General features: G+C 65.1%; 68 protein-coding genes (1 of these 68 cut by a window edge). 48 read left to right on the top strand and 20 right to left on the bottom strand.

Features of this window, described 5'->3' with window-relative positions; translation table 11 throughout:
• A partial coding sequence (locus ABFE16_15730; GenBank protein MEN6346752.1) for a sugar phosphate nucleotidyltransferase occupies positions 1 to 87 on the bottom strand: 87 nt, incomplete at its 3' end.
• A 182-nt stretch (positions 88 to 269) separates the two neighbouring features.
• Here ABFE16_15730 and ABFE16_15725 point away from each other — a divergent pair.
• The 10 genes from ABFE16_15725 to ABFE16_15680 all read left to right on the top strand — a co-directional run bounded on the left by ABFE16_15725 (position 270) and on the right by ABFE16_15680 (position 14,636).
• Positions 270 to 1,847, top strand: coding sequence for a cellulase family glycosylhydrolase (locus ABFE16_15725; protein ID MEN6346751.1), 1,578 nt, complete (start codon positions 270 to 272; stop codon positions 1,845 to 1,847).
• Positions 1,848 to 1,892: 45 nt separating this feature from the next.
• Positions 1,893 to 3,008: a glycosyltransferase gene (locus ABFE16_15720; GenBank protein ID MEN6346750.1), complete on the top strand. Its 1,116-nt coding sequence runs from the start codon at positions 1,893 to 1,895 to the stop codon at positions 3,006 to 3,008.
• Positions 3,009 to 3,045: 37 nt separating this feature from the next.
• Positions 3,046 to 5,403, top strand: a complete 2,358-nt coding sequence (locus tag ABFE16_15715; GenBank protein ID MEN6346749.1) for a DUF4838 domain-containing protein — start codon at positions 3,046 to 3,048, stop codon at positions 5,401 to 5,403.
• 57 nt (positions 5,404 to 5,460) lie between these two features.
• On the top strand, positions 5,461 to 6,825 hold the full coding sequence (locus ABFE16_15710; protein MEN6346748.1) for a sulfatase-like hydrolase/transferase: 1,365 nt from the start codon (positions 5,461 to 5,463) through the stop codon (positions 6,823 to 6,825).
• 76 nt (positions 6,826 to 6,901) lie between these two features.
• Positions 6,902 to 7,747 carry a sugar phosphate isomerase/epimerase gene (locus ABFE16_15705; protein MEN6346747.1) on the top strand — a complete coding sequence of 282 codons (846 nt, stop codon included), beginning with the start codon at positions 6,902 to 6,904 and terminating at the stop codon, positions 7,745 to 7,747.
• Positions 7,748 to 7,827: 80 nt separating this feature from the next.
• Positions 7,828 to 11,277: a carbohydrate binding domain-containing protein gene (locus tag ABFE16_15700; protein MEN6346746.1), complete on the top strand. Its 3,450-nt coding sequence runs from the start codon at positions 7,828 to 7,830 to the stop codon at positions 11,275 to 11,277.
• Positions 11,278 to 11,549: 272 nt separating this feature from the next.
• The gene (locus ABFE16_15695) at positions 11,550 to 12,206 is read left to right on the top strand and encodes a corrinoid protein (protein MEN6346745.1); all 657 of its coding nucleotides are present in this window, start codon (positions 11,550 to 11,552) and stop codon (positions 12,204 to 12,206) included.
• On the top strand, positions 12,203 to 13,240 hold the full coding sequence (locus tag ABFE16_15690) for a uroporphyrinogen decarboxylase family protein (GenBank protein MEN6346744.1): 1,038 nt from the start codon (positions 12,203 to 12,205) through the stop codon (positions 13,238 to 13,240). Before ABFE16_15695 ends, ABFE16_15690 begins: the two co-directional genes overlap by 4 nt.
• Entirely contained in the window at positions 13,237 to 14,283 is a 1,047-nt protein-coding gene (locus ABFE16_15685) for a uroporphyrinogen decarboxylase family protein (GenBank protein ID MEN6346743.1), read from the top strand. The genes ABFE16_15690 and ABFE16_15685 overlap by 4 nt, the downstream gene beginning before the upstream one ends.
• Before the next feature lie 116 nt (positions 14,284 to 14,399).
• Positions 14,400 to 14,636, top strand: a complete 237-nt coding sequence (locus ABFE16_15680; protein ID MEN6346742.1) for a hypothetical protein — start codon at positions 14,400 to 14,402, stop codon at positions 14,634 to 14,636.
• On the opposite strand, the gene ABFE16_15675 is transcribed toward ABFE16_15680, so the two are convergent.
• The 5 genes from ABFE16_15675 to ABFE16_15655 form a co-directional block, all read right to left on the bottom strand.
• Entirely contained in the window at positions 14,624 to 15,199 is a 576-nt protein-coding gene (locus ABFE16_15675; protein MEN6346741.1) for a hypothetical protein, read from the bottom strand. The genes ABFE16_15680 and ABFE16_15675 overlap by 13 nt on opposite strands.
• 71 nt (positions 15,200 to 15,270) lie before the next feature.
• The gene (locus tag ABFE16_15670) at positions 15,271 to 16,965 is read right to left on the bottom strand and encodes an ATP-binding protein (GenBank protein ID MEN6346740.1); all 1,695 of its coding nucleotides are present in this window, start codon (positions 16,963 to 16,965) and stop codon (positions 15,271 to 15,273) included.
• A gap of 173 nt (positions 16,966 to 17,138) precedes the next feature.
• The gene (locus tag ABFE16_15665; protein ID MEN6346739.1) at positions 17,139 to 17,981 is read right to left on the bottom strand and encodes a PspA/IM30 family protein; all 843 of its coding nucleotides are present in this window, start codon (positions 17,979 to 17,981) and stop codon (positions 17,139 to 17,141) included.
• A 151-nt stretch (positions 17,982 to 18,132) separates the two neighbouring features.
• The gene (gene rdgB, locus ABFE16_15660; GenBank protein ID MEN6346738.1) at positions 18,133 to 18,744 is read right to left on the bottom strand and encodes an RdgB/HAM1 family non-canonical purine NTP pyrophosphatase; all 612 of its coding nucleotides are present in this window, start codon (positions 18,742 to 18,744) and stop codon (positions 18,133 to 18,135) included.
• A 49-nt stretch (positions 18,745 to 18,793) separates the two neighbouring features.
• Complete coding sequence (locus ABFE16_15655) at positions 18,794 to 19,795, bottom strand: Gfo/Idh/MocA family oxidoreductase (protein ID MEN6346737.1); 1,002 nt, start codon at positions 19,793 to 19,795, stop codon at positions 18,794 to 18,796.
• 215 nt (positions 19,796 to 20,010) lie between these two features.
• On the opposite strand from ABFE16_15655, the gene ABFE16_15650 reads away from it, so the two are divergent.
• Complete coding sequence (locus tag ABFE16_15650) at positions 20,011 to 20,271, top strand: ribosomal protein L7/L12 (GenBank protein ID MEN6346736.1); 261 nt, start codon at positions 20,011 to 20,013, stop codon at positions 20,269 to 20,271.
• A gap of 10 nt (positions 20,272 to 20,281) precedes the next feature.
• Here the strand turns inward: ABFE16_15650 and ABFE16_15645 are convergent, their stop codons facing one another.
• On the bottom strand, positions 20,282 to 22,240 hold the full coding sequence (locus tag ABFE16_15645) for a DUF6785 family protein (protein MEN6346735.1): 1,959 nt from the start codon (positions 22,238 to 22,240) through the stop codon (positions 20,282 to 20,284).
• A 135-nt stretch (positions 22,241 to 22,375) separates the two neighbouring features.
• Between ABFE16_15645 and ABFE16_15640 the strand changes: the two genes are divergently transcribed.
• From ABFE16_15640 to ABFE16_15625, 4 genes are all read left to right on the top strand, one after another.
• The gene (locus ABFE16_15640; GenBank protein ID MEN6346734.1) at positions 22,376 to 24,730 is read left to right on the top strand and encodes an FAD-dependent oxidoreductase; all 2,355 of its coding nucleotides are present in this window, start codon (positions 22,376 to 22,378) and stop codon (positions 24,728 to 24,730) included.
• 115 nt (positions 24,731 to 24,845) lie between these two features.
• Positions 24,846 to 25,631 (top strand): ABC transporter ATP-binding protein, encoded by a 786-nt coding sequence (locus ABFE16_15635; protein MEN6346733.1) that lies wholly within the window; start codon positions 24,846 to 24,848, stop codon positions 25,629 to 25,631.
• Positions 25,632 to 27,275: a putative ABC exporter domain-containing protein gene (locus ABFE16_15630; GenBank protein ID MEN6346732.1), complete on the top strand. Its 1,644-nt coding sequence runs from the start codon at positions 25,632 to 25,634 to the stop codon at positions 27,273 to 27,275.
• A gap of 63 nt (positions 27,276 to 27,338) precedes the next feature.
• On the top strand, positions 27,339 to 27,701 hold the full coding sequence (locus tag ABFE16_15625; GenBank protein ID MEN6346731.1) for a hypothetical protein: 363 nt from the start codon (positions 27,339 to 27,341) through the stop codon (positions 27,699 to 27,701).
• Positions 27,702 to 27,795: 94 nt separating this feature from the next.
• On the opposite strand, the gene ABFE16_15620 is transcribed toward ABFE16_15625, so the two are convergent.
• The gene (locus tag ABFE16_15620; GenBank protein ID MEN6346730.1) at positions 27,796 to 29,067 is read right to left on the bottom strand and encodes a DegT/DnrJ/EryC1/StrS family aminotransferase; all 1,272 of its coding nucleotides are present in this window, start codon (positions 29,065 to 29,067) and stop codon (positions 27,796 to 27,798) included.
• 362 nt (positions 29,068 to 29,429) lie between these two features.
• Here ABFE16_15620 and ABFE16_15615 point away from each other — a divergent pair, with 362 nt between their 5' ends.
• On the top strand, positions 29,430 to 33,962 hold the full coding sequence (locus ABFE16_15615; protein ID MEN6346729.1) for an SLBB domain-containing protein: 4,533 nt from the start codon (positions 29,430 to 29,432) through the stop codon (positions 33,960 to 33,962).
• Positions 33,963 to 34,162: 200 nt separating this feature from the next.
• Entirely contained in the window at positions 34,163 to 35,527 is a 1,365-nt protein-coding gene (locus ABFE16_15610) for an ammonium transporter (GenBank protein MEN6346728.1), read from the top strand.
• A 110-nt stretch (positions 35,528 to 35,637) separates the two neighbouring features.
• On the opposite strand, the gene ABFE16_15605 is transcribed toward ABFE16_15610, so the two are convergent.
• Positions 35,638 to 37,641, bottom strand: coding sequence for an alkaline phosphatase family protein (locus ABFE16_15605; GenBank protein ID MEN6346727.1), 2,004 nt, complete (start codon positions 37,639 to 37,641; stop codon positions 35,638 to 35,640).
• Between the two features lie 194 nt (positions 37,642 to 37,835).
• Between ABFE16_15605 and ABFE16_15600 the strand changes: the two genes are divergently transcribed.
• The 5 genes from ABFE16_15600 to folE all read left to right on the top strand — a co-directional run bounded on the left by ABFE16_15600 (position 37,836) and on the right by folE (position 41,604).
• Positions 37,836 to 39,284, top strand: a complete 1,449-nt coding sequence (locus ABFE16_15600; protein ID MEN6346726.1) for a sulfatase — start codon at positions 37,836 to 37,838, stop codon at positions 39,282 to 39,284.
• A gap of 67 nt (positions 39,285 to 39,351) precedes the next feature.
• The gene (locus ABFE16_15595; protein MEN6346725.1) at positions 39,352 to 40,089 is read left to right on the top strand and encodes an SDR family oxidoreductase; all 738 of its coding nucleotides are present in this window, start codon (positions 39,352 to 39,354) and stop codon (positions 40,087 to 40,089) included.
• Between the two features lie 37 nt (positions 40,090 to 40,126).
• The gene (locus tag ABFE16_15590) at positions 40,127 to 40,480 is read left to right on the top strand and encodes a dihydroneopterin aldolase (GenBank protein MEN6346724.1); all 354 of its coding nucleotides are present in this window, start codon (positions 40,127 to 40,129) and stop codon (positions 40,478 to 40,480) included.
• 22 nt (positions 40,481 to 40,502) lie between these two features.
• Complete coding sequence (folK, locus tag ABFE16_15585; GenBank protein ID MEN6346723.1) at positions 40,503 to 41,069, top strand: 2-amino-4-hydroxy-6-hydroxymethyldihydropteridine diphosphokinase; 567 nt, start codon at positions 40,503 to 40,505, stop codon at positions 41,067 to 41,069.
• Entirely contained in the window at positions 41,035 to 41,604 is a 570-nt protein-coding gene (gene folE, locus ABFE16_15580; GenBank protein MEN6346722.1) for a GTP cyclohydrolase I FolE, read from the top strand. The genes folK and folE overlap by 35 nt, the downstream gene beginning before the upstream one ends.
• A gap of 38 nt (positions 41,605 to 41,642) precedes the next feature.
• On the opposite strand, the gene ABFE16_15575 is transcribed toward folE, so the two are convergent.
• The 3 genes from ABFE16_15575 to ABFE16_15565 are packed head-to-tail and all read right to left on the bottom strand — an operon-like array spanning position 41,643 to position 45,321.
• Positions 41,643 to 42,875, bottom strand: a complete 1,233-nt coding sequence (locus tag ABFE16_15575; protein MEN6346721.1) for a hypothetical protein — start codon at positions 42,873 to 42,875, stop codon at positions 41,643 to 41,645.
• A gap of 14 nt (positions 42,876 to 42,889) precedes the next feature.
• Complete coding sequence (locus tag ABFE16_15570; protein ID MEN6346720.1) at positions 42,890 to 43,729, bottom strand: thymidylate synthase; 840 nt, start codon at positions 43,727 to 43,729, stop codon at positions 42,890 to 42,892.
• 56 nt (positions 43,730 to 43,785) lie between these two features.
• The gene (locus tag ABFE16_15565) at positions 43,786 to 45,321 is read right to left on the bottom strand and encodes a hypothetical protein (GenBank protein MEN6346719.1); all 1,536 of its coding nucleotides are present in this window, start codon (positions 45,319 to 45,321) and stop codon (positions 43,786 to 43,788) included.
• 218 nt (positions 45,322 to 45,539) lie between these two features.
• On the opposite strand from ABFE16_15565, the gene ABFE16_15560 reads away from it, so the two are divergent.
• The 5 genes from ABFE16_15560 to ABFE16_15540 all read left to right on the top strand — a co-directional run bounded on the left by ABFE16_15560 (position 45,540) and on the right by ABFE16_15540 (position 52,508).
• On the top strand, positions 45,540 to 46,679 hold the full coding sequence (locus ABFE16_15560) for an aldose epimerase family protein (protein ID MEN6346718.1): 1,140 nt from the start codon (positions 45,540 to 45,542) through the stop codon (positions 46,677 to 46,679).
• Positions 46,680 to 46,804: 125 nt separating this feature from the next.
• Positions 46,805 to 49,294, top strand: coding sequence for a beta-L-arabinofuranosidase domain-containing protein (locus ABFE16_15555; GenBank protein MEN6346717.1), 2,490 nt, complete (start codon positions 46,805 to 46,807; stop codon positions 49,292 to 49,294).
• Between the two features lie 27 nt (positions 49,295 to 49,321).
• Entirely contained in the window at positions 49,322 to 50,425 is a 1,104-nt protein-coding gene (locus tag ABFE16_15550) for a zinc-binding dehydrogenase (protein MEN6346716.1), read from the top strand.
• Between the two features lie 98 nt (positions 50,426 to 50,523).
• On the top strand, positions 50,524 to 51,576 hold the full coding sequence (locus ABFE16_15545) for a Gfo/Idh/MocA family oxidoreductase (protein MEN6346715.1): 1,053 nt from the start codon (positions 50,524 to 50,526) through the stop codon (positions 51,574 to 51,576).
• Positions 51,577 to 51,725: 149 nt separating this feature from the next.
• Entirely contained in the window at positions 51,726 to 52,508 is a 783-nt protein-coding gene (locus tag ABFE16_15540; protein ID MEN6346714.1) for a hypothetical protein, read from the top strand.
• An 84-nt stretch (positions 52,509 to 52,592) separates the two neighbouring features.
• On the opposite strand, the gene ABFE16_15535 is transcribed toward ABFE16_15540, so the two are convergent.
• Positions 52,593 to 53,294: a ubiquinone/menaquinone biosynthesis methyltransferase gene (locus ABFE16_15535; protein MEN6346713.1), complete on the bottom strand. Its 702-nt coding sequence runs from the start codon at positions 53,292 to 53,294 to the stop codon at positions 52,593 to 52,595.
• Positions 53,295 to 53,531: 237 nt separating this feature from the next.
• Between ABFE16_15535 and ABFE16_15530 the strand changes: the two genes are divergently transcribed.
• Together ABFE16_15530 and ABFE16_15525 are read left to right on the top strand one after the other, a co-directional pair.
• Positions 53,532 to 54,299, top strand: a complete 768-nt coding sequence (locus ABFE16_15530; protein MEN6346712.1) for a protein-L-isoaspartate(D-aspartate) O-methyltransferase — start codon at positions 53,532 to 53,534, stop codon at positions 54,297 to 54,299.
• A gap of 48 nt (positions 54,300 to 54,347) precedes the next feature.
• Positions 54,348 to 55,046 (top strand): hypothetical protein, encoded by a 699-nt coding sequence (locus ABFE16_15525; protein ID MEN6346711.1) that lies wholly within the window; start codon positions 54,348 to 54,350, stop codon positions 55,044 to 55,046.
• A 3-nt stretch (positions 55,047 to 55,049) separates the two neighbouring features.
• On the opposite strand, the gene ABFE16_15520 is transcribed toward ABFE16_15525, so the two are convergent.
• The gene (locus ABFE16_15520) at positions 55,050 to 55,862 is read right to left on the bottom strand and encodes a hypothetical protein (protein MEN6346710.1); all 813 of its coding nucleotides are present in this window, start codon (positions 55,860 to 55,862) and stop codon (positions 55,050 to 55,052) included.
• 186 nt (positions 55,863 to 56,048) lie between these two features.
• Here ABFE16_15520 and ABFE16_15515 point away from each other — a divergent pair, with 186 nt between their 5' ends.
• The 8 genes from ABFE16_15515 (at position 56,049) to ABFE16_15480 (ending at position 65,235) form a co-directional block, all read left to right on the top strand.
• Positions 56,049 to 56,885, top strand: a complete 837-nt coding sequence (locus ABFE16_15515; protein ID MEN6346709.1) for a transketolase — start codon at positions 56,049 to 56,051, stop codon at positions 56,883 to 56,885.
• On the top strand, positions 56,882 to 57,868 hold the full coding sequence (locus ABFE16_15510) for a transketolase family protein (GenBank protein ID MEN6346708.1): 987 nt from the start codon (positions 56,882 to 56,884) through the stop codon (positions 57,866 to 57,868). Before ABFE16_15515 ends, ABFE16_15510 begins: the two co-directional genes overlap by 4 nt.
• Positions 57,869 to 58,210: 342 nt before the next feature.
• Entirely contained in the window at positions 58,211 to 59,332 is a 1,122-nt protein-coding gene (locus tag ABFE16_15505; GenBank protein ID MEN6346707.1) for an ABC transporter ATP-binding protein, read from the top strand.
• Between the two features lie 151 nt (positions 59,333 to 59,483).
• Positions 59,484 to 60,332: a PHP domain-containing protein gene (locus ABFE16_15500; GenBank protein MEN6346706.1), complete on the top strand. Its 849-nt coding sequence runs from the start codon at positions 59,484 to 59,486 to the stop codon at positions 60,330 to 60,332.
• A 37-nt stretch (positions 60,333 to 60,369) separates the two neighbouring features.
• Positions 60,370 to 61,053, top strand: coding sequence for an SGNH/GDSL hydrolase family protein (locus ABFE16_15495; GenBank protein ID MEN6346705.1), 684 nt, complete (start codon positions 60,370 to 60,372; stop codon positions 61,051 to 61,053).
• A 490-nt stretch (positions 61,054 to 61,543) separates the two neighbouring features.
• Positions 61,544 to 62,803, top strand: coding sequence for a 2,3-bisphosphoglycerate-independent phosphoglycerate mutase (locus ABFE16_15490; GenBank protein MEN6346704.1), 1,260 nt, complete (start codon positions 61,544 to 61,546; stop codon positions 62,801 to 62,803).
• A 59-nt stretch (positions 62,804 to 62,862) separates the two neighbouring features.
• Positions 62,863 to 63,456, top strand: coding sequence for a hypothetical protein (locus ABFE16_15485; protein MEN6346703.1), 594 nt, complete (start codon positions 62,863 to 62,865; stop codon positions 63,454 to 63,456).
• An 84-nt stretch (positions 63,457 to 63,540) separates the two neighbouring features.
• Positions 63,541 to 65,235 (top strand): DUF4127 family protein, encoded by a 1,695-nt coding sequence (locus ABFE16_15480; protein MEN6346702.1) that lies wholly within the window; start codon positions 63,541 to 63,543, stop codon positions 65,233 to 65,235.
• An 89-nt stretch (positions 65,236 to 65,324) separates the two neighbouring features.
• On the opposite strand, the gene ABFE16_15475 is transcribed toward ABFE16_15480, so the two are convergent.
• The 5 genes from ABFE16_15475 to ABFE16_15455 all read right to left on the bottom strand — a co-directional run bounded on the left by ABFE16_15475 (position 65,325) and on the right by ABFE16_15455 (position 72,398).
• The gene (locus ABFE16_15475) at positions 65,325 to 67,316 is read right to left on the bottom strand and encodes a hypothetical protein (GenBank protein ID MEN6346701.1); all 1,992 of its coding nucleotides are present in this window, start codon (positions 67,314 to 67,316) and stop codon (positions 65,325 to 65,327) included.
• A gap of 189 nt (positions 67,317 to 67,505) precedes the next feature.
• Positions 67,506 to 68,738, bottom strand: coding sequence for a [FeFe] hydrogenase H-cluster maturation GTPase HydF (gene hydF / locus ABFE16_15470; protein MEN6346700.1), 1,233 nt, complete (start codon positions 68,736 to 68,738; stop codon positions 67,506 to 67,508).
• 79 nt (positions 68,739 to 68,817) lie between these two features.
• Positions 68,818 to 70,239 carry an aspartate ammonia-lyase gene (locus ABFE16_15465; protein ID MEN6346699.1) on the bottom strand — a complete coding sequence of 474 codons (1,422 nt, stop codon included), beginning with the start codon at positions 70,237 to 70,239 and terminating at the stop codon, positions 68,818 to 68,820.
• A 48-nt stretch (positions 70,240 to 70,287) separates the two neighbouring features.
• Positions 70,288 to 71,370 (bottom strand): [FeFe] hydrogenase H-cluster radical SAM maturase HydE, encoded by a 1,083-nt coding sequence (gene hydE / locus ABFE16_15460; GenBank protein MEN6346698.1) that lies wholly within the window; start codon positions 71,368 to 71,370, stop codon positions 70,288 to 70,290.
• A 263-nt stretch (positions 71,371 to 71,633) separates the two neighbouring features.
• A complete protein-coding gene (locus ABFE16_15455) occupies positions 71,634 to 72,398 on the bottom strand; it encodes an amino acid racemase (GenBank protein MEN6346697.1) in 765 nt (254 codons plus the stop codon).
• 153 nt (positions 72,399 to 72,551) lie between these two features.
• Here ABFE16_15455 and ABFE16_15450 point away from each other — a divergent pair, with 153 nt between their 5' ends.
• The 11 genes from ABFE16_15450 (at position 72,552) to ABFE16_15400 (ending at position 83,814) form a co-directional block, all read left to right on the top strand.
• Positions 72,552 to 73,928 carry a DUF2142 domain-containing protein gene (locus ABFE16_15450; protein MEN6346696.1) on the top strand — a complete coding sequence of 459 codons (1,377 nt, stop codon included), beginning with the start codon at positions 72,552 to 72,554 and terminating at the stop codon, positions 73,926 to 73,928.
• A 31-nt stretch (positions 73,929 to 73,959) separates the two neighbouring features.
• Positions 73,960 to 74,751, top strand: a complete 792-nt coding sequence (locus ABFE16_15445; protein MEN6346695.1) for a sugar phosphate nucleotidyltransferase — start codon at positions 73,960 to 73,962, stop codon at positions 74,749 to 74,751.
• Positions 74,752 to 74,775: 24 nt separating this feature from the next.
• Positions 74,776 to 75,477 carry a glycosyltransferase family 2 protein gene (locus tag ABFE16_15440; protein MEN6346694.1) on the top strand — a complete coding sequence of 234 codons (702 nt, stop codon included), beginning with the start codon at positions 74,776 to 74,778 and terminating at the stop codon, positions 75,475 to 75,477.
• Between the two features lie 61 nt (positions 75,478 to 75,538).
• Positions 75,539 to 76,471, top strand: a complete 933-nt coding sequence (locus ABFE16_15435; protein ID MEN6346693.1) for an LptA/OstA family protein — start codon at positions 75,539 to 75,541, stop codon at positions 76,469 to 76,471.
• A 49-nt stretch (positions 76,472 to 76,520) separates the two neighbouring features.
• Positions 76,521 to 77,087 carry a hypothetical protein gene (locus ABFE16_15430; protein MEN6346692.1) on the top strand — a complete coding sequence of 189 codons (567 nt, stop codon included), beginning with the start codon at positions 76,521 to 76,523 and terminating at the stop codon, positions 77,085 to 77,087.
• Between the two features lie 34 nt (positions 77,088 to 77,121).
• Positions 77,122 to 77,844 carry an LPS export ABC transporter ATP-binding protein gene (gene lptB / locus ABFE16_15425; protein ID MEN6346691.1) on the top strand — a complete coding sequence of 241 codons (723 nt, stop codon included), beginning with the start codon at positions 77,122 to 77,124 and terminating at the stop codon, positions 77,842 to 77,844.
• Positions 77,845 to 77,883: 39 nt separating this feature from the next.
• Positions 77,884 to 78,984 (top strand): LptF/LptG family permease, encoded by a 1,101-nt coding sequence (locus ABFE16_15420; protein ID MEN6346690.1) that lies wholly within the window; start codon positions 77,884 to 77,886, stop codon positions 78,982 to 78,984.
• A 44-nt stretch (positions 78,985 to 79,028) separates the two neighbouring features.
• Positions 79,029 to 80,552, top strand: a complete 1,524-nt coding sequence (locus tag ABFE16_15415; protein ID MEN6346689.1) for a DUF3084 domain-containing protein — start codon at positions 79,029 to 79,031, stop codon at positions 80,550 to 80,552.
• Positions 80,549 to 80,977, top strand: a complete 429-nt coding sequence (locus ABFE16_15410; GenBank protein ID MEN6346688.1) for a hypothetical protein — start codon at positions 80,549 to 80,551, stop codon at positions 80,975 to 80,977. The genes ABFE16_15415 and ABFE16_15410 overlap by 4 nt, the downstream gene beginning before the upstream one ends.
• 115 nt (positions 80,978 to 81,092) lie before the next feature.
• Positions 81,093 to 82,994, top strand: a complete 1,902-nt coding sequence (locus ABFE16_15405) for a S9 family peptidase (protein MEN6346687.1) — start codon at positions 81,093 to 81,095, stop codon at positions 82,992 to 82,994.
• Positions 82,995 to 83,160: 166 nt separating this feature from the next.
• Complete coding sequence (locus ABFE16_15400; protein ID MEN6346686.1) at positions 83,161 to 83,814, top strand: DUF1559 domain-containing protein; 654 nt, start codon at positions 83,161 to 83,163, stop codon at positions 83,812 to 83,814.
• 121 nt (positions 83,815 to 83,935) lie between these two features.
• Here the strand turns inward: ABFE16_15400 and ABFE16_15395 are convergent, their stop codons facing one another.
• A protein-coding gene (locus ABFE16_15395) for a phosphodiester glycosidase family protein (protein ID MEN6346685.1) crosses the window boundary here: on the bottom strand, positions 83,936 to 85,302 show its 3' portion. 760 nt of this gene lie beyond the right edge of the window; the window shows 1,367 of its 2,127 coding nt (coding positions 761-2,127); its start codon lies off the right edge, out of view; it ends in the stop codon at positions 83,936 to 83,938.

Below are 85,302 nucleotides of genomic sequence, written 5' to 3'. Positions count from 1 at the left end.
CACTGCAGGCTTGGCACGGTCTCGGGTGAGAGGGTACAGCCGTTGTCCAGCCCCGCCGCCAAGGATGACGCAGATCGTCGCATCCATGGATTGCGCTCCGACTGGTGCGCCCGTGAGTGGCGACCTTCCTGCAGATCGCCCCTAGAACCCGGGCTGCGAGTGATGACTCTGGGGGGTTCCCCGCCCCGGTCGCCCATACCTTCGCCACTCTCCGGCAGGTCTGAAGCCCTCCCGGCGGGAATACCAGCCCCAGTATTCAGGAGGCGACCATGAACCTGTCGGCACTGGTTGTGCTGTCGATTGCCCTGAGCTCGGTACCGGGTTTGGCCCAGCAGGTGCGTCCGCCCCTGCTGCAGGCCGGCTTTGAAGGTCCTGCCGCTCTCGAGGGGTGGCAGTTCGCAGGAACCGGCACCAGCCGCCTCGTTGAACGCGATGATCAGGGCCACGCGATCTACCTTGAGCGTCCTGCGGAGAGCCCGGGCGGAGCAGGAGTCAGGCAGTTCTCGCTCCCCGTCGACCAGATCGCCGGGAAGATGGTCACGCTCCAGGCCGACGTGCGTGCGGAGGAGCTCTCGGTGCCTCCACAGTCCTGGAACGGCGTCAAGTTCATGCTTCAGTACCGAACGCCTTCGGGCAACAGGTACCCACAGATGCGCGGGCTGGGCGAGACCCGCGGGTGGCGCAGCGTGTTCTTCACCGTCCGGGTTCCGGCCGACGCCCTTGAGGCCCGGCTGGTCCTCGGCCTTGAGGCTGTCAGCGGGAAGATGTGGTTCGACAACGTGCGCATCGATGTAGGCCGACCGGCCGCCGCGCACAAGTACCTGTGGGACGGCCAGCATCCCATCTTCACGGGTCGCTCGCTACCCCGTCTGCGCGGGACGATGGTCGGTGGGAACCTGAACGAGGACAGCCTCAGTGTGCTGGGCAAGGACTGGAACGCCAATGTACTGCGCTGGCAGGTGAACTGGGCGCAGACACGCCCCGCGAAGGCCGACCCTACGGATGCGCAGGCCTGGGACGCCTGGCTCGACGACGCTCTTGACCATCTCGAAGCCGTCCTGCCACTCTGCGAGAAGTACGGTGTCATGGTCGTCGTTGACCTGCACTCCCAACCCACGGTGAAGGACGAGCTTGGGAAGCCGAAGGGGATCTTCGAGAGTGTGCGTGCGCAAGACAGGTTCGTGGAGAGCTGGGAGAGGATCGCCCGACGCATGAAGGGCCGCGACCTCATCTGGGCCTACGACCTGTGCAATGAGCCCAACGAGACCAGCCAGATCGCCGGTGTTCCCAGTTGGCATGATCTCGCAAACCGCACGGCAAAGGCGATCCGAGTGATAGACCCGGTGACGCCACTGATCGTCGAGCCCGGTATCGGTGCCGGGCCTGACGGCTTCGACGACTTCTGGCCCATCGACGACTCCCGGACGATCTACAGCGTGCACATGTACATGCCCCACACCTTCACCCACCAGGGCGTGAAGGGGCAGGCGATGGGCTTCTCGTACCCTGGGCTCATAAACGGGGAGCAGTGGGACAAGGACCGCCTGCGACGTGTCTTGCAGCCCGTGGTCGACTTTCAGAAGGACTTCGGCGTGCACATCTTCGTCGGCGAGTTCAGCGCCATTCGCTGGGCCCCGGGTGATAGCGCGCTCAACTACCTGCGCGACTGCATCGACCTCTTCGAGGAGCACGGCTGGGACTGGACCTACCACGCCTTCCGCGAGTGGTCCGGCTGGAGCGTCGAGTACGGCTCGGACATGAACGACAACAAGCCGAGCCTCACGCAGACCCCGCGGGAGAAGCTCCTGCGGTCCTGGTTCTCCCAGAATCTGAAGCCCGAGCACTGACACTCAGACTCGCCGCACGATCACGATTGGACCGCGCTTGTCCGTATGGGTACCCGCATCTGCTACTTCGGCACTTACGATCAGGACTACTGCCGCAACCAGATCCTCCAACGGGGGCTGACACTGGCCGGTGCGGAGGTCATGGAGTGCCACTCGCAGGTCTGGCGCACCAGCGACAAGTCCCAGCTCTCCGGTGCGCGTGAGAAGCTCGCAACCGCCCTGCGCTGGGTGGGGTCGAGACGCGACCTCCGCCGCCGGTACCGCCGGATGCTCGAGCACGACGCCGTGCTCGTGGGCTACCTGGGGCATCTCGACACCCGGCTGGCCAGGAGCGTGGCGCGCCCGAAACCAGTGGTGCTCGACGCCTTCCTGTCCCTGTATGAGACCGTCATTGAGGACCGCCGGATGATGTCCCCGAGCGGACCCGGAGCCCGGCTGCTGAAGGGTGTCGAGAGACGTGCCTACGAGAGTGCCGACCTGATCCTTCTCGACACCCAGGCCCACATCGACTACGTCGCCGAGGAGTTCCGGATACCCTCAGAGCGCTTCCTGCGCATCTTTGTCGGCGCCGATGACCGGCTCTTCTGCCCGCCTGCGCCGGAGGAGCCGGACTCCGCAGACGAAACGGGCACCATGACCGTGCTCTTCTACGGCAAGTTCATCCCACTGCACGGCGTGGAGGTGATTCTGCACGCCGCGCAACTCCTCATGCCGGAGAAGCAGCTACGCTTCCAACTGGTCGGCACCGGCCAGACCTACCCGGAAGCCCGGAAGCTCGCCGAGGAACTGAGGCTGGACAACGTGGACTGGGTCGACTGGCTCCCCTATGAGGACTTGCCGCGAGCCCTCCGTCGGGCCCAGGTCTGTCTCGGCGTCTTCGCTCCCACCGGCAAGGCCCAGCGGGTCATCCCCAACAAGGTCTTCCAGGCGCTCGCCTGCGGGGCCCGGGTAGTGACTGCCGACAGCCCCGCGATGCGTGAGTTGCCACCGATGGGCGAAGGCCTGACGCTGGTGCCGCCCGGTGATCCTGAAGCGCTGGCGCAGGCCGTCCGCGAGCTGTGCCGCAAGCCGCACCGAGTCGAGGTCTCTCCCGGCGCGGCGGTGTTTCATCCCCGCGCTCTGGGCGAGGAGTTGCTCCAGGGCCTCTCTCGCCTTGGTTAGGATAGCAGGCCGCAATCCCTCCCTCGGAGGCAGACCCATGAAGACCTTCGGCACCGGGCTTCTCGTGGCACTGGCAGCCGTCCTCGCCCTTCCTTCCTACGCGATCACCCTGGGGCGTGAGGCCGGTTCGTCCGTCGCAGTCGTGCTGGCCGACGATGCCTCACAACCTGAGCAGACGGCAGCCCGCGAGCTCGCCGAGTACCTGGGCAAGGTCACCGGAGCCGACTTCACCGTGTCTGCCGAGAAGACTGCCGTCGCCGGTCCCGCGATCTACGTCGGCCCAACCCGTTTCGCCGCAGCCCGTGGTCTGAAGGCCTCCGTGATGGACTCCGAAGCCTGGGCTGTCCGTTCAGGCCCTGACTTCCTCCTCCTCGCAGGGGGCAGGCCTCGCGGAACCCTCTACGCCGTGTACCACTTCCTCGAGGACGTGGTCGGCGTGCACTGGTGGAACCCGTGGGAGGAGACGGTCCCGAGTCGCGCCACCCTCCCTGTCGAGGGCGTGTCTCTGAACGGCAAGCCTGCTTTCGCCTACCGTGACATCTACGCGCTCTATGGCGATGACGGCGGCCGCTTCGCCGCACGCAACCGCCTCAACCGGCAGGGCGACGCCGCGCTCTCCGGCGAGTATGGCGGCGCTCTCGACTACGGCCCTCCCTACCACGTCCATACCTTCTACTCCTACGTTCCGCCGGCCCAGTACCTCAAGACTCACCCCGAGTGGTTCTCGCTCATCAAGGGCGAGCGTGCCGCCGACCGGGCACAGCTCTGCCTGACGAACCCCGAGTTGCGCGCCTTCGTCATCGAACGCCTCAAGAACTACATCGAGTCCAGCCGCAAGCAGGCAGCGCAGGACGGGCGTCCAGCGCCGACGGTGTTCGACATCTCCCAGAACGACTGGGGCGGTCCCTGCCAGTGTGAGAAGTGTCAGGCCATCGCTCGCGCTGAGGAGTCGGAAGCCGGCCCGCTGATCGACTTCCTCAACGCCATCTCCGACGCCGTCCGGCCGCAGTACCCGGAGATATTCCTGGATACCCTTGCCTACCAGTACACGCAGAAGGCGCCCAAGAGCCTTCGCCCACGCGACAACCTCCTGATTCGCCTGTGCGACACCACCAGCAACTTCACCAAGCCCATCACCGACCCGGCCAACGCCACCTTCCGAGAGCATCTGCTGAGCTGGGCCGCCATCGCCAAGCACCTGCGCATCTGGGACTACGCGGTGACTTACGCTCAGCCCTACGGTCTGCCCATGCCGACGGTGCAGACCTATCCCATCGACTACCGCTTCTATGCCGAGCACCGCGTCGAGGGCGTCTTCACGGAGCACGAGTACCCGATCCTCGCCGACCTGCGCGACTTCAAGGTCTGGATGATGATGAAGATGCTCGAGGACCCCTACCAGGACTACGAGCGCTGCGTACAGACCTTCATGGATGGTTTCTACGGTCCGGCGGGCCGCTACGTTCTCCAGTACCTGCATGTCCTCGAATCGGCCGCGATCGCGAAGCCCGCCTACTGCAGCATGGGCACCGCGCCGACCCAACTCGGCTATCTGGACTTGTCCTTCGTCCGCCAGGCCCAGGCGATCTTCGAGCAAGCAGAGCGGGCCACGAAGGCCGATCCCCTCCTTCTGCGCCGAGTCCGTCATGCTCGCATGCCGCTGGATCGCGCGACGGTGGTCCTCAACGGTCGCCTGATGAGTGAGTGGCTGGCGACCGGCGGCACGCCGGAGACCATGCCGCTGAACCGCGACGACTCCGCCACTCGCTACCGCCTGACCTGGCTCGACCAGGCTCAGATGCGTCTTCCTGCCTCCGCCCAGGAACGCGAGCGGCAACAGGCCGAGGCCGAGGTGAGCAGGTACACCGCCTTCGGGTTCGTTCCGCTGCCGGAGAAGTTCCGCTCCATGCCCAGGTCCTCGGTACACGACTTCACCGCCATCACCACCCGCAACTGGAAGGACATCGTGCGCGTGGTGAAGGACCCGCAGGCCGAGAGCGGGATGACGAATCGTCTGGAGTTCCCGACGAAGGTCGACACCGACTCGCATCCGGTCGAGAAGTACCGCCTGCCCATGCAGTGGGGCCTCTACGATCAGCTCAACAAGAAGACCTTCGGCGGGAAGCCTATCAAGCCCGAGGACGTTCCCGGCCCCGGCTATCACTGGTACAAGATGGGCACCTACTCACTGGCGCCCTCCTACTACATGTACTTCTTCTGGAGCTGGATCATCCAGCTCGACGTCGATGCCGCCCAGGATGCCCTGAACCCGGAGGCCAAGTTCGATATCTGGGCCAGCCTCAAGTTCGAGGGACCGGCCTTCCCTCACGGTTCCGCTACAGACAAGAACGCGATCTGTGTGGAGCGTGTCGTCCTCCTCAAGACCGGTCAGTAGAACCGTGAGTGCGGGGGCCTGTTTCGCACGTTCTCTCCAGACAAGGGTGAACCGAGCATGCCGACTACCAGGAAACCCAACTTTGTTATCTTCTACACCGACGACCACGGCTACGGAGATCTGTCCTGCATGGGAGCTACGGACTTCCGTACGCCTCATCTTGATGCCTTGGCAGCCTCCGGCGCCCGCTTCACCAACTGGTACTCGAACTCGCCGGTCTGCTCGCCCTCACGGGCCTCGCTACTCACGGGCCGTTACCCGTGCCATGCCGGAGTCCGCGCGATCCTCGCCGGTCATCGTCAGGCCACCGGCCTCATGCCCTCCACACCGACGCTTGCCGCAGCTCTCAAGCCTCTCGGCTACCGCACTGCCCTGTTCGGCAAGTGGCACCTGGGCGTCGCAGAGGCCTGCCGGCCCCAGCACAACGGTTTCGACGAGTGGCTGGGCTTCCTGGCGGGGTGCATCGACTACTACTCCCACATCTTCTACTGGGGCATGGGCGGCGGCACCGATCCTGTCCATGACCTGTGGGAGAACGGCCGGGAGATCTGGGACAACGGGCAGTACTTCACGGAGATGATCACCGAGCGTGCGGTGGACTTCGTTGAGCGCGCCGCCGCCGACGATCGTCCCTTCTTCCTCTACGTGCCCTTCAACGCTCCGCACTATCCCATGCATGCGCCACAGAAGTACCTTGACCGTTTGCCTGACCTGCCCTGGGACCGTCGGATCATGGCGGCCATGCTCAGTGCGGTCGATGACGGCGTCGGCGCGGTCATGGAGGCGGTGCAGCGCAAGGGCCTGCTGGAGAACACCTGCGTGTTCTTCTCCAGCGACAACGGCCCTTCCCGAGAGACGCGCAACTGGCTCGACGGCACCAAAGACCCGTACTACGGAGGCACCACCGGCAGCCTCAAGGGCCACAAGTTCAGTCTCTACGAAGGCGGCATCCGCGTGCCTGCGATCATGAGCTGGCCGGGGCGGATCCCTGCGAGCCAGGTCCTTGGCGAGGTCGGGGCGATGATGGACGTGTTCCCCACCTTCCTCAAGGCCGCGGGTGGTGACCTCTCGCAGTACCAGCTTGACGGTCTCGACCTCCTGCCGATGGTCGCCGACAAGTCGCCCAGTCCTCACGGCCCGGTCTTCTGGGAGATGGGCAAGCAGACTGCCCTGCGCCAGGGCAACTGGAAGCTCGTCGTCAACGGCCAACTCGTCGAGGGTGCACCTCCAGAGGACGAGGTCTTCCTCGCCGATCTCAAGGCTGACCCGGGAGAGCGCACTAACCTGCGCAACGCTTTCCCGGATGTCACCCAGGAGATGAAGGCTGCCGCCGAAGCCTGGCGTGCGGGCATCGAGAAACACTGGGAGGAGAACTTCGCCGAGGCGTACAAGAACACCACAAGTCTGCCACCCAAAAAGTAGGTAGACCTCAGTGGCCGATCCTGTGAGGGTCTCGGCCTTGCCGGGGCCAGAACGCCTTCGCCGCAAGGAGCCGGTAATGAAGATCGCCTACGGAACCTATGCCATGCCGACCGTTCCGCTCGAGGACGCCTTCCCTGCCCTGGCGAAGATGGGGTACGAGGGCGTCGAGCTGTTCATCGGTCCCAAGCACGACCGCGCGATGCCCCAGGACATGGACGCAGCACGGCGCAAGCACCTGCGCAGCCTCCTTCAGGACAGCAACCTGGCGATGCCGGCCATGATGATCGTCGGCGGGCTCTACCAGCCTGACCCGACGGCACGTCAGGCCAACCTCGACCTGATGGCCCGGTGTGCTCAGCTCGGTCGCGACCTGGGGATGCGCGAGCCGCCGGTGCTCGCAATGGGCTTCGGTGGACGCACCGCCGACTGGGACACGATCAAGGGCGATCTGGTGGAGACCCTCGCAGCCTACGCCGAGCTTGGCGAACGCGAGGACTTCGTCGTCGCCGGCGAGGCCCACTGCAATGCGGCCGTGGACCGGTCGGAGCGGATCACTTGGCTCCTGGATACCGTCAGCCATCCCCGGGTGCGTCTCCACTTCGACATCGTCCACCTCTTCCTGGCCGGTGAGGAGATCGAGGACGCTGTGCGCGTGCTCCTGCCCTACACCGCGCACACTCACATCACTGATGCTCGGCGCCATGCGGACGGCACCTTCGAGCTTCTCTTGCTGGGCGACGGCGAGCTTGACTCCGTCGCCTACCTGCGCGCCATGAAGGACAACGGATGGAACGACTTCATCACCCTGGAAGTTAGTACCCGTGTCTGGTCGCAGGAAGGCTACGACCCCTACGAGGCCGCTCGCTACTGCTACCGGAACCTCTCTGGTGCCTTCGAGGCAGCCGGAGTGCCCAGGGGCTGATACAGTCCCTGCCCCGCCTTGCACCGATGGCCTTACGCACTTTGTCCACCAGCAACAACAGCCTAGATGGAGGCCAAGTCATGTCTCGCGTGTTCCTGCTAGTGGCACTATGCGCCGTCCCCTGCTACGTCTTTGCTCAGGCTCCGATGCAGTTCGAGGCGGAGGACGTCTCCTCGCCCACAGACGCCTGGGGCAAGAACATCGACCCCGTCGACAAGTGGAACCTCTGGAGCAAGGACAACGACGCCGCCAAGAAGTGGTCCGGCGGAGTCGTCCTTCAGTCGCCACGCGTCCTCAAGGACCGGGAGAAGCCGGAAGACGGCGCTCCCGTCCTGCACACCGTCATCAAGGACATCCCCAAGGGCAAATGGGTCGTCAGCATCAAGGGCGGCCGCGGTCTTGCCTTGTCGCTCGACGGCAAGGAGTGGCGCAACCTCCTTACCGCGGGCTCGCGCCTTGGGACCTTCGACATCCAGGACGGCAAGTTCGAGTTCTGGGTCGATGACCGCTACGCCGATCCCAAGAGCCCCGGCTGGTGCTACTACGACACGATCACGCTGGCTCCCGAGCTGCGGCCTGCCGCCGGCATCCTCAACGGTAACTTCGAGACCGGAACCGACCTCGCCTCGAGCAACTGGACCTTCTGGTCTCGTGATGGCCAGGGCCAGGCGACAGTCTCAACCGAGGCCCACAGCGGGAAGCAGTGCCTGAAGGTCGAGCGCAACGGCGAGCGCGACTTCGCCGTCACCAACGCCGGTCGCCAGTTCGTCACTCCCGGCCAGGTCTGGGATGCTACCGCCTGGGTCAAGTTGCAAGACTCCGGCTCCGTCGAGCTCGACGTCGTGGCCCTCAGCTCCTCCGGTCAGGTCATCAGTTGGGCCATCGGTTCTGACTCGATCGAGGGCACCAAGGACTGGAAGAAGCTCACCGCGCAGGCCATCGTTCCCGACGGTTGCGAGCAGGTCTACGTCCGCGTGACCGGCGGCGAGAAGGCTACCGCCTGGGTGGATGACGTCGAGCTCAAGCCTGGCGTGCTACCCGAGCGCGTGGTCAAGCCCCTCGTCCAGGGCTACGCGACCCAGCGCATCGAGGAGAAGATGGACCGTGGCCTCGTGGCCATCCCCGCAGAAAAGGGCGTCTATCTGAGCTGGCGTCTGCTCAAGGCCGATGCCCCGAAGGTGGCCTTCAACGTCTACCGCAGCGCCGGCGAGGGCGCACCGGTCAAGATGAACGCAGCTCCCATCGCCGCCACCACCGACTTCGTCGACCAGACAGCGGGCGACGGCAAGGGCATGACCTGGCGTGTCGTGCCGGTCGTGAACGGAACCGAGATTGCTGACGCAGCCGCCCTGGCAACCGTCGAACCCTTCGCAGGCCAGGCCTATCGCTCGATCAAGCTGCAGGGCGACTACACCTTCCAGAAGGCCGGGATCGCCGACCTCAACGGCGACGGCAAGTACGACTTCGTCCTCAAGCAGCCCAACACGAACATCGATCCCGCTTCCTCGTACTGGACCCCGAGCCCGGACACCTACAAGCTCGAGGCCTACCTCAACGACGGTACCTTCCTGTGGCGCAAGGACCTCGGCTGGTCCATCGAGCGCGGCATCTGGTACTCGCCCTATGTCGTCTACGACTTCGACGGTGACGGCAAGGCCGAGGTCGCCGTCAAGACCGGCGAGGGTGACCCGCGCGATCCCGACGGCCGCGTAACTACCGGCCCGGAGTACCTGTCCATCCTCGACGGCATGACGGGCAAGGAACTGACTCGCGTCGACTGGCCTGCGCGCGAGCCCTTCGGCAACTACAACTACGCCTCCCGCAACCAGATGGGCGTTGCCTACCTCGACGGCAAGACCCCTTGCCTGCTGGTGGCCCGGGGCACCTACACCCTCATGCGGCTGATTGCTTACCAGTGGCATGACGGCAAGCTCACCGAGGTCTGGAACTGGTCGGGCCAGGAGGAGCGTCCCGCCTATCGCGGACAGGGCGCCCACTTCATGCACTCAGCCGACATCGACGGCGACGGTCGCGACGAAGTGATCCTGGGCTCCTGTGTCGTCGACGACAACGGTAACGGCCTGTGGTCCACCGGCCTGGGACATCCCGACAAGTGCTACGTCACCGACCTCGACCCCTCGCGTCCGGGTCTGGAGATCGCCTATTTCATCGAGCCGGGGCATGTGCAGAACGGCATCTGTGTGGCCGACGCCAAGACCGGCAAGCTCCTCTGGGGCTTCAACGAGCGCACCTACCATATCGGCACCGGCATGACCGCCGACGTCGACCCCACCAATCCCGGTTATGAGTGCTGGGGCTCGGAAGACGGCAGGGGCGACCCCAACAAGGTGAGCTACAACGGTCGCCCGCCGCGCTGGATCTTCTCTTCCCAGGGCAAGGTCCTCGGCAGCTATGAGAAGGTCCCCGGAACCACCACTGTCTGGTGGGACGCTGACCCGCTGCGTGAGATCACCGGTGGCGGCACCGTCACCAAGTACCAGGGGCCGACGCTCACCCGCGGCATGCAGGGCTCACAGATCGCCTGGGCCGACGTCAGCGGAGACTGGCGCGAGGAAATCATCACCTCCGTGCCCGGCGAGCTCCGCATCTACAGCACCACGATCCCTGCCTCTGATCGCCGCGTCTGCCTCATGCAGGACCCGATCTACCGGATCGACGTCGCCCATCTCGCGATGGCCTACCCCCAGTCACCGGTGACCACCGACTTCATCGGCAACACCGCCGCAGCCCTGGGCCTGTTCCTCGACACCACCTCGGTGAAGACGGGCGACACGGTCAAGGGTAGGGTCGTACTCGCTGCTCCGGCCGACCGCGCGATCTCCGGCACCGTCACACTGACTGCCCCGGCCGGCGCAACCGTCACTCCGCAGAAGATCGAGATGAAGGCCGCTGCGGGTGCAACAGCCGAGGCCGAGATCACCGTGACCGTCACCAAGCCGATCGCGCCCTTCGCCGGTCCGTCCTCCCTTGATGTGACGGGCGTCTTCGAGGGCGAGGGCGTTTCTCTGCGTGGTGTCACTGCCGTGCGAATCGCCGACCAGCCCCTCAAGCAGGGAACCCTCGCAGAGGCCGAGGCCTTCACCGGCCAGGGTGGCGGCGAGGTCCAGCTCCGCGAGGACAAGTTCGGTGCCAGCGGCAAGTCGATCTCGCACTGGGACAACCCGGGGCACTGGCTAAGCTGGAACGTGAACGCACCCGCCGAGGGCAAGTACGTGGTCGCGCTTCGCTACTGCTGCACCACATCGACGCAGCGCGAACTCTCCATCGACGGTGGCCCGGCGGTCAAGCAGCTCTTCTCCGACACCGGCGGTCTCTCCAGCGCCACGGTCGGAGACTGGGCCCACGGCAGCTTCCTTGGTGCAGACGGCAAGCCGCTTGCCTTCGGGCTCAGCGCAGGCTCTCACACGATCAAACTGACCAATCTCGACGGCAACCCGATGAACCTGGACTACCTGGTCCTCTTGCCCGAATCGGTCTGTGCCTCGATGCTCAAGGCAGCGACGGGGTAGCCCTTGTAGCTGCTGACACTGAAGCGACCTAACTCTGAAGCCAACCAGTCAGAACGCAGGAGGTGACAGGCATGGGCCGGCCATGGCATGACTCGAGGCTTTCGCCGCGCCATTGAGCACAGGGGGCGATGTGGTCCTTCGAAGCCACGATGCCCCCGCTGCCCCGGGTGGGCAGCACTAGCGCAAACAACCCACGCCACGGCCGGTCCAGCCCTCCTCCGAGCAGTCTGTGAGGGGCAGTCCGGCCTGTGGCCCAGTACAGGAGGTGCCGCATGCCGGACAGTCCTTCCGTCATCTTGCAGGGCCTTGCAGACGCCGTCGTTCAGATGGATGAGGAGGCCGCCGTCAGGCTTGCCCACGAGGCGCTTGAGGCGGGCCTTGACCCACACCAAGCGATCCACGAGGGCCTTGCCCGTGGCATGGACGTCGTATCCGTCAAGTACGACGAGGAAGAGTACTTCGTCCCCGAGATCCTGCTGTGCTCCGACGCAATGTATGCAGCCCTGGACGTCCTCCAGCCGCACCTCAAGGAGGACGCCTCCGGTCCTCGCGCAAAGGTCGTCATCGGCGTCATTGAGGGCGACACCCACGACATCGGCAAGAACATCGTCCGCGTCATGATGGAGGCCGCAGGCTTCGAGGTCCATGACCTCGGTCGCGACGTGCCCGTGGAGCGCTTCGTCGAGGAAGCCGGCAAGGTCGGCGCCGACGTGGTCGCCATCTCCACGCTCATGTCTACCACTCGCCACGGGATGAAGCGCGTGGTCGATGCCCTTGTGGCGGCCGGGATACGCGACCGCGTCAAGGTGCTCCTCGGTGGCCCGCCGGTCTCCTGGGCCTTCTGCACAGAGATCGGTGCCGATGCCTACGGATCAAGCCCCCGCGAGGGCATTGAGACCGTCCGTCGTTGGGTGGGTGAGGCCAAGTGACCCCGAAGGAGCGCATCGGAGCGCTGCTTGGCGGACAGCCCATCGACCGTGTCCCCATCGTCCCTCTCCTCCTCAACCATGCAGCCCGCGTCGCCAAGATGACCGTGCGCGAGCATGGGCGCGACGGCCTCAAGATGGGACAGGCTCACGTGGCCGCCTACCGCCTCTACCACCAGGACATGATCACGATCTTCACCGACACCGGCGTCCTGGCCGAGGCGATGGGCACTCGTCTGTACTACCCCGAGGACGACGCCGCTCGGATCGACCAGCCCCTGGTCGCTTCCCCGGAGGACGTCACGAAGACCATCAACGCAGACCCCTGGGGCGACAACGGGATGCGCGTCTACCTGGAGGCGATTCGTTACTGCGTGGAGCAGGTCGGCGACGAGGTCTTCGTCGGCTGCTGCTTCGCTGCGCCCTTCACCACAGCCGCCGGCCTACGTGGCACGGACATCCTTGCCCGTGACCTGCGGCGCAATCCCGACCTGGTCTTCGAGCTCCTCGACCGTTCCCTGGTCGTTGCGCAGCGGTTCGTGGAGGCCTGTGCGGGAGTCGGCGGCGTGCCTGTGATCGTGGACCCGGTGGCGACCGGCAGCGTGCTCAGCGAGGAGCTCTTCCGCACCTACGCTCTCCCCTACCTGGCGCGAACCGTAGACGCCATCCACGCGCAGGGCCTCCCGGCGGTCGTCCACGTGTGTGGCAAGACCCATCGGTTGCTGGAGGCCCTGGCCGACACCGGCGGCGATGTGCTGAGCCTTGATGTGGTCGACCTTGCTGAGGCTCGCGCACGCGTCGGGGATCGTGTGGGGCTCATGGGCAATGTCCGTCCCGCGCAGACGCTTCTGGAGGGTACGCCGGAGCAGATCGAGGCCGAGGTGATCGACTGCCTCCGCAAGGCCGGTGACAATCCCCACGGGTTCATTCTGGCCAGCGGCTGCGAGGTCCCGCTCAACACACCCTTCGAGAACGTGACGGCCATGATGGACGCCGGCGAGAAGTGGGGCAAGCTCCCGCTGGCGCTGCCGCAGTGACCTCACGAGACCTGACGCTTCGGTGCCTGCGCGGTGAACCCGCCCCACACCCGCCGGTGCTGTGCCCGGGTGGGATGATGTCCTTCGCCGTCACCGAGGTGATGGAGCAGACGGGATGCTGGTGGCCCGAGGCCCACACGGACGCGAAGGCGATGGCGACGCTGGCCGTGGCGATGGCACGCGCCACGGGCTTTGACAATGTCGGCGTGCCTTTCTGCATGACCGTCGAGGCCGAGGCCCTTGGTGCCACCGTGAATCTGGGCGACAGCCAGGTTCAGCCCCGCATCCTGCACGAGCCGCTCCTTCAGGGCGACCGGGCCACCCAACCGGCCCTTGCGGTCGAGGCTGCGCTTCGGCGAGCGCAGCTTCCTCCTGACAGGGATCGGCGACCTGTCGTGCTAGAGGCTCTTCGCCTGGCCCGTGCGGAGGCTCCCGAGTTGGCGCTGGTTGGCAGCCTCGTGGGTCCCGTCAGCCTGGCCGGGCAGCTTCTTGAGGCGTCCCTGCTCCTGCGGGCCCTGCGACGGCAGCCCGATTCGGTGCACAGGCTCCTGGACTACGTGACCAGCTTCCTGGAGGGCTTCGCGGTCGAGCAGATCAGGGCCGGTGCGGATCTCCTGACGATCGCCGACCCGACGGCGACGGGTGAGATCCTCGGCCCCGACCGCTACCGGGAGTTCGCCGAGCCCTACCTTGCGCGTCTCATCGACACCCTCCACGCAGCCGGCGCGCCGGTGATCCTGCACCTCTGCGGCAACCCGCACACCATCCTGCCGGCCCTTGCCGAGACGAAGGCCGAGGCTGTTAGCCTTGACGAGTTGGCCGACCTTCGCGAGGCCCGCGCGGTGCTGAACCACCAGCGTCTCATGGGCAACCTGAGTGCCCGACTCCTGGAGGCCGGCCCGCCGGAGGTCATCATGTTTGCCTCCCGCAAGGCGCTGGGCTGGGGTGCAGACATCCTCGCACCTGCCTGCGGTGTGCTTGCCGGGACTCCCACGAGGCACCTCCAGGCCATGGCCGCAGCGTCGCTCCTCGGGGCTCAATGACGCGGGCCGAAGGACTCAACGAGCCCCCGAACCTGTTGGCGCAGTTGCGCGCGGCGAGGTATACTCGGGGCTTAGTCACAGTCAGCGTGGGAGCATACACCAACGGGAGCAGAGCAATGAGCACCGAGACAACCGAGAAGCAACTTGTGAGCGAGTGTGCCAGGTACCTGCGCAGCCAGTATGGGGAGACCCTGGTGCGCTACGACATCGAGGTCAACGACGTGGAGGATGGCGAGGGCAAGCTGACCATGGAGTGCACTGTCCGCGCCGGTGGCGACGACTCTCGCTGGCGCAAGACCTTCACTTTCGAGGGCGGCCGTGTCGTGGACATGGCCTGGCACTACCTGGGCTGAGGCCTGAGGTCTTGACTGTAGCGAGGCATCCACACCACCTCGTGGGTGCCTCGTACCAGTTCTGCATGACCGTCGGCGAAGGTGCAGTTGAACCCCTCATGCCGCTCGACGACCCGCTCCGCTCCCCCGCTGTCATTCCACCCACCTTTGCCGTCGAAGAGCATCGCCACCTGGTCCGGCACTCGTAGCTTCTCCTCTGACGCGCCGCCAAGCGCCGAGTTGTACGCATACCCGCAGGGGCTGTCAGGCAGGCTCGGGCACTGGTACATCCGCAGGCTCAGCACATAGGGCAAGGTCAGGTCGGACCACACACGCCCATCGGGAAAGGGCCCGCTGTAGTCCACACAGTACACGAGACAGCCGAGGCCAAGCTGGCGCAGGTTGCTCAGGCAGGTTCGTTGCTGATGAGCCGCGACCGCGTGAGTGATGGCCCTTCCCGTGCCCGCCCACAACCCCAGGGCCACCACCACGCACACACCGACACCCACGAGCACTGCACGCAGGCCGATCCTCCGCGCACCGGGACCGCCCGGCCTGTCCTCACCTGGCGAGTCTGTCTGCATCCCAAAAGGCCCTGCCTGCACCTCACTCACGCAGGCCGATCGCCGGCCCGGAAGTCGCTCTGTGGATAGACTCAGGACACCGTCAGTTCAAGCCGTCCGAGTTCGCGGCGCAGGCTGCCATCCTCGACGCCCTTCACATACTCGGCGGGAAGCAGCGCTCGGGAAGTGCACGACAAGACGGCCTGCAGTTCCATGAGCCGTATCTCGTCGCCCCGACTGACCGTGGGGGTGATGTAGTCGCCGACCGCATACATCACATCGTCGCCGGTGACCCTCTCCCGGCCATCGAAGACCGCTCGCCGCTGGGCGATTCGCACGATCTCCTTCAGGTCGGCCCCCGAGTACCCCTGGGTCTTCTCTGCCGCCTCACCGAAGTCGCTGATGTCATGCGCGACCTGCAGACTTCGCAGGCTCACCTGGAGGATTGCCTCACGTGCCGTGCGGTCCGGGAGCAGGAAGGGCAGCTTGAGGTCAAACCTGCCTGCGCGCATTGTCGAGGGGTCGATCAGGTCCGGCCTGTTCGTCGCAGCCCCAAACAGGATCTTGCCCTGGTGCCGCTCATCGCTGAGGAAGTTGTTGAACATCCCGAAGACCCGCCGCGACACACCACTGTCACTGTCGCTGGTAACACGGCGGCCGTAGGACTGGTCGAACTCGTCGATGAACACGAACACCGGCGAGAGCGCCTCGAGATGGTAGAACAGCTTCTCCAGGTTCGCCTCGGTCGATCCCACGTACTTGCTGAAGACGTTCCTCAACTGCACAAAGGGAATCCCGCAGTCGTGGGCAAAGCACTCCATGCAGAAGGTCTTCCCACAACCTGGAGGGCCGGTGAGCAGTATCCCCTTGGGCACGACCGCCGTCTTGCCCGAGCGCAGCGCCTCCGCCGTCCGGATCAGGATCTGTTTCTGAAGGTCCACCCCGGCCAGCGCATCGAGACCGAACTGCGGCGACGTGAACTCCACCAGCTCACCGATCTCCCGCTCGATCGCCGCCCGTTTCCACTTCCCCGTCAGGCCGAAGCCGACCGGCTGCTTCTGTCGGCCGGCACTGCGCAGGAGAGCCCCGATCTGCACCCGCGACAGGCCGTTGGTGATGCTCGCGAGCACCTGCGGCGACATCTCAAGCTCCGGCTTGGCCTCGGCTAGCTGCTCGAGCTCATCGCCCACAAAGGCCTCGCGCTCGGCAGCGTCCGGCATCGGGATCTCGACCACTTCGGTCCGCGAGCCCCGGCTGTACAGCTCCTCGTTCACGTCGGCCAGCGACTCGCACAGCAGGAAGACGAAGCTGTTGCGACGCAGCAGACGCGGATCGTCCGACCAGCGTCGCAGCATCGAGACGACACGGCGCTCCTCGAAGGTCATGAACCGCGGCTCATCCCGAGGTGCAACCTTGTCCACATAGTCGATCACCAGTGCCACGTTGTCGCGTCCGAAGAGAAACTCCTGGAGCAGTGGAATCGCGACGCCGGGCTTGATGAGGTCTTCCTCCGAGGGCCGACCGGTCTGAGCGCGGTAGACGCCCAGGAAGGCCTTGAAGACGTTCTCGTCCTCCGGCCGGGCGAAGCGGAGTCCCTCACTGATGTCGTAGAACACCGTGAGCTTGTCTGCGCAGAAGGCGTGGTGCAGGAAGGTGGGCAGGGGAAGATAGGCGCCACCATAGGGAAAGCGGTCGCGTACGCCGTGGATCAGGAACACCGAAGCGCCCGCCGAGGTGAAGCTATCCCTGATCTGCTGCACCCACGGGGCTGTGTCGGAGGTACTCATGGATTGCGGTCCACCGGGCCTTCGCCCGCTCCCTTCGCGAAGATAGACGCTCTCGGCACCCTTCCTCTCAAAGCTGCAACGCCCGGACCCGATGCGGCAGACAAGGACCGCAGACCAGGTCCGGGCGCGAAGTGCTCTCCACCCTCAGCCGGGCCATCCGCCCGGGGTCGTGGCTACTGCTGCTGCTGGGAGTCCGTGTTCTGCTGAGCCCAGTTCACATCCTGCTGGGCTTCCTCCCGCTTCTGGCCCGGAGGCGGTGCTGCCGGTGGCGCTGCAGGCGGCGTCGCAGGAGCCACTGGAATCGCCTCCATCGTCTTGGCCGGCTGCTCCGCCGCAGGGGTCTCCGGAGTCAGGCCGAGCTGACGCTGGTACTCCTGGTAGGCCAGTTCGGCGGAATCGGTCGACGCTTCCACCTGGATCTGGGCGATCTGGTTGTCGACGCTCGAGGACGAGACCTGCAGCCGGGCCTCCGCCCGTGCCAACTTCTCGTCGACCTTCTCTGTCATCCGCTGGAGCTCGTCGGCCTCATCCCCAACCTCGAAGCTCCCCATGATCTCGGCCATTTCCTTCTCGGCCTCGGCACGCTTGTACCGCGAGATCTGGCGCATGGCCTCCTGCATCTGCTGACGCACCTTCTGCTCGAAGGCCGTGCGCATCTGCAGCATCTGGGCCGAGTTCTCCTTCGCCTTCTGAAGGGCCGCCTGCGTCTCTGCCATCTCGGCCTGGGAGGACTGGAGCTGCACGATCAACGCCTTCGCAGCCTCCTTACGCCCCGGCCCGGCCTTCACAGCGGCCTCCACCTGCGGCTGCAAGGTGACGACGGTCTGGGTCTGCCGCTCCAGTTGCATCTCGAGCATCTTCTCGTGCTTGATAACCTCGGCCACCTGCCGGTTCAGCTCCGGGATCTTGTTGCGCAGGTCGTCGCGAAGCTGGCGCAGGACCAGTTCGGGATTCTCGGCCCCACCAATGAGCCAGCCGAACATAGCGCGAAACAGCCGCTTGATGCGGTTCCACATGCGAGTTGGTCTCCTTCGTTGTATCCACAATCAGACGGCGCGCCCACCCGGGGGCAGCCGCTCGATACAAGGGAATTCTCTTCGCGACCTCTTGAATCCTGCTTAGCAGATGCCCCGATGGCCCCTTCCGCCGGGATTCGGTCTCACTTGCCTACTCGCAGAAGGCGCCGAAAGCCTCCCGGAAGCGAACCAGGGCCCGACCGCGGTGACTCACAGCACTCTTCTCCTGCCGTGACATCTGCGCGAAGGTCTTTCCGGCCGGCGGGTAGTAGAACACGGGGTCAAACCCAAAGCCTTCCGTCCCCGCAGGCTCTTGCGCGATAGTGCCCTGCACCGCACCTTCCCACTCGCCGACCAGACCCTCCGGCGAGGCCAGCGCGACGACGCAAGTGAAGTGGGCCTGCCGACTCTCCTCCGCCACCTGTGCCATGTGCCCGAGAATCCAGGCGATTCGTTCAGCATCCGTGGCCGCAAGGCGACTGGAGTGCACCCCTGGCTCGCCACCGAGCGCATCAACCACAAGACCGCTGTCATCCGCCACAGCCCACTCGCCGGTCTCGCGGGCAATCACGGTCGCCTTCTCAGCAGCGTTCTCGGCGAAGGTCTCGTAGGGCTCCTCCACCTCCGGCGCCTCCGGGAAGTCGGCCAAGGACAGCACCTCTACTCCCAGGTCGGCGAGGAGCTCCGCCAGTTCCTTCCGCTTGCCCTCGTTGCGCGTTGCCACAACCAGCCGGCGCACCCCAGGCTTTCCCTGTTCCGTCATTGTGCGTCCTCTCCTGCGGGGCGTTAAGACACCCACCTGGCCCGGTCGGTTACAGCGTCACCGGAGCGCCCGTGTCCAGAGATCGGTGGATCGCCGCAGCCACGGCGACAGCGGCTCGCGCATCCTCGCAGCTCACCAGCGGCTCTTTGTCGTTGATCACGCAGTCGGCGAAGTGCTCCAACTGCGTTCGCAGGGCTCCGTACTGCTGGTCGAGCATCAGCATACCGTAGGCGATGTCCGGCCGCCGTGTCCGCTGCTGCGAGGAGATATCACAGGACTCGTCTCCGACCCTGACCGCAACACGCCCTGCGGTCCCGACAACTTCCATCCGCGCATCGAGGGTGTTCGCCACTCCCTCCGGCACGACCCAGCAGGTCTCGAGGCAACCCACGGCGTCGTTGGCGAACTTCATCACCGTGAAGATCGTGTCCTCCGAGCCGACGTCCGCGAGGACCTTGCTGCACGACTCGGCATACACGCGCACGATCTCCGAGCCCACGAACCAGCGCAGGATGTCGATGTCGTGGACTCCCAGAAAGTAGGCTACCGAGGTCCGCGGGGCGATGCGTCGTCCGGAGGCCACGATGTTGTTGCGCCGACCGAAGGCCTGGATGATGTCGCCGACCTCACCGTCCGCAATCGCCTGCTTCGCAGTGGCATAGCGCGGGTCAAAGCGCACGACATGCCCGACCATCAGTTTCGTTCCGGATTCGCCGAAGGCCCCCAGTATCTTGTCGCAGTCCTCGATGCTCGTCGCCAGCGGTTTCTCCACCAGCACGTGCTTGCCCGCCTGAGCCGCCTTCACACAGGGCTCCACATGCGACTGGTCGTCGGTGCACACGCTCACAATCTGCACGTCAGGCCTGGCAAGCACAGCTTCCAGGCTCTCAGCCGCCTCAGCTCCCAGACGCGCAGCGACCTCTCGCGACCTCTCCGGCACAAGGTCATAGACCGCGACCAGCTTCGTCTGCGGTAGTTCAGACCAGATGCGCGCGTGCCGCTCGCCCATCATTCCCAGGCCAATCACGGCAACTCCGAGCTTCTCGCCCATGTCGATCATCTCCCCACAGCTTCGATTCGCCTGCCTGCGCACAGCTCCTGTCTCAGGCAAGTACCACCTCAGGCGTGCAGGCCTGTGCCTGTTCCCTCCCGACGGCCTGTCCCCCTGCCTCCTCTCAAGACACCACGATGGATGCAGGTTCAGCCGCCACCGACGGCGAAGAGAGCAGCCCTTCTCTCGGGGGACGAAAGGAGTCCGGATCAGCCATGCCCGAACAGCAGTGGGCCGTCATCATCACCAGTGTTCCGCCGGCCGGAGGGTTCCTGTCGAAGCTCTTCGGAGGCGGTCCGCAGGCGCCCGTACTGGCCGCCATCGAAAGTGTTACCGCCCTTCCCCTCAAGCAGGCCAGGGCACTCCTCAGCCGCACGCCGGTCCAGCTTGCCCGCTTCGCCACCCAGCAGGAAGCGAAGGTCGCCGCGCAGACTCTCGAGGACGCCGGGGCAACCTGCGAGGTCAGGGCGCTCTGACAGCTCGCGCCTACCAGTTTACCGGGTAGACGTGCATGCTGGGGATGAAGCAGGCGATCAGGGTGTAGAGGCCACCGTTGAGGAAGTCGCCGACCACCAGGCCCAGGAAGAACGGCAGAACCTGCCGGTACAGTTGCGGGCCGCCATAGCGCAGGATGGTCGTCTTCGCCACCCAGGCCAGCAGGAAGGGGAACCACTGGTTCCGCATGCTCCCAGTGTTGGCGATGGCATAGCCCACGGGGTGGAAGGGCCAGGCCATCAGGTTGCTCCGCATGGCGAACAGGAACACCGTGAAGAGCAGCCCACAGCCCACAAACACCAGCCCCAACAAGTCAGGCGGCTGCGGTGCCACGAGATAGCCCTGCAGACGGTCGAAGGGCGCCTTCCCCATCAGCGTCCGCCAGGTGTCCGCCTTCGACAGAGCGCCGATGTTGTGCCACACAAGCAGCGCACCCCAGAAGGCCACGGGAATCCCTATCGCGAGGCCGAGCGCCAGCGCCCAGGTCAGCTTGCCCCGGGGGATGTGGCGGGCCTCGGCGATCTTGAGGGCGTCGAGTTGATGCGGCATCGTCACGCACCGCAGGTCAAAGCTGGCGATGCTCGACAGATACGCCATGATGGTCAGATCCTGGGGCATGATGTTGCGTGACCCAAGAGTGGTGACCACCAGTGTCTGCGGATCGACCCGAGGCCCGAACAGCCAGGCATTGCCCGTCTCTGCCCGAATCCGCGTCGCCGCAACCAGATACGCGAGTGATAGCCCCAGCAGCGCGAGCGGAATGCCCCAGCTCATCCCGGCTGCCCGGCAGAACCCCAGCATCGCCGCAAAGGTGGCCAGGAAACCCCACACGGGCCACCGCGGGGTGTCCTCTTCCTCCTCCTGTCCCCACTGGAAAGCCGCCGAGATGGCCTTCCGCAGTTCCTTGCGACCGATCCACAGGGCCAGTACCGTCAGCGCCAGGAAGGCGCCGGCTCCCTGCTGATCTTCAAAGGGGAAGCGGGAAGCGCTGGTCGTACCCCAGTCCGAAATCCCGAACACCGCCCCCATGACCCGCACCAGCTTCGTCATCAGAAAGAAGAACCAGCACGAGAAGGTGACCTCGCTCGACAGCAAGAAAGCGATCCCGACCACGAAGGGATAGAAGGACACCGACAGCCCACCCATGGCGTTCCAGGGCTGGTCCTTGAAGCTGCTCGACAGGTCGATGTTGCGCACTTCCAGCTTCGGAATCGACGGGAAGTTCAGGTTGAGGGTGTTCAGCGTCCCGATCAGGAAGGGAATCGCAATCCCGATCCAGGCCAGCTTGTTGCGCCAGAAGGCCCCATCCTCCGCCGTCATGCTCAGCGGCACGTACACCGTCGGGAAGGTCAGTCGCTCGCTATCGACCCACTGGCGACGCACAATCGCCGCCATGCTCAGGCTGCACAGCGCCCAGGCCAGGATGAACCCGCACCACACGACCGAGGGGCCCAGCCAGATACTGACGGGCACCGCCTCACCGCCATCGAAGAAGCGGTTCAGCAGCCTCTCGTCCGTGGGGCCGATCCATCCCGGAATGTACCGGTAGAAGAGGGCCTCCCAGTTGTTCTCCGCCGAAGCGAAGTGATAGGGAGCGGCGATGGCGGGTACGATGAAGTGGATTGCGCCGGAGGAGGCCAGCACGCTGGCCACTGCGGTCATGCAGTAGACGACGACCAACTCGGACTCGCTCAGGCGCAGGCGAGGAGCAAGCCGCCCAAGCAGTCGACTCAGACCCAGCAGGGCTACCAGGGAGGTGAAGGCACCAACGGGGATGCTGGTGTTGGCCATTGCCGTGTGCCCGCGTGAGCCGCCCAGCACAAGCTCGGCCCAGTGGATGAAGAACACTACGGCAACAATGGACACCACGCCGAGGCACACTGCTCTCGGAGTGACGGAGGCTGGCGCGGAATCGGCCGTCGGCGGGTCCTTGCGGAGCGTCTCAGACACGGTGCCTCACCCCGGGCAAAGGCTACACGAAAGCACCGGAGGCGTCAAGCCACAGCCCCCGGGAGGCTTGCGCATATCGGGCGGCGAAGGTTATCCTCTCACTCGGGCAGATGTTACCAGTCCAGGGAGCACTCTATGCGAACTATGACGGCGTACCTTCTGGGTTTCCTTCTCATGACTGCGGCCGGCGCCGCGGAGGAGGTCTCCCTGATCTCCGGTCTCGACAACCGACCGCAGGTCGACGAATTCATCGGCAACCTCCGCTCAGCCATGGCCGAGCCCGTCACCGAACCTCGCACCGAGGGCAGCGGGGCCATGCGTGTGCGCCTGTTCGGCCATCCTTCACTGGAGACGCCGCCGCAGTTCTCCGCCACCAGCGTCCGCGGTGGTCTGCGCTACTGCGACTGGCGGCCCTACCAGCAGCTACTTCTCGACGTGTACAATCTGGACGAGGCGCCACTGCAACTCGTCCTCTTCGCCCGCTCCTCGGCGAAGGAGTACACGCTTCCGCTCAGCCTTCCACCGGGTGCCTGGACGACGGTTCGGGTGCCGGTGGCTGACGTCCAGGCTGCCGGAGTGGATACCGCCGCCATGACGGCGCTCGGTCTCAGACTCGACAGTGGCCGTCGCACTCAGGCCTCCCGGATCGTGCTGGACAACGTCCGCCTGACCGGCGCTGACGTCGCCGCAATCCGGGCCACCAGAGCCCGCGAGGATGCCGCCTATCGGGTCCGTCCGCGTCCTCAGCCGCTCCGAACCCCGGCCGTCGAGAGCGTTGCCGAGCTTCTGACCGACAAGGGCAAGGTCCGCCGGGTCGTGGATGCGCCCGTTGTCGCGAACCCCGAAGTCCTGGTCGTCGGTGGCGGACTGGCCGGAGTGGCCGCCGTCGTCACCGCTGCCAGGATGGGCGCAGACGCCCTGCTCATCGAGCGCGCCGGTTCCCTCGGCGGCATGGCGACGACCGGCCTGGTGCCCCCTGCCTTCCGCAAGGAGCTCAACGAGGGCATCGTGGCCGAGTTCCTCAAGCGCCTCGAACAGGTCGGCGGCACGGCCGAGATGTGGAACCCGGAGATCATGAAGGTCGTGCTCCTCGACATGGTCCGCGAGTCCGGCGCGAAACTCATGCTCTACACGACCGCCGTCGACGCCATCGTGCGCGACAACGTGATCCGCGGCGTGATGGTCGAGGGCAAGTCCGGTCCTCAGGCAATCCTCTCGCGCATCGTGATCGACTGCACCGGTGATGGTGACGTCGCAGCCTGGGCCGGAGCACCCTTCGAGATCGGCCGTGGCAGAGACGAAGAGACGCAGACCCAGACGCTCGTGTTTCTCCTCGGCAACGTTGACACCACGAAGCTGCTTCCGGCGCGCCCCAAGCTGCCGGACCTCGTTGCGAAGGCTCGTGCCGAGGGCGGTCTGACGACCCGCTTCGCAGGCGGCGCCGCGATCCAGCCCGTCATCCTCGGCGAGCACGGCGTCGCCAACATCAACTCCATCAACATCCCGCAGGTCAGCGGCCTCAAGGTCGATGACCTCACCTACTCACATATTGAGGCCCAGCGGGAGGCCCTCCAGCTCGTCGACTTCTACCGCAAGTACGTGCCCGGTTGCGAGGGCTGCTACCTGCTGCAGAGCGCCGAGTTCATAGGAGTCCGCGAGAGCCGCCGCATCGTCGGCGAGTACGTCCTCACGGGCGAAGATGTCCTGCAGGGCGCGACCTTCCGCGACGCCATCAGCCGCGGCTTCTACCCCATCGACATCCATGCCGCCGATGGTACCGGCGACGCGGCCGGAATCCACCTGAGTCGTTCCTACGAGATACCCTACCGCTGCCTGGTGCCCAAGAAGATCGCCAACCTCCTGGTGGCCGGTCGCTGCATCAGTGCCGACCACGTGGCTCATGGCTCAGTCCGCGTGATGGGAACCACTATGCCCATCGGCGAAGCTGCGGGTTGTGCGGCCGCACTCTGCATCGCCAAGAACCGCAGCCCGCGCTCCCTGCAGGGCGACCAGATTCGACGCCGACTGGAGGACTTCAGCTCGTGGCCTAGCCCGGGAACGCAAGTCCCCGACAACCTCGCCCTGTCCTCCAAGGGCACCGTGGCCTCCGCCGATTCCATCTTCAGCGGGAACGCGCCGGACAACGCCATCGACGGCCTGGTGACCACCAGTCAGAGCAGCCGGTGGCTCTCGGACTACTCAGACCCGCCCCACTGGCTCCAACTCGACTTCTCCGCCCCGCAGACGGTGAAGCAGGTCAAACTCTACTTCTTCGACCCGGAGGGCGACACCATCTACCTCGCCCGCGGGCTCGAGGTCCAGGTGCAGCAAGAGGGTAAGTGGCGTACGGTGGCAGCCGTCACCGACAACGCCCAGCTACGCCCGACCCTCAACTTCGCCCCGGTCACTACCGGGGCTCTGCGCGTTGTGTTCACCACCGGCTGCGCCGGCGACAACATGATCCGTCTGCGCGAAGTGGAGGTCCACTGAGCATGACCTGCAGGCCATCGTGCCGGACCAGCGCCTTGTCTTCCCGGCAACGCACTCTCTCATCCCTTTGCGGGGCAGCCTCCCTGGGTGCCCCCGGGATGCTCAGGGGCGCTCGATGAGCTACTTCGCGGACACCGTGCAGCCTGCTGCACCACTCCCGCCGCCTCTGCTGGCCGTCAACGGCCTGGACAAGTATTACCGTGACTTTGCGGCCGTCCAGAACGTCTCCTTTGCCGTAGGGCCTGGCGAGATCGTCGGCCTCATCGGCCCCAACGGTGCGGGCAAGACCACGGTCCTGCGCTGCATCGCCGGTGTTCTGAGACCGACCGCCGGTGACATCTACTGCGCCGGTTACAACCTGGCCACTCAGACCCGGGAGGCAAAGCTCGCCCTCTCGCTGGTGCCCGAGACGCCGAACCTGTACGAGCTGCTCACCGTCCGCGAGCACCTCCGCTTCATCCACATGGCCTACGGCGAGACCGGCGACTTCGACAGCCGTGCCGACGGCCTGCTCCAGCGACTGGACTTGTGGGACAAGAAGGACGCCCTGATCACCACCCTCTCCAAGGGCATGAAGCAGAAGGTGGCCGTCGCCTGCGCCTTCATGCACTCCAGCCGCCTGTTCATGTTCGATGAGCCGCTCATCGGCATCGACCCGGCCGGCCAGCGGATGATCCGGGACATGATGGTCAGCTCCGCCGCCGCGGGAGCCGCCGTTCTGGTCAGCTCACACATCCTCGACACCGTCGAGCACCTGTGTCACCGCGTCCTGATCCTCGATCACGGAACGGTCATAGCCGCCGGCAACCTCGAGGAGTTGCGCGCCGGTACGCGCATGGGAGACGACGTCTCCCTGGAGGACATCTTCCTGGCTCTCACAGACAGGCCGGAGACGCCCTGAATGGCAGCCCTGATCTACCTGCGTCTACATTTGCTCAAGAACGGGCTCCTGTCGCTGGTGAGCAGCCCGAAGCGTCTCATCGTCACCCTGTTCTTCCTCCTCTGGGTCGGCGCGAGCTTCGCCTCGGTGGCAATGACGCGCTTCATGGGTCCGCACGGTGCAGTACCTGTCCCAGCGCTGCCGGTCGACCAGGTGCGGCTCGGTCTGATCGTACTACTGATCGTCTTCACCCTCGGATCGATCGAGCGTGGCTTTGAGGGCGCCGTCTTCAGCTTCCCCGCTGCCGACTACGACTTCCTGTTCCCCACTCCCATCCCCCGGCGGCTGGTAGTGGCTTTCCGCGTCGGCCTCGACGCCCTGGTGATGCTGGCAGATGTAGGCATCGTCGTGGTCTTCCTCACACCGCTGGCTATGGGCTTGGTCATGCGGGAGGCCTCAGTGGGCCGGATGGTCCTCGTCTGGATAGCCGCCGGCCTCTATATGCTCTTTGCTGTGAATCTGGCCCGAATCATCGAGCTCTTGCTGACGAATGTGCAGGCGATCCTCGGCATATCCAAGGGTGCGGTCCGTGTCGTCGTCTGGGTGGTCGGAGTGGCCTTCCTGTGGGGTGGCGGATACGTGGTCTTCGGCGAGGAGTCGGGACCGGCGGCGGTCATGGCGGTGCTTTCGCATCCTCCCTACAGCTACCTGCTCACGCCCTTGCTGGCCGTGGCAGCCTTCGTGACGGGTGAGGGGCATCCGCTGTTCTCCAGTCCTGCGGCGAGCATGAGCCTGTTGCTTCTCCTGGCCGCGGCGTGTACAGTGGGGGTCTGCGTCCTGGACCGCGATGTCGCCGAGGCAACCCTTGAGCACTCGGCACGTGTGGCCCGGATGCGCGCTGCCGCACGCTCCCAGGACATCGAGCGCATGACCGGGGAATCACTGCGCGAGGGGTCCTTCAGCCGCCGGAGCCTGATCCTGCGGTGGCGAGAGCCGTCTCTGGCACTTCCCTACAAGCTGATCGCCGAGACAGCCCACGCCAACCGCTGGCAGTGGGGAGCCTGGCTCGTGGTGATGGTGGGGCTTGCCTTCCTGGCGCGCCTGATGTCGGGCGACGAGCTCCTTCTTCGGAGCTTGCCCGGACCGGCCGCCGCCTACGTCCTGCTCTTGTCCTCAAGCTTCCAGGGACTGCGGTTCAGAAGCGAGCTGACTCACATTACGCTCCTGCGGACCTTCCCGATCACCGCCTCTCGGCAGCTTCTGGGTCTGACTGCGCCGCGTGCGTTGCTTCACTCGGCGCTTCTGCTGGGCGGGATGCTCTGCTTCTGGCTCGGACACCCCTTGCGGGGAGTCCACCTGTCTGTCGCCGTCGCCTGCTGTCTGCCTCTGGGGTCGATCACCAGCGGCCTCGTAGGCGCCGTGGTGTCCTGCATCTTCCCGAACTCCACCGATCCCGGCCAGCGCTTCCTGGGCGGCCTGCTCCACACTTTCGGAGTCGGCCTGGCCCTGATGCCCTGCCTGATACTGGTAGCCATGGGGATGGCCTTCGCCCTACCGGGACTGCTCCTGGGCCTCCTTGGCAACGCGGGACTACTCCCCGTGGCCTTCGTCATCATGCTCCTGGGGAACTGGGCGCTCGGCCGTTTCCAGCCCGGCGAGGACTGACAGGCCCACAGACGGCCCATCATCGCAAGGCCGCCGCCAGACAAGAATGGTTGTCGTCGACCAATGATTGCACGCCTGCTCCGCTTCCTCTTGCCTGTCTTGCTATGCCCGCTGCTGGGCGCCATGGCGATCCGCGGTTACGCCTTCAAACTGGGCGGCGAGACCGCGGACCTGATTGGCTGGGTGCTCGGTGCGCTGCTGGGCATCGCCTACGCTGTGCTCCTCCTCAGCATGGCCATATCATCGCCTCGCAGCGGACGGCAGCGCGTTGCCGACCTGCTCCTGATTGCGCTCTGCTCGCTGGCCCTCGCAGACCTTCTCGGCCAGTTGCAGGGCGTCGCAGCCGGTTGGCTCTTCCACTCCGTGGCCCTGACCTACCTGCTCAGCCTCTGGGTCGCCGGGCGAACCTGGCTCCGTACTCGCTAGTTCCGCCTCTTCCAGACAACCGAAAGAGCCGTAGCGCCCGAAGGTGCTACGGCTCTCGCATGTTCGCGTCAGGTAGTCGGGATGCGTGAGCCCGCTACTTGCTGTAGGCCTTACCCACCTTACGAATGGCCTCGGCGATGCGCTCCATGTGCGACGCCTCGTAGGTCGGGTGCAGGCTGGTGAAGAAGGTCCGCTCCTCCAGCCAGGCAGCGTTCGGGCAATGCTCTTTGGTGTAGTTGACCGCCTCAGGCCGCGTATGCAGGTCGCGGAAGGGGTACTGCAGGTGGCTGGGACCCACGTGGTCCTGATACGCCTTCTCCTTGTAACACTGGGGCCACAGGACCGGACCGGCCGGAACGCCCTCGGCGTCCACTGCCTTGAAGAACTGGCGCGCGTCTACCGTCAGCCGGTCGGTGTCCAAGACGATCGGGTACAGCCAGTAGGCATTCTGACGTTCGGCCGTGTTCAGCGGCAGCCGCCAGATGTAGGGCTCGTCCTCCAGCGCCTCGTCCAGGATGGCCGCGTTGCGACGCCGGTTCGCCAGGTTCCACGAGTCGAGAATCTTCAGGCACTCCAGGCCGATCGCCGACTGCATTTCCGTCATCCGGTAGTTGTAGCCCCACATCTTGTGGATATACGGAAGCTTGGCCTCCATCTCCAGCAGCCTCAGCCGCTCGGATACGTCATAGCCGTGGTCCCGGAAGGAGCGGCAGGTCCAGGCAACGTCCTCGTTGTCCGTCACCGTGCAGCCACCCTCGCCGCCGGTGGTGAAGTGCTTGGACTGACAGAAGCTGAAGGCGTTGCAGTGGCCCAGGGAGCCCGCCTTCTTGCCCTTGTACACGCCACCGTGAGCCTGCGCACAGTCCTCGATCACGTACAGGTTGTGCTTCTTGGCGATCTCCAGGATCGGGCCCATATCACACATCACACCATACAGGTGGACGGCAATGATGGCCTTGGTGCGGGAGCTGATCTTCTCCTCGATGCTTTCCGGGGAGATGGTGTGCGTCTCGCGGTCCACATCAGCGAACACAGGGACAGCGCCCGCCTGGAGCACGCAGAAGCTCGAGGCGATGAAGGTATACGAAGGCGTGATCACTTCGTCGCCGGGGCCGATGCCAAGCCCCGCCAGAGCTACGTGCAGGGCACTTGTCCCGTTAGTGGTCGAGATTCCGAACTTCGTGCCGACCCAGTCGGCAAACTTCTGCTCGAACTCCATCCCGGCCTTGCCGGTCCAGTAGTTGACCTTCCCAGTGCGCAGGGGCTCCATGGCCGCCTGGATCATCTCTTCCGTGAAGTAGGGCCACGGTGGGAAGGGCTGACTGTTGACGGGGGTCCCGCCGTCGATTGCGAGTTTCTCAGACATGGTCCACAGCCTCCCGAAGGTGCATCTGCTGGTGCTTGAGGCGCATATTCCCCGTCTCCGCGCGCTTTCCTCCTCCAGGGCCGCGAGCCGGAAGCCCTCTGTCAGCGCAGGCTTGTCCCCGGGAGGAGGCCAAGGCAGGGGCAAGGTGCCCCTTGCCGGCGCTTCCTTGACTTGTCCCCCCAAAGCCCATACAATTCCGACGTTGTGGCCTCCGCAGGGCACACCTGTTCTTGGTGCCTGCCGCAAGGTCTGCTGGTTGCTCCAGGATGGCCGCGGAGCAGCGAGGCTCCATACCTGTGGCGCGTGTGGTGGTGACGCATCCACTCTGCCGATGCCGTTGCACACACCGGGAGGACGCAGGCATGTCGCGTAAGCTGATCCCCCTGTTCCGCTTGGCCGCCGCAATCGCTGTCCTGTCTGGCATAGCGACCCTGGCGCCGGCGGCGGGTCTCAAGACCGATTCCCAGGGGGGTTACGGGGCTCTCCCCTCCGAGCGCTCGATCGACCCCGCAACTACGGGGGCGCATCCCGGGCCGCTGTCTTCTCCTCGTCTCACCGTCGATGCGGGGTACCGCCTCAGCCCCGGCGACGTCATCCAGCTCGTCGTCTTCGGCGAGCCCACGCAGTCCGGCACCTTTGCGATCGGCCCGGCGGGCTCCATAGCCATGCCCATCGTCGGCCAGATCACCCTGCGCGGCCTCACCATCCACGAAGCCGAGCAACTGGTCACCACCAAGTTGCGCCAGATCCTGCGCAACCCGCAGGTCACGATCACCTTCAACGAACTCTCCTCCGTGCGCAAGGTATACCTCTCCGGTGAGATGATGCGCACCGGCGCCGTAACCTTGCCCTTCGGAGCCACCCTCGTCGACGCCCTTTCCGCAGTCCCACCCGGACCTTACGCCGACCTGCGCCGCATCCGTCTCACCCATCCCGGCGGCCAGCCGGTCGAGGTTGATTGCAGCGGTCTTCGCGGCGAGGGTCCGCTTCCCATCGAGCACAGGCTCGAGTATGGCGATACCATCTTCGCCCCGCGAGTGCGCGAGGAGATCTCCATCTTCGGCGAGGTCCGCAACCCCGGAACTGTCCTGCTGCCCGTGGGGCAGGACGTGACGGTCCTCGACGCGCTGCGGGTCGCCCAGGGCTTCACACCGGTTGCCGACCGCACGCGTGCCCTGCTCCTGCGCGAGGGTTCCGAGCCCGTTCAGATTGACCTGGGCAAGCTCCTCCAGGGCGGCGACACTACCGAGAACCGCAAGCTGCAGGGCGGCGACGTCCTCGTCGTTCCGCAGACCGGCGGCATCGCTGTGGTGGGCCAGGTGCGGACGCCCTGGGTCCTCCCGGCGGGTGGCGCCGTGCCCGTCCTCCAGGCTCTTGCGCAGGCCGGAGGTCCACTCCCCACCGGTGACCTCTCCCAGGCCCAGATCATCCGCAACGGCAAGGGCATCACGGTCGACCTGCAGACCTTCATGGACAAGGGGACGGCTCCGGCTGAGTTCAACCTCCAGCCCGGCGATGTCCTGCTCATCCCCCGTGGCGAGGGCCAGAACGTGCTCCTCGTTGGCGTACTGGGCCGAACCGGCATCTTCCCACTGCGAGGCGTCGACCAGCGTGACTTGCTACGGGTCATCACCCTCGCCGGACCGGTCGCCCAGTCCGACCTGACCCGCGTCACCGTCTACCGCGGCAACCAGGCTCTCGTGCGCAACCTCAAGGCCATGATGGACACCGGCGACCTGAGCCAGAACCTCGACCTCGAACCCGGCGACATGGTCATGGTGCCACCGCTGGAGGTCGACTCGGTCCTCCTTACTGGCATGCTCGCCCGCCAGGGCGTGTTTCAGGTCCTGCGCAAGGACCCGCACGACTTGCTGCGGGTCATCACCGTCGCCGGTGCCGGGGCCATGTCCGACCTGTCTCGGGTCACCATCTACCGCGGCGGCCAGACCATCGTGCGCGACATGAAGGCCGCGCTTGAGAAGGGCGACCTCCAGCAGAGCATCGAGGTCGAGGACGGCGACGTCATCTACGTCCCGCCCATCGAGGAGAGCGTGGTCCTCACCGGCGCCGTACAGCGGAGCGGCATCGTCCGCCTGATCGGCGACGAGCAGCGCGACCTGTCCAAGCTCATCCTCCTCTCCGGGCCGCTGGGAGTCGCCGACCTGTCCAGGGTCACCGTCACCCGCGGCGCAGAGAAGATCGTGGTGAACGTCCGCGACTACCTGGACAAGGGGGATGCTCGCCAGACACTGCGGCTCCAAGACGGCGACATGGTCCGCGTCCCGATGGTCGAGGACAGCATCCTCATCACCGGTGCCCTGAACCGCGGTGGCGTCGTCCGCCTCTATGAGGGCCTCGACCGCGACCTCATCTCTCTCGTACTCGCCGCCGGACCGACTGCCATGGCCGACATGGAGCACGTGACAATCTTCCGCGGTGAGCAGAAGACGGTTCGCAACCTGCGCGCGATGGTTGAGGGCGGCGATCGCTCCCAGACCATGGAACTCCAGCCGGGTGACATCATCACCGTGCCGCCGCGCCAGATCCACACCGTCCTTCTCACCGGGGCCCTCGGCCGACCCGGTCTGATCAACCTGATCGATGACAAGCAGCGCGACCTGGCCCGACTGGTCTCTGCTGCCGGTCCTCTTCCCAATGCCGACCTGAGCAAGGTGGCCGTCCGACGCGGTGGCCTCACCACTACCCGCGACATCAAGGCCTACATCGACACCGCCTTGCCGCAGCACACCCTGCAGGTCGAAGACGGCGATGTGGTGGTTGTGCCGCGCGGCGAAAGCACGGTCCTTGTCATGGGCGCCGTGGTCCGCGCCGGGACACTGCAGCTCTACGAGGACAAGCAACGCGACCTGATGCGGGTCGTCGTCCTCGCCGGACCGACGCCGAACGCCGACCTGTCCAAGGTCACCATCTACCGTGGCGATCAGACGATCGTCCGCGACCTGCGCAAGCTCTACGACACCGGCGACCTGTCCCAGACGATGCTGCTGCAGGACGGCGACATCGTCAAGATCCCGGCCTTCGAGGATAGGATCCTCATTGCCGGTGCTGCTGGGCGCCTCGGCGCTGCAGCCCTGGGCGAGAAGGAAGCCCGCGACCTCGTGCGGATCGTGCAGATGGCCTCGCCGCTGCCCTACGCCAACCTGCGCAAGGTCAGCGTCCTGCGCGGCAACCAGACGATCACCCGCGACGTCTTCGCCTACCTGCAGAAGGGTGACAAGACCCAGACCCTGGAGCTCGAAGACGGCGACGTCGTGCTCATCCCCTATGACCGCGAGACGGCCATGATCACCGGCGCAGTCGCGCGAGCCGGGAGCATCGGCGTGCCCGATCCCGAGCGTGCCGATCTCGCCGAGGTCATCAGCGCGGCGTCTCCGCTGCCCACGGCCGACCTGCGCCGGGTTATTGTCTATCGCGGCGATCAGCAGCTTACCTACGACCTCTCCGCCCTGCGTTCGGGTGGTGATCTGCCGCGGAATGTGCCGCTGCTGCCTGGCGACCGCGTCTTCGTCCCCGGCCTGGATACCACAACGGTCCTCGTCACCGGATCGGTCCAGCGCACCGGCACGGCGGAGCTGGTGACCGCAGAGCAGCGCAACCTCGCGAGCTTCGTCGTCAGCGCGAGTCCGCTGCCCACGGCCGACTTGAGTCGGATCATCCTCTACCGTGGCGCCACCGCTACCACCTACAACCTGCGCGCCTACCTCGAGAAGGGCGATGGCTCGCAGACAACCGAACTCCAGGATGGCGACCGCGTGCTGGTGCCTGAGCAGCCGGCCACCGGCGGCATCATCATCAGCGGGCAGGTCAACCGGCAGGGCACCTTGCCTCTGGCCCTCGGCCAGTCTCCGGACCTGCTCAGCGCCGTCACTTTGGCCGGACCCCTGGTCGCCACCGCCGACCTGAGCCAGGTCACCGTCTACCGCGGCACTGAGAAGATCGTCCGCGACCTGCAGAAGCTCCGCGAAGAGGGCGACCTGACCCAGAACCTGACGCTGCAGGCGGGCGACGTTGTGTTCGTGCCCGAGTCCACCGACACCGTGGTCTTCATGGGCCAGGTAGCGCGCCCGGGAGCGCTGAACATCCACCAGTTCCGGCAGCGCGACCTCGCCCACCTGTTGCCTCTCGCCTCGCCTGATGCCAACAGCGACACCGAGCAGGTCACCGTCTACCGCAACGGCGAGACGATCGTCCGCAACTACCGCAACCTGGTCGAGAAGGGCGACCTGACCCAGAACCTCGTCCTCGAGCCCGGCGACTACGTCTACGTCCCGAAGGATAGCGCCCACGATGCCATGTTCCTGGGTGCCCTCGGCCGCGTCGGTCCGGTCAATGTCCGCGAGCCCAGCAGCCAGGATCTGCTGCGGGTCGTCACCGCTCTGGCGCCGACTCCGGCGGCCGACCTCACCCGCATCACGATCTTCCGCGGCGATGAGCCGCCGATGTACAAGGACCTCAAGCTGCTCATGGACGAAGGCGACATGAGCCAGAACGTCAAGATCGAGCCCGGCGACGTGGTGGTTGTGCCGAGGCTGGACGACCTCTACGTTCTCGGCGCAGTCGGCCGTGCGGGCGCCTATGCGGCGCAGCCCGACTGGGACATCCTCGATGCTCTAGCGGCCGCCGGCAACCCGATCCCGGCAGCCAGCGGCGCCAACATCACCATCATCCGGCGGCGCCCGGACGCCACCTCGGAGCGCATCAACTTCAGCCTCAGCGCCGTCACCCAGGGCAAGGCACCCGAGCCCGTCAAGGTCAAGGCGGGAGACATCATCTACGTCCCCTACCCCAAGGCCAAGCGCGGACTGGGCTGGAACCTGATCCGCGACGCCATCTACATGCTGGGGAGTCTCAACGACATCTTCGGCCTCTTCTAGTCGAAGGCCGGTCGCCAAGACCTCCAGGGCCCGGTACACCTTGTGTGCCGGGCCCTTTCGTCTCTCCGTGCAGACGGCAGCAGCCTTTCTCCTGATCTCTCGCACTGTGAAAAGAGCCGGAAACACCGCGACGCTATCATCGGGCCTGTTAGCTCGCCGTGCCTCTCAGCTTCGACTCGACCTCAGGAGATTGATGCGCCATGCGACGAACAAAGATGCTCATCATCGGGACGCTCACAGTCACGCTGGCAGTATCCCTGGCCTATCTGAGCCGCTGGGAGTTGCCCAACTCAGCGCAGGGCGTCCAGGGGCTCAACCCCGCAGACACGGCCTGGGTCTGCGTGGCGGCGGTCCTGGTCATGCTGATGACGCCGGCACTGGGCTTCTTCTACGGAGGGCTTGTCCGCCGCAAGAACGTCGCTTCGACCATCGTGCAATGCCTGACGATCTTCGCCGTCGCCAGCGCCGTCTGGACGCTGTGGGGCTATAGCTTGGCCTTCGCACCCTCAGTCGGCGGTCTGGGCCTCATCGGGAGCCTCAAGCACTTCCTGCTGCGGGGCGTTGACGGTGCACCCGACACGAACTATGCCGCGACCATCCCCGCCTCCGCCTTCTACTTCTTCCAACTCAAGTTCGCGGCCATCACCCCGGCACTCATCATCGGTGCCTTCGCCGAGCGCATCAAGTTCCGCTCCCTTATCATGTTCATCGTCGTATGGGCGACGCTGGTCTACGCGCCTGTTGCTCACTGGGTTTGGGGCGTCGGCGGCTGGCTGCGCAATCTCGGTGCCCTCGACTTCGCCGGCGGAACGGTAGTCCACATCCTCGCCGGAACCTCAGCCCTTGCCTCGGCCCTGGTCATCGGTCGACGCCACGTGAAGGGCGAGACCCAGCACCCGAACAACGTTCCCTACACGATCCTCGGTGCCGCGCTCCTCTGGTTCGGTTGGTTTGGCTTCAACGCGGGCAGTGCGCTGGCGATCAATGGCGTGGCCGTGAATGCCCTCGTGACCACCAACATCGCTGCCGCCTTCGCCACCCTGAGTTGGATGGCTGTGGACTGGTACCTGACCGGCAAGCCAAGCGCCACAGGTGCGGCAATCGGCGCCGTCTGCGGGCTGGTCGCCATCACTCCGGCCGCCGGGTTCGTTGACGTCTCCGCCGCCATCGTGATCGGGATGGTCGCCGGACTGGTGTGCAACTTCACCTGCGTCCTGCTCAACCGCACTTCCCTGGACGACACGCTTGACGTCTTCGCCTGCCACGGAATGGGCGGAATCTGGGGAGCCCTGGCCACCGGCATCTTCTCGCAGAAGCTGGTCAACCCCGCCGGGGCGGATGGTCTGCTCTACGGCAACCCGCGGCAGTTCCTCGTGCAGGTGCTGGCCATCGCTGTGGTCTTCGTCTACGGCTTCGTTGCCTCGGTTGTCATCCTCAAGGCCATCGACCTCGTCGCCGGTCTGCGTGTCAGCCCTGAGGAGGAGGAGCTCGGTCTGGACGTGAGCCAGCATGGCGAGTACGCCTACTGGCCCGAGCTCAGCCCCAGCGAGACAGGCTCCCACTAACCCCGGCCTCCCGTGAGGCCACACACAGCAAGAGGGCGCGACCTCCCCTGTGGAGATCGCGCCCTTGCGTCACTACTCGCTGCTTCCTGTGGTCTACCCGAGGCCGATCCCTACTTATCGCCGCCCCTGGGACCCATATCGACCGTCCCCACTGATACCGGCTTGGTCCCAGGCCAGGTGTTCCCGTCATAGCGCCAGGGGAGCTTCTGATAGGCGACCAGGAAGCCGCCCTGGGCCAGCATTGAGCCATCTCCGTAAGCACCGGTCGCGTCCACCCCATACCGCAGCATATCGCGGCTGAACTGCATCCCCTGCTTGCCGCGCTGGAAGATGGTCGTGATGATCTGCCGTCGCGGGGCTGCCGGCTTCTCGCCGTCGAACAGTGCCGTCGCCTCCGGCACCGTCATCTTCTCGATCTCCGCCGGGAAGGCCACGCCGGCCTTCAGTTCCGCGTACTCTTTCAGGAGGTTTCCACGCTGCGAGGCCAGCACCGCGGCGATGTTGATCACGGAAGCCGTCGCATCGGACCACAGGACGCCCTGCTCCTTCATCCCCCGAAGCGCTCGGAACAGGTTCACGGTGAAGGCCTTCCGGATCGCCTCCTCCTGCGAGTACGGGCTCGCGGCCGTCGCCAGCGCGTACAGGTCCGTCGAGTATGCCAGGCCGTCCTTGACCGTGGGGCCCGCCTTCTCCACAGCGGCCTTCACCAGCGTCAGCCCCGTTTCTCCGAATCTCGCCTCCTGCGTGGCCGCCTTCATGCGCCCCAGCGCCCCACCGGCCAGCAGTCCATCCAAGCGCGTTAGCTCCTCGGGCTTCAGGGCCAGTAGCGCCTCAGCCATCCGCTTTGCGATCGGCATGTACTGCTGCCGGACGGTCTGCGGCATATCGACGATGACGTTCACCACCAGTGCCTGCGTGTCCGACTTGTGCGCATCGACCCACTGGCGGACGTAGTCCAGGTACTTCTCGTCCTTGGTCTCGGCATGGGCCCGGAGCATCCCGTGCATCAGCAGATCGGCGTCCAGCGTCACCGGAACCTCCGCAGCCTTCCAGGTCGCCAGAGCGTGATCAGCCGCCACCCTCACCAGGTCGCGATCGGCCAGTTTCTCCATCGCCACCGCCTGTCGCCCTGCCTCCGTCACTGCCTGCTTCTGGTTGACACCCAGGTACTGGGTCAGCGCCTCGGTGATGACGCTCCCGGTCGACAACGGCGTCTGGAACCCCAGCAACTCTCCAACAGTGGGCGCGATGTCGATCTCGAGCGTCTCCTTGCTGACCACCGTGTCGGGCTTGGTATCTGGCCCAATCGCCAGCAGCATGATGTGCTCGCATCCTGGGCAATGGTCGCCGTGACTGTGGAAGTCCCGATCATGTCGCCCGTGGTCGTTGGTGAAGAACACCGTCGTGGTGTCGCGGTAGTACGGGTCGGCCTGGATGGCGCTCCACAGCTTCCAGAACTGCTCGTCGCAGTTGCGGACGGCCTCCTGGTACTCCAGGATATCCTTGGCGATGTGTCCGGAATGGTCCGTGTAGCCGAAGTTGATGAGCATCAGGTCCGGCTGGTCCTGCTTCATCACCTCGACAACCTTGTTCAGGACGCCCACGTCGCCCTCGGCGCTGGCTTCGTTGACCGGGTTGTCCTTGCCTCCGCCGTTGATGTGCGAGCAGGCGAACTTCTCCCCGTAAGCCGGATGGGAGCTGTAAGGCAGGAAGGAGTACTCGGCCTTGCCGAAGACCGCCCAGGCCTTCGTGGGCGCAATCCCCTTCTCATCTCGGAGGTACTCGAAGAACGTCGGGCGGGTCACCCGGGGGCCGCCGTTCGGGACCATCTGCCAGGTTCCTGAGGCGATCGTACTATGCCCCTGACGAGTGACGGTGATGCCCCGGTCGTAGTAGTTCGTGAAGAGGGTACCCAGGGGCCGCAGGTCCTTGTACAGGTGTGGGATGAACTGGTGTTCGGGATCGCCGAAAGTGTCCATCCAGCGGACCCCATCCATGACGACAACGAACACATGCTTCGTCTTGTACCCCGTCTGGGCCGAGGCCGGCACAACCAGGGTCGCCAACACGATCGCCGCCAGAACCACACAAAGCCACAACCACTTCGCGCGCATCGCTGTCCCTCCTTGCAGGTATGAACCTGGGCGCATCAGGACGACAACTGAACCGAAGTGACGTGCTGGATGATTCAAGGTTCTCCGGCCAACCTCCATCTCCTGCCGGGCTCATGCCGGCCCTCCGCAGAAGGAGACGCGGTGACAGTCCGCGAATTCCTTGAGGTGATTCCTGACCAGTCTGGGAGGCTGCCATGGACCGACGAGACTTTATGCGAGCAGGTCTACAGGGCGCAACCGCCGTTGCGGCAGCACAGCTTGCCCAGGTGCCCACGCCGGCCCTTGCACAGCCGGCCCCGACAGTCCCCTCTTCACAGCGTCCGAACGTCTTGTACTTCATCTGCCACGACCTCGGCACCGCCCTGAGCTGCTACAACTGGCCCAACGTGAAGTCCCCGAACCTTGACGCCTTCGCTGCCGAGGGCGTGCGTTTCACCAACTACTACTGTGGCTCCACTCCCTGCAGCCCTTCGCGAGGGTGCATCGTCACTGGACGCTATGCCCACAGCAACGGCCTCATCGGCCTCGCCAACAAGGGCTGGAGCCTGCCGGAGACCGAGAGGACCGTCGTTGACTACTTCAACGACGCCGGGTACTACACCGCCAACCTTGGCGGCCAGCACGAACGCGTCGGTCCGAACCCCTACGCCTACAAGGAGACCAAGCTCGGGCCACGCACGGCAGACCGAATCGCCGACGAGGTCTGTGACTTCCTCAAGCGCTTCGACCGCACCAAGGGGCCCTTCTACCTGAACGCCTACACCCAGGAAGTGCATGCTCCCTGGGACCGGCCCGAGTTCCAGGGACGCTACAACCCGGCGGAGGTCACACCTCTCCCCTTCCAGGGCGACATCCCCTTCGTCCGGAACAGCCTGGCCGCTTTCTACGGATCGGTCTCCTTCATGGATGAGCAGTTCGGGCGCATCCTCGCCTGCCTGCACGAGACAGGACTGGACCAAAACACCTGGGTGATCTTCACCACCGATCACGGGGTGGGTTTCCCGCGCGCCAAGAGCACGCTGTACGATCCGGGCCTGCTGACCGCCCTCCTCATGCGTTGGCCGGGACGTCTCAAGCCCGGCACAACCTGCGACCACCTGCTTAGCAACCTTGACCTGCTGCCATCGCAACTGGAAGCGCTTGGGATCCCTGCCTCCGCCGCAATCCAGGGACGCAGCTTCGCCCCGGCAGTCCTGGGCGGCGAGTACACACCTAGAGACGCCATCTTCGCCGAGCGCAACTACCACGACGACTACGACCCGATGCGCTGCGTGAGGACCCGCCAGTACAAGTACATCCGCAACTACGGCCTGCGTGCGGGACCCAAGCTGCCGGAGGAAGAGACCGCCGAGGACACCGGCATCACGCTTTGGAACTCCGGCCGGCCGCGACCGCGGGAGGAACTCTACGACCTGACCCGTGACCCCAACGAGTTCAACAACCTGGCGGAGGACCCCGGCAGCGCCACGGTCCTCACCCAGATGCGCGAGCGCCTGGACACCTGGATGCGCGACACCAACGACTACATGCGCGGAGCCAGGGAGTTCGTTGACTACCCCTCTGAGGACCGTCGCACCTTGCCGCTGCCTCTGGGGGCCTCACCGAAGCCGCAGCCGAGGAGACCGCCGCAGCCCAGGCCCTGACCCGCACTCACACACCGACCTTGTCCCGGCGGCCATGACGCAGCGAGCCGTCTGAGAGGAACACCGGATGCCGAACAGCCTGGCCAACAAGACCGCTCTCGTAACCGGAGGCGCACAGCGACTCGGGCGCTCCCTGTGCCTTGCCCTTGCAGCGCAGGGCGCCGGAATCGTGATCCACTACAACTCCTCCGGCAACGCCGCTGCCGAACTGTGTGAGCACCTGCAGGGCCTGGGAGCGAAGGCCTGGACCGTGCAGGCCGACCTCAGCAACCCGCAGGAAGCTGAGGACCTCATCGTCCGGGCGCTGGAGGCAGCCGGTCCCCTGGACCTGCTCCTCAACAACGCTTCGATCTTCGATCCCAGCACCCTGGGCGACGTCACCTTCGACGACGTCACCGCAAACGCCGCCGTCAACGCCTGGGCTCCCTTCGTCCTCAGTCGCCACTTCGCCGCCCAGGACCGCGAGGGCGCTGTCGTGAACCTGCTGGACAGCCGTGTACACGGGTACGACTGGCAGCATGTGGCCTACATCCTCAGCAAGCACCTGCTCCACGTGCTCACGCGAATGACGGCCCTGGAGTACGCGCCGAAGGTCCGGGTCAACGCCGTCGCTCCGGGGCTGATCCTGCCGCCGCCCGGCCAGGACGCAAGCTATCTCGCCAGGCTGGCTCCTTCGCTACCCTTGCAGCGCTATGGCTCAGCCGAGGACATCGCAGACGCCGCACTTTTCCTGCTCAGGAGTCCCTTCATCACAGGCCAGGTCCTCTACGTCGACGGAGGTCGGCATCTGCGCGAGCAGACGTAGCCGACCGCACCCTTTCCTCACTCCAGGGAGAGTGCCCATGGATGCCCTGCTGATCGAAGGCTTGCTCGTTCGCTGCGTCCTTGGCATCAGCGCTGAGGAGCGCCGCGAGAAGCAGGACGTGCTCGTCAGCATCACCCTCTACACCGACACGCGCAAGGCCGGGCAGAGCGACCGCTTTGAGGATGCCGTCGACTACCGCGCGATCAAGAAGGCCGTCTACGCCCTGGCCGAGGCTTCCGGCTTCCAGCTCGTAGAGGCCCTGGCAGAGGCCATCGCGGGGCTCTGCCTGCAGCACCCGGACGTGAACTCGGTCGAGGTCACCGTCATGAAGCCTTCTGCATTGCGCTTTGCTCGGAATGTAGGGGTGCGCATCCTGCGGGGGCGAGACTAGAGTGGCGCGGGTGTTCGTGGGAGTGGGGTCGAATCTCGACCCGGCGTGCAAGGTCGGTGCGGCGCTCCGGCTACTGAGCGAGCAGGTGCGTCTGGTCGCTGTCTCCACCTTCTGCCAGACCGCAGCGCTGGGCCGACCCGAGCAACCCGACTTCTACAACGGGGTGGTCGAGATAGACACGCCTCTCTCCCCGGACCAGCTCAAGACGCAAGTCCTGCGCCCGATTGAGCATGCCCTGGGCAGACGCCGCACAACCGACCGCTATGCTGCGCGAACCATCGATCTGGACGTGGTGGTCTACGTGGAGACCCTCGGTGAGGAGGCCCGGGTGCAGGTCCTCGACCCCGACCTGCGCAGCCGCCCCTTCCTCGCCGTGCCACTTCACGAACTCGCTCCAGACCTCGTGCTGCCACCCGATGAGCAGCCCCTGGCCTGGATCGCCGCGAGCTTCACGCACCAGGGCATGACACCGCTGACGGACTTCACGCAGGAGCTGCGCAGGAGACTGTTGCCCTGCTGCGACGAACACAAGCAGACCTTTGGGAGGGTCCAGGATGGACCATGCGAAAGTGGAACGACTAGTCCGTGAGTTGCTGGTGGAACTGGGGGAAGACCCAGACCGCGAGGGACTGCTCAAGACCCCTTCGCGTGTCGCGCGGTCGATGGAGTTCCTGACCTCCGGCTACCGCAAGGACATCGACGAGATCATCAACAACGCCATCTTCACGCAGGAGACCAACAACATGGTCATCGTGCGTGACATCGAGCTCTACAGCCTCTGCGAGCACCACATGCTGCCCTTCTACGGTCGCTGCCATGTGGGGTACATCCCCCGGGGCAAAGTCTTCGGGGTCAGCAAGATCGCCCGTCTCGTCGATCTCTACGCCAGGCGCCTGCAGATCCAGGAGCGGCTCACCGAGCAGATCGCCCGGTCCCTCATGGAGAAGATTGGCGCAGAGGGCGTCGGCGTGATCATCGAGGCACGCCACCTGTGCATGATGATGCGCGGGGTCGAGAAGCAGAACTCGCTGATGACGACTTCCTCGGTCCTCGGGAGCTTCCACGGATCGGACGCCACGCGCTCCGAGTTCCTCTCCCTCATCGGCCGCGAGCGCCAGGTGTGAGCCTTACCACACCCGGCGCCTGGATGCACAGACTGCCTTCACTCGGAAGCAGCTTCACCAACCGCGCCAGGCGTCTCCGGTCGGGTGCGCAGAGCAGTCAGCCACCCGAAGCCGAACACCAGCAGGTTCGCGGCGAGGCCCAGCCACATCGTCACACCAGCGTCATGCAGCCGAGCCAGATAGACAATGCCCGGAGTGCTCTCCCCGGGAACACGAACCCGGTAGTGCAGGTTGAGCGTCGCGCTGCAGGCCAGCAGAATCGCCCAGGGGAGGACCCGCGCATCAAGCGCAGCCCAGGCAACGATGGGGACGGTTGCGTAGTACGCATACCGCTCGTGGATCTCCGTCGGGAACAGGAAGAAGGCGAGCTGGGCCAGCGTCACCGCCGCCATGAGATGGCGCGAGGTAGGATGGCGCCAGATCAGCCCAAGCGTGGGCAGGTACGCGACCGCCAGCATCATCATGCCCCAGGTGAAGTAGCTCAGCCCGAGCTCCGGCAGCAGGCTGGACTTCCACATGCCCACAGCGGCCCACAGGTTGAAGGCGTTCAGCGACGTGGTCTTGAACACGCCGGCTGGACGCAGAACCACCTGAAGCAGCAGGAGCGGCGACTGGTGCACGTTGAAGGGCAGCATCACCAGCGCCGTCACCGCCAGCGCGCCAAGTGCTGCCAGGGCAAAGGCCCGCAGACCATAGCGGCGCGCAATCGCAATCACCAGCACGGGCAGGCTGATCACGTACAGGGGTTTCACCAGCAGCGAGAGGGCAAAGCAACAGAGAGACACCACAGGCCGGCCGCGGTGGAAGGCCACCAGGGCCGCCATCACCCCTAGCGCACACAGGACATCCACCTGTCCCCAGAGGCCCGAGCAGAACACCCACGCCGGGTTGAAGGCCAGAAAGACCGCCCACAGCAGACGCGCACGCCCAGTCAGTCCCGGACCGAGCAGCCCGAACCACACCAGGTAGATGATGCCGACGTCCGCCGCGATCTGCGGCAGCTTGAGGAGCAGACGCGACGTGAGGGTGCAGGGGCTTATGTCCAGCCCGGCCGCCTGTGCCATCTTGCCCGTCACCCAGGCCACATACAGGTGAACCGGAGGGTAGTTGCACCCCGAGTGCGCGTAGAACTCCGCTGCGCCATACCGCAGCAGTTCGTTCTGCCACGTCCCGATCGCGTTCTCATCGCCCCGATGGCTCACGTGGGGAGCCAACGCCAGCCGGAGAAGGATCCCCAGGGCGATTACCAGGTGCGGGAGGAGACGACGCATGGCCGGCCCACCTTTCAGAGACGGCCTTCTGCCTCCAGAGACGCGCGGATCTTCTCCCGAGCCTCGTCGATCAGGATCTGGATGTCCTCCGTCCGGTAGGTCCGCTGCTCCCAGGTGCGGGCTTCCACGCTCTTGAGGAACCCCTCGAACTCCGAGAAGTACGAGCCGTAGATGTGGAAGGAGTCAACCACGTGGTTGTACTGGCCAACGCCGATCTTGCGCCCCAGGTTCTCACTGATGCGCTCTGCCACCGCACGCTGCAGGTCGGTGAAGGCGTACATGTTCATGAAGGCGGCCTTGTAGGCGTCATTGCTTCGCATATGGGCCGCCAGAACCAGCTTGCCCTCGCCGGTCTCGGGGTCATCGAACACCCGGAACCACAGCCGCTGCAGGCAGGCCGGATCGTCGATCCCGGCATCTTCCCAGGCCTTCCAGATCACTGCCTGCGCCCGGCGTGAGTAGGGCGCCTCGGACAGTGTATCGATCACGTACTGGATCTGGTCGATCGGCTTCTCAATCCCCGGAACCTTGTACGCGGCGAAGCGCTCGTGATACGTGTACTGCCACTTGCCCGCGGCCGGATCGACCCAGTGATCGTGGATCCCGTCCAGAACCTCCTGGCGGTACACCTCCAGGTCATCGAACCCGCCGGGCATGGCCCGGTGAATCCGCGGCTCCGCGAAAGGGTCCTCGACGGCAAGCAGCAAGCTGGCGTCGCGACTAAGTGGGTCACCGGGCTTGTCATACTGGGTCGGGATCCTTGCCCCTCGTTCCCAGGTGGCCAGAACAGCCTTCTCCCAGCCTTCGGCCAGGGTCTTTGCTTCAATGTGCAGTGTTGGAAGCTGATAGGGCATCTACGAACTCTCCTCCGGTCTGACGTGTCGCTCGTCGATGACATACTGTGTCGGGCTCAGGCGCCGGGGCGTCGTGAGGGCAGGTTCGGGGGCAAGGGACGTCGCTGCTGACTGCGCGTCGCCAGCTTGTCCCACTCTGCGGCCTCCTCCTCACTGCGATCAGGAACTTCCTCCTCGCGGTCAGTGGCCTCGTAGTCAGGCACTCTGGCCGCCAGGGCACAGGCCATCCAGAAGTAGATTCCTCCCGGGGCCAGGTACAGCGCCGAACCGCTCATGTTCTGTACAGCCAGGTTCACCGCCCCGGCCATCAATCCACTGGCAAGCCACCGGTCTCGCCCCGTCCCCAGCTTCCAGCCGACGAACCCGGACTTCATCGCCCTCCACAAGAGCCAGATCAGCAGCGAAACGCCCGGCAGTCCCATCTCCTTCATGGCACGGCCAAGCTCGTTCTCGATGAAGGCGGAGGCATCCTCCGACACGTACAGTGGCTGTTCGAGGATCGCCGCACTGCGCCCGACACCCGTGCCGCTGGCGATGCCGGTGCCCAGGGGGAATCGAGACAGCAGGTCACCGGCTTTGTATAGTGGCCCGATCGCCCGCGAGATCACCGTCTGCATACCCAGCAATTGCCGCGTGTAACGTTGCGATACTGCCAGTCCGGCCTGTCTCTCCGATAGCCCCATCCCGATGGCAACCAGCACCGCCATCCCCACGAACAGCCGCACCTGGCGCGTCATCGCAACGAAAACGATCAGCCCTACCACGCCACCGATCAGCGGCGACCGGCTCCCTGTGGCCGCCAGGGCCGTCAGGCAGATCGGTGCAGCCGCCAGCAGCGAGATCTGCTGCATCGAGAACGCCCGTGAGGCCAGGGCTACGCCGGCGCAGACCGTGGCGGCGAAGCTCATGGCCGCACCCGCAGTTCCCGGATGCACATAGGTCCCCGGCGCGCGGATCAGTGAACCCCGCCTGAAGTGGTCGTAGAACCCGAAGTTGGGCGACACGGCGCTGAGGTGATCAAAGCCAATCTGGTGCTGGATGACTCCGTACACGCCTGTCCCCGCGCTGATGACTGCGATGAACAGCAGCATCCGCTCGAACTGGCGGCGTGTCCGAATCGTGTCGTAGGTGATGAAGTAGATCGGGATCCAGATGACCCAGGAGCGTAGACCCGCAAGGGCCAGCATCCAGCTCATGGTCTCCGTGTTGAACATCTGCCCGACGCAGTAGGCTGTGAACAGGAAGGCCGGTAGCGCCACCGACGAACTCAGTGATTGGCGTGGCTGGTTGTTCACACCCTCCCAGACCCAGCGCATCATGGCCAGACCCAGGTACGCGTCCTTGAGCACCATGCTCGCCATGCCCGGACTCATGCCCTTGATGAGCCCGTCGAAGCACGCGATCGTGATGATGGTGTAGAGCGCCGCTTCCGTCGAGGCAAGGGCCGCAATCGTCCCCAGCGCTGCGACCGAGCCCGCAACCGCATAGGTCCACTTGTTCGTAGCCAGCATCACGGCCACACCGACCGCGATCGCCAGGCACACCGCGATGGCTCCGAACAGGAACTTGCTCTGCGCTTCGTCTCGTCTCATCCGCGGCTCCCGGCACGTGGTATGGCCTGCGCCATTATAGGGGTCAGGTTGGCGAAAAGCAACGATTCGCGGCCCCTCCCGGGCCGGCTAACACCATCTTGCCTCTTCGCAGGGCCGCCACCTTTCCCAAGATCCTGGAAGGACCCTTTCAGGGGCTTGGGGAAACTGTCGGCCACTGACTTCCGAAAAGCCTTGTGCCATCGAAAGGATGAACTGCCATGCGTTGTCCGGTAACGGTCGCCCTGGTGCTGGCTATCGGCGTGCTCCTCGTTGCATCGGCCTACTCCGCCCCGGAGGTATCCGGTATGACCAAGTCCAGCCTGCAGATGATGCCCTTCGGCCAGACACCGGAAGGGACACCGGTGGACCTCTATGTCCTCACCAACGCCAACGGCTGCGTCGCGAAGCTGATCACCTACGGCGCGCTGCTCACCGAGTTGTGGGTTCCCGATCGCAACAGCAAGCTCGGCGACGTCGTCCTCGGCTTTGACAGCCTCGCGGGTTACCTCGGCGAGCATCCCTACTTTGGGTCAACCGTGGGCCGTGTCGGCAACCGCATCGCCAAGGGTCGCTTCACCCTCGACGGCAAGACCTACACCCTCGCCACCAACGACGGGCCCAATGCCCTCCACGGTGGGCGCAAGGGCTTCAACAGAGTCGTCTGGAAGGCAGCGCCGGCCATGACTGCCGAGGGTCCCAGTGTGCGCTTCACCTACCTGAGCAAGGATGGCGAAGAGGGCTACCCCGGCAACCTCAAGTCCACGGTTGTCTACACCCTCACCAACAAGGACGCCCTCAAGATCGAGTACTGGGCGACCACCGACAAGGCCACGCCGATCAACCTGACCAACCACTCCTACTTCAACCTCGCCGGGGCTGAGACCGGCGGCATCCTGCGGCACCGGCTGGAGCTCAACGCCGACTACTACACCCCGGTAGACTCAACTCTCATCCCCACCGGCGAGATCACTTCGGTCACCGGGACACCCCTCGACTTCACCAAGCCTCACCGCATCGGCGAGCGGATCGCGCAGATGGGCGGCAAGCCCGTCGGCTATGACCACAACCTGGTCCTCCGTGGCACCGGGCTGAAGCTGGCGGCACACGTCGATGAGCTCACCTCCGGCCGTATGATGGACATGTACACCACCGAGCCCGGTGTGCAGTTCTACACCGGCAACTTCCTGGATGGCTCGATCAAGGGCAAGGGGGGCGTGACCTACAACCAGTATCACGGCTTCTGCCTTGAGGCCCAGCACTACCCGGACTCCATCAACCAGCCGAGCTTCCCCTCCACCGTTCTGCGGCCGGGGCAAGTCTACCGCCAGACCACCGTCTACAGGTTCCAGGCCCACTAGCACACCCGACAACAACCGTGCCGCGACGCGAGTTCTCCTTGCGTCGCGGCACTTCCTTTCAGCGCTCTCTTGCCCGCGCGTCAGGGCTCACTTCGACCAGCAACGTCGCCCCTCAGGAGCTTCCCATGACCAGCTCGTCTCCCGTCAGTTGTCTCGCACTGGTGGCGCTGCTCAGTGCCGTGCTCTGTTGCCCATCCCTTAGTCACGCCCAGCAGGGAGCCACAGCCATGACCACCCTTGTGCCTGTCCCACCGACCAACCGCGCCAACTCCTTCTACGTATCGAACCGGGCGCCGCTCGTGAGAAACCCACTGATCAAGCTTCCCCTCGGCAGCATCACCCCTGAGGGTTGGCTGCATCATATGCTGGTGCTCGAAGCTGAGGGGATGACCGGGCACCTGGACGAGCTGTCCCAGTTTCTTCCCTTCGAGGTCAGCGCCTGGGCCAACCCGACCGGAGACGGCCGCAGTGGCTGGGAGGAGCTCCCCTACTGGCTCAAGGGCTACGGCGACCTCGGGTATGTCCTCAAGGACGAGACCCTGATCCGCAACGCCCGCCGCTGGATCGAGGCAGTCCTGGCCAGTGCTCGCGACGATGGCTGGTTTGGGCCCCGTGGCCTGCTCACCTCACTCAAGGGCAAGCCCGACCTGTGGCCGCACATGGTCATGCTCAACGCCCTTCAGTCCTACTACGAGGCGACCGGAGACAAGCGCGTCCTGACGCTCATGGCAGACTACTTCCGCTGGGAGCTCAACCAGCCCGAAGAAGACTTCCTCGCCGGCTTCTGGGGACCGGTCCGCGCCGGTGACAACATGGAGAGCGTCCAGTGGCTCTACAACCGCACAGGCGAGGAGTGGCTGCTGCACCTGGTGGACAAGATCCAGCGGCGCTGCGCCAAGTGGACCGACGGCATCGCCAGTTGGCACGGCGTCAACCTCAGCCAGGCCTTCCGACAGCCCGCCCACTACTACGTCCAGACCGGCAACCCCATGTTCCTCCAACTCGTCGAGCGCAACTGTGATGAGGTCTGGGGCCAGTACGGTCAGGTCCCGGGTGGCGGCTTCGGCGCGGATGAGAACTGCCGTCCCGGCTACACAGGCCCACGTCAGGGCTACGAGACCTGCTCCACCGTCGAGTTCATGCACAGCGCCCAGCTCCTCACAGCCATCACCGGCGACCCGCTCTGGGCCGACCGCTGCGAGGAGATGTGCTTCAACACCTTCCCGCCCTCACAAACGCCCGACCTGAGGTCGCTGCACTATCTGGTCGCACCCAACCAGGTGCAGCTTGACCACGAGAACAAGGCGCCGCTGATCCAGAACCAGGGCAACATGTTCGCCTACGACCCCTACGCCTTCCGCTGCTGCCAGCATAACGTCGCCATGGGCTGGCCCTACTACGCCGAGCACCTGTGGATGGCTACCCAGGACAACGGTCTGGCGGCAATCCTCTACGCCGCCTGTCAGGTTGAGGCGCAGGTCGGCGATGGCACGAAGGTCCGCATCACCCAGGAAACGGACTACCCCTTCGGCGAGACCGTCACCTTCACAATCCATACACCGCAGCAGGTCTCCTTCCCGCTCTACCTGCGCATCCCGCGTTGGTGCAGTGCCGCCGGCGTCTCGGTGAACGGTCAGGCAGTCCAGGTCACCGCCAAGCCTCTCAGCTACCTGTGCCTGCAGCGCACCTGGCAGGAGGGCGATCGCGTCGAGTTGCGTCTGCCGATGCAGATCCAGGTCCGTACCTGGCAAGCCAACAACCGCTCGGTATCCGTCGACCGGGGCCCTCTCACCTACTCCCTCAAGATCGGCGAACGCTGGCAGCGCTTCGGCGGCACCGACAAGTGGCCGGCGATGGAAGTCTACCCGACCACGCCCTGGAACTACGGCCTGGTCCTTGATGCCCAGAACCCGGCGCAGTCCTTCGAGGTCCACAAGTCCTCAGGACCCGTGCCCGGTCAGCCCTTCACCGTCGATGCCGCTCCGATCCAGCTCACCGTGAAGGCCCGGCGCCTCCCGCAGTGGCAGATGGAGCGCACCATGGTCGGCCAGCTCCAGGACAGCCCGGCGAAGTCCACCGAGCCCCTCGAGACGGTTACGCTGATCCCGATGGGCTGCGCTCGACTGCGTATCAGCGCCTTCCCGACGATCGGCGACGGTCCCGATGCCGTGACCTGGAAGGAGCCGGCGAAGCCGGAGTTCACCGCCACTGCCTCCCACTGCTGGGGCGGCGACTCGGTCGCAGCGGTCTGCGACGGTGTCCTCCCCAGGCGCTCCAGCGATCAGGGCCTTCCGCGCCTCACCTGGTGGGACCATCGCGCCACTACCGAGTGGGTGCAACTCGACTTCCTCAAAGCGCGCAAGATCGGCTCCGTCGAGGTCTACTGGTTCGACGACACCGGCGCCGGTCAGTGCCGTGTGCCGCAGTCCTGGACGGCCCTCTACCGCGTGGGCGACCGTTGGGAGCCCGTCAAGCCTCTCTCGGAAGCCGGGGTCAAGCTCGACCAGTTCAACTCCCTGCGCTTCACACCCGTCGAGACCACCGCGATCCGTCTCGAGGTCAAGCTGCAGGACAAGTTCTCCGGCGGCATCCTCGAGATGCGCGTGGGTGACTGAACCAGCCGGCAGAAGGAGACGTGTGCTGTGAGTGTCAAAGCCGCTGTGATCGTCGCGCCCAACCAGCCCGTGCAGGTGCAGGAGTTCCCGGAGCCCATCCTGGAGCCCGGTGGAGCCGTCCTGCGCACCCTCTACTCGGAGGTCTGCGGCACCGACGTCCACTTGCTCCACGGCCAACTGCCCGGCACGCCCTACCCGCTGGTCCCCGGCCACATCAACGTCGGCACGATCGAGCAGACCAACGGGACCGTAACCGACGCCTTCGGTAGCCCGCTTGCCCTGGGCGATCTGGTTACCTTCCTCGACGTCCACGAGACCTGCAACAACTGCTGGTTCTGTCTCGTAGCGAAGGCAACCACCCGCTGCCCCCATCGCAAGGTCTACGGGATCACCTACGGCGCGCAGGAGGGACTCCTCGGCGGCTGGAGCGAGCTCATATGCCTCAAGCCCGGCGTCAAGATCCTCAAGGTGCCCGAGGCGCTGCCTCCAGAGCTGGTGATCGCCGGTGGCTGTGCTCTCCCGACTGCCTTCCATGCCGTCGAGCGCGGTCAGATCGGCCTCGGCGACCACATCGTCATCCAGGGCTCCGGTCCGGTCGGGCTCATGGCCTGCGCTCTGGCACGCCTCTCAGGAGCCCAGCAGGTGATCGTGATCGGGGCTCCCTCCTTGCGACTGGAGGTCGCCCGCAAGCTCGGTGCCGATGTGGTCCTCGACCTCGACCAGACCACGCCGCAGGAGCGGCTTGCCCGCATCCACGACCTCACCGACGGCCGCGGAGCCGACGTCACCCTGGAGGCCACCGGCAATCCGCAGGCGATCCCCGAGGGTATGCGACTCACTCGCGATGCAGGCCGCTACGTGGTCGCCGGCCAGTACACCGATGCCGGCGACGTGTCCTTCAATCCGCACCATGACCTGAACCGCAAGCACCTCGATGTCCGCTCCACCTGGGGGATCGACTTCTCCCACATGTACAAGGCCCTTCATGCTCTCGCGAGATTCCGCAGCGTCTTTCCCTGGGCCTCGGTCATCAGCCGCTACTACGAGCTCAACCAGGCCAACGAAGCCCTGGCCGACGTCGCTGCGGGACGCGTAGTCAAAGCCGTCCTTTGCCCCAACGGTCGTCCTTAGCCACTGCTCGCAAGGCCGGGGAGGTCCGCTGAGACCTTTGCTCGAATAGCCGACCGTTGTGAACCGACACTCATCGTTGCTGTGAGGAGCGACACGCCATGTCCAAGTTCGGGATTGCCGTGCTGGGGTATGCCCACGGCCATGTAGGCTCATACTCAAGCGGCATCAAGACCTTTGACGACTGTGAACTCGTGGCCTGCTGGGACCACAGCGAGTCACGCGGCACCAACCGCGCCGCCAACTTCGGGATCGACTACTCGCCCATCATCGAAGACGTCCTTGGCCGCGACGATGTCCAGCTCTGCATCATCGGCGCCGAGACCAACCGTCACGCAGAGGTTGTCGAGGCAGCCGCTGCCGCCGGCAAGGACATCATCCTGCAAAAGCCCATGGCCCTCTCTATGGCCGACTGCGACCGCATCATCGAGGCCGTTGACCGCGCCGGCGTCTGGTTCTCCATGGCCTTCCAGATGCGCTACGATCCGGTCAATGTCCAGATGAAGAAGCTCGTGTCTGAGGGCGCCGTCGGCAGAGTCGGCATCGTCCGCCGTCGTCACTGCCTCAGCATGCTGCTGAACCCGGACACCTTCCAGGGCGATACCGCCTGGCACATCGACCCGGTGCAGAACCTGGGTATGTGGATGGACGACGCCAGCCACGCCTCCGACTGGCTCTACTGGATGTTGGGCTCTCCGGTGAGCGTCATGGCTGAGATCGACAACATCCTCACTCATCGCGCCGCCGATGACAGCGGTGAGGCCATCTACCGCTTCGCGAACGGCGAGATGGGCCTCCTCATGAACAGCTCCGTCATCCTGGCCGCCGAGAGCACCTCCGAGATCTACGGTGACAAGGGCGTCATCCTCGAGAACTACGGCGACGGACCCAGCACCGGGACCCCTCCACCTCCGGGCGCCACGATGCTCAAGATGTTCCAGTCCGAGAAGCGCGACCAGGGCTGGCAGATCCTTCCGGCCGAGATCCCCGCTTCTCACGGCTGGCGGATCGCCAATGTCACCCGCAATATCCTCGACGAGTACAAGGCCGGCAAGGTCCAGGTCAGCGCTCGCGACGCCAAGATCAGCACCGGGATGATCCTCGGCGCCTACGAGAGCGCCCGGACCGGAACGCGCGTAAGCCTGCCTCTCTAGTGCCCTCTGCCGACACCGGGGAGCCCGAGGCTTCTCGGTGTCGGTCTCGCCTGTCCTCCGTGTTGACCTCGGCGGGCGCAGGCAGTAAAGTAACCACGTTACCGAATACTACGTCGAGCCCTCGCCGGCCTGACGCCCTGGAGACTGCAATGTCACTCCCTACCGTGCCCTTCGGCAGCCATGCCATCGGCCGCCTGACCCTCGGCGGCAACCCCTTCAGCGGCTTCTCACATCAGAACCCGCAGCGCGACCGTGAGATGCTGGACTACTACACCGTCGACCGCATCAAGCAGACACTACGCGAGTGCGAGGACGCCGGCATCAACACCTGCTGCCTCCGCGTCGACGCCCACATCTGGCGGATGCTGCGCGAGTACCGAAACGAGGGCGGCAAGCTCCAGTGGTTTGCCCAGATGGGCGGCGAATCGCCGACTCACGAGGCCAACATCAATCAGGCTGCTGCAAACGGTGCCATCGCCTACTACATCCACGGCGGCGTGATCGACGCCCTCTATGAGGCAGGCAACCTGGACCGCGTCCGCCAGTTGGTCGACCTGATCCACGCCAAGGGCATGCTCGCCGGATTGGCCGGCCACATCCCCGAGGCACACCGGTGGGTCTACGACGCCGGGGTACCGGCGGACTTCCACGTGGTCTGCTTCTACAACTGCGGGAGCGTGCATGCCGGCAAGGGAGAGCGCTTCGATCCCGCCGACACACCTCGTGCCGTCGAGGTCATCCAGCACATCCAGAAGCCCTGCATCGCCTACAAGGTCATGGGCGCCGGACGCCGACCCTGGCGCGAGGCCCTGGAGTATGCTTACGCGAGCATCAAGCCGTCGGATATCGTGAACCTGGGGATGTACACCGGGGACAACCCCACCATGGTGCAGGACAACGTGGAGCTGGTCTGCAGCCTCCTGGGCGCTTGACGCCCGTAGAGGACTAGACACGCCCTAGGCAACCACCGAGCCGCCGCGGAGACACTCTTCCCGGCGGCTTCTCCTTTTGGTGCCTCAGCTTCCCGCCTTGGTCGCTACGTGGATTGCCGCCGCACCGAGAAACAGCCGACGATATGACACCTCGGCAAAGCCCGACTCACGCAGCACCTGCGCCAGCCCGTCCGCGTCATGAAACCGCGGGATGCTCCGGGCCAGGTAGGCGTACCCCGGCCGGAACCCCGACAGCAGCCACGCCATCAGCGGCACGACGGCCGCCACGTACAGCCGAAAACCCCACCAAACCAGCCGGTTGGGCGGCTGGCTGGTCTCGAGGTTGATGAACCGCCCGCCGGGCTTGAGTACCCGGTGGAACTCCGCGAAGCACCCCTGCAGCCCCTCGGCGCTGGAGGCCAGATTCCGCGTCGCAAGGGTCACCGTCACCAGGTCGAACCTCCCGTCGGCAAAGGGCAGGTTCCCGGCTTCCGCACCGACGAAGCTGATCCCCGTCGTTTCCGGCTTCTGTTTCGCCACCGCCATCATCTGCGCCGAGAAATCGGCTCCGACGACCAACTCCGGCTCCGGGGCTATCCCCTTCAGCAGCACGGCCGTCTCTGCGGTGCCGGTGCAGACATCCAGCCGTCGGCTGCTCGGTATGGAGGCAGCTATCCTGGCCGTAGCCCTGCGCCAGAGGATGTCCAGCCCAAGGGTCATGGCATGGTTCATGCGCTCATAGCCTGGCGCAATCTCGTCAAAGGTCTGGTGGAGAAATCGGCTCATATCGAGGTAGATACCCTTCGAGTTCTGCAGGCGACACGCCGCGCTGACCTCGGCGTACCTTCCCGATGCGACTGGCCGTATGGAACCTCGGCTTGCGGCCGGAGGTCAGAACCACCGTTGCCTGGGGACCTTGCCGCCCTCGGCGGAGGCGAACTCACCCTTCCAGGTGTAACAGGGCCCGCCTCCGGGGTAGTATAGTAACGGACTGTGCCGAGACGCAAGTGAGGGGCTGGTGACATGCAGGGCCTGCGGCCTGTGCTTGGACCGGTCGGTCGGCCTCTGCTGGCGGTGGCAGTACTAGGTGTCGCTGCCGCCCTCTTCTCCTGCGTCCGTGCTCAGGATGCCGGTCCCTACATACCCCCGTCTCCAGACGAACTCCAGTCAGCTCGCGAACGCCTCGTGGAGCAGTTGTGCGCCCGGGGCTTCCTGCACACTCCCGCCGTCACCAAGGCCCTGCGAGACACCCAGCGTCATCTCTTCGTCCCGCCCGAGCTGTGGTCGGTGGCCTATGAGGACCGAGCGCTGCCCATCGGCTACGAACAGACGATCTCCGCCCCTCACATGGTTGCCCTGATGACCGAGTTGATCGAGCCGACACCGGAGAAGACGATCCTGGAGATCGGCACAGGATCGGGCTATCAGGCAGCCGTGCTCTCTCGCCTCTGCAAGAAGGTCTTCACCATCGAGATTCTCGAGCCGCTCGCGACACAGGCGGACCGGCGACTGAAAGAGTTGGGGTACAAGAACGTGACGGTCCGCTGTGGCGACGGCTACCAGGGCTGGGCCGAGAACGCGCCCTTCGACGGCATCATGGTTACCTGCGCGCCAGAGGATGTACCCACTCCACTGGTGGAGCAACTACGCGACGGAGGAATCCTGGTCATCCCGGTAGGTGAGCCCTACCAGCAGCAGTTGTATGTCCTGCGCAAGAGCAACGGTCTAGTCAGCCGCACCGCCATCATCCCTGTTCTTTTCGTACCCATGACGGGAGAGATGCACAACTGACCAAGGGCGCACGCACGGTGACCGCGTGAGCCCTTGGGGAGGTGGAAAATGATGCGCACTTCGTACGCGGTAGTGTTGCTTTGCGTGTTCTGTGCAATCTTGGCGTTACTCGGCGGCTGTTCCCGTGGCACCTACAATGAGTCGGCGCTGATGCTGCGAGCCCGTATGCGCATGGTGGACCGGCTCGAGCACAGTGGTCGCATCACCGACCCGCGGGTCCTTGAGGCCATGCGAGAGGTTCCGCGCCAGGCCTTCCTCCCGGCGGACGCGGGGATCGACCCCTACGCGGAGAGCGCTGCCACCGACAACGGCTACTGCTCGCCGCTGATGGTCGGACTGGCCATGCAGGAAAGCCAGATCTTCCCCAAGCACAGGGTGCTGATGATCAACCCGCCGGACGCCTATCCGGCTGCCGTCGCAGCACGTTTGTGCCAGCGGGTCTGCGTACTGTGCAACTCCAAGATGCAGGTCGCGACGATGATACAGCAGTTGGGCGAAACCGGCGCGAGGAACGTGGAGGTGCACTGGGGGAACACCACCCAGGGCTGGAGCGAGGCCGGGCCGTACCATGCGATCATCGTCCGCTGCGACTCGCGTGAGGTCCCCGAGGGCCTCTGCGATCAGATGGACCGGCGCGGACTGATGCTGCAGTTCCAGGGCCCCAATGCCCGGACACTGCAGGCCCTGCGTGTCCGCAACGGCGAGTTTATCGGTACCACCATCGTCCAGGTGGGCACCGCCATGTAGTCCCTACGCAAGACCCAACTCGGAGGCGACCTCCTCAGGGTCTGCGTCCTCCTTGACCACGCGAGCCAGGGCTCGCAGCAGGAGGTCCGGGTACTCGGCCTGCATCACGGGACGGCCCAGAACGACGCCGCGGGCTCCACTGCTTGCAGCCTTCTGAGCGAAACTGAGCACATCGAGCGGCGTAGTCAGACGCTCCGCAACCTGTGTGATCACCGGCACCGGCGTGGCCTCGACCACTTCCTGGAAGGCCTCGCCGGTGTAGTACGTCTTGATGGCGTCGGCTCCGAGCTCCGCTAACAGGCGGCAACCGACCAGAACCCGCTGGTGCAGGTCCTCCGGGTTCAGACGCCCCGCATTCGGCGGGCAGTACTCACCCACAAGCGGAAGGCCGCACTCCTGCTTGAGCCGCGCGAAGCGAGCGAACTGGTCCACTCCGGCCGTGTCCCGCTCCTCGTCACTGCCACCCAGAGCCAGCGACGCCAGACACAGATCGCCTCCCATCGCCAGGGCGTCCGCGGGCGTCACCACCTGGGCGACCCGTGCTCGCTGGTACCCCCACTGCTCGCAAAGAGCTGTGTTCCAGTCCAGCCGGATCATGGCCAGCGGAGCTCCGCGATGGTCGAACAGGCTCCCGCAGTGTCCCATCATCCCGGGCGACAGCAGCACCGCATCGGCAGTGGTCAGTGGCCCCACGGCCGACGGCAGGTCCACCATTCCCTGGATCGGACCGAGAAACTCCCCGTGATCCACGGCGACGATGATCGCCCGCTTCCCCTCGGTGAACAGCCGGTTGAGTCTGAGCCAATGCCCGGTCATCGGTCTACTCCTCGCGCGCAAAACTAGGAACGCTCCTCGTTGTACCCCAAACACACCTTCTGCCGCAAGGCCCCAGACCCTTGCACACACCTCTGACCTCTAGAAGGTGCCGTACAGACTTCTGGGGAATAGTGAATCGTTCGCCGCAAAGCGAGCACGTTTTCGTTGCGGGAAGGAGGACCCACCATGGACCCCAAGACCGTACCGGGACTGCGCAAGATCGCAAACCACGTGCGGCGGCACGTACTCGAGATGATCCACGCCGCCAAGTCCGGCCATCCAGGAGGTAGTCTCTCAGCCGTCGACTTCACTGTGGCGCTCTACTACAACTACCTCAACTTCAGAGTCGACGACCCCTGCTGGGAGGGCAGGGACCGAATCTACTGGTCCAAGGGGCATGTCGCGCCACTGATCTACACCATCATGTCCGAGGTCGGCTACTTCGACAACTCCGTCCTCTGCACGCTGCGCCAGTTGGGAAGCCCGCTCCAGGGCCACCCGAGCGCCGACAAGTGCCGTGGGCTGGAGGTCTCCTCGGGCTCCCTGGGCCAGGGCCTGTCCGTCGCAGTCGGTACGGCTCTCGGCTTGCGCATGGATGAAAGCCCCGCTCGCGTCTACTGCATCATGGGCGACGGCGAACAGGACGAAGGCCAGATCTGGGAAGCCTACATGGCCGGAGGCCACTTCAAGCTCGACAACCTCTGCGCCGTCGTCGACTACAACCAACTCCAGATCGACGGCCGCATTCAGGACGTAATGAACATCGACCCGCTCCCGGCCAAGCTCCGGGCCTTCAACTGGCACGTGATCGAGATCGACGGTCACGACCTGCAGCAGTGCCTCGACGCCTACGAGGAGGCCAGGCAGTTCAAGGGCCTGCCGTCGGTCATCGTTGCCCACACCATCAAGGGCAAGGGCGTCTCCTTCATGGAGGACGCTGCGGAGTGGCACGGCAAGTGCCCCAATGACCAGGAGCTGGAGACGGCCCTTCATGAGCTCCAGGAGGAGGCGGCAACCCTATGAGCAAGATCGCATCCCACCTGGTGTACGAGTATGGCAAAGAGCTCGCCCAGAAGCCCACTCGTGACGGCTACGGCGAAGCCCTCTGCGAGCTTGGCGAGACGAACCCGCAGGTCGTCGTCATGGACGCCGACCTGGCCAAGTCAACTCGCACGGAATGGTTCTGGAAGAAGTACCCCGATCGCTTCTTCGACGCCGGAATCGCCGAGCAAAACATGCTATGCATGTGCGCCGGGCTTTCCCGCGCCGGGAAGATCCCCTTCGCCTCAACCTACGGTGTCTTCGTCGCCGGTCGAGCCTGGGATCAGATCCGCACCACCGTCTGCTACTCCTGCCTTAACGTCAAAATCGGCGGCGCCCATGCCGGAATCTCCGTCGGTCCGGACGGCGCCACCCACCAGGCGCTTGAGGACATCGCCCTGATGCGAGTCCTGCCGTACATGACGGTCATCTCGCCTTGTGACTTCGAGCAGACCAAGAAGGCCGTCCATTGCGCCGCCGACACCTACGGTCCCATCTACATGCGCTTCGGTCGCGAGCCGACGCCCATCATCAGCTCAGCAGAAACGCCCTTCGAGCTCGGCAAGGGCCAGGTCTTCCGCGAGGGCACCGACGCCACCATCATCGCCACCGGACCCATGGTCAAGTCCTCGCTCGACGCCGCTGAGGAGCTGGCCGCAGAGCAGGGACTGCAGGTGCGGGTCATCAACCTCCACACCCTCAAGCCCATCGATGCCGACCTCATCGAGCAGGCGGCGAGGGAGACCGGCTGCATCGTCACTGCCGAGGAGCATCAAGTCATGGCCGGCTTCGGCAGTGCGGTAGCTGAGGTCGTCGTCCAGCGCTGCCCGGTTCCCATGCGATTCATCGGCATCCAGGACCGCTGGGGCGAGTCCGGTGAGCCCGATCAGCTCATGGATGTCTTTGGCCTCCTGCCCCGTGACATCAAGGCAGGCGTCCTCGAGGTGATCAAAGCCAAGAAGTGACGGGGCACGCTGCTCCCGAGAGTGCTCTCGCGCCGGCTCCGGCGTCTTGGTGCGGCAGATGGTCAGTCTCCTGTGGCCGGGCACCAGCCCCAGCGAGGCGTAGCTTGCTGCCTGCGTTTCTTGGAGGCTTGCTTTGCAGGCTTCTCGGAGCCTGCGTTGACTCGCCACCCTTCTCCAAACTATAATCCGCGATGGGCTTGTGCCCACGCTACATGACTGGCTTGCGCTTGCAGACCTGCGGCGTGATCTCGGAATCGGGTGCACTACCGGCAAGCGCCGGCGCCTCTTCGGCTCCGCGAACCGCCACCCTCAACCCGCAACCCCCTGGGAGGCAGACGCTCGATGGCTGGCGTCACACTCAAGAACCTGACCAAACGCTTCGGCGAAGTGGTCGCTGTCAGCAATGTGAATCTGGAGATCAAAGACCAGGAGTTCCTGGTTCTCGTCGGCCCCTCGGGCTGCGGGAAGACGACCTGCCTCCGCATGGTCGCCGGACTTGAGGAAGCTACCGACGGCGAGATCTACATCGGCGACCGCTTGGTCAACAACGTCTCGCCCAAAGACCGTGACATCGCCATGGTCTTCCAGAACTACGCCTTGTACCCGCACATGACCGTCTTCGAGAACATGGCCTTCGGGCTCAAGCTCCGCAAGGTCGCCCGTGAGGACATCAAGCGTCGCGTCGACGATGCCGCCCAGATGCTCGGCATCGGCGCCCTGCTCAACCGTCGCCCCAAAGAACTCTCCGGCGGTCAGCGTCAGCGTGTGGCTGTCGGTCGTGCCATCGTCCGCGAGCCCGCAGTCTTCCTCATGGACGAGCCCCTCTCGAACCTTGACGCTAAGCTTCGTGTCCAGACCCGGTCTGAGCTGACCAAGCTTCACCGTCGTCTGGGCATCACCACCATCTACGTCACCCATGACCAGGTTGAGGCCATGACCATGGGCGATCGCATCGTCGTCATGCTCGACGGTGTGATACAGCAGGTCGACACCCCGCTCGACCTGTTCAACCATCCCGTCAACCGCTTCGTCGCAGGCTTCATCGGTACGCCTCCGATGAACTTCGTCGATGCCGAACTCGTTGCCCGTAACGGGACGATGCTCGTCGATGCCGGCTCCTTCCAGGTCGAGCTCCCGACGGATCGTGCTGCGGCCTACCAGGAACATGCCGGCAAGCCGGTCGTCTTCGGTGTCCGCCCCACCGACATCTACGACAAGGCTATCTCGCCGGTCGTCGAGTCCACGCCCGGCAACACCATCACCGTCGAAGTCGACGTCATCGAGCCCATGGGCGCAGAGTCCATCCTCTACGTTTCCTGCGGCGAGGACAACCTGGTGGCAAGTGTCGATAGCTCGACCGAAGCTGTCGAGCGCCAGAACCTCGAAGTCGTCATCGACATGAGCAGGGCCCACATCTTCGACAAGGCCACCGAGAGCTCGCTCGGTGAGGAGACCATCAGGTAGCCCTGCCCATACAAGCTGCTGACCGGAAGTGACCAGGGCGCGGGCAATCCCCGCGCCCCTTGTGTGAATGCCGGGGTGTGTCCCGTCTGCTGTCGAAGCGTCTCCTCCGTGCTTCTGCCCGTGACAACCCCTTCAGGAAGTGTTCGTATTCATGTCGGTCGATCTGCATATCCACTCCACGGGCTCCGATGGTACGCTCACACCTACGCAGGTGGTGGCCCGAGCCTTTGAGCGGGGAATGACCGCGATTGCCATCGCCGACCACGATAGCGTCTCCGGTACCGCCGAAGGCGTGAAGGCCGGCGCTAAGCACCACCTTGACGTCTTCCCTGCCCTGGAGATCAGCAGTGAGCACGACGGCCGCGAACTGCACCTCCTCGGCTACCTGATCGACCCGGAGCATCCCGAGTTGCTCGAGGTGCTGGCCCGCGTGCGTGAGTCCCGTTGGCAACGCGGCGAGGAAATGGTCCACAAGCTCCAGGCTCTCGGCATCCCCCTGGACTTCGAGGCCGTCAAGAGTCTCGCCAACGGGGAGAGCTTCGGCCGTCCGCATATCGCCACCGCCCTGGTTGAGTGCGGCGCCGTCAGCCGCCCCCAGGAGGCCTTCGACCGGTACCTGCGTCGTGGGCGGCCTGCCTACGTGGAGCGCTACCGTCACCCGGCCGAGGAGTCCGTGCAGCTCGTGCGACGTGCAGGAGGCCTCCCCGTCATCGCTCATCCGGGTCTGCTCAACCACGACAGCGCCATCGGCGACCTGCTACGAGTGGGCCTCGGCGGGCTTGAGGCAATCCACACGGACCACACTTCGCGCCAGATCGGCTACTACACTCAGATGGCTCAGCGCCTCGGACTCATCGTTACGGGCGGCTCTGATTCCCATGGACCCAAGGGCCCCAAGCCCGTAGACATCGGCCAGGTCGAGGTGCCTGACTCCTGCGCCGAGGCCCTTCGCCAGTGGGGCCGAGAGCACGGTCGATGGCCCCTCGCAGCCACCTCCTAGCCACTTCTACTTCAGCGTCATCCTGGGGGAGTGCGTCATGAAGACTATTGTCTGCTTCGGAGATTCCGTCACCCTGGGCATCCCCCATGTGGCTGCCGACGACACCTTCCCGCGCCTCCTGGAGCGCCGTCTCAATCAGCGTCCTTCCCAGGAGGAGCGCGTCCTCTGCATCAACTCAGGCGTCGGCGGCGAGAACACGGTCGAGGGTCTGGCTCGCCTGCGCCGGGCGGTTCTGGACCACGAGCCGCATCTCGTGGTGGTCGAGTTTGGCCTCAACGACCTCCGCTACGAGCCCGAAAAGACCGTGTCTCCCGAGGACTTCGCTGCGAGCCTGGGCACGATCCACGATCGCATCACCCAGACCGGCGCCACCGTCGTATTCACGACCCCCAACCCAATCATCAACGCCTTTCACGGGTATTCCCAGAACACCGACTACTACGACCGCTGGGGCGGCTGCAACGGCGCAGTCGTCGAGTATGCCGCTGTCGTTCGCGACACGGCAGCCCAGTTGGGCGCCCACCTGTGCGACGTTTACCGAGTCTTTGAGGACCAGGCCCTGGCTCTCGAGTTCTCCGGCGCCTGCGCCTCCTATCAGGACCTCCGGTGCCTGGCCCCCTACATCAAGCGCGAGGACGGCGTCCATCCGACGGCTCCCGGCCATCAGCTCATCGCCGGCGCGCTCTATGGTCTGATCGTGCGTGAGGACCTGCTGGCCTGAGTCCCGAGGGCTCCCTGCAACCAGGGCTCGCCGTCCAGCATCGACTCGGTGCCCATCGGTGCTTCCGGAGCGCGGTGCCGTTGCCGTCCGCCTTTTGCCGTCCGCCTTTTGCCGTCCGCCCTTTGCCGTTCTCCCCTCGCCACTGCGTGGAGAGGGGACGGGGGTGAGGTGCCGTTCGCCGTTGCCTCTTCCCCTCGCCACTGTGCGTAGGCGATGCCGAAGGCAGGGATGAGGTGCCGCGAGAGAGGCCGGAGGGTGAGGTGCCGACCCGCTTCCTTGACTCCTCTCCCCCGCTCCATTAGAATCGCGGCTGTGCGCCCTCGCACGCTCCCCAGTTCCCAGCCACCCATCACAGCACAGTTGCTTGGCTCGGCGAGGCCACCACAAGCACTCCGCATTCCACACTCACGGCGTCTCCTCGAGGCCCGTGGTTCCTGTGACTTCCCCCGGGGTTCTGGCTTTCCGGGCCACAGCTTGAAAGGAGTTCGGCATGTCCGCGAACTGCAAGGCAATCATCTTCCTCGGTGACGGAATGGGCGGTCGCCCTCTGGTCTCTCTCGGCGGACGCACAACCATCGAAGCTGCTGACACTCCCGCTCTTGACGCTATGGCCGCCGGTGGCGAGTCCGGCATCCTGCATCCCGCGGGCATCGGCAAGCCCGTCGGCAGCGACACCGCCCACATGGCCATCCTCGGCTACGACCCCTTCAAGTTCTACCGGGGTCGCGGGCCCTTCGAGGCCAAGGGCGTCGGCATCGACGTACGTCCCGGCGACCTGGCCTTCCGCTGCAACTTCTCCACCGTGGATGGTACCGGTCTCGTAATCGACCGCCGCGCGGGACGCATCAAGAGCGGCACCGATCAGCTCGCGAAGGCCGTCAATGACGGCCTCAAGGACGGCATCGACGGCGTGCAGGTCATCTTCAAGGAGTCCGTCGAGCACCGTGCTGCGCTTGTCCTGCGCGGCGAGAACCTCGACCACCGCATCGGTGAGGTCGACCCGCACAGAGAGGGCATCCAGTACTTCGCTTGCGAGCCCCTGCCCGAGGCCAAGGACGACCCGAAGGCCCAGCGGAGCGCGAAGGTCGTCAATGAGTTCGTGGCCCGTGCTTACGAGATCCTCGACAAGCACCCGGTGAACGCTCAGCGCAAGGCCGAAGGCCTGCTCCCGGCTAATGCCGCCCTTCCCCGGGGCGTTGGAACCGCCGTCGATCTGGAACCCTTCGAGCACAAGTACGAACTCAAGGGTGCAATGATCGTTGAGGTCGACCTGGTCCGTGGACTCGGCATGTACCTGAACATGGACGTGATCCATGTGGAGGGCGCGACGGGTGGCGCCGATACTGATGAGATCGCCATCGCCAAAGCTGTCGTAGCGGCCTGGGAGGACCACGACTTCATCCTGTGCAACATCAAGTCCCCGGACCTCGGCGGGCACGACTCCAGCATCGACGCCAAGCTCAAGGCCATCGGAAAGGTCGACCGGGCCGTCGGCTACCTGCTCGAGCATCTCGACTGGAGCCGCACGGTCATGATGATCGGCGCCGACCACTGCACTCCCATCACCGTCGGCGATCACAGCGGCGACGGTATCCCGGTCTCCTTCTATGGCCACGGAGTACGGCCCGACGACGTCCTGGCCTATGGCGAGCGGCCCTGTGCGAAGGGGTCGATCGGTCACCTTCACGGCGACGACGTGATGTCGCTGCTGACCAACTACAGTGGCACGCAGCATAAGTTCGGCGCCTAGGTCGGTGTCTACCTACAGGACCAGACTCTACCGGGATGTCCGGCCTGACAGGTGTGCCCGTGCGCTACGAATCAGCCCTGCAAATCCTTGGCTCTCTCAAGCGCAGTTACGGGACCTCCGTGACGATTCTGGGCCTGTCGCACAGCATTGACCTGTCCTACCAGCCAACCCACAAACACCTGCGGACTCTCGATGAGCACGGTGTCGTGGAGTTGACGAAATCGGGACGTGAGGTACACTGCCGGTTGCGGCCCACGAAGGCCTGTGCAATCTGGCTGGCACTGCATTCCCTGCAGGAGCACCATCGACTCCTCCAGGCGGAGGGTGTAACGGGAGCCCTGGCGACGAGCCTGTCCCAGACTCTCTCGCGGTGCGACTGTAGCGGGCTCCAGGCCTTGGCTCTATTGGAGCCTGAGTCGCCTGAGTCGGCGCCATCCATCGTGCTCATGGCCTGTGATGAGCAAGGCGAGGAATTGCAGCGACGTTTCGCTGCGCGAGGCCATGCGGTGGACCAGCGCATCGAGGTGCAGGCCTACACCGCCGACGAGGCTGCAACCCTTTCTGCAGCGCAACGGCGGGAATGGGTGGTTCGTGGCTGTGCTCTCTACGGCGAACAGCGCTTCTGGCAGTTGGCGCTCCAGCCCACAGGGTGAGGCGAGTCCTTCCGGGCCACCTCACACAAGACACACCGACGCACAATACTATCAGCGTGCAATCACAGACGGGGGCCCTCTACCGTGACCCTCAGACATCGACCACATCGCGTGCTGTTTGTGCCGCTCGACGATCGGCCCTGCAATGCCAAGGCGCCGCGTCTGCTGGCACAGCTTGTAGACTACGAACTCGTGTCGCCACCTGCAGAGACGCTGGGCCGGTTCCGTGAGCCCGGGCATGCCGATCAGATCTGCGAGTGGCTGCGCAACCACGTCGACACGAGCCTCGACTGCGTCATCCTGAGCCTCGACATGGTCTCCTACGGTGGCCTGTGGGCGTCTCGTACCTCCGCCACCCGGACCCAACTGGCTCAGGAGCGGCTCAACGTCCTCGCTCAGGTCCGCAGCGCCTGCCCGAACGCCACCATCTACGCCTTCGGCACGGTGCCGCGCCTCGGTACAGTCACAAGCTCCGACGAGGCCGCGCTCTACCTGAGCCACCTCGTCCGCTATTCCGTCCTGGCCGGGCGTGTGGCCGAGAAGGAGCAAGCGGACGAACGCAGCCGTCTCTCAGCCATCGAGCGCCACATCCCGCCCTCCGTCCTCGGCGAGTACTTGGCCGTCCGCGGCCGCAACCAGGAGATCAATCTCCGGGCAATCCGTGAAGTGTCCGAGGGCAATCTCGACTTCCTCGTTCTGGGGCAGGACACAGCAGCCCCGGAGGGCCTGCACCGTCAGGAGCAGGCCGCGTTGCGCGAAGAGGCCGTCAAGCAGGGCGTCAGTGACCGGGTGATGCTCGTCCCCGGCGCCGACGAACTGGGTGTATGCCTGCTGGCCCGCTTCGTCCATGAGCACATGAACAAAGTCCCGACGGTGCGGGTGATGAGCACCGCCGACGCCGACGACGTTCAAGTGGCTCCCGGCGAGGACCGTCCCTTCACTCAGTCCCTTGCTGCCCACATCCGACTCGTGGGTGCCCAGGTTGCCGACAGCGCCGACAAGAAGCCGGACATGGTCCTGGCCGTCAACTCACCCACACCCTATGGACCGTCCGAGCTTCGCGACCCGGCCGTGGCCAGACTCCACCGCGAGCGCGCCCGGGCCTTCGTCTCAAGAGCCGTGGAAGCGGCCGCCGGTCGTGGCCTGGCAGTCTGTGACGCGGCCTTCACGAACGGCGCTGATGACCTCTTCGTCCAGGAGCTGCTCTCGGCCACCGGCCAGGTTCCGCAGCTTCTGGCCTACGCCGGCTGCAACACCGCCAGCAACAGCGCGGGGGCCGCCCTGGCCCATAGCTCCCTGCGACTGATCTCCCTGCAGGACAAGGGCGCCTTTGATCTGGCGCATGTGGTGGGCGACCTCTCAACCCTCCGTTACCTATCCCTGCTCGACGCACTCATCTCCTGCGAGCGCGCCCATATCCGTCTGCTCATGACCCGCTTCGCCGAGGACTGGCTGTATCAGGCTCGCCTTCGCCCGCGTCTCGCCGAGCACGTCTGTTCCGGCCTGCGCGATGGCGTCTTCGACCTCGCCCACAGCTACCACCAGGCCGAGGAGATCATGCGCGACGGGCTCACCAGCGCCGTCTCCGACCTCTGGATCGACCAGTTCCTGGGACGTCCCTGTGTCTCGGTCGGCTCGGATGTGGCCGACGACGTCAAGAGCACCGTCGTCCTGGCCGAGCTCGAAGAGACTCGTCTTTCACTGCCCTGGCGGCGTCTGTTCGAGATCGACGTCGACCTCGAGTTCGGCGTCCAGTTGGTCGCTCCCGGCAACGCCTGATCCTGGCAGCTTTCCTCCTGCACGTACAAAAAAAGGGCCAGGCTTTCGAGCCTGGCCCTTCCCTTTTGCCCCACAATCAGCGCCGACTCTCAGCGTCCCTGCAAGGTCACGAACACCACCGAGTGCTCCGGAATCTTGCAGCTCACCACGCCGCCTTCCACGACAACCGGCAGCGAAGAGACCACATCCTCCTTCCGATCCACCAGCGGCTTGCCGTCCGCCTCAGCGCTCGACAGCACCACACCGGTCGCCTCGGCCACCGTGAAGTTCCGCAGGTTCACGCGGCAGCTCGTAGGCTTGCTCCATGACCCATTGGCAATCACCAGGTACACAGAGCGTCCGTCTTCCGAGAGTGTCGCCAGCGCCGGCGTCTGTGGCCCCGAGAAGCGGCCGCTGGTGTCCTCGCTGGCAGGCGGCGTGTACCACGGCGCCGTCCCCGTCAGCTCCAGCGCCCACTTGCCCACGTGACGGTTGAAGTAGTAGTACAGCCAGTAGATCAGCGACCGGCTGTCCGGACGGCTGGGGAACAGCACGCCGAAGCCCTGGCCGCCTACTCCCGACAGCATCTGCCAGGAGCTCGCACCGCGCAGCAGCGCCTCACAGGTGTAGTAGATGAGCCGCACAGCGCGATGCACCGTCCCCCAGATGTTCCCATTGTGATCGACGTTGTCTGCCCGTTCGCCCTGAGGACCGGCGCTGTGCACACCCCACTCGGTGTCGTACTGGTAGGCGTCGCGCCCGGGGTTGTACGTCGCGATGAGTTCGTTCAGTCGCAGCACCTGGTCCAGCTTGCGGAAGTTGTCCGTCAGCACGACGTCCTCGAAGGCACGCCTCGTCACGTTGCCCGAGGAGTAGTGGTGCGCCGCCACGAAGTCATAGCAGCCCGCGGTCTGCGAGAGCACGTAGTTGCCCCACCGGGTACTCGAGGAGTTGATGCCGACTCCGATCCTCGCCAGTGGGTCGGCCGCACGGATCGCCGCACTGACGGCCTTCACATGCGCCACGTAGTCATCAGCCGTGGCAAAGGCGCCGCCGCTGCCCCACTGCCCGCTGTAGGGTTCATTCGAGATCTCCCAGTAGTGGAACTTGTACCCGGCCTGCACCGAGTGCCGCACGCCCTGGGCCCAGACCTCCGGCGCGATCTTCGTCGAGGCCCCCTGGGTCTCGAACTCCAGCACCACGGTCTCCTGCGGAATGCCCACCTTTCCGCAGACTTCCGCCACCTTGTCGATGCCCGCCTCGACGCCGAAGGGCTCGTCACCCACACCATAGAACCGCGTCATGGGCAGGTGCATCTCACGGATCGCCGTCTCAGTCCCCTCAGGCAGTGTGTACTTCCCCTGCCGGTCGTAGGGGTGCCCTGTGAAGCCGCACACGCGGTGGAAGGACACACCGGCGCAGTTGCTCGCAGCTTCTCGCAGGCGCTGGGTGGTATCAAGCGTCAGCTCCAGGCTGTCTCCCGGTTTCAGTCGGTGCTGCAGGGGCGCATAGGTCAGCTTGCTCTCATCCACAAGCCGCACCGGTTCCGGGTCGGCACGTTCGGTCACCACGATGTTGTCGATCCACAGCGTCTTCTCCAGCGCCATGTCTCGAGTCGCGTTGAAGGTGAGCAGCACGTAGGAGCTGCGGTCCGCCGGGAAGTCGAGGCCTTCACGGACCTCCAGGCTGAACTCCTGCCACTGCGTCGTCGCGTTGATCGTCAGCGAACCCGGGCTGGGCCCATCGACGAAGGGCCTGATGCTCTCGTAGCCGGTGAGGTAGAACAGCGACGGTCCCGGCTTGTCCGTCCGCGCCCAGAAGCTGACCCGGTAGATCATGCCTCGCTTCGGCCGCAGGGCGGTCTCCGGCGAGGACACCACGTAGCCTGCCGTCCCGGCTGGATGGTAGATGCGGAAGCACGCCTGGCCGGCCTGGGGATTGGTCGTGTCCCGGGTGTAGTTGGCCGGCGTCTTGTACTGCTCGGCGCCCCACATCGACCATCCCGGCGGAGGCGACTGTTGGCTCGCCTGCTCGAAGTCGTAGCTCATGACCACCGTCTGGGCCCAGCTTGCCGTCGTCAGTAGACCTAGGAGCAGCCACATACGCGTCGACCCCTTCCAGCCCGGTCGAGGATTCACGCCATCCGGGCATGCTCCTCAGTTCCCGCCCTGTCCCGCAGACACCTGCGCTCCCTCAGCATCCCGGCACGAAAACGGGCAGGATTGCTGCCACCTTCTCGGCGGCACAGCCCTGCCCGTCTCTCAGCTCACCTTGTCTCGACGGTTCGCCCGTCAGTCCTCCTCGTACGCCATTCGCGCCAGGGGGAAGGGCTCCAGAGCCCGATCGAGGACGCCGTGGACGAAGGCCAGGAACACGCCGTAGTTGATGATCGGGACACCGGCCTCCTCTGCCCGCCGCAGTCGCGCCAGCATCTCCTTGCGGTTCAGCATGCACGCCCCGCAGTGGACGATCAGGTCGTACTCCTCCAGGTTCGCCGCGAAGTCTCCGCCGGACACATAGTCGAACTGGATCTCGCCACCGGCGTACTGCCGAAGCCAGCGCGGAATCTGCACCGTGCCGATGTCGTCCGGAACCTGGTGGTGGGTGCAGGCTTCCGCGATCAGAACCTTCGCACCGGGCTTGATCTGCCGCAGCGCCTTCGCACCTCGTGCCATCACTTCCAGGTCGCCCTTGTAGCGCGCGAACAGGATGCTGAAGCTCGTGAACATGACGTCTCGCGGGGTGTCCGCCGAGGCTTTCAGGACCGCCTGCGAGTCCGTGACCACGATCTTGGGCCGCGCCTGCAGGTTCTCAATGGCCGCTCGCAGCTCCCGCTCCTTCACCACAATCGCATAGGCGTCGTGGTCGATGACATCGCGCAGCGTCATGACCTGCGGCAGAATGAGCCGTCCCTTCGGCGCAGCCTTGTCCACCGGAATGACCAGCACCGCCACCTCGCCGGGGTTCAGCAAGTCACCGATGATCGCCGGTTCGAGGAAGTCGTCGGGGGCCACATCGATCATGACCCGCTTGAGCTCCTCCACACCGGCGCCCGTCATCGCGCTCACGGCGGCGAAGGGCAGCTTGCGCTCCCGGGCCCAGGCCTTGGCAGACGAGATGTCCGGGTTCACGTCGATCTTGTTGGCGACGGCGATGGTGGCCGTTCCCCGCTGGCGGAACTGCTCCAGAAGGTCCTGCTCATAGCCATCGATGCCCTGCTCGGCATCCAGCAGGAGCAAGGCCAGGTTCGTCTGGTCGAGCACGCGCATCGTCTTCTCGATGCGCTTCTCACCCAGTTCGCCCACGTCGTCGATCCCGGCGGTGTCAATCAGCACGCAGGGACCGATGGGCACGATCTCCATCGACTTGCGCACCGGGTCGGTCGTCGTGCCCGGCACGGCCGAGACGATCGCCGCTTCCTGACGGGTGAGCGCGTTGATGAGGCTCGACTTGCCGGCGTTGCGGCGGCCGAAGATCGCAATGTGCAACCGGTCGCCGGAGGGTGTCTGGTTCAGGTTCGTCATGATCGATGCGGGGTCTAGGCCCTTCACCGCTTTCTCAGAATATGGCTCTCACGAACATCCCGAGCGTGACCGATATGCCCTAACGTCTGGCCTTGTCGCCCGCCACGCCCGGCGTTGTAAGCTGTTCGGGATGGATCATCGCCGCGAGCTGCTCTTGCGTCAGCAGCCCTTCCTTCAGCACGAGCTCAGGTACCGAGCCTTCACCGGCAACCGCTCGCCGTGCAATCTCGGTCGCCTTGTCATAACCAATATACGGAACCAGCGCCGTCGCCAGCGCTGCACTGTTCTCCAGCAACTGTCGACACCGCTCCTCATCGACTTCGACCTCGGCAATGCAGAAGTCTTTGAGGATCGTCGCGCTCCGCGTCACCAGGTCCAGCGACTCCAGCAGGCTGTGGCAGATGAGCGGCACGAAGGCATTCAGCTCCAGTTGCCCTCCGGCGGCCGCGAGAGTGATCGCCTGGTCGTGCGCCATGACCATCAGCGAGCACTGGGTCACCGCCTCCGTGATGACCGGGTTGACCTTGCCGGGCATGATCGAGGAGCCCGCTTGCCGTGGTGGAAGTCGCAACTCGCCGAAGCCGCCCCGTGGACCGGAGGAGAGCAGTCGCAGGTCGGCGGCAATCTTGCTCAGGTCCACCGCCGCCGTCTTCACACACCCGGACACTTCGACGAACAGGTCGCAGTTCTGGGTCGCGTCGATCAGGTTCTCCGCCCGGGCAAGTCCGAGCCCGGTCAGCTCGCGCAGGATCTCCGTCGCGCCATACACGTACCGCAGGGGCGCGTTCAACCCAGTCCCAATCGCCGTCCCACCGAGGTTCACCTGGCGCAGCCGCTCCTCCATCTTGTACAGCCGCCACCAGTCGCGCTGAATCGCCTGCGCCCAGGCAGCGAAGCTTTGCCCCACTGTTATCGGCACTGCATCCTGCATCTCGGTGCGTCCCAGCTTCAGCACCGAAGCGTACTTCGCTTCCTGCTTCTGCAGGGCTCCCTGCAGTTCGCTCATCGCCTGCGCTGACTTGCGCATCAGCCGCAGGGCCGCCACTTTCACCGCCGTCGGGAATACGTCATTCGTCGACTGCGAGAGGTTCACATGGTCGTTGGGGTGAACGAGGGAATAGTCGCCCCTGGTGCCGCCGAGAATCTCGATGGCTCGGTTCGCCACCACCTCATTCATGTTCATGTTCGTCGAGGTCCCCGCTCCGCCCTGAAGCGCATCCACCGGGAACTGGTCTCGCAGCGCCGGCGGCTGCTCCTCACTCCCGGCAATCTCCTCGCAGGCCTGAACGATGGCCTTGCCGATCCGCTCCTCCAGGACCCCGGCCTTCACATTGGCCAGCGCACAGGCCTTCTTCACCAGTGCCAGCGCCGTGATCAGCTCCGGATGCACCGGCTGCCCTATCAGTGGGAAGTTGGTCACCGCCCGGGCTGTGTGAATCCCCCAGTAGGCCTCCGCCGGGATCTCCAACTCCCCTATCAGATCGTGCTCTCTTCGGTACATGGCAAAGCCTCGTCCGGGTGGCATACCACCTGTGTGAGTCCTGCTGGATCAGGCCTGCCCGCAAGCGCCGCTCAGCCGGGGACTGTGGCCCGGACCGCTGGAGGCAACTCGACCGGCTTCCTGAATCACCTGGCGTACCCGCTCCACCTCGGCAGTCACGGCAATCCCCGGCGCCTTCTTCCCGGGGTAGATCTCGTAGGCGGCAGCGTACTGCCGCGGCGTGATGTTCGGCATGATGACATTCGCTCCCGACCGGAGGGCCGCGAGGCGGCCGCCGGGCATCAGCGTCTCCAGGGCCGTCGTCGCCGCAAGCATCACGTCCGGCACCAGCAGGCGCAGCAGCGCCATCATGTTCAGCGTCTTCTCCGCCGACCCACTCGGAAGGTCAGCCAGCGGCGTATGAGGGTGCGGAACCAGGGGACCAATCCCCGCCATGTGCACCCCCAGGTCCTTCATGAACACAAGCTCACGAGCCAGCATCGCCGGCGTCTGCCCCGGCAGCCCCACAAGGCACCCCGAGCCAATCTGGTAGCCAATCTCCCGCAAGGTCTCCAGGCACCGAATCCGGTTCTCCCGCAGCGCACCAGGGTGCATCTCAGCATACACTACCGGATCCACCGTCTCTTGCTTGAGCAGATAGCGGTCGGCTCCGGCCTGGTGCCACAGTCGGTACTCCCAGGCCTCCCTCTCGCCCACCGACAGGGTAACGGCCAGCGGAGTGCGCGACCGAATCGCCGCAATGACCTGTGCCAACTCCTCCGCTGTCCACCACTCATCCTCGCCCGACTGAAGGACCACTGTGCCCAGTCCCAGCTCCGTGATGGTCTCCGCTGCAGCAACGATCTCCTCCGGAGTCAGGCGGTACCGATCGAGTTCCTCGTTGTCGGCTCGCAGGCCGCAGTACTGGCAGTGGCAGCGGCAGTGGCTGGAGAACTCCACAATGCCGCGCAAGAAGACCTCATCGCCGACCGTCGCCGCACGGACCTCGTCGGCACGACGGCGCAAGTCCTGCGCCGCCTCACCTTCGGAGGCGATCAGTGTGGCGATCTCTTCCTCGGACAGGTCGAGGGCCGGGGCCGGCTGTGCGCCAATCCCGGTTGTCTCGGCAGACGCAGCGGTCTCTTCAGTCATGACACGCTCCTCCCTCAGTCCGGGCGCTCCACTCTCAGGCGGCAACCCGTGCCGCTCCCTGCGCCGTCTCTTCTGAGGTCCTTCTTCCCGATCCTTGTGACCGGGTGGTACAATGGTGTCGCCGCAAGCCTCTCTTGTATTGTGAATTTAGGCACAAGGTAGGTTATATGTCAAGACAGGTTACGTATCCCGGCGTGCAGCGTCCGTTGGTTCGGGCCGCTCCCGCGCCTTCTCTTGAGACGTCCTGGCCGGAGCCTTGACCCCTACCGCCGGCGGCTGATGAGCTTGTCCTCCCCGGCCGCACGGCGTATGGCCTCCCGGGCGAGGACGGCAGTTGCGTCGATCAGTGGAAAGCCCTTGAGGTCGGCCTCTGTCAGGGCAAGGGGGATCTCGGTGCAGCCCAGGATCACAGCTTCCGCCCCATCAGCAATCATCCGAACGGCGGCCGCGCGCAGGGCATCGACCGCGATCTGGCTCACCGGTGACGATTGCGCCTTCACGCCCCACTCCGGGTGGAAGACGGCTTCCTGAACGTTGCGCTGGGTGGTCTCCTTGGGCACGACCGGGCGGACGTTGTGATGGGACAAAGCCGTCTGGTATACACCGGCGGCAATGGTCCCGGTCGTGGCAAGAATCCCCACGTGCGAAACGCTGGGGAAGGTCCGGACCAGGTGGCCCACGGTCAGACTCACGATGTTGAGCAGCTCGGCGTCCCGTGCTCGCTCCGGCATCCCGGCCTCCACGACCTCCCAGATGGCCGGCGCGTGAGCCGTGTTGCAGGGCACGCACAGCACCCGGGCCCCGGACCCATACAGGAGCTGCAGCGACCGCAGGATCTCGTAGGCGGGGTTCTCTTCAACCTCACCGCGCAGGAAGGCGTTGCGGTCCGGAATCGCCGGATTTGTGTACAAGAGCACCTGCAAATGGTCGCTGTCCGAGACGGCGCGCGTATTCAAGAGGATCTTGGCGTGCAGGTTCTCGCCGGCCTTCGGGCCCATTCCGCCGACGATCCCAATCAGTTTGCTCATTCACGATCACCCTCCGAATGATACGAAGCTGCCGCAGCGAAGTCAACCGCAGGTCGCCCGGCAGGCTTCACGCAGACCGGGCAACCAGCCTTCTGCACCTCGTACCTGACATCTGGTGACAGGTCCTTAAGAGTCCTTAGTGCAAGGTTAGCTATGAAGAAGTCCAAAGCCAAACAGAAGCCCCTGGCTCCTTCAAAGAGCCCTGAGCCGCCCATCGACGGCCCGAGATATGCTCTGGCCATCCTGATTGGTCTGTACCTGCTTCTCGCCCTGGGGGCAGCGGTGGTCGTCCCCACGGACCCGGCGCAGGCGCCGAAACTCGTGCCTCCAGATGAGCCGGCCCATTGGGCCTACATCGTCGAACTCGCTTCGGGCAAGGGCCTGCCCACCTTTGCCTCCGGCACTGCGAACTACGAGGCCCACCAGCCGCCCTTGTACTACCTGAGCGCTCTGTGGTGCGCCTGGCTGGGCGGTTCGCACGGGCTTCTCCTGGCCCGTCTGTGGAGCGCTCTGCTCGGGGTCGGCACCTTGCTGGCCGCCTGGCAGGCTCTGCGCTATCTCTTGGGTGAGGCTTTCTGGCCGCGTCTGGCGGCAGTAGCCGCTCTCGCCTTCCTCCCCGGCCGGTTGTTCATCCTCTCCTCGGTGAGCAACGACCCGATGTTTGAGCTGTGGGCCACCCTTACCCTGTGGCAGCTCCTCAAGGCCCTTCACGAGGGCATCACTCCCCGGCGGTCGGTCTATCTGGGCATCTGTCTGGGCCTCGCGCTCCTGAGCAAGTCCACGGGCATCGTGCTCATACCGCTGGCGGTGCTGGCTGCAGTGAGCGGAAGCCTCACCAAGGGCAGCCGGTCGCCGGACTCCACCGCGCACTCGGGGTCCTGGATCGCCAACACCGCCCTGATGCTCCTCGTCACGGGACTGATCTGGGGATGGTGGGTGGTCCGCAACCTGGTGCTCTATGGCGACCCGCTGGCCATGGGAATCTTCCAGCAGATCTTTCTCAAGGACCGAGCCACTCCCGAGTACTTCCTCAGTCACGGGATGACCTGGGGCGGCTACTGGACCCTCGTAGCCTACCAGGCCCAGATGAGCCTCTGGGGCGTGTTCGGCCAGGCAACTATCTACATGCCGCTGGCGTTCTACAGAATCGGCTACGCTCTGGAAGCTCTCGCGGTAGTGGGGCTTGCCGTGGAGTGGTGGCGGTTCCGCGCTGCCCGGCCGGTCGAGGCTGATGATCTGTCTGCAGCCCGAACCCGCTGCTGGGGAGCGGCGATTCTGCTGCTTTTCTTGACCCTGGCTACCTTCTTGCGGTTCAATACGGTATTCTACCAGGCACAGGCGCGCTACTTCCTGGGTGCGAGCGCCGTCGGCGCTGCGATTCTGGCTGCCGGGCTCTATGGGCTTGCCCGCGGGAAGTCGTCGCCCTGGCCTGCGCTCTTGCTGACCCTTCTGCTGGCGGCCCTCAGCGTCTGGGCGATCTGGGCGCACGTGGCCGGCAGCTACAGTCTCATGCCACCGGGTCTGCTGTAGATCCGAGGCACGGGAGGTCCATGAGTTGAAGGTGGCGCTGTTCGTCGGCGGAAGAGGCACGCGGCTGTCGGCCGAGGAGTCGGCAATCCCGAAAGCGCTGTTCCAGGTCGGGGACCGGCCGATCGTGTGGCACATCATGCGCATGTTCATGGCCGCCGGGATGAACGACTTCCTGCTGCTCCTGGGATACCGTGGTGACCTCATCGCCGACTACTTCATCCACCATGCGCCCTACCTGAATGCAGATGTCGAGGTGAGCGGCGGCAGGGCAGGGCTCCACGAGGTGGAGATCCTCGCGCGACGCGACAACCCCTGGAGGGTGACCCTGTGCCCCACCGGGACAGATACCGAGAAGGGCGAACGCCTGCGACGCGCCCGCAAGTACCTCGAAGACGAGCCTGACTTCGTGGCCACCTACGGAGACGGCCTGGCGGACATCAACCCGCAGGCCCTGGTCGACTTCCACCGGGCCCACGGGAAGGTCGCCACGGTCACCGCAGTACGCGTCTGCTCCCAGTGGGGACACCTGGACCTCGATGACGGAGGCCGTGTGACCGGCCTGCGTGAGAAACCGCCCCTGCAGGGCTGGGTGAATGGCGGCTTCTTCGTGTTCCGGCGCGAGGTCCTCGATCTGCTTGAACAGGACGACACACTCGAGTCCAACTGCCTGCCACGCCTCGCGGCGGCGGGTGAGTTGATGGCCTACCAGCACGAGGGTTTCTGGACCGCCATGGATACCTATAAGGACAACCTGGCGTTGAACCAGATGTGGGAGAGCGGGCATGCCCCGTGGCAGACCTGGTCCGAACCTGAGAAGGACTGACCGGAGGGCAAGGACTACACCAGCATGAAACTGTCCGTGGTGATGCCGGCATACAACGAGATTGACACGATCGAGGAGATCGTCGCCCGGGTCCAGGCCGTTCCAGTGGACAAGGAGATCCTCCTCATCGACAACTGCTCCACCGACGGGACGCGCGAGAAGATCCAGGCTCTCGAGGCTCCCGGTGTGCGGGTCATCTTGCAGACCCGCAACATGCGCAAGGGCAATTCTGTCAAAAAGGGGATCGCAGCCGCTCAGGGCGACTTCCTCATCATCCAGGACGCTGACCTGGAGTACGACCCGCAGGACTACCTCCCGCTTCTGGAGGCCGCTGAGCAGGAGGGCGTCTATGCCGTCATGGGCTCGCGCGTTCTGGGTCTGCGGCGGGAGGGGAAGCAGCTTCCGGTCAGCATCTTCAGCCTTGGGCGACAGGCCATCAACGTCTGGTTCGCCCTGCTCTTCGGCAAGGGGTTGACCGACAGCGCAAGTTGCTACAAACTGGCACGTCGCGAGGTGCTGCAGGGCCTGACCTTGCGCTGCGAGAGCTTTGACCTGGATTTCGAACTGGCCGCCAAGTTCCTCAAAGGTGCTCGGCGCGCCGGGCAGCGAGTCGTGGAGATCCCGGTCCACTACTACCCGCGCAGCGTACACGAAGGCAAGAAGATCGGCTGGCGCGACGGATTCGCAGCCCTCTGGACGATACTCAGGTTCCGCTTCACCGACTGACGAGGACGTGGGCAGTGACAGGACAAGCACAGCGCGTCGACCGTGCAAAGGCGGCGGGTGTATGAAGTTCAGGTTCCGGTACGGCGCCCTGATCGCCGTTCTCATGGTCGCAGTGGCCCTTGTGGTCGGCATCGTCGCTTCGCGCAACCCGGATCGCTCGAAGGTGCAGACCACGGCACCCTCTGCCGCCAGGACGGCCCCGGATCAGGCCGGTCTCAAGATCAGCGGCCTGGAGGCCACTGACCGTGACGAGAAGGGCAACCTGCGCTGGCAGATCAAAAGCTCCGGCAAGATGGACTTCGACCGCGAGCAAATGGTGGCTCGTGGTCAGAACGTGACCTGGGAGCTGACCCGGGCCGATGGCGCCCAGATGCAGCTCGTGGCTCCCGAATTCGTCGCCGACTACCATGCCAAGCTCGTGACCCTGACGAAGGGCGTGAAGGCAGAGAGCACCAGAGAAGCCTTTGCCTTCCAGGCCTCGCAGGTCGTGTATGACATGGCGGCCGAGCACCTCCACGCTTCGGGGCCTGTCATCGCAAGGCTGGGGGACTACGACCTTAAGTCCAAGGACCTTGGCTTCGACCGCCAGGGGCGCGAAGTGACCCTGGTTGGCGCGGTCGCCCTGGGGTACCAGGACTACCACGTGACGGCCGGCAGGGCTGTGGCACACCTGACGACCCGTGAGGCCACACTGACGGGCGGCGCACGACTGCAGCGCGGTGACTATGTCGCCCGGGCCGATACGGTGCACGTCAATGCCGAGGCTCAGCAAGTCCATCTCACGAACGCCGTGAGAGTCAGTCGGGGCGACCTGAGCGCTCGTGCCGGCGATGCACTCTTCGGCAAGCTAAGCCAGCAAGCCCGACTGTCCGGCGACGTGGCCCTGACCGGCAACGGCTTCACGGCAACCGGGCGCCGCCTCGTGGTCGACGGCGAGGCATCGACCGCCACACTCTCGGGTGGTGCACGTCTGACGACAAGGATCCGCAGATAGCTCGTTGACGCAAGGGAGTATGACCACACAGGATCGGAGTGTGTTGAGCATGAGACGATGGCATCTGATGGTAGCCGCCTTCACCGCCGGTTGCCTTCTCCTCGCAGCCGTTGCAGTCATGGCGGCCCAGGAGATGAAGACGCAGCAGGCAGTGGTGACGGCCGACGTGATGAAGTACAACTGGAAGGCCAACACCTGGGACTTCAACGGCAACTGCCGGGTTGACGTCGCCGGCCCCGACAAGGCCATGTTGACCGCACCGAAGATGCTCGGCAAGGTGGGCAAGGGTGGCACCCAGATCAGCGAGATCGTCGCCTCCGGACCCGTGTCCTTTGACGTGACCGTCCGCGCCGACGAATCAGGCGTCCAGCGTCGTATCGTCGCTAGCTGCAAGGGCCAGGCCACCTTCACCGGCGTCGCCAAGACCATCACCCTTACCGGCGGTGCCCAGGGACAGATGACCTCGATCCCGGCCGAGCCCGAGACCGGACCGGCTACCTTCAGTGGCGAGACCGTCACGATCAACCTGGCCGACTTCACCGTCGAGGTCTCGAAGGGCCGCATCGAAGCCGAGTTCGCAGCACCTCAAGAAGGCGGACAACCCAAGGGGCAGTAGCTCCCGACGGGCTGCCCGGCACCGACGGAAACCCATCATGGCACTGATAGCTGAAGGCCTCAGGAAAACCTACCGTGGACGACAGGTCGTCAAGGGCGTCGATCTCCACGTCGACCGCGGCGAGATCGTCGGCCTGCTGGGCCCCAATGGCGCAGGCAAGACCACCACGTTCTACATGATCCTTGGCCTGGTGCAGTCTGAGGGCGGCAAGGTCCTGCTGGACAATGTCGATCTCGCCAGCCTGCCCATGCACCTGCGCTGCCGACGTGGACTCGGCTACCTGGCGCAGGAGCCCTCTGTCTTCCGGCGGCTGACTGTCCGGGAGAACCTGCTGCTGATCCTGGAGCTGCAGAACCTGTCGAAGGCGGAGCGCATGGCTCGCGCCGATAGCCTGCTGGGTAAGCTGGGGCTGCTGCACCTGGCAGACTCCACGGGCGTCGTGCTCTCCGGTGGCGAGCGTCGCCGCGTGGAGATCGCCCGCACCATGTGCACCAATCCGTCCTTCATCCTCCTCGATGAGCCTTTCACCGGCGTTGACCCCATCGCCATCGCCGACATCCAGGACATCGTGGTGCATCTGCGCCAGGAGGATATTGGCATTCTCATCACCGACCACAACGTTCGCGAGACCCTCGGGATCACCGACCGCGCGTACATCATGTCCGAAGGCCAGATCCGCACCCAGGGTAAGTCCGAGGATCTTCCCAACGATCCGATTGCCCGGGAGTTCTATCTGGGTGAGCGGTTCCAGATGTGAGCCGAGCGCAGCGCCGAGACCGTCGTAGGAAGCAACTGAATGAAGATCATTGACCGCTACATCGCCGCCCACTTCGTGGGCCCCTTCTTCGTCGGCGTCGGCGCTTTCACAGCGATTCTGCTGGGCGTCAGCGAGATCTCCTATGCCGTCTCACTCGTCGTCCGTGATGGCGTGCCGGTGGGCCTGGCCGTCAAGTACTTCTTCCTCCACGTGCCAATGGTTGTGGCCCTGACGATGCCCATGGCCACGGTCTTCGCTGCGCTGATGGCCGCCGGCGCCTTGTCAAACCATGGTGAACTGGTGGCGATGCGCGCCGGGGGTGTGAGCCTTGTACGGATGGCCATCACGGTCATGGTCTGCGGCCTCATCGTAGCCATAGCTACCTTCGCCTTCGACGAGGCACTGTCTCCCCTGTGCAACAGCACGGCCGGCAACATGCTGCAGGACTTTCTGAGCAAACAGAAGAAGATCGAGAAACCGATCTCCTACTTCCTCCCCGAAGAGGGCACACCGGAACGTGCCATCATCGTCCTGAAGCTGAACCCGGAGAAGCGCGAACTGCTGGGCATTACCATCAACGAGTTCCGCAACGGGAAGCTCGCTCAGGTGTTCTCGGCTGAACGCGCGGTATGGGTCGGCACCCAGTGGAAGCTGGTGAACGTGGTCCATCGCCAGTACACGGGCAAGGGCTACCGTGAGGACCGTCTGCGGGAAGTGATGTGTGACATCGGCCGCACACCGGAGGATATCGGGCGCAGATCGGAGCGTCGGCCCGAGGAGTACACCCTGGCGCAGCTCAAGGCCGAGGTCGCGAAGCTGATGCCCGACGCAAAGCCTGGGAGTCAACAGCTCAAACGCGCCCTCTGGCTGACGCAGCACTACCATATCCGTATTGCGACGCCCTGGGCCGCGCTTTGCTTTGCGGTTCTCGGCTTCCCGCTGGGGATGAGGCCGCAGCGTGCCACCACCGGCATCGGCTTCGGCATCTCCCTGGCGCTGGTGTTCGTGTACTACATCATCTTCAACTTCCTGCAAGCCTTCGGTCAGCAAGGTGCAATGTCGCCGGTGCTGGCCGCGTGGCTTCCGAACATCGTCCTCCTCGGAGCCGGTCTCGGACTGCTGATCGACGCAAGCCGCTGACGGAGGTTCGATATCGCAACGTCGTCGGATGGCAGTGGGCGGCCATGTTTTCAAACCTCGTAATCGCCTTTGTGCTGCTTCCCGTCATGGGGGCGCTGATCGCCTGGGCTGGCGACGTAATCGGCTATCGCCTGGGCAAGAGTCGGCGCTCCTTGTTCGGGTTGCGTCCGCGCACGACGGCACGCGCGGTTGGTGCTGCGGTAGGCGCTCTGCTCCCTCTGGCCGGTCTACTGTTCGCAATGGCGGTCAGCCAGGACGCCCGCGACGCCGTCCTGCGCATCGACGATCTCCGCCAGCAGGCCTCCTCTCTCTCCCAGCGTCTTCCCCAGTTGCAGGCCGAGGTCCGCCGTACCCAGCAGGAGGCGCGCTCGGAACGTGACCGCGCCCGTACTGCCAACCTCAGCCGTCTCAAGGCCGAGGAGCAGCTCGCCGCCAGTCAGAAGACCCTCGCCTCAGTCCAGACTGTACTGCACAACACCCAGGGCAGCCTTCAGCTTGCCCGCACCTCTCTGGGCAAAGCTCGCACCCAGCTTGTGGTGGCCCGAAGCGGACTGGCGACAGCCCGGCGCGACCTTGGCACCGCCAAGATCGAGGTCACTCGCGCCAACACCGAACTGGCCAGGTCCAAGAGCGACCTGGCCGGCGCCCGTACCGATCTTGCCCGTGCCCAGTCCGACACCCTTGAGGCGAAGACCCAACTCGAGGCCGCCAAGACCGACCTTGCCGACAAGCAGAAACTGCTGCAGAGCGCCGTTGCTGAACTGCAGACGGCCGACAAGGTGCACCGCGAGGTCGAGCAGGCCCAGGCTCATCTGACGGAGCTCTCCGATCAGCTTGCCGAGACCGAGGAGAGCCTCGCCCGCTACAAGATCGCCTTGAGCGCGATGGTGGGCCAGGACGTGGCCTACGAGCCCGGCGAGGAGCTCATTCGGGCCATCGTCGAGGCCGACCGCAGCGAGCAGCAACTCGAGACCATCCTCTATGAGCTTCTGAACTTCGCGAGTGCCGCCGCTGTTCGTCAGGGGATCGCTGTCGGGCCGAACCTGCGAGCGGTCCGCGTCCTCTCGCCCATCCCGCCGGGTCTTCCTCCCAGCCGTGCCACCGAGGCGGATATCGTTCGCGAGGTGGCGGAGAACATCCGCAGCGGCGCAGCGCCCACCTACGTGGTGATCGTCCGAGCCTGGGGACGCGCCTTCAAGCGCCAGGCTGAGCAGATGACGGCCGAGTTCTGGGTGGCGCCGAATCGCACCGTCTTCCAGGCCGGCGAGACGGTCCTTTCCTCGGAAGTCGATGGGAGTCTGCCCCGCGCCTACGTGTTCCGCGAGCTGTGGCAGACGGTCACAGCCATGCGCCGGGTCGCCGCCGACCGAGGAATGCTCCCGAGCCCCAAGTCCGGACGCTATGGCGAGGTGCCCGCGGAGGAATTGCTCTCGGCGCTCGACAAGCTACTGGCCATCAATGGTCCAGCTCGCGTTAACGTCGTGGTGCTCAAGGACACGCCGGTCGCGTCACCGGGAGACCAGCCGATGCTGGTTCGCCTGGACGTGTCGCAACTGAGCCGCCCATGACAGACCCCGAGCCCGACAGGCTCCTGCTGGCCGTTGACCCCGGAAGCGCGAAGTGCGGTCTCGCCCTCCTCACTGAATCCGGCCGCGTCCTCGAGATGGCCGTTGTCGCCCGAAGTGAACTGGCGGCGACGGTCTCGCAGCTTGTGCAGGGCAGGCCCCTTGCCGCTTTGCTCGTCGGCGATCGGACGACCCATCGAGCGGTGATCGGCGAGTTGCAGGCCCTGGGGATCGAGGCACCCCTTCACGTCGTACCCGAGCACAACACCACACTCCGCGCCAGGGAGCGCTACCTGCAGGACCATCCACCACAAGGCTGGCGCAGGCTGATTCCGCGTGGCATGATCGTCCCACCGGGGCCGCTCGACCACTACGCTGCACTCGTCATGGCGGAGGACTGGCTCGCCTCCCAGTCTCAGCCTGACTAGCCCAGTTCTGAGGCCTGTGGCTGAGACGCTGCCGGGCTTCGCCAGGAAGACAACACTGTTGAAGTAGACTGCGACAGCCTCACGTAGACGAATCCTGATTGCGAGGGATACAGTGATGGCCAAGAAGACGAAGCCGCGTTTCGCAACCATCCGTGAAGCTCTCGATCTGCCGGTACTCTCCGAGTTGAGGCTCTCCCCCGAGGGAGAGCTACTGGCCTTCGTCAGAGCCGTGCGACGTCCGGGCGAGAAGACCCGCGGCACCAGCATTTGGTCGGTCACGCCCTACGGTGCCAAGACCCGGCCGCTCACTCAGGGCGTCGAGGATGGACAGCCGCAGTGGTCGCCCGATGGCCAGACCCTCGCCTTCACCCGCAAGGTCGACCGTGACCGTCCGCCGCAGGTGTTCCTGCTTCCCCGCGAAGGTGGCGAGCCCTCCAGATTGGGCGAGCTCGAGACCGCGCCGGAGTCGCTGCGCTACACACCCGACGGGAAGCGGCTCAGCTTCCTCGCTCCGCAGCCCGACGATGCCAAGACGAAGCGCCGCAAGGAGAAGGGTGAGGACGCGCGGCGCTTTGTGCTGGATGACAGGCCCAAGCGGTTGTGGATGATGTCAGCTGACGCGGGCAAGCCCAAAGCCGTGTCACCTGAGAGCGTGGCCGTCTGGGAGTATGCCTGGCTGCCGGACGGTCGCAAGGCGGCTGTGCTGTTCACCGACGAGCCGCGCGTGGACTCGCTGATGATGCGTCCGAAGCTGGGCGTCCTGGACCTGGGCTCCAGCGAGGTCACGACGCTCTCCGACCAGTTCCGCTGGATCGGGCAGCTACGAGTGTCGCCCGATGGGAGACAGGTCACAGTCCTCGGCGGCACCCGCGACAATGCCTTTGCCACGGAAGCCTGGGCCGTCGATCTGTCTCAAGGTCTGGTGGTGCGACTGACGCCGGAGATCGTCGGCGCAGCGGTGACCGCCGAGTGGCTTCCCGACAGCTCCGGCCTGGTGCTGATGGTCGCCGAGGGGACCACCACCGTGCTTTGCACTGTACGCCTCGACTCGCCCGGCAAGCTCCAGCGTGTGGCAACTGGTCTGCCGGTCGCCCTCGATGGCCTGCAGGTCAGCCGAGACGGCCAGACGGTCTTTGCCCTTGCGCAAAGTCTGGATCAGGGGCAGGAGGTGTGGCGCTCCAGTCTCGAGCCCACTACGGCGACGCGGTTGACCCAGGAGTCGGCGAGCGTCTCCAAGTTCCGGCTGGGGCGGACGCAGTTGGTGCGCTGGCCCTCTGAGGGCGGACTGGAGATCGAGGGACTCGTCACCTTGCCGCCGGGGTACCGACACGGCCAGCGCTACCCGACGGTTCTCATGATTCACGGTGGGCCCCATGGGCGGTTCCGGCAAGACCTTGGGCTGATTCCACGGCAACTCCTGGCGGCGGAGGGCTATGTCGTCCTGGCACCTAACCCGCGTGGCTCACAGGGCTACGGCGCGGCCTTCGGAGGAGCCAATGTCCAGGACTGGGGAGACGGCGACTTCAAGGATCTCATGGCCGGCGTGGACCTACTCATCGGCAGTGGTATCGCCGACCCGGAACGACTGGCTGTCTACGGAGCCAGCTATGGCGGCTACCTGACCTCCTGGTCCATCACACAGACCAACCGCTTCAAAGCGGCCATCTGCGGCTGTGGCCTCACCGACCTGTTCTCCTTCCATGGCCAGACCGACATCACCCCTTCCTTTCTCGAGTTGTACCTGGGCGCTGCACCCTATGACGAACCGGAAGCGTACCGGAGTAGGTCCGCGATGACCTTCGTCACGAAGGCGACGACGCCCACCTTGATCTGGCACGGTGAGCAAGACGTGCGGGTGCCGATCGCGCAGAGCTACGAGCTCTACTGGGGACTGCGCCATGCCGGCGTGGAGACAGAACTGGTGATCTACCCGCGTGAGGGGCATGGCCTCGGCGAGGTACCCCATCAGCAGGACCTCTTTGAGCGCACAGTCCAGTGGCTGAAGGCTCATGTCTGACGAGGCACCCGACTGCCCACTCAGCGGGATACTATACGTAACTGTAACTGTGTATCTATTGATCTATCCGGTAGCGGGTGCTATCATGCCTCCTGGCACTTGGCGGCGTATGGTCGCCAAGGCGGGCCGTTCCTGACGGCCCACCTCAGCAAGGAGGCTGTTAGCTTTGAAACGAAAGGGCTTTACGCTCATTGAACTGCTGGTTGTCATCGCCATCATTGCCATTCTTGCCGCCATCCTGTTCCCGGTCTTCGCACGGGCGCGCGAGAAGGCTCGTCAGGCGAGCTGCCAGTCGAACCAGAAGCAGATCGGTCTGGCCTTCAAGATGTATGAGCAGGACTACGACGAAAAGACGCCTGGTGGATACTACGTGAGTTGGCACTCCGGCGACGAGTACTTCTGGTGCTGGCCGCTGGCCCCCTACACCAAGAACATGCAGATGCTGCTGTGCCCGAGCAACACCAACGGCTGGGTCTACACCAAGTCGGGCGTTGTCTGGCGATCCAGCTACGGCGCGAACCAGACGGTGCTTGGCGCAGCTCTCTCAGCTATCACTGACGAGTGCAACACCGTGTACGTTGTCGACTCCAACAACCCCTGGCTCGACAGCGGTCCCTTCATCTACGACCGTCTGGGCAAGGGCACCTACGGCAACACCAGCACCCGCACGGACCTGCACAACGAGGGCATCAACGCCCTGTTCATGGACGGCCACGTCAAGTGGCAGAAGCTCAGCGGGATCAACTACAACCAGTTCATCTACAACCTCTCCACGAGTAGCCCCAACTACAACAAGCCCATCTCGCAGGCCTGGCAGTAACCCTACGGCCAGAAGCTGAGTTCCGCAAGCAAGCAGGGAGACGCACGGCCCACAGCCGGCGTCTCCCTTCTCTTTGCCTCAGTGCGACAGCGCCTGTTCCCTCTCAGAGAACGCGCTGGCTTCAGTGGCCGTCACCGCCGCTGAGGATGCGCAGGTCGTCCACGTCTACAGAGCCGGCTCCCGTATCCCCCGTCGTCGCCACCACGTACACGGACTGCCATGTCACAGGCTGCTTGATGCCCTCCGGAAGGCGCACAGAGAGCTGCCGCCAGGTCTTCGCAGGCGCCAGTCCCTCGCTGAAGGAGAACAGCTGCCGCGTACCGTTGCCGTCCACCACAGCCGCCCGCAGCCAGGTCTTTGCCGGGCCACTCGCGCGAGCCGAGAGACTGAGCTTGAGGGCACCCGGGATCGGCTTGTCGAGCATCACGTAGGCTGCACGTGTGCCCTCCGGCTTGCCCAGGTCATAGGTCATCCGGCAGTGGCCCTGTCCGGCCGCCGCATCCCCCTTCTGTAGCTCTACCTTCCCGGTCACCGAGCCCTTCTCCGGGTAGACCGAGAAGCGCACAGGCGGTGTGCCCTCGAAGCCTTCCACAGCCACTTCCTGAGCGATGCGCACCGTGCCGGTGCCTGTGGCCTCTCCAAGACGGGCCGTCACCGGAGCGGTCATGCCGCCGCGAAGTGCGGTGAAGGTGCCGAAGCCAGAGGTTCGCAGGGCGTTGCCTGCCGCCTGCCACTGCACGAGTTCCTGCGGCACCCAGACTTGCTCTCCCTCCGCGGTCACGCCCTGGGCGCAGAAACGAACCGTCTCACCGGTGCAGAGCTCGGCCATCGGCGGCTCAACCTCGAGCCTCGCACAGGTTGGGAGTACGACCAGCGCGACTCTCGCCACCACGTGATGCTCTCCCCGGTAGTGCAGCCGCAGCGTCGCCGAGCCGGTCGCGGGACCGATGGTGATGACCCCCTCGGCCAGCGAGGCGCTGACCCCGGAGCTCCGGGGTACGACCTCCAGCGACATCCGGGCTGGATCGATCTTCACCGCGTTGTAGCCCTCGTCCGTGAGCCAGTAGCGAACCGGGACCCTGGCCCCCGGCAGTGCCGTGATACGCTCATGGTCGACGGTGATGCGGACTGCCGGCCCCACGGGAACGCGCGACCGCACCAGCAGCGAGTCGGCGATGCGGCGCTCTCCCCCATCCGACGGGCGGTTCATCACCTCTCCCCGGACCCAGGCCGTCGTCGACCCTCCGCCATCAAGGTTCACGGCGTCGGTGCATCCCAACTCGGCCATCAGTGACGCCAGCTCCCCCATTCTCATGCCCACGCTCCAGCCCGTCTGCCGACCGTCGACGGTCACGAGGGCAATCTCCCGGCTGTTGTAGCCGAAGGCTGTACGAGGGTGCCTGGGATCGGTGCCTTTCGGGTCGGGGAGGACGCGACCGTCACGTACCAGAACCGTGCTGCCGCCCACAGCTTCAGAGGCGCCGGCGG

The sequence above is a fragment of the Armatimonadia bacterium genome (assembly GCA_039679385.1).
Lineage (GTDB): Bacteria > Armatimonadota > Zipacnadia > Zipacnadales > JABUFB01 > JAJFTQ01.
The sequence above is the reverse complement of the archived record's forward strand: the minus strand, read 5'-3'. Positions and strand labels throughout refer to the sequence as shown.

What these genes read in the sequence shown, in the direction of transcription:
- ABFE16_15595 (MEN6346725.1), top strand. Translation starts at nt 39,352, where the DNA reads ATGCCGAACAGCCTGGCCAACAAGACCGCTCTCGTAACCGGAGGCGCA.
- ABFE16_15630 (MEN6346732.1), top strand. Translation starts at nt 25,632, where the DNA reads ATGGCAGCCCTGATCTACCTGCGTCTACATTTGCTCAAGAACGGGCTC.
- ABFE16_15715 (MEN6346749.1), top strand. Translation starts at nt 3,046, where the DNA reads ATGAAGACCTTCGGCACCGGGCTTCTCGTGGCACTGGCAGCCGTCCTC.
- ABFE16_15510 (MEN6346708.1), top strand. Translation starts at nt 56,882, where the DNA reads ATGAGCAAGATCGCATCCCACCTGGTGTACGAGTATGGCAAAGAGCTC.
- ABFE16_15405 (MEN6346687.1), top strand. Translation starts at nt 81,093, where the DNA reads ATGGCCAAGAAGACGAAGCCGCGTTTCGCAACCATCCGTGAAGCTCTC.
- ABFE16_15520 (MEN6346710.1), bottom strand. Translation starts at nt 55,862, where the DNA reads ATGACCGGGCATTGGCTCAGACTCAACCGGCTGTTCACCGAGGGGAAG.
- ABFE16_15635 (MEN6346733.1), top strand. Translation starts at nt 24,846, where the DNA reads ATGAGCTACTTCGCGGACACCGTGCAGCCTGCTGCACCACTCCCGCCG.
- ABFE16_15505 (MEN6346707.1), top strand. Translation starts at nt 58,211, where the DNA reads ATGGCTGGCGTCACACTCAAGAACCTGACCAAACGCTTCGGCGAAGTG.
- ABFE16_15455 (MEN6346697.1), bottom strand. Translation starts at nt 72,398, where the DNA reads ATGAGCAAACTGATTGGGATCGTCGGCGGAATGGGCCCGAAGGCCGGC.
- ABFE16_15655 (MEN6346737.1), bottom strand. Translation starts at nt 19,795, where the DNA reads ATGGGCGAGAAGCTCGGAGTTGCCGTGATTGGCCTGGGAATGATGGGC.
- ABFE16_15725 (MEN6346751.1), top strand. Translation starts at nt 270, where the DNA reads ATGAACCTGTCGGCACTGGTTGTGCTGTCGATTGCCCTGAGCTCGGTA.
- ABFE16_15665 (MEN6346739.1), bottom strand. Translation starts at nt 17,981, where the DNA reads ATGTGGAACCGCATCAAGCGGCTGTTTCGCGCTATGTTCGGCTGGCTC.
- ABFE16_15720 (MEN6346750.1), top strand. Translation starts at nt 1,893, where the DNA reads ATGGGTACCCGCATCTGCTACTTCGGCACTTACGATCAGGACTACTGC.
- ABFE16_15410 (MEN6346688.1), top strand. Translation starts at nt 80,549, where the DNA reads ATGACAGACCCCGAGCCCGACAGGCTCCTGCTGGCCGTTGACCCCGGA.
- ABFE16_15540 (MEN6346714.1), top strand. Translation starts at nt 51,726, where the DNA reads ATGTCACTCCCTACCGTGCCCTTCGGCAGCCATGCCATCGGCCGCCTG.
- ABFE16_15620 (MEN6346730.1), bottom strand. Translation starts at nt 29,067, where the DNA reads ATGTCTGAGAAACTCGCAATCGACGGCGGGACCCCCGTCAACAGTCAG.
- hydF (MEN6346700.1), bottom strand. Translation starts at nt 68,738, where the DNA reads ATGACGAACCTGAACCAGACACCCTCCGGCGACCGGTTGCACATTGCG.
- ABFE16_15670 (MEN6346740.1), bottom strand. Translation starts at nt 16,965, where the DNA reads ATGAGTACCTCCGACACAGCCCCGTGGGTGCAGCAGATCAGGGATAGC.
- hydE (MEN6346698.1), bottom strand. Translation starts at nt 71,370, where the DNA reads ATGACTGAAGAGACCGCTGCGTCTGCCGAGACAACCGGGATTGGCGCA.
- ABFE16_15640 (MEN6346734.1), top strand. Translation starts at nt 22,376, where the DNA reads ATGCGAACTATGACGGCGTACCTTCTGGGTTTCCTTCTCATGACTGCG.
- ABFE16_15555 (MEN6346717.1), top strand. Translation starts at nt 46,805, where the DNA reads ATGACCAGCTCGTCTCCCGTCAGTTGTCTCGCACTGGTGGCGCTGCTC.
- ABFE16_15605 (MEN6346727.1), bottom strand. Translation starts at nt 37,641, where the DNA reads ATGCGCGCGAAGTGGTTGTGGCTTTGTGTGGTTCTGGCGGCGATCGTG.
- ABFE16_15495 (MEN6346705.1), top strand. Translation starts at nt 60,370, where the DNA reads ATGAAGACTATTGTCTGCTTCGGAGATTCCGTCACCCTGGGCATCCCC.
- ABFE16_15675 (MEN6346741.1), bottom strand. Translation starts at nt 15,199, where the DNA reads ATGCAGACAGACTCGCCAGGTGAGGACAGGCCGGGCGGTCCCGGTGCG.
- ABFE16_15565 (MEN6346719.1), bottom strand. Translation starts at nt 45,321, where the DNA reads ATGAGACGAGACGAAGCGCAGAGCAAGTTCCTGTTCGGAGCCATCGCG.
- ABFE16_15650 (MEN6346736.1), top strand. Translation starts at nt 20,011, where the DNA reads ATGCCCGAACAGCAGTGGGCCGTCATCATCACCAGTGTTCCGCCGGCC.
- ABFE16_15500 (MEN6346706.1), top strand. Translation starts at nt 59,484, where the DNA reads ATGTCGGTCGATCTGCATATCCACTCCACGGGCTCCGATGGTACGCTC.
- ABFE16_15450 (MEN6346696.1), top strand. Translation starts at nt 72,552, where the DNA reads ATGAAGAAGTCCAAAGCCAAACAGAAGCCCCTGGCTCCTTCAAAGAGC.
- ABFE16_15705 (MEN6346747.1), top strand. Translation starts at nt 6,902, where the DNA reads ATGAAGATCGCCTACGGAACCTATGCCATGCCGACCGTTCCGCTCGAG.
- ABFE16_15435 (MEN6346693.1), top strand. Translation starts at nt 75,539, where the DNA reads ATGAAGTTCAGGTTCCGGTACGGCGCCCTGATCGCCGTTCTCATGGTC.
- ABFE16_15680 (MEN6346742.1), top strand. Translation starts at nt 14,400, where the DNA reads ATGAGCACCGAGACAACCGAGAAGCAACTTGTGAGCGAGTGTGCCAGG.
- ABFE16_15490 (MEN6346704.1), top strand. Translation starts at nt 61,544, where the DNA reads ATGTCCGCGAACTGCAAGGCAATCATCTTCCTCGGTGACGGAATGGGC.
- ABFE16_15475 (MEN6346701.1), bottom strand. Translation starts at nt 67,316, where the DNA reads ATGTGGCTGCTCCTAGGTCTACTGACGACGGCAAGCTGGGCCCAGACG.
- ABFE16_15625 (MEN6346731.1), top strand. Translation starts at nt 27,339, where the DNA reads ATGATTGCACGCCTGCTCCGCTTCCTCTTGCCTGTCTTGCTATGCCCG.
- ABFE16_15535 (MEN6346713.1), bottom strand. Translation starts at nt 53,294, where the DNA reads ATGAGCCGATTTCTCCACCAGACCTTTGACGAGATTGCGCCAGGCTAT.
- ABFE16_15545 (MEN6346715.1), top strand. Translation starts at nt 50,524, where the DNA reads ATGTCCAAGTTCGGGATTGCCGTGCTGGGGTATGCCCACGGCCATGTA.
- ABFE16_15600 (MEN6346726.1), top strand. Translation starts at nt 37,836, where the DNA reads ATGGACCGACGAGACTTTATGCGAGCAGGTCTACAGGGCGCAACCGCC.
- folE (MEN6346722.1), top strand. Translation starts at nt 41,035, where the DNA reads ATGGACCATGCGAAAGTGGAACGACTAGTCCGTGAGTTGCTGGTGGAA.
- ABFE16_15560 (MEN6346718.1), top strand. Translation starts at nt 45,540, where the DNA reads ATGCGTTGTCCGGTAACGGTCGCCCTGGTGCTGGCTATCGGCGTGCTC.
- ABFE16_15465 (MEN6346699.1), bottom strand. Translation starts at nt 70,239, where the DNA reads ATGTACCGAAGAGAGCACGATCTGATAGGGGAGTTGGAGATCCCGGCG.
- ABFE16_15530 (MEN6346712.1), top strand. Translation starts at nt 53,532, where the DNA reads ATGCAGGGCCTGCGGCCTGTGCTTGGACCGGTCGGTCGGCCTCTGCTG.
- ABFE16_15440 (MEN6346694.1), top strand. Translation starts at nt 74,776, where the DNA reads ATGAAACTGTCCGTGGTGATGCCGGCATACAACGAGATTGACACGATC.
- ABFE16_15525 (MEN6346711.1), top strand. Translation starts at nt 54,348, where the DNA reads ATGATGCGCACTTCGTACGCGGTAGTGTTGCTTTGCGTGTTCTGTGCA.
- ABFE16_15590 (MEN6346724.1), top strand. Translation starts at nt 40,127, where the DNA reads ATGGATGCCCTGCTGATCGAAGGCTTGCTCGTTCGCTGCGTCCTTGGC.
- rdgB (MEN6346738.1), bottom strand. Translation starts at nt 18,744, where the DNA reads ATGACGGAACAGGGAAAGCCTGGGGTGCGCCGGCTGGTTGTGGCAACG.
- ABFE16_15610 (MEN6346728.1), top strand. Translation starts at nt 34,163, where the DNA reads ATGCGACGAACAAAGATGCTCATCATCGGGACGCTCACAGTCACGCTG.
- ABFE16_15420 (MEN6346690.1), top strand. Translation starts at nt 77,884, where the DNA reads ATGAAGATCATTGACCGCTACATCGCCGCCCACTTCGTGGGCCCCTTC.
- ABFE16_15710 (MEN6346748.1), top strand. Translation starts at nt 5,461, where the DNA reads ATGCCGACTACCAGGAAACCCAACTTTGTTATCTTCTACACCGACGAC.
- ABFE16_15575 (MEN6346721.1), bottom strand. Translation starts at nt 42,875, where the DNA reads ATGCGTCGTCTCCTCCCGCACCTGGTAATCGCCCTGGGGATCCTTCTC.
- ABFE16_15415 (MEN6346689.1), top strand. Translation starts at nt 79,029, where the DNA reads ATGTTTTCAAACCTCGTAATCGCCTTTGTGCTGCTTCCCGTCATGGGG.
- ABFE16_15570 (MEN6346720.1), bottom strand. Translation starts at nt 43,729, where the DNA reads ATGCCCTATCAGCTTCCAACACTGCACATTGAAGCAAAGACCCTGGCC.
- ABFE16_15515 (MEN6346709.1), top strand. Translation starts at nt 56,049, where the DNA reads ATGGACCCCAAGACCGTACCGGGACTGCGCAAGATCGCAAACCACGTG.
- ABFE16_15615 (MEN6346729.1), top strand. Translation starts at nt 29,430, where the DNA reads ATGTCGCGTAAGCTGATCCCCCTGTTCCGCTTGGCCGCCGCAATCGCT.
- ABFE16_15695 (MEN6346745.1), top strand. Translation starts at nt 11,550, where the DNA reads ATGCCGGACAGTCCTTCCGTCATCTTGCAGGGCCTTGCAGACGCCGTC.
- ABFE16_15700 (MEN6346746.1), top strand. Translation starts at nt 7,828, where the DNA reads ATGTCTCGCGTGTTCCTGCTAGTGGCACTATGCGCCGTCCCCTGCTAC.
- ABFE16_15430 (MEN6346692.1), top strand. Translation starts at nt 76,521, where the DNA reads ATGAGACGATGGCATCTGATGGTAGCCGCCTTCACCGCCGGTTGCCTT.